Origin of the sequence: Pseudomonas fungipugnans (genome assembly GCF_029955235.1) — a bacterium.
Taxonomy (GTDB): Bacteria; Pseudomonadota; Gammaproteobacteria; order Pseudomonadales; family Pseudomonadaceae; genus Aquipseudomonas; species Aquipseudomonas fungipugnans.
Map to the genome: position 1 here is coordinate 573,703 of NZ_JARBWL010000002.1, position 114,465 is coordinate 688,167.

At 59.7% G+C, this 114,465-nt stretch carries 102 protein-coding genes, 2 tRNA genes and 4 pseudogenes (2 of these 108 cut by a window edge); 54 read left to right on the forward strand and 54 right to left on the reverse strand.

Annotation, left to right across the window (positions count from 1 at the left end; translation table 11 throughout):
• The 4 genes and pseudogenes from POF45_RS17545 to rfbC form a co-directional block, all read right to left on the reverse strand.
• Positions 1–260, reverse strand: a pseudogene (locus tag POF45_RS17545) (thioesterase domain-containing protein); it reaches 195 nt to the left of the window's first position.
• 21 nt (positions 261–281) lie between these two features.
• Complete coding sequence (locus POF45_RS17550) at positions 282–1,676, reverse strand: sigma-54-dependent transcriptional regulator (protein WP_282316254.1); 1,395 nt, start codon at positions 1,674–1,676, stop codon at positions 282–284.
• Positions 1,673–3,481, reverse strand: a complete 1,809-nt coding sequence (locus tag POF45_RS17555; protein WP_259498299.1) for a sensor histidine kinase — start codon at positions 3,479–3,481, stop codon at positions 1,673–1,675. Before POF45_RS17555 ends, POF45_RS17550 begins: the two co-directional genes overlap by 4 nt.
• Before the next feature lie 199 nt (positions 3,482–3,680).
• Positions 3,681–4,226 carry a dTDP-4-dehydrorhamnose 3,5-epimerase gene (gene rfbC, locus POF45_RS17560; protein ID WP_259498301.1) on the reverse strand — a complete coding sequence of 182 codons (546 nt, stop codon included), beginning with the start codon at positions 4,224–4,226 and terminating at the stop codon, positions 3,681–3,683.
• A gap of 310 nt (positions 4,227–4,536) precedes the next feature.
• On the opposite strand from rfbC, the gene POF45_RS17565 reads away from it, so the two are divergent.
• The 4 genes from POF45_RS17565 (at position 4,537) to POF45_RS17580 (ending at position 10,169) form a co-directional block, all read left to right on the forward strand.
• Positions 4,537–7,449: an aminotransferase gene (locus tag POF45_RS17565; protein ID WP_282316255.1), complete on the forward strand. Its 2,913-nt coding sequence runs from the start codon at positions 4,537–4,539 to the stop codon at positions 7,447–7,449.
• Positions 7,450–7,721: 272 nt separating this feature from the next.
• Entirely contained in the window at positions 7,722–8,600 is an 879-nt protein-coding gene (gene aguB / locus POF45_RS17570; RefSeq protein ID WP_259498304.1) for an N-carbamoylputrescine amidase, read from the forward strand.
• Between the two features lie 5 nt (positions 8,601–8,605).
• Positions 8,606–9,712 carry an agmatine deiminase gene (gene aguA / locus POF45_RS17575; RefSeq protein ID WP_259498306.1) on the forward strand — a complete coding sequence of 369 codons (1,107 nt, stop codon included), beginning with the start codon at positions 8,606–8,608 and terminating at the stop codon, positions 9,710–9,712.
• 244 nt (positions 9,713–9,956) lie between these two features.
• Entirely contained in the window at positions 9,957–10,169 is a 213-nt protein-coding gene (locus POF45_RS17580; protein WP_259498308.1) for a hypothetical protein, read from the forward strand.
• A gap of 172 nt (positions 10,170–10,341) precedes the next feature.
• Here POF45_RS17580 and POF45_RS17585 read toward each other — a convergent pair whose 3' ends face one another.
• The gene (locus POF45_RS17585; RefSeq protein ID WP_282316257.1) at positions 10,342–12,438 is read right to left on the reverse strand and encodes a TonB-dependent receptor; all 2,097 of its coding nucleotides are present in this window, start codon (positions 12,436–12,438) and stop codon (positions 10,342–10,344) included.
• Between the two features lie 243 nt (positions 12,439–12,681).
• On the opposite strand from POF45_RS17585, the gene POF45_RS17590 reads away from it, so the two are divergent.
• The 6 genes from POF45_RS17590 (at position 12,682) to POF45_RS17615 (ending at position 17,360) form a co-directional block, all read left to right on the forward strand.
• Entirely contained in the window at positions 12,682–13,353 is a 672-nt protein-coding gene (locus POF45_RS17590; protein WP_282316258.1) for a DsbA family protein, read from the forward strand.
• A gap of 289 nt (positions 13,354–13,642) precedes the next feature.
• Positions 13,643–14,929: an OprD family porin gene (locus POF45_RS17595; protein WP_259498314.1), complete on the forward strand. Its 1,287-nt coding sequence runs from the start codon at positions 13,643–13,645 to the stop codon at positions 14,927–14,929.
• A 224-nt stretch (positions 14,930–15,153) separates the two neighbouring features.
• On the forward strand, positions 15,154–15,900 hold the full coding sequence (locus tag POF45_RS17600) for a 2OG-Fe dioxygenase family protein (RefSeq protein ID WP_282316259.1): 747 nt from the start codon (positions 15,154–15,156) through the stop codon (positions 15,898–15,900).
• Positions 15,901–15,937: 37 nt separating this feature from the next.
• A complete protein-coding gene (locus tag POF45_RS17605; RefSeq protein ID WP_259503077.1) occupies positions 15,938–16,351 on the forward strand; it encodes a GNAT family N-acetyltransferase in 414 nt (137 codons plus the stop codon).
• Positions 16,348–17,064 (forward strand): AzlC family ABC transporter permease, encoded by a 717-nt coding sequence (locus tag POF45_RS17610; RefSeq protein WP_259498318.1) that lies wholly within the window; start codon positions 16,348–16,350, stop codon positions 17,062–17,064. Before POF45_RS17605 ends, POF45_RS17610 begins: the two co-directional genes overlap by 4 nt.
• Positions 17,043–17,360, forward strand: coding sequence for an AzlD domain-containing protein (locus tag POF45_RS17615; RefSeq protein WP_259498319.1), 318 nt, complete (start codon positions 17,043–17,045; stop codon positions 17,358–17,360). Before POF45_RS17610 ends, POF45_RS17615 begins: the two co-directional genes overlap by 22 nt.
• Here the strand turns inward: POF45_RS17615 and POF45_RS17620 are convergent.
• The 9 genes and pseudogenes from POF45_RS17620 to POF45_RS17660 form a co-directional block, all read right to left on the reverse strand.
• Complete coding sequence (locus POF45_RS17620; RefSeq protein ID WP_259498321.1) at positions 17,277–18,203, reverse strand: LysR family transcriptional regulator; 927 nt, start codon at positions 18,201–18,203, stop codon at positions 17,277–17,279. The two genes, POF45_RS17615 and POF45_RS17620, sit on opposite strands and share 84 nt — an antisense overlap.
• Positions 18,204–18,478: 275 nt before the next feature.
• Positions 18,479–18,833 (reverse strand): annotated as a pseudogene (locus tag POF45_RS17625) (helix-turn-helix domain-containing protein).
• A gap of 57 nt (positions 18,834–18,890) precedes the next feature.
• Positions 18,891–18,966: transfer RNA gene (locus POF45_RS17630), tRNA-Thr, on the reverse strand.
• Positions 18,967–19,044: 78 nt separating this feature from the next.
• A complete protein-coding gene (locus POF45_RS17635; protein WP_282316260.1) occupies positions 19,045–19,881 on the reverse strand; it encodes an FkbM family methyltransferase in 837 nt (278 codons plus the stop codon).
• A gap of 322 nt (positions 19,882–20,203) precedes the next feature.
• A complete protein-coding gene (locus tag POF45_RS17640) occupies positions 20,204–21,433 on the reverse strand; it encodes a methyltransferase (protein ID WP_282316261.1) in 1,230 nt (409 codons plus the stop codon).
• Positions 21,414–22,103, reverse strand: a complete 690-nt coding sequence (locus POF45_RS17645) for an ABC transporter permease (protein WP_259498358.1) — start codon at positions 22,101–22,103, stop codon at positions 21,414–21,416. The genes POF45_RS17640 and POF45_RS17645 overlap by 20 nt, the downstream gene beginning before the upstream one ends.
• Positions 22,100–22,795 (reverse strand): ABC transporter permease, encoded by a 696-nt coding sequence (locus tag POF45_RS17650; RefSeq protein WP_282316262.1) that lies wholly within the window; start codon positions 22,793–22,795, stop codon positions 22,100–22,102. Before POF45_RS17650 ends, POF45_RS17645 begins: the two co-directional genes overlap by 4 nt.
• 78 nt (positions 22,796–22,873) lie before the next feature.
• Positions 22,874–23,623 (reverse strand): ABC transporter substrate-binding protein, encoded by a 750-nt coding sequence (locus POF45_RS17655; RefSeq protein ID WP_259498362.1) that lies wholly within the window; start codon positions 23,621–23,623, stop codon positions 22,874–22,876.
• A 13-nt stretch (positions 23,624–23,636) separates the two neighbouring features.
• Positions 23,637–24,410, reverse strand: a complete 774-nt coding sequence (locus POF45_RS17660; RefSeq protein ID WP_282316263.1) for an ABC transporter ATP-binding protein — start codon at positions 24,408–24,410, stop codon at positions 23,637–23,639.
• Positions 24,411–24,960: 550 nt separating this feature from the next.
• On the opposite strand from POF45_RS17660, the gene gabP reads away from it, so the two are divergent.
• The gene (gene gabP, locus POF45_RS17665; RefSeq protein WP_259498366.1) at positions 24,961–26,352 is read left to right on the forward strand and encodes a GABA permease; all 1,392 of its coding nucleotides are present in this window, start codon (positions 24,961–24,963) and stop codon (positions 26,350–26,352) included.
• A gap of 73 nt (positions 26,353–26,425) precedes the next feature.
• Here the strand turns inward: gabP and vapC are convergent, their stop codons facing one another.
• From vapC to POF45_RS17695, 6 genes and pseudogenes are all read right to left on the reverse strand, one after another.
• Complete coding sequence (gene vapC, locus POF45_RS17670) at positions 26,426–26,833, reverse strand: type II toxin-antitoxin system tRNA(fMet)-specific endonuclease VapC (RefSeq protein WP_282316264.1); 408 nt, start codon at positions 26,831–26,833, stop codon at positions 26,426–26,428.
• Positions 26,833–27,063 (reverse strand): antitoxin, encoded by a 231-nt coding sequence (locus tag POF45_RS17675; RefSeq protein ID WP_259498368.1) that lies wholly within the window; start codon positions 27,061–27,063, stop codon positions 26,833–26,835. Before POF45_RS17675 ends, vapC begins: the two co-directional genes overlap by 1 nt.
• A 170-nt stretch (positions 27,064–27,233) precedes the next feature.
• Entirely contained in the window at positions 27,234–27,698 is a 465-nt protein-coding gene (locus POF45_RS17680; protein ID WP_282316265.1) for a hypothetical protein, read from the reverse strand.
• A gap of 6 nt (positions 27,699–27,704) precedes the next feature.
• Positions 27,705–28,118: a hypothetical protein gene (locus POF45_RS17685; protein ID WP_259498372.1), complete on the reverse strand. Its 414-nt coding sequence runs from the start codon at positions 28,116–28,118 to the stop codon at positions 27,705–27,707.
• A gap of 37 nt (positions 28,119–28,155) precedes the next feature.
• The gene (locus POF45_RS17690; RefSeq protein ID WP_282316266.1) at positions 28,156–29,124 is read right to left on the reverse strand and encodes an alpha/beta hydrolase family protein; all 969 of its coding nucleotides are present in this window, start codon (positions 29,122–29,124) and stop codon (positions 28,156–28,158) included.
• Positions 29,125–29,221: 97 nt separating this feature from the next.
• Positions 29,222–29,662, reverse strand: a pseudogene (locus POF45_RS17695) (DUF1016 N-terminal domain-containing protein); the annotation flags it as partial.
• Positions 29,663–29,921: 259 nt separating this feature from the next.
• On the opposite strand from POF45_RS17695, the gene POF45_RS17700 reads away from it, so the two are divergent.
• On the forward strand, positions 29,922–30,371 hold the full coding sequence (locus POF45_RS17700) for a carboxypeptidase regulatory-like domain-containing protein (protein WP_282316267.1): 450 nt from the start codon (positions 29,922–29,924) through the stop codon (positions 30,369–30,371).
• Between the two features lie 117 nt (positions 30,372–30,488).
• On the opposite strand, the gene POF45_RS17705 is transcribed toward POF45_RS17700, so the two are convergent.
• The 7 genes from POF45_RS17705 to POF45_RS17735 form a co-directional block, all read right to left on the reverse strand.
• Complete coding sequence (locus POF45_RS17705) at positions 30,489–31,280, reverse strand: TSUP family transporter (protein WP_282316268.1); 792 nt, start codon at positions 31,278–31,280, stop codon at positions 30,489–30,491.
• A gap of 70 nt (positions 31,281–31,350) precedes the next feature.
• Positions 31,351–32,430, reverse strand: coding sequence for a hypothetical protein (locus tag POF45_RS17710; protein WP_282316269.1), 1,080 nt, complete (start codon positions 32,428–32,430; stop codon positions 31,351–31,353).
• 331 nt (positions 32,431–32,761) lie between these two features.
• Positions 32,762–32,837, reverse strand: a tRNA-Phe gene (locus POF45_RS17715).
• A gap of 103 nt (positions 32,838–32,940) precedes the next feature.
• The gene (locus POF45_RS17720) at positions 32,941–33,213 is read right to left on the reverse strand and encodes an oxidative damage protection protein (RefSeq protein ID WP_010464608.1); all 273 of its coding nucleotides are present in this window, start codon (positions 33,211–33,213) and stop codon (positions 32,941–32,943) included.
• A complete protein-coding gene (gene mutY / locus POF45_RS17725) occupies positions 33,210–34,277 on the reverse strand; it encodes an A/G-specific adenine glycosylase (protein ID WP_259498382.1) in 1,068 nt (355 codons plus the stop codon). The genes POF45_RS17720 and mutY overlap by 4 nt, the downstream gene beginning before the upstream one ends.
• Positions 34,274–36,505, reverse strand: a complete 2,232-nt coding sequence (locus POF45_RS17730; protein WP_259498384.1) for an AsmA family protein — start codon at positions 36,503–36,505, stop codon at positions 34,274–34,276. Before POF45_RS17730 ends, mutY begins: the two co-directional genes overlap by 4 nt.
• 76 nt (positions 36,506–36,581) lie before the next feature.
• Complete coding sequence (locus POF45_RS17735; RefSeq protein ID WP_259498386.1) at positions 36,582–36,986, reverse strand: PanM family protein; 405 nt, start codon at positions 36,984–36,986, stop codon at positions 36,582–36,584.
• Positions 36,987–37,255: 269 nt separating this feature from the next.
• On the opposite strand from POF45_RS17735, the gene POF45_RS17740 reads away from it, so the two are divergent.
• From POF45_RS17740 to POF45_RS17770, 7 genes are all read left to right on the forward strand, one after another.
• Positions 37,256–38,920 (forward strand): OFA family MFS transporter, encoded by a 1,665-nt coding sequence (locus tag POF45_RS17740; RefSeq protein ID WP_259498388.1) that lies wholly within the window; start codon positions 37,256–37,258, stop codon positions 38,918–38,920.
• 299 nt (positions 38,921–39,219) lie between these two features.
• Entirely contained in the window at positions 39,220–39,813 is a 594-nt protein-coding gene (gene hisB / locus POF45_RS17745) for an imidazoleglycerol-phosphate dehydratase HisB (protein ID WP_133101248.1), read from the forward strand.
• Positions 39,813–40,451, forward strand: a complete 639-nt coding sequence (hisH, locus tag POF45_RS17750) for an imidazole glycerol phosphate synthase subunit HisH (protein WP_259498392.1) — start codon at positions 39,813–39,815, stop codon at positions 40,449–40,451. The genes hisB and hisH overlap by 1 nt, the downstream gene beginning before the upstream one ends.
• Positions 40,452–40,712, forward strand: coding sequence for a DUF2164 domain-containing protein (locus POF45_RS17755; RefSeq protein WP_042557196.1), 261 nt, complete (start codon positions 40,452–40,454; stop codon positions 40,710–40,712). It abuts the gene before it with no gap.
• A gap of 42 nt (positions 40,713–40,754) precedes the next feature.
• The gene (gene hisA, locus POF45_RS17760; protein ID WP_259498397.1) at positions 40,755–41,492 is read left to right on the forward strand and encodes a 1-(5-phosphoribosyl)-5-[(5-phosphoribosylamino)methylideneamino]imidazole-4-carboxamide isomerase; all 738 of its coding nucleotides are present in this window, start codon (positions 40,755–40,757) and stop codon (positions 41,490–41,492) included.
• A gap of 9 nt (positions 41,493–41,501) precedes the next feature.
• Entirely contained in the window at positions 41,502–42,272 is a 771-nt protein-coding gene (gene hisF, locus POF45_RS17765; RefSeq protein ID WP_259498399.1) for an imidazole glycerol phosphate synthase subunit HisF, read from the forward strand.
• 78 nt (positions 42,273–42,350) lie between these two features.
• Positions 42,351–43,106, forward strand: a complete 756-nt coding sequence (locus POF45_RS17770; protein WP_259498401.1) for a substrate-binding periplasmic protein — start codon at positions 42,351–42,353, stop codon at positions 43,104–43,106.
• A 47-nt stretch (positions 43,107–43,153) separates the two neighbouring features.
• Here POF45_RS17770 and POF45_RS17775 read toward each other — a convergent pair whose 3' ends face one another.
• The 4 genes from POF45_RS17775 to gpmI all read right to left on the reverse strand — a co-directional run bounded on the left by POF45_RS17775 (position 43,154) and on the right by gpmI (position 48,373).
• Positions 43,154–43,930 (reverse strand): divergent polysaccharide deacetylase family protein, encoded by a 777-nt coding sequence (locus POF45_RS17775; RefSeq protein ID WP_259498403.1) that lies wholly within the window; start codon positions 43,928–43,930, stop codon positions 43,154–43,156.
• A 1-nt stretch (position 43,931) separates the two neighbouring features.
• Positions 43,932–45,263, reverse strand: a complete 1,332-nt coding sequence (locus POF45_RS17780) for a S41 family peptidase (protein ID WP_259498405.1) — start codon at positions 45,261–45,263, stop codon at positions 43,932–43,934.
• A 31-nt stretch (positions 45,264–45,294) separates the two neighbouring features.
• A complete protein-coding gene (locus POF45_RS17785; RefSeq protein WP_259498407.1) occupies positions 45,295–46,581 on the reverse strand; it encodes a murein hydrolase activator EnvC family protein in 1,287 nt (428 codons plus the stop codon).
• 262 nt (positions 46,582–46,843) lie between these two features.
• A complete protein-coding gene (gene gpmI, locus POF45_RS17790; protein WP_259498408.1) occupies positions 46,844–48,373 on the reverse strand; it encodes a 2,3-bisphosphoglycerate-independent phosphoglycerate mutase in 1,530 nt (509 codons plus the stop codon).
• A 152-nt stretch (positions 48,374–48,525) separates the two neighbouring features.
• On the opposite strand from gpmI, the gene POF45_RS17795 reads away from it, so the two are divergent.
• Genes POF45_RS17795 through secB form a run of 3 tightly spaced genes read left to right on the forward strand, consistent with a single transcriptional unit; the run spans position 48,526 to position 49,722 of the window.
• Positions 48,526–48,939, forward strand: a complete 414-nt coding sequence (locus POF45_RS17795; protein ID WP_259498410.1) for a rhodanese-like domain-containing protein — start codon at positions 48,526–48,528, stop codon at positions 48,937–48,939.
• 1 nt (position 48,940) lies between these two features.
• Positions 48,941–49,195, forward strand: a complete 255-nt coding sequence (gene grxC / locus POF45_RS17800) for a glutaredoxin 3 (protein WP_259498412.1) — start codon at positions 48,941–48,943, stop codon at positions 49,193–49,195.
• A gap of 41 nt (positions 49,196–49,236) precedes the next feature.
• Entirely contained in the window at positions 49,237–49,722 is a 486-nt protein-coding gene (gene secB, locus POF45_RS17805) for a protein-export chaperone SecB (RefSeq protein ID WP_259498414.1), read from the forward strand.
• Positions 49,723–49,833: 111 nt separating this feature from the next.
• On the opposite strand, the gene POF45_RS17810 is transcribed toward secB, so the two are convergent.
• Entirely contained in the window at positions 49,834–50,289 is a 456-nt protein-coding gene (locus tag POF45_RS17810; protein ID WP_007949025.1) for a tRNA (cytidine(34)-2'-O)-methyltransferase, read from the reverse strand.
• Between POF45_RS17810 and POF45_RS17815 the strand changes: the two genes are divergently transcribed.
• Positions 50,288–50,728 (forward strand): hypothetical protein, encoded by a 441-nt coding sequence (locus tag POF45_RS17815; protein WP_282316272.1) that lies wholly within the window; start codon positions 50,288–50,290, stop codon positions 50,726–50,728. The two genes, POF45_RS17810 and POF45_RS17815, sit on opposite strands and share 2 nt — an antisense overlap.
• Positions 50,729–51,307: 579 nt before the next feature.
• Here the strand turns inward: POF45_RS17815 and ntrC are convergent.
• The 5 genes from ntrC to glnA all read right to left on the reverse strand — a co-directional run bounded on the left by ntrC (position 51,308) and on the right by glnA (position 56,809).
• Positions 51,308–52,744 carry a nitrogen regulation protein NR(I) gene (gene ntrC, locus POF45_RS17820; RefSeq protein ID WP_259498421.1) on the reverse strand — a complete coding sequence of 479 codons (1,437 nt, stop codon included), beginning with the start codon at positions 52,742–52,744 and terminating at the stop codon, positions 51,308–51,310.
• Positions 52,741–53,826, reverse strand: coding sequence for a nitrogen regulation protein NR(II) (gene glnL, locus POF45_RS17825; protein WP_150756808.1), 1,086 nt, complete (start codon positions 53,824–53,826; stop codon positions 52,741–52,743). Before glnL ends, ntrC begins: the two co-directional genes overlap by 4 nt.
• A gap of 231 nt (positions 53,827–54,057) precedes the next feature.
• Positions 54,058–54,678, reverse strand: coding sequence for a DUF4124 domain-containing protein (locus POF45_RS17830; RefSeq protein WP_282316274.1), 621 nt, complete (start codon positions 54,676–54,678; stop codon positions 54,058–54,060).
• Complete coding sequence (locus POF45_RS17835) at positions 54,675–55,184, reverse strand: DUF4124 domain-containing protein (RefSeq protein ID WP_259498427.1); 510 nt, start codon at positions 55,182–55,184, stop codon at positions 54,675–54,677. Before POF45_RS17835 ends, POF45_RS17830 begins: the two co-directional genes overlap by 4 nt.
• Before the next feature lie 218 nt (positions 55,185–55,402).
• Positions 55,403–56,809, reverse strand: coding sequence for a glutamate--ammonia ligase (gene glnA, locus POF45_RS17840; RefSeq protein WP_259498429.1), 1,407 nt, complete (start codon positions 56,807–56,809; stop codon positions 55,403–55,405).
• 330 nt (positions 56,810–57,139) lie between these two features.
• Between glnA and thiI the strand changes: the two genes are divergently transcribed.
• Both thiI and typA read left to right on the forward strand, forming a co-directional pair.
• Entirely contained in the window at positions 57,140–58,594 is a 1,455-nt protein-coding gene (thiI, locus tag POF45_RS17845) for a tRNA uracil 4-sulfurtransferase ThiI (protein ID WP_259498431.1), read from the forward strand.
• A gap of 139 nt (positions 58,595–58,733) precedes the next feature.
• The gene (gene typA / locus POF45_RS17850; protein ID WP_054055316.1) at positions 58,734–60,554 is read left to right on the forward strand and encodes a translational GTPase TypA; all 1,821 of its coding nucleotides are present in this window, start codon (positions 58,734–58,736) and stop codon (positions 60,552–60,554) included.
• 142 nt (positions 60,555–60,696) lie between these two features.
• On the opposite strand, the gene POF45_RS17855 is transcribed toward typA, so the two are convergent.
• The gene (locus POF45_RS17855; RefSeq protein ID WP_282317439.1) at positions 60,697–61,137 is read right to left on the reverse strand and encodes a YkgJ family cysteine cluster protein; all 441 of its coding nucleotides are present in this window, start codon (positions 61,135–61,137) and stop codon (positions 60,697–60,699) included.
• A 261-nt stretch (positions 61,138–61,398) separates the two neighbouring features.
• Between POF45_RS17855 and POF45_RS17860 the strand changes: the two genes are divergently transcribed.
• The 5 genes from POF45_RS17860 (at position 61,399) to POF45_RS17880 (ending at position 70,949) form a co-directional block, all read left to right on the forward strand.
• Complete coding sequence (locus POF45_RS17860) at positions 61,399–63,849, forward strand: glycogen/starch/alpha-glucan phosphorylase (protein WP_259498433.1); 2,451 nt, start codon at positions 61,399–61,401, stop codon at positions 63,847–63,849.
• Between the two features lie 271 nt (positions 63,850–64,120).
• Positions 64,121–67,708 (forward strand): DUF2339 domain-containing protein, encoded by a 3,588-nt coding sequence (locus POF45_RS17865; RefSeq protein WP_282316276.1) that lies wholly within the window; start codon positions 64,121–64,123, stop codon positions 67,706–67,708.
• Positions 67,705–69,072, forward strand: coding sequence for a DUF3999 domain-containing protein (locus POF45_RS17870; RefSeq protein WP_282316277.1), 1,368 nt, complete (start codon positions 67,705–67,707; stop codon positions 69,070–69,072). The genes POF45_RS17865 and POF45_RS17870 overlap by 4 nt, the downstream gene beginning before the upstream one ends.
• A 259-nt stretch (positions 69,073–69,331) precedes the next feature.
• Positions 69,332–70,342: a class 1 fructose-bisphosphatase gene (locus tag POF45_RS17875; RefSeq protein WP_259498439.1), complete on the forward strand. Its 1,011-nt coding sequence runs from the start codon at positions 69,332–69,334 to the stop codon at positions 70,340–70,342.
• A gap of 4 nt (positions 70,343–70,346) precedes the next feature.
• Positions 70,347–70,949 (forward strand): DUF924 family protein, encoded by a 603-nt coding sequence (locus tag POF45_RS17880; RefSeq protein WP_282316278.1) that lies wholly within the window; start codon positions 70,347–70,349, stop codon positions 70,947–70,949.
• Between the two features lie 135 nt (positions 70,950–71,084).
• Here POF45_RS17880 and POF45_RS29895 read toward each other — a convergent pair whose 3' ends face one another.
• Together POF45_RS29895 and POF45_RS29900 are read right to left on the reverse strand one after the other, a co-directional pair.
• Positions 71,085–71,849 (reverse strand): methyl-accepting chemotaxis protein, encoded by a 765-nt coding sequence (locus POF45_RS29895; protein ID WP_409077938.1) that lies wholly within the window; start codon positions 71,847–71,849, stop codon positions 71,085–71,087.
• 93 nt (positions 71,850–71,942) lie between these two features.
• A pseudogene (locus POF45_RS29900) lies at positions 71,943–72,977 on the reverse strand (HAMP domain-containing protein); the annotation flags it as partial.
• Between the two features lie 284 nt (positions 72,978–73,261).
• Between POF45_RS29900 and POF45_RS17890 the strand changes: the two are divergent.
• Complete coding sequence (locus POF45_RS17890; RefSeq protein WP_259498444.1) at positions 73,262–73,516, forward strand: hypothetical protein; 255 nt, start codon at positions 73,262–73,264, stop codon at positions 73,514–73,516.
• Between the two features lie 31 nt (positions 73,517–73,547).
• A complete protein-coding gene (locus tag POF45_RS17895; protein WP_259498446.1) occupies positions 73,548–74,111 on the forward strand; it encodes a lipocalin family protein in 564 nt (187 codons plus the stop codon).
• Positions 74,112–74,167: 56 nt separating this feature from the next.
• On the opposite strand, the gene POF45_RS17900 is transcribed toward POF45_RS17895, so the two are convergent.
• Complete coding sequence (locus POF45_RS17900) at positions 74,168–75,532, reverse strand: formimidoylglutamate deiminase (protein WP_282316279.1); 1,365 nt, start codon at positions 75,530–75,532, stop codon at positions 74,168–74,170.
• A gap of 200 nt (positions 75,533–75,732) precedes the next feature.
• On the opposite strand from POF45_RS17900, the gene hutC reads away from it, so the two are divergent.
• From hutC to POF45_RS17995, 19 genes are all read left to right on the forward strand, one after another.
• The gene (hutC, locus tag POF45_RS17905; protein WP_259503079.1) at positions 75,733–76,401 is read left to right on the forward strand and encodes a histidine utilization transcriptional repressor HutC; all 669 of its coding nucleotides are present in this window, start codon (positions 75,733–75,735) and stop codon (positions 76,399–76,401) included.
• Positions 76,402–76,415: 14 nt separating this feature from the next.
• Positions 76,416–76,985 carry a HutD/Ves family protein gene (locus POF45_RS17910; RefSeq protein WP_282316280.1) on the forward strand — a complete coding sequence of 190 codons (570 nt, stop codon included), beginning with the start codon at positions 76,416–76,418 and terminating at the stop codon, positions 76,983–76,985.
• Positions 76,986–77,437: 452 nt separating this feature from the next.
• Positions 77,438–79,126 (forward strand): urocanate hydratase, encoded by a 1,689-nt coding sequence (gene hutU, locus POF45_RS17915; RefSeq protein WP_259498453.1) that lies wholly within the window; start codon positions 77,438–77,440, stop codon positions 79,124–79,126.
• A 179-nt stretch (positions 79,127–79,305) separates the two neighbouring features.
• Positions 79,306–80,778: a purine-cytosine permease family protein gene (locus POF45_RS17920; RefSeq protein ID WP_259498455.1), complete on the forward strand. Its 1,473-nt coding sequence runs from the start codon at positions 79,306–79,308 to the stop codon at positions 80,776–80,778.
• A 68-nt stretch (positions 80,779–80,846) separates the two neighbouring features.
• The gene (locus POF45_RS17925; RefSeq protein WP_282316281.1) at positions 80,847–81,815 is read left to right on the forward strand and encodes an ABC transporter substrate-binding protein; all 969 of its coding nucleotides are present in this window, start codon (positions 80,847–80,849) and stop codon (positions 81,813–81,815) included.
• A 70-nt stretch (positions 81,816–81,885) separates the two neighbouring features.
• Positions 81,886–82,737 carry an ABC transporter permease gene (locus POF45_RS17930; RefSeq protein WP_259498459.1) on the forward strand — a complete coding sequence of 284 codons (852 nt, stop codon included), beginning with the start codon at positions 81,886–81,888 and terminating at the stop codon, positions 82,735–82,737.
• Positions 82,734–83,564: a quaternary amine ABC transporter ATP-binding protein gene (locus tag POF45_RS17935; RefSeq protein ID WP_259498461.1), complete on the forward strand. Its 831-nt coding sequence runs from the start codon at positions 82,734–82,736 to the stop codon at positions 83,562–83,564. Before POF45_RS17930 ends, POF45_RS17935 begins: the two co-directional genes overlap by 4 nt.
• Before the next feature lie 253 nt (positions 83,565–83,817).
• The gene (hutH, locus tag POF45_RS17940; protein WP_282316282.1) at positions 83,818–85,341 is read left to right on the forward strand and encodes a histidine ammonia-lyase; all 1,524 of its coding nucleotides are present in this window, start codon (positions 83,818–83,820) and stop codon (positions 85,339–85,341) included.
• A 115-nt stretch (positions 85,342–85,456) separates the two neighbouring features.
• Positions 85,457–86,989: a histidine ammonia-lyase gene (gene hutH, locus POF45_RS17945; protein WP_259498464.1), complete on the forward strand. Its 1,533-nt coding sequence runs from the start codon at positions 85,457–85,459 to the stop codon at positions 86,987–86,989.
• Positions 86,990–87,099: 110 nt separating this feature from the next.
• Entirely contained in the window at positions 87,100–88,509 is a 1,410-nt protein-coding gene (locus tag POF45_RS17950; protein WP_259498466.1) for an amino acid permease, read from the forward strand.
• 15 nt (positions 88,510–88,524) lie between these two features.
• Positions 88,525–89,730 (forward strand): imidazolonepropionase, encoded by a 1,206-nt coding sequence (gene hutI / locus POF45_RS17955; RefSeq protein WP_282316283.1) that lies wholly within the window; start codon positions 88,525–88,527, stop codon positions 89,728–89,730.
• 10 nt (positions 89,731–89,740) lie between these two features.
• Entirely contained in the window at positions 89,741–90,544 is an 804-nt protein-coding gene (hutG, locus tag POF45_RS17960) for an N-formylglutamate deformylase (protein WP_282316284.1), read from the forward strand.
• A 213-nt stretch (positions 90,545–90,757) separates the two neighbouring features.
• Entirely contained in the window at positions 90,758–91,729 is a 972-nt protein-coding gene (gene pip, locus POF45_RS17965; RefSeq protein ID WP_259498472.1) for a prolyl aminopeptidase, read from the forward strand.
• Positions 91,726–92,163, forward strand: a complete 438-nt coding sequence (gene dtd, locus POF45_RS17970) for a D-aminoacyl-tRNA deacylase (protein ID WP_259498474.1) — start codon at positions 91,726–91,728, stop codon at positions 92,161–92,163. The genes pip and dtd overlap by 4 nt, the downstream gene beginning before the upstream one ends.
• Positions 92,164–92,485: 322 nt before the next feature.
• On the forward strand, positions 92,486–94,309 hold the full coding sequence (locus tag POF45_RS17975; RefSeq protein WP_259498476.1) for a glucan biosynthesis protein G: 1,824 nt from the start codon (positions 92,486–92,488) through the stop codon (positions 94,307–94,309).
• A complete protein-coding gene (gene mdoH, locus POF45_RS17980) occupies positions 94,302–96,872 on the forward strand; it encodes a glucans biosynthesis glucosyltransferase MdoH (protein WP_259498478.1) in 2,571 nt (856 codons plus the stop codon). Before POF45_RS17975 ends, mdoH begins: the two co-directional genes overlap by 8 nt.
• A 221-nt stretch (positions 96,873–97,093) precedes the next feature.
• Positions 97,094–97,891 (forward strand): transporter substrate-binding domain-containing protein, encoded by a 798-nt coding sequence (locus POF45_RS17985; protein WP_282316287.1) that lies wholly within the window; start codon positions 97,094–97,096, stop codon positions 97,889–97,891.
• 161 nt (positions 97,892–98,052) lie between these two features.
• Positions 98,053–99,012: an amino acid ABC transporter permease gene (locus POF45_RS17990; RefSeq protein ID WP_259498482.1), complete on the forward strand. Its 960-nt coding sequence runs from the start codon at positions 98,053–98,055 to the stop codon at positions 99,010–99,012.
• The gene (locus tag POF45_RS17995; protein ID WP_259498484.1) at positions 99,005–99,739 is read left to right on the forward strand and encodes an amino acid ABC transporter ATP-binding protein; all 735 of its coding nucleotides are present in this window, start codon (positions 99,005–99,007) and stop codon (positions 99,737–99,739) included. Before POF45_RS17990 ends, POF45_RS17995 begins: the two co-directional genes overlap by 8 nt.
• Positions 99,740–99,782: 43 nt before the next feature.
• Here POF45_RS17995 and POF45_RS18000 read toward each other — a convergent pair whose 3' ends face one another.
• The 11 genes from POF45_RS18000 to ubiE all read right to left on the reverse strand — a co-directional run bounded on the left by POF45_RS18000 (position 99,783) and on the right by ubiE (position 111,419).
• A complete protein-coding gene (locus POF45_RS18000; protein WP_282316288.1) occupies positions 99,783–102,941 on the reverse strand; it encodes a fibronectin type III domain-containing protein in 3,159 nt (1,052 codons plus the stop codon).
• A gap of 228 nt (positions 102,942–103,169) precedes the next feature.
• Positions 103,170–105,086 (reverse strand): methyl-accepting chemotaxis protein, encoded by a 1,917-nt coding sequence (locus POF45_RS18005; protein ID WP_282316289.1) that lies wholly within the window; start codon positions 105,084–105,086, stop codon positions 103,170–103,172.
• Positions 105,087–105,327: 241 nt separating this feature from the next.
• Positions 105,328–106,035 carry a 16S rRNA (uracil(1498)-N(3))-methyltransferase gene (locus POF45_RS18010; protein WP_259498490.1) on the reverse strand — a complete coding sequence of 236 codons (708 nt, stop codon included), beginning with the start codon at positions 106,033–106,035 and terminating at the stop codon, positions 105,328–105,330.
• Complete coding sequence (tatC, locus tag POF45_RS18015; RefSeq protein WP_259498493.1) at positions 106,032–106,826, reverse strand: twin-arginine translocase subunit TatC; 795 nt, start codon at positions 106,824–106,826, stop codon at positions 106,032–106,034. The genes POF45_RS18010 and tatC overlap by 4 nt, the downstream gene beginning before the upstream one ends.
• On the reverse strand, positions 106,823–107,284 hold the full coding sequence (gene tatB, locus POF45_RS18020) for a Sec-independent protein translocase protein TatB (RefSeq protein WP_259498495.1): 462 nt from the start codon (positions 107,282–107,284) through the stop codon (positions 106,823–106,825). The genes tatC and tatB overlap by 4 nt, the downstream gene beginning before the upstream one ends.
• A gap of 10 nt (positions 107,285–107,294) precedes the next feature.
• A complete protein-coding gene (locus tag POF45_RS18025; RefSeq protein ID WP_259498497.1) occupies positions 107,295–107,582 on the reverse strand; it encodes a twin-arginine translocase TatA/TatE family subunit in 288 nt (95 codons plus the stop codon).
• A gap of 25 nt (positions 107,583–107,607) precedes the next feature.
• Positions 107,608–107,940, reverse strand: coding sequence for a phosphoribosyl-ATP diphosphatase (locus POF45_RS18030; RefSeq protein ID WP_003220849.1), 333 nt, complete (start codon positions 107,938–107,940; stop codon positions 107,608–107,610).
• Positions 107,933–108,334, reverse strand: a complete 402-nt coding sequence (hisI, locus tag POF45_RS18035; protein ID WP_259498502.1) for a phosphoribosyl-AMP cyclohydrolase — start codon at positions 108,332–108,334, stop codon at positions 107,933–107,935. Before hisI ends, POF45_RS18030 begins: the two co-directional genes overlap by 8 nt.
• A 90-nt stretch (positions 108,335–108,424) precedes the next feature.
• Positions 108,425–110,029 (reverse strand): ubiquinone biosynthesis regulatory protein kinase UbiB, encoded by a 1,605-nt coding sequence (gene ubiB, locus POF45_RS18040; protein ID WP_259498503.1) that lies wholly within the window; start codon positions 110,027–110,029, stop codon positions 108,425–108,427.
• Entirely contained in the window at positions 110,026–110,649 is a 624-nt protein-coding gene (locus tag POF45_RS18045) for a ubiquinone biosynthesis accessory factor UbiJ (protein ID WP_282316291.1), read from the reverse strand. Before POF45_RS18045 ends, ubiB begins: the two co-directional genes overlap by 4 nt.
• Positions 110,649–111,419 (reverse strand): bifunctional demethylmenaquinone methyltransferase/2-methoxy-6-polyprenyl-1,4-benzoquinol methylase UbiE, encoded by a 771-nt coding sequence (gene ubiE, locus POF45_RS18050; RefSeq protein WP_007989286.1) that lies wholly within the window; start codon positions 111,417–111,419, stop codon positions 110,649–110,651. The genes POF45_RS18045 and ubiE overlap by 1 nt, the downstream gene beginning before the upstream one ends.
• Before the next feature lie 154 nt (positions 111,420–111,573).
• Here ubiE and POF45_RS18055 point away from each other — a divergent pair, with 154 nt between their 5' ends.
• The 3 genes from POF45_RS18055 to POF45_RS18065 all read left to right on the forward strand — a co-directional run bounded on the left by POF45_RS18055 (position 111,574) and on the right by POF45_RS18065 (position 113,409).
• A complete protein-coding gene (locus POF45_RS18055; protein WP_259498514.1) occupies positions 111,574–111,849 on the forward strand; it encodes a polyhydroxyalkanoic acid system family protein in 276 nt (91 codons plus the stop codon).
• Between the two features lie 251 nt (positions 111,850–112,100).
• Positions 112,101–112,523: a phasin family protein gene (locus POF45_RS18060; protein WP_259498516.1), complete on the forward strand. Its 423-nt coding sequence runs from the start codon at positions 112,101–112,103 to the stop codon at positions 112,521–112,523.
• 10 nt (positions 112,524–112,533) lie between these two features.
• Positions 112,534–113,409, forward strand: a complete 876-nt coding sequence (locus POF45_RS18065) for a phasin family protein (protein WP_282316293.1) — start codon at positions 112,534–112,536, stop codon at positions 113,407–113,409.
• 111 nt (positions 113,410–113,520) lie between these two features.
• Here the strand turns inward: POF45_RS18065 and POF45_RS18070 are convergent, their stop codons facing one another.
• Both POF45_RS18070 and phaC read right to left on the reverse strand, forming a co-directional pair.
• Positions 113,521–114,141 carry a TetR/AcrR family transcriptional regulator gene (locus POF45_RS18070; RefSeq protein ID WP_259498519.1) on the reverse strand — a complete coding sequence of 207 codons (621 nt, stop codon included), beginning with the start codon at positions 114,139–114,141 and terminating at the stop codon, positions 113,521–113,523.
• A gap of 57 nt (positions 114,142–114,198) precedes the next feature.
• Positions 114,199–114,465: the 3' portion of a class II poly(R)-hydroxyalkanoic acid synthase gene (phaC, locus tag POF45_RS18075; protein WP_259498521.1), read on the reverse strand. The gene runs 1,416 nt beyond the window's last position; only the last 267 of its 1,683 coding nucleotides appear in the window; its start codon lies beyond the right edge, outside the window; it ends in the stop codon at positions 114,199–114,201.

Below are 114,465 nucleotides of genomic sequence, written 5' to 3' on the forward strand. Positions count from 1 at the left end.
TGCCCTTCCTGAATAACGATGTGCCCGTCTTCAATCCCTTCTTCACGCAGGCGCAAATGCAGCCAGCCCCAGCCCGCCAGCACGGCGCCGCAATACAGGCTGCCGCCGAACATGGTGCTTTTGTGATTGACGTTAACGTCCAGCGGCAAGTGCAGGCGCAGTTGCTGGTCGTGCCAGTCGAGGACCTTGAGGCCCATGTCCCGCGTCAACGGGATGTCGTGGTGCAGGATTGATTCCAGGTAACGACTGTCGCGATTCATGCATGGCCTCTGCGGTTGGATTCAATCAAGGTCGTCGGCGGGGCTGCTGGCGCCGCCGTCGGCGAAGTTCAGCCCGTGTTTGCGCAGTTTGTCGTGCAAGGTCTTGCGCGGGATGCCGAGGGCTTCGGCGAGGCTGCGCACCGAGCTGTGTGAGCGCGCCAGCTCGGCGGCGATCAAGGTTTTCTCGAAGTTTTCCACCTGCTCGCTGAGCCCGCCGCTGACCACTTCACGGCTCATGCCGTTGCTGCCGTCCGGTGCGCTGTTGTCCAGGGCCAGTTCCAGGCCGAGGGCGAAGCGTTCGGCGGCATTTTGCAACTCCCGCACGTTGCCCGGCCAGCTGTGCCGCAGCAGCAGCGCCCGTTGTCCCGGTTGCAGTTCGTGGGGTGGCAAACCGTGGCGGGCGCTGGCTTCGTCGGCGAAATGCTGGAACAGCATCAACGCATCTTCACCGCGCTCACGCAGCGGCGGAATACGCAGCGGCGCGACGTTCAGGCGGTAATACAAATCGGCGCGGAAACGGCCCTGATCGGCGGACTGGCGCAGGTCTTCCTTGGTGGCGGCGATGATGCGGATGTCCAGCGGGATCAACTGATTGCCGCCCAGGCGCTCGACCACCCGTTCTTGCAACAAGCGCAGCAGCTTCACCTGAACATCCAGGCTCATGCTTTCGATTTCGTCGAGAAACAGCGTGCCGCCGTTGGCGAACTCGAACTTGCCGATGCGACGTTTTTGCGCGCCGGTGAAGGCGCCGGGTTCATGGCCGAACAACTCGCTTTCCACCACCGACTCGGCCAGCGCCCCGGCGTTGATCGCCACGAACGGGCCGTTACGGCGACTCGACAAATCGTGCAGCGCCCGGGCGACCACTTCTTTGCCAGCGCCGGTTTCACCGAGGATCAGCACATCCGCCTTGGTCGCCGCCAGCGCGCCGATCTGCTCGCGTAAACGCAACATGGGCGCTGATTGCCCGACCAGCCGGGTACTCAGTTCATTGCGATCGCTCAAGGCCAGACGCAGGCTGCGGTTGTCCAGTACCAGCCGGCGCAGGGCCAGGGCGCGGCGCACGCTGTCGAGCAGGGCGTCACTGGCGAAAGGTTTTTCCAGAAAGTCATAAGCACCGGCACGCATGGCTTGCACCGCCAAAGGCACATCGCCGTGGCCGGTGATCAGCAACACTGGCAGCTCCGGGTCCTGGGCGTGCAGCTCGCTCAACAGCTCCAGGCCATCCATGCCCGGCATGCGGATGTCGCTGACCACCACACCCGGCCAGTCGCGCTCCAGTTGCGCGGCCAGGCCCCTGGCTTCGGCCAGCGGCAGGATTTTCAGGCCGGCGAGGTCCAGCGTCTGGCTCAGGGCCTGACGCAAGTGGGGATCGTCGTCGATCAACACGACCTGGATGCGGTTATCAATGGTCATGCACTTCGGTCCTCGGACGGTTGCAGGCTCACACCCGGTGCGCCGGCGCGCAGCTTCAAAGTAATCAGGGCGCCACCTTCCTTGTGGTTGGCGAACGACAGTTCACCGCCGAAGGCGCGCATCAGGGTGTCGCAGATCGCCAATCCCAGGCCAAGACCCTGGGTGCGGGTCTTGGTGGTGTAGAAGGGCTCGCCAGCGCGGCCCAGGGCCTCCATGCAAAACCCCGGACCGTTGTCGCGAATGCACAGATTGACGCCCTCGGGGGTGGATTGGGCACTTAACCAGAGTTTGCGCGGCGGGCCTTTTTCAGTCAGCGCGTCGAGGGCATTGGCCAGCACGTTGCCGAGCACCTGGCGTAGACGGGTTTCCCCGGCTTCGACCCACAAGGTGGCGGCCGGCAAGTCACGGATCAGCTCGACTTCCATGCTGCGTCGACGTTTGGCCAGCAACGCCAGGGCGTCATCCAGCGCCGGTTGCAGGGCGACGCTTTCCGGCGCATGACGGTCGCGGCGGGCGAAGGCGCGCAAGTGGGCGATGATCGAGGCCATGCGTCCAGTCAGTTCGCTGATCAGCTTGAGGTTGCCGCGAGCATCGTCGGTGCGTTGATGGTCGAGCAGCACCTCGGCGTTTTCCGCGTAGCTGCGGATCGCCGCCAGTGGTTGGTTGAGTTCGTGGCTGATGCTCGCCGACATGGTGCCCAGCGCCGAGAGTTTGCCGGCCTGCACCAGATCGTCTTGCGCCCGGACCAGTTCCTGTTGCGCCTGTTCGCGCTCCAGCACTTCCTGTTTCAGGCGCCGGTTGAGGCCCTCAAGGTCGCTGGTACGTTCGGCTACCCGGCCTTCCAGCTCGCGGCGCGCCTTGGCTTCGAAGGCGATGCGCTCCAGATAATGGCGGCGGCGCTGCATCATCAGGCCCAGCAACAGCATCAAGACCAGCAACGTCGCACCGCCGATGGCGACCACCGTGCGCACTGGGCGATCGATCAGGGTGCGCGGGGCGAGGATGCTGACGCTCCAGCCGGTTTCTTCAATCTTTTGTGTCTGGGTCAGCCAGGCCTTGGGGTTGAGCTTCAACGGCTTGGGATCAAGTGTCGGGTATGGCTGAACCGCGGTGATGGCCTTGTTTTCTGCTTCGCCCAGGGCACGGGTGGCGCGGAAACGCCATTCGGGACGTGAGGTGAGAATGACCACGCCATTGTGGTCGGTCATCAGCAGTTGCTCGGGGGTTTTGCCCCACAGGCTTTCGGTGTGATCGAGATCGACCTTGACCACCAGCACGCCGATGACTTTTTCGCCATTGCGCACGGCGGCGGCAAAAAAGTACCCGCGTTTGGCTGACGTCGTGCCCAGCCCGAAAAAGCGCCCGAGCCGCCCGGCCATCGCCTCACTGAAATACGGTCGGAAGGAAAAATTGCGCCCGACGAAGCTGTCCTGTTTGTCCCAATTGGACGCCGCCAGGGTCTTGCCCGTGGTGTCCATCAGGTACATGACCTCGGCGCCGGTCTGGGCGCTGATGTTCTTCAGCAACCGGTTGGCATTGCCCTGGGTGACGCTGTCATCGGGTGCACCCAGCACCGCGCGCAGGGCCGGCAGGTCGCCAAGGATTTGCGGCAGCACTTCGTAGCGGTGCAGGGTGCCCAGCAGGTTGGCAACGTACAGATCGAGGGTCTGGCGGTTCTGACCGGCCAGCTCATTGCGATAGTAGCGCTCGGCCAGATGCTCCAGCGGCCACAGCAACGGCGCCAGGCACAGCGCGAGCAGCGCCAGACTGCGCCAGCGGGGTCTGCGAGGGAGGGAGGGAGTCATGGGGTGTCCGGTCTCGCCAATACGGTTCATTTTTGGCGGCATCTGTTGCCGCCATGCTGCGTTGCCGCTCCTCGCCATAGCCAGCTATGACTCGTCGCGGCGCCTTGTCTGGCGACAACAGCCGCTCGCCAAAAAAAGAACTGTATTGACGAGACCGGACACACGAGCGCCTGTGGGGACAGGCGCATTATGCCCAGGCTCAGGCGAAGACGTCAGCGTCCTTGAAGAACGCGGCGACGGCGTCCTTGGCGGACAGTTGCGGTGCTTCGTCCAGTTGCCAGTCGATGGCCAGGTCCGGGTCGTCCCAGCGAATGCTGCGCTCGGCCGACGGGGTGTAGTAATCGGTGGTCTTGTAGAGGAATTCGGCGAACTCGCTCAGTACCACGAAACCGTGAGCGAAGCCTTCCGGGATCCACAGCTGGCGATGGTTATCGGCGGACAGGCGAGTCGCCACCCATTTACCGAAATGTGGCGAGCTGCGGCGGATATCCACGGCTACGTCCAGCACTTCACCGGCCGTTACGCGCACAAGCTTGCCCTGGGTGTTTTGCAGTTGGTAGTGCAAGCCTCGTAGCACGCCTTTTTGCGAGCGCGAATGATTGTCCTGAACGAACTGGAGTGCCAGCCCGGTAGCGTCTTCGAAAGCCCTGGCGTTGAAACTTTCGTAGAAAAAGCCGCGCTCATCACCAAATACCTTGGTCTCGATGATTAAAACACCGGGTAGGTCGGTGGTGACTACGTTCATGGGGTTTCTCCAGCAATGGGTGTTGATGGGGCACATTCTTGCGCAAAGTGACGATTGGTGCGAGTGATGCGGCGTTTCGCCGAGCAAACCCTTCAGGCTTCCGTCACCCAGAACCCTGTGGGAGCGAGCCTGCCCGCCAAGACAATGTCACATCAGCATAGTGGCTGTCTGAGCGATCGCTATCGCGAGCAGGTTCGCTCTCACAATGGATTTGTGTTGGTCACCGACAATCCGTCCGCCCCCACGGGGGTTGTGTATTGCCCCCAGCAATGGCGATATAAGCGCCTAATAAAATTTCAGGGGTCGTTACATGCCGCTCGCCACGTTGATTCATCGCGCCAGTTTGCCCGCTCCGCAGATGGGCGCGCAGCAAGCACTTGAGCTGCTGGAGCGGCATTACGGCTTGAGCGGGACGTTGCAGGCGCTGGGCAGTCAGCAGGATCTGAACTACCGCGTCGATAGCGAGCGTGGGCGTTTTGTGCTGAAAATCTGCCGGGGTGACTATTCGGCGCTGGAGCTTGAGGCCCAGCACGCCGGGCTCAAGCATCTGGCCGGGCAGCCCGGTGTGCAGGTGCCGCGAGTGATCGCGGCCAACAATGGCACAGGGCTGCTGTCGCTGGAGGTCGCTGGCCAGGCGGTGCATGTGCGGCTGCTGGACTACATTGAAGGCCAGTCGCTCACCCACCTCGATCATCTGCCCGGAGCAGTGGTGGCCGGTTTCGGTCGGCTTTGCGGTGAAATGGACCTGGCCCTCGCCGGATTCGACCACCCGGGTCTTGAGCGCACCCTGCAATGGGACGCCCGCCACGCCAGTGCGCTGATCGGCCATTTGCTGCCGGTTATCCAGGACGACGCGCAGCGGGCGCTGATTGCCGAGGCCGCAGAGCACGCCGAGCGGCGTTTGCGCCCGCTGGTGGCGAAGTTGCCGGTGCAGCCGATTCACATGGACATTACCGATGACAACGTGGTCTGGCAGCGCGATGAGCAGCGTCACTGGCAGTTGCAGGGCGTCATCGATTTCGGTGATCTGATTCGCACCTGGCGCATCACTGATCTGTCGGTGACCTGCGCGGCGCTGCTGCACCATGCCGATGGCGATCCGTTTTACATCCTGCCGGCGGTGCAGGCCTATCACGCGGTCAATCCGTTGCAGCACGAAGAACTGCAGGCGTTGTGGCCGCTGATCGTCGCTCGGGCGGCGGTGTTGGTGCTCAGTGGCGAACAGCAGGTCAGCGTCGACCCGGAAAATACCTACAGTCGCGACAATCTGAGCCACGAATGGGAGATTTTCCGCGTGGCGACCTCGGTTCCGCTGGCGCTGATGGAAGCGGCAATTCTGAACGCTGTCGGCCAGAGCCTGCCCGCCATCGGCAGCGATGGCTTTGCTCCACTGCTGCCAAGCCTGGTGGGCCGCGAGTTTGCCTTGATTGACCTGGGCGTGCTCAGCCCGCACTTCGAGGCAGGTAACTGGGAGCAGCCAGGTATCGACCAGCGTCTGCTGACCGAAGCGGCTGACGTGCACGGTCTGGCCGCCAGCCGTTATGGGCAATACCGATTGTCCCGCACCCGGCCGGACAGCGCCGAAGAACCCGACACATGCCCATTACACGTTGAGCTGCGGGTGCCCTATGGCACAGCGGTCGAATCGCCGTTTGCCGGGGTCGTCCATCAACCGGCGGCGGGCGTGGTACAGCTGGACGGTCCCCAACTGAGCGTGCGTTTGTGGGGTGTAACCCCGTCCCTGCACAGTGGCGCGGCGCTGGTCAAAGGCCAGGTGCTGGGCTCGGTCAATGGTCCGCTGATCGTGCAGTTGTGCCGGGGCGCTTCGTTGAATGCGCCGCTGTTTTGCACGCCGTTGCGCGCAGCGGCGTGGCAGGCGCTATGCCCCTCACCCTCAGCGCTGTTGGGACTGGCTTGTAACGCTGAAGAAGAGCTCGATCCGCACACGCTGCTGGCACGTCGTGACGCCAGTTTCGCCCGTTCCCAGAAGCACTATTACGTCGATCCGCCGCGCATCGAACGCGGCTGGCGCAACCATCTGATCGACATGCAGGGACGTTCCTACCTCGACATGCTCAACAACGTTGCGGTGCTCGGTCACGGCCATCCGCGCATGGCCGCCGTCGCCGCGCGTCAGTGGTCGCTGCTCAACACCAACTCGCGTTTCCACTATGCGGCGATAGCCGAGTTTTCCGAGCGGCTGCTGAAACTGGCACCGGACTCGATGGACCGTGTGTTTCTGGTCAACAGCGGCACGGAGGCCAATGACCTGGCGATCCGTCTGGCCTGGGCCTACAGCGGCGGGCGCGACATGCTCAGCGTGCTGGAGGCGTATCACGGCTGGTCAGTGGCGGCGGATGCGGTATCGACGTCGATTGCCGACAATCCGCAAGCCCTGAGCAGCCGTCCGGACTGGGTGCATCCGGTGACGGCGCCGAACAGTTATCGCGGTGAATTTCGCGGTCAGGACAGCACGCCGGACTATGTGCGCAGCGTCGAACACAACCTGGAAAAAATCGCTGCGCAAGGACGTCAGCTCGCCGGCTTCATCTGCGAGCCGGTGTACGGCAATGCGGGCGGGATTTCGCTGCCGCCGGGGTACTTGAAGCAGGTGTATGCGCTGGTTCACGCTCAGGGCGGCGTGTGCATTGCCGATGAAGTGCAGGTCGGCTACGGCCGCATGGGCAAGTTTTTCTGGGGTTTTGAAGAGCAAGGCGTGGTGCCCGACATCATCACCATGGCCAAGGGCATGGGCAACGGGCAGCCACTGGGCGCGGTGATCACCCGACGGGAAATCGCCGAAGCGCTGGAGGCCGAGGGCTATTTCTTTTCCTCGGCGGGTGGCAGCCCGGTCAGTTGCCAGATCGGCATGGCAGTGCTGGACGTGATGGAGGAAGAAAAACTCTGGGAAAACGCCCAGATCGTTGGCGGGTATTTCAAGGAGCGTCTTGAAGCGCTGGTCGATATTCATCCGCTGGTGGGCGCGGTGCATGGCTCTGGTTTCTATCTGGGCGTCGAGCTGATCCGCAATCGCGAAACTCTGGAACCGGCGACTGAAGAAACCACGGCGCTGTGTGATCGTCTGCGTGAACTGGGGATCTTCATGCAGCCGACCGGTGACTATCTGAACATCCTCAAGATCAAACCGCCGATGGTCACCTCGCGCCAAAGCGTGGATTTCTTTGTGGGGATGCTGTCGAAGGTGTTGGGCGAAAATCTATAAAACGGCACGAGCTAATGTGTGCGGGCTTGCTCGCGAAGGCGGTGTGTCAGTCAGCATTGATGTCGACTGATACGCCCTCTTCGCGAGCAGGCTCGCTCCCACAGGGTTTAGTCGCACTAAGTCGATTATTATCTGTGTTTTATCCGGTATTTCAGATTGGATTGGTCTTAATCGCTTTTAAAGTCGATTTTTATCGGCTATAAAGTCGCCAATCCATTTCTAACATCGGTCGATGCCCACTCGGCCCCAAGTGCTTGCCCAGGAGATGATTCATGAGTCGTATCGTTACTGTCGCCGCTACCCAGATGGCGTGTTCCTGGGACCTTGAGGCCAACATCGAGACCGCCGAAAAGCTGGTGCGGGAGGCCGCAGGCAAAGGCGCGCAGATCATCCTGATTCAGGAACTGTTCGAGGCCCCGTACTTCTGCCAGAAGCCGAACCCGGACTACCTGCAACTGGCCACGACCGTTGAAGACAACGTTGCGATCAAGCATTTCCAGAAGGTCGCGAAAGAACTGCAAGTGGTGCTGCCGATCAGCTTCTACGAGCTGGCGGGTCGCGCGCGGTTCAACAGCATTGCGATCATCGATGCCGATGGCAGCAACCTCGGGATTTATCGGAAAAGCCATATCCCGGACGGCCCTGGCTACCACGAAAAGTATTACTTCAATCCCGGCGACACCGGTTTCAAAGTGTGGAACACCCGTTATGCGAAAATCGGCGTGGGCATCTGCTGGGACCAGTGGTTCCCCGAATGCGCCCGCAGCATGGCGTTGCTCGGCGCGGAGATTCTGTTCTACCCGACCGCCATCGGCAGCGAGCCGCACGACAAGACCATTTCGTCCCGTGACCACTGGCAGCGCGTGCAGCAGGGCCACGCCGGCGCGAACCTGATGCCGCTGATCGCCAGCAACCGCATCGGTAACGAAGAGCAAGACGGCTACGACATTACGTTCTATGGTTCGTCGTTTATCGCCAATCAGTTCGGCGAAAAAGTGCAGGAACTCGACCAGACCGAAGAAGGCGTATTGGTGCAGAGTTTCGACCTCGACGAACTGGAACACATTCGCAGCGCCTGGGGTTCGTTCCGCGACCGCCGTCCGAACCTGTATGGCGCCATCAAAACACTCGACGGTTCTCTGGAGTCCTGATCACCATGACCACGTTACACAGCACACCTCGCGCCGACGGCTTCTACATGCCCGCCGAATGGGCGCCGCAAACCCAGACCTGGATGATCTGGCCCGAGCGCCCGGACAACTGGCGCCTGGGCGGCAAACCGGCGCAGGCCGCGCATGTGGCGGTGGCCAAGGCCATTGCCCGCTTCGAGCCGGTGACCGTGGCCGTTTCCGCCGGCCAGTACGAGAACGCCCGTGCCCGTCTCGACGTGCCGAATATTCGCGTGGTCGAAATGTCCAGCGACGACGCCTGGGTGCGTGACACCGGCCCGACTTTTGTCATCAACAACAGCGGCGAAGTCCGGGGCGTGAACTGGGATTTCAATTCCTGGGGCGGGTTTGACGGTGGCCTGTATTCGCCGTGGAACCGTGACTCGCAGGTGGGTGGCAAGATCCTTGAGATCGAACGCAGCCAGCGTTATCGCACCGAGGGCTTCGTGCTCGAAGGCGGCTCGATTCACGTCGATGGCGAAGGCACGCTGATCACTACCGAAGAATGCCTGCTCAACCGCAATCGCAATCCGCACCTCAAACGTGCCGAGATCGAAGCAGTGCTCAGCGCCCATCTGGCTGTGGATAAAATCATCTGGTTGCCGGACGGTTTGTTCAACGATGAAACCGACGGCCATGTGGATAACTTCTGCTGCTACGTGCGTCCGGGTGAAGTGTTACTGGCCTGGACTGACGACCCGCAAGACCCGAACTACCCGCGCTGCCAGGCAGCCATGAACGTGCTGCAAAGCAGCACCGACGCCAAGGGACGCCCGTTCACGGTGCACAAGATGCCGATTCCGGGGCCGCTGTATGCGACCGAAGAAGAGTGCGCTGGCGTGGACCCGGTGGACGGCACGCAGGAGCGCAACCCGAGCGTTCGCCTGGCCGGCTCCTATGTGAATTTCCTGATCGTCAACGGCGGCATCATTGCGCCGAGTTTCGACGATCCGCTGGACGGTCCGGCCAAGGAGATTTTGCAGAACCTGTTCCCGCAGCACGAAGTCGTCATGGTGCCGGGCCGTGAACTGTTACTGGGAGGCGGTAACATCCACTGCCTTACCCAACAACAGCCTGCACCGCACAAGGAGTGAGTGGGGTTGTAACAGCTTGAGTTGATTGCAAAATCGCTTAAACCCCGAGCGACCCCGGTCGTTTCATGGAAAGCCCGCAGCCAGTCTGGACTGCGGGCTTTTTTGTATCCGCTCATCGACAGGGCAGAAACATTGGCACAGCTCTTGTATCTGTCATGTGGCAAAACAGGGAGGGGAGCACTTCGATGTTCTGTCATAAACCTTGGATAAGTTAGCCGCTCACAACCCGGGAGAGAGCGCCGAAATGAACGCCGAAGTGAACGTGGTGAGCGAGCGGACATTGCATCCCCTGGCAGTAAACGGCGAATCGCTGCAGGTCCTGGCGCACTGGTTGAAGTCCAATGGAACGCGTCAGATCAGGGAACCTGATCCGCGCCGGATGATGATCGAGCGCTACCCCGCTGGTTTATTCAGCGAGGCGGAACTGGAAGCGTTGTGGGATGTGATGGAAGGATAAGCGGAACACAAAGGATTGATAAAAGCGCTGCCGGGAGGGCGGCGCTTTTTTATGGGCGCTGACGATCAAATGTGGGAGCGAGCCTGCTCGCGAAGGCGGTGTATCAGCCGGCATTGATTTCGACGGATAAACCACTTTCGCGAACAGGCTCGCTCCCACAGGTTTGGGGTGTTTAGAAGCTGTAGGTCCCGGTCACCACCAGGTTACGCGGTGCCCCTGGTTGAATCTGGAATGCACTGGTTGATGACGCGTAATACGTTTTGTCGCTGATGTTGTTCAGCGCTGCGCGTACATCCCAATCCTTGTGCCGGAACCCGGCCAGGGCGTCCCAGCGTCCATAGCCCGGCAGCACGGTGGTGTTGAGGTTGTCGGCATAGCGCTGGCCAACCAGCGTCAGGCCGGTTTCGGCATACCAGCCCATTTCCGGTTTCCAGGTCAGGAACAGGCTACCGTTGTGCTTGGCCACGTTGGTCACGCGCTTGCCTTCCAGGCCGTTGTTGTCCTCCACCACCATAGCGTCCTGCATGCCCACACCACCGCGCACGTACCAGTTGCCACCGAGCTTGCCGGCACCGGTCAGTTCGATGCCGCGAGAACGTTGAACACCCGTTTGCACGGTCAGGGTCGGGTTGGCCGGATCGGTGGTGCGACGGTTGTAGAGCTCCAGCTCGTAGATCGCCAGCGTGGTGCTCAAGCGGTCGTCCAGCCAGTCGCTTTTGACGCCGATTTCCTTCTGCTTGGTCAGCTCAGGGCTCAAGTCGTTACCGTTGCCGGCAGCACCCGGAGTGATGCCGATCAAACCACCGCCGACCGGTGAAAAGGTTTTACTCCAGGACGCGTAGAAGGAATGATTCTGCAGCGGCGTCCACACCAGTCCTACACGCGGGCTGGTGCTGTGGCTGTCACGCTCCTCGGAAATGTCCTTCACCTTGTTGGTCGACTCGATGTCGAACGTGTCGTAGCGCAGGCCGGCGAGCAGTTGCCATTGATCGTTCAGGCGCAGCTGGTCCTGCACGTACACGGCGCGGCTTTCGACTTCGGTGTGGGTGTTGCTGGCGATTTGCATGCGACCGGTGTGGATCAGGCCCCGATCAGGGTTGTACAGATCCTGTTGCGGCACCGGTGAGCTGCCGGGTCCGCTCGTGGCGGCGTTGTACAGCTTCGGATCGCGACGCTGGCTGCCGACCTCAAGACCGGTCAGCAGGCGATGTTCCAGGCCGAACGTATCGAACCCGCCTTCCAGTTCGAGGTTGTTGAAGACGTTGCGGGTGGTCAGGTCCTGCTGCCAGTGCTGGCGAGCATATGTTCCGGGTTTGCTGCCAAAGCCTGTGATGTAGGTATTGTCGAAATCACTGTCGAGCTTGAACACGCCGAGCGTGTGCCGCAGCTGCCAGTTGTCGCTCAATTCATAGCTGAGTTTCGAACGCAGGGACTGCGCCTTGTCGTCGATGAAGTCGTTGTTGCTGCCGTAAGTGGTATCCCGACCTACGTCGGCCGGACGCCCGTTGAAGCCAGGAACGCCGCGATCCGGTGTGCGGTTGTAGCGGCTGTATTCGTACTGCACCAGCCAGTTCAGGTCGGGCGTCAGTTGCCAGCTCATCGATGGCGCGAACAGCTGGCGATTGCCGCTGACGCCATCGCGAAAGCTGTTCTGGTCCATGTTGCCCATGTTCAGGCGCAGGCTGATGTTCTCGGTCGGATCGGTGCTGAGGTCGGCATACAGGCTGCGCAGATCTTCGCTGCCGCCCTGGGCTTCGAGGGTCGAGCGACGACCGAACTCCGGCAATTTGCTCACGCGATTGACGATCCCGCCCTGGCTGCCACGGCCATACAACACGGCGGCTGGACCTTTGAGGACTTCGATGCGCTCGATATTGTGCAGGTCGCGTACGTACTGACTGTCGTCACGGATGCCGTCGAGATAGAAATCGTTGCTGGCGTCGAAACCTCGGATGCGCAAGCTGTCGAAGCGCGTATCGGCCCCGCTGCTGACGTTGGGAATGCCGCTCAGCGCCGTGCCCAGGTCGTTGGTGCCGTAGTCCGCCACGTTTGCGGTTTTGATCGAGTCGATGGCTTGCGGCACGTAACGCACCGGTGTTGCCGTGCGGGTGGCGGTGCTGGTTGCCGTGACCCGAGGATCGTCAGTTTCCATTGCTTCGGCGCTGACAGACGTTTCAGGCAGAACGGTTGTTGCGGCGCAGGTAAAACCGGCAGACAAAAAGGCAGAAAGCCCAAGGCTGACGGGCGTAAGGCGGGAAGGGGCAGGCATCTGAAGCGCATCCGAAAGGTGTCGTTATTCGAGGGTGCGAATGGTAATGCTTGTTATTTACTTTCGTTAATTATTCCTGACTGACTTCCTGCTTTGATTGTTTCTATATGTGTCTTTCTGCGAAACGCAGGGCATTCGCCCGATCCACGAAACAGACTGAAAGCCATTCCGGCGTTTTTCTTCATCTGTCTGCGGATTAATCTGCCGGCATCGAACTTTCCTGACTTTTTGCCGGAGCACTTCATGATTCTTCATTACATCTACGACCCCCTGTGCGGCTGGTGCTACGGCGCGAAACCGTTGGTTCAAGCCGCGCAAAATGTGTTGCCCGTGATCGCCCATGGTGGCGGCATGATGACTGGCGCCAATCGCCAGAGCGTTTCCCCGCAACTGCGCAACTACGTGATGCCCCATGACCGGCGCATCGCCGAGTACACCGGCCAGCCGTTTGGCGAGGCATATTTCGAAGGCTTGCTGCGGGACGAAACAGCGGTGTTCGACTCCGCGCCACCGATTGCTGCCGTGCTGGCTGCCGAGCAGGTCAGCGGGCATGGCCTGGAGTTGCTGGGACGTTTGCAGAGTGCGCATTACCTGGAAGGGCGACGTATCGCCGATGAGGCTGTTCTGTTCGAAATCGCCGATGAAATGGGTCTTGAACAGGCCGCTTTTCAGGCTGCTTTCAAGGTTGCCGATACCGGCGGCCATATCAAAACCAGCCGCGCGTTGTTGGCCAAAGTGGGTGGTCAGGGCTTCCCGACGTTTGCGCTGGAACAGAACGGTCAGTTCACGGTGATCGACATTGGCCCGTGGCTGGGCAAGCCAGAAGCCTTCGCGAAATGGCTGCACCAGGCACTGCCGTCCGCAGTCAATTCAGCTCCGTTGCAAAGCTGTGGTTTGAACGGCTGCGCTCACTGAATTCCACTGGCACCTGGGTCATTGCGCGCAATGGGAAATCGTAGGCAACTGATTTCTTAGACTATTTTTGCCTATTTACAGACGATTCACGAAATTGACACATCGTTGAGGGTGCGGCTAGGATCCGCCCCAACGCCTGTGGCCAACCGCCATGACCCAAAAAATAATAAAAAGGCCCGCCACGATTTTCCGTGGGCGGGCCTTTTTGTTTGCGGGTGAAAAAAGAGCGCATTAGCGCCGTTTCAGCTGTTCGGCACAGCGCGTATCAACCCGTAATAAGGAAAATAAAATGTTGAACAAGCGAATCAGCCTGATCGCACTGGGGATGTTGAGTGCCACTCAGGCCATGGCTAACGACCAGGCCGAGTCCAAGGGTTTTGTTGAAGACAGCAGCCTCAAAGTGCTGCTGCGCAATGCCTACATCAATCGCGACTACAAAGATGGCAACCCGGACAAGTCCGAGTGGGGCCAGGCGGCCATCGGTACGTTCTCGTCCGGCTTCACCCAGGGCACGGTCGGTGTGGGTGTGGACGCATTCGGTCTGTACGCACTCAACCTGGAGCGCAGCAGCGACCGCAGCGGCGCCCAAGGTATCGATTTCTTCAAGCAGGGCGACAGCGGCCGTCCGGCTGACGACTTGTCCAAAGGCGGCGCTGCCGTCAAATTCCGTCTGTCCAGCACCACGCTGACTTACGGTGACCAGATGCCGGTCCTGCCGGTGCTGAACTACGACAACTCCCGCCTGCTGCCAGAAAGCTACACCGGCACCCTGATCACCTCCAAAGAGATCCAGGGCCTGGAGCTGAACGCCGGTCGTTTCACCGCCGAGTCGCGTAAAAGCGCCGACGGCCGTGACAGCGGTGGTTTGAAGGCGATCAACGTATTGGGCGGTAGCTACAAGTTCACCGAACAGTTCAAGGCTGCGCTGTACGCGTCCGACGTCGAAGACGTATTGAAGAAACAATACGTGAACGCCAACTACGTGTTCCCGATCGACAAGGATCAGTCCCTGACCCTTGATTTCAATGGTTACCGTACCAAGCTGGACGACTCGTACGTCCGCGAAAACAATCTCACCGGCGACGACAACAAGATCTGGAGCCTGGCGGCGACCTTCGCCACTGGCCCGCACTCGTTCACCATCGCTCACCAGCGCAGCACCGGCGACAGCAACCTGGGCTACGCCTATGGTGGCTACCAGAAAGAGCAAGGTCGTGTGGGTGACGGTGGCAACACCATCTACCTGTCCAACTCCTACTGGTCCGACTTCAACGCCGAAGATGAACGCAGCTGGCAGCTGGGCTATGGCCTGGACTTCGGCGCCTTCGGCGTTCCGGGTCTGAGCTATAACGTGGCGTACGTGCGTGGCGACAACATCACCACCGCCACCACCACTGGCGGCACCGAGCGCGAAATTTTCAACCAGTTCAAGTACGTCGTGCAAAGTGGCCCGGCCAAAGACCTGAGTGTGAAAGTACGCAGCTCGATCTTGCGCGTGTCGCAGAAATCCGCTGATTACAACTCCAGCGGTAATGAACTGCGTGTGTTCGTGGATTACCCGATCAACATCTTCTGATGACGGGTTGAGCTGAATCGCTGAAAAACCCCGACTGGTTCGGGGTTTTTTTTGACCTAAATTAGGCGAAAACGCTCTGAAACGGCTTTTTTTGCAAGAAAAAGTCGATTAAACGCAACGTGAAGCGGCGTTTCAAACAACGCTTGATATGCCTGAAATTCTTTCTCATGGCAGGAAAATCTGCACCCTCTAGATTAGTCCGCTCAATGCAGTGGAGAGTAGTAATGATCGTTTTAAACAGAGAAGTTGGCGAAGCGCTACGACGCGACAAATATGTCAACGTCCAGGGTGGTGACTTCAATCTCTACGGTCATTTCGCCGACTTCGTCAGGTTGACGAAAAGTTGGGAAAACATGGAACCGGACAGCTACTACGGTCAAGCCGAAGCCGGCATGCGGTTCCGTCGTTACAGCGACTTCGAATACAACCCGGTGACCCGCGATCTGAAGCAGCTGGAACACCGCGCCTATGTGCAATCCAAGGCCAACAACAGTTATGTGGGCGGCCTGGAGCGGCACTTTCAGGATTTTTCCAATGAAGTCATCAATTCGCCGGTCATGCGCAGCCTGATCGACATCGATTTCGAAGTGTACAAAAACGTCCTGCCGCAGGAGCTGCACGATGAAATCTGGCAATGCCAGATTCATCAGATCCGCATCGAGATCAAGCCGGGCAAGCAACTGGAAATCACCCCGGAAGGCATTCATTGCGACGGTTACCCGTTCAGCGGCGTGCACTTCTGGGGGCGCAATAATGTCGACGGCGCCGAGAGCCGCCTTTACAGCTCACATGAACAGCCGTTGGCGTCGACCACCTACCAGGAAATTCTCGACACCACTTTTTTCCTCGACCGCGACATGCGCCATTACGTGACCCCGGCGCGCAACGTTCATTCCCACGACATGGCCTATCGGCAAATTCTGGCGATTTCCTTCTCGCGGCCCGGGACCGCTTTCGACATTGTTCGCTGAACAGTTGAGCGCCTTGGTCAGCCCGGCATCGTCGGTGATGCTGTGGCGCGCCACGCCTCGGGATGCGCTGCGCCTGGAGCGCTTCTTTCGCCAGTTCGACGAAGTATCGTTCTGCGACTGGCAGGACGCCAAATGCCTGCGCGGCGTGCTGGTGCAGAAAACCACCACGGCGTTCCTGGCGCTTGACGTCAGCGGTGAGGTGATCGGCGCAGTGCTGGGCGGCATGCTCGGCAGCCGTGGCACCATCAACCACCTGGCGGTGAGCCCGGATTACCGCACCCAGGGCGTGGGCCAGCGCCTGGTGGAAGCGGCGTCGGCGGACATGAAACGTGTCGGCGTGTTACGGATGTTCCTCTTTGTCGACGATGCTAACCTAGCCGGCAAGCGTTTTTGGACTGCCCAGGGTTTTTGCGAGCCGCGTGGCGAAACGACATTTGAGAGGGATCTATGAATGAGACGTCCAGCAGCCAGCCGCTGATGGTCGAGCCACAACGTTCGCGCACTTTTGCAGAGGCCAGCCCGGTTGTGGCGGGTTACTTCACGGTGTCGTTCGTGTTCGGTTTGATGGCCGTCAACGCCGGGTTGCCCGTGTGGTTGCCGGTCGCGATGTGCCTGTTCGTGTACGCCGGCGCTTCGCAGTTTGCTGCGCTGGCGCTGATTTCCAGCGGTGCCTCGCTGACCACCATTATCCTCACCACGTTCCTGATCAACGCGCGGCACATGCTGATGTCGGTCTACATGGCCAAGGCCTTGCGAGCGCTGGGACTCAGTCGTTTCGAGCGTTGGTGCTATGCGGGCGGGTTGACTGATGAATCGTTCGCCTTCCATAGCGTCAAGCTGGGCAGCGGTGCGCCGGTCAACGTGCGTTACCTGATCGGTTTCAACCTGTTCTGCCACACCTCGTGGGTGCTCGGCGGTTTGCTCGGCGCGATCTGCGCGCAGTACGCGGCGCACCTGATCAAGTATCAGCTCGACTATGCGCTGACCGCGATGATGCTCTACGTGCTGGTGTCGCTGTGCAACACACGCAACAAACTCATCGCCGCACTGGCCGCCGTCGTCTGCATGGGCGCCCTGAGTCTGGTTGGCAGCTCGCCGTTCAACGTCTTCATTGCCACATTTGTCGGCTGCGGGGTGGGTGTATGCCTGACCAAACGTTCCTGATCCTGGTTGTCGTGCTGATGATGGTCGTGACTTACCTGCCACGCGCACTCCCGCTGCAGGTCAACACCGACCATTGGCCACCCTTTGTCGCTCGGGCGCTGGAGTACCTGCCCGTGGCGATCGTCGCTGCGATCAGCCTCACGCCCCTGTTGATCAAGGACCGGCATATACAGCTCGACCGCCCGGAATTCTATGCAGCGATTCCGACGTTGTTATGTGCGTATTTCAGCAAGAACCTCTTCCTCAGTGTGGCGGTGGGGACGGCGGCGTACATTGCGCTCGGCTCGTTCATGTAACGACAGGTCGACCACATCGTTCAGCGCCTGGCCCGACAGTTCCGGGTTGTTGATCGCCAACCGCACTTCGAGGTAATCCTCGAAGTCGGGGAAAATCGTCAGGCCATTTCGCTGGGCTGCTTCGCGAGAGACCATGCCGAGGCCGTCCATTTGCGTGATCAGCGACAGGGTCAGGGTTTCGCTGCAGGAATAAATCGTCCGCTGCCCCGACTCATAGTTGCCAAGTCCGGCATCGAGAAAACGCAGGAAGCTGTGGGAATAAGGGCAGTCGTCCGCCGGACGCACCTGAAGCTTGTCCCCCAGCAACACCAGCGGATCATGCTCCTGACCGCAGTGCGCGCCCACGACCTGGACCTGCACCTCCGGCAGCACGATGCTGGGCAAGCCGGGCTTCTGCGGGCCGATCAAAATCGCCAGGTCAAAGTCCTCGTTCTTCAGCTTGCTGAGGTTTTCCATCGACTCGGCGTAGCTGAATTCCAGCTGATGGTCGGGGAACACCTCGAACAGGCGACCGATCATTCGGCGGTTGAAATCCTCTGACAACGTGGTGTTCAACGCCACTTTCAACGTGCGCTGCCCGGGCACCTTGAGCGCGGCCACTTTCTCTTCCATCTGCCGCGTGGCGACCAACACCTTATCCATATAGGGCGTGAGCTCCGTGCCCTGCGGGGTGAGGGTCAAGCCCTTGTTGGAACGACGAAACAGGCGGAAACCAAACTGCTCTTCGACCTTGTTCAACTGCGCGGCCAACGCCTGCACAGTCAAACAGGAATGCTCCGCCGCGGCCGACAAGGAGCCGGTCTGCACGATGCGCATCAGGTTGCGTAAGGTTCTGCTATCCATGGGGTAATGCCCTCTGAAGTGGGCTGGCTATTGTTGTGTACCTTGCTGCCGATCCGGCGGCATATGCCGGCTATATTCCTGCACCTGAGCATAGTTGTCGCGGGTTTAGTAGCGAATTGATGTCTCCGCCGATGGCTGGAGGCTGACACAGGATCGGGTTTTTTGATGACTGGAGGGTGATCGGGGTCAAAAAAATGCGTGGGGGGTGGGGGTTTTGGGGCAGTGGTGGGTGTGAAAAGCCCTGGGTGGGTTGGGGGCTTTTGTGTGTCGTGGCGTTACTGGGCGCGGTTGTTACATGGGGCGTCGAGTACCTGGCCACTGTGCAGTCGTTTGATCATGGCTAGACTCAGAGCACGCTTATGGCTGAGCACATTGCAAGCACGACCGCCGGTACCAATGAACGCTTTCAGGTCACACAGGCCAAGCTTTTCTGTTCCATCCCGGATTTGATGGCTTCGATGGGGCAGACGGCCCAATGGGGTAATGCTCATCTTCATATTTTTCGATCAGGATCGAGAGCGCTTCCAGCTCCTCACTTTCTGAAGATCCAGCATTTGCGCCCCAAAGATATTCAAGACGAGCAAAAGCAGCGTTGAGCTCTTCTTCACTACGAATCTGTTTCAGATTCATCACACAAAGCCCAGAAACAACAAAGCCCCCACATTTCTGTGGAGGCTTTGTTTTGTATGGTGCCGGCACCAGGAGTCGAACCCGGGACCTACTGATTACAAGTCAGTTGCTCTACCAACTGAGCTATACCGGCGTGTTAGGGCGACGATTATAGCGATTGGGTTGGTTCTGTAAACCCCTGAATTCAGACTATTTTTACTCGGGCTTTCGATCAGGCTCGGCGCAGGGTTTTTTTGAGTTTCTGGATGGCGCGCCAGGCCCGGCTTTTTTGCATCGCCCGTAGCTCGGCTTCGGCGTATTCGGCGCGTTGCAGGGCGGCGGCGAGTTGTCTTTGGGTGTCAGGGTCGACGTCTGCGACGGGGTGGCTGAGGGCGTGTCCGTGGCAGAGTCGGAAGCCATCGAGGTTGCCCGGCGGGAGGTCGAAGGCGCCTTTGAGGTTCAGGTGTTCTTCGGCCAGGTAGAAAGTATTGAGGCCGTCGAACAGCACAGGGTGGTAACCCGCGTCAGTGACGAGGTGTTCCCAGGTCTGGTCGCGGGTCCACGGGGTTTCGATGAGCATGATCCACGGGCGCCAGCGGGTGAAGTCCATGCCGCGCAGGACGGTTTCTTCGTGGCCTTCGACATCGATTTTCAGAAAGTGGATGGGGCGGTCGTGGACATATTGCTCGCAGATGGAGGTGAGTGTGCGGGCTTCAACAGTGTGTGGGCGCACGTCCATGCCGAGGTCTATGCGGGCCTTGGCGGTGGCTGGGTCTGCGGTAGACAGTCCGGTGCCCGGAATGCCGTAGAACGTGAGTTCCCCGGCATGGTCGCTGGCCACGCATTGCAGGTTGATGTCGTTGGGACGTTGTTGGCACAGGGCGTCGTGGAAATTTTGCATGGGTTCGACGTTGATGCCGGTCCAGCCAAGGTCGTAGAAGGTCCTGGTGACCGAGTCGTAGGTGGGATGGTTCGCGCCGACGTCGATGTAGAAGCCGTTTTCAAACTGTTTCAGGGCGCGCCACAGGCGGATGTCTTCGAAATTCTGGGCGTAGGAGATCAGCGTCACGGTCGCGTCCTGTCGGTCGAATTTTTCTTGTTGGCCTATGTGTATAGCGTGGGCAACGAGCAGGCGCAATGTTGCACTCTAGCTGACTGGGATTTGTCGGTTATGCCGTTTTGCTTCAACGCTTATGCACAACCGGTTGTCTGATTGACATGCTCGGGCTGGTTTTTGTGGACATGTTCTCAATTTGTCCGCAAATCCCTGTTTTACGGGTTTTTTATTTGTGTGAACAAAATTTGACCATCGGTGTTACAGGGGCGAAACAGGCTTGGGCATTGGCGTCGGAATAATTCCATCAACAGAGTTATCCACAGGCTGGGCGGGTTTAGGCGCGCTCCCCGAGGATCAGCAAATTGCGCGGTGTAAGCGGGGTTTCGCAGAAGGTGCCGAGGCGGACGCCGTATCCCTGCTCTTGAAGGAATAGTGCCCGATCAAGTACCAGCCAAAGCTCCAGCGGGCGTCGGAAAAGACCGCGTAGCAACTCCAGGTTGCGCACCTGCGCCAATCGTTGCCAGCCGGCTACCTCCAGCGCGGGCCAGTCTTGCGGGACGAGTGTGGATAACGCTTTGACCTCGGCCAGATGTTGGCAGTACTCGGCAAAGGATTTGTCCAGCCAGGCGCTGGGCAGGGAGGGCGTTGGCAGGTATTCGTCGATGCCGCGCACTTGTCGTTGCAGCAGATCGAACGCCAGGCGACGGGCCATTGAAGTGTCGCGCTGGCGTCGGACACGAGCACCGGCGGTAACGGTTTCGCTCATCGGCAGCGAAAGATCGTCGATTGATAGCTGTAGTCCGGATCGCAAGCCAGCCGAGGAAAGCGCCTCATAAGTGGCAAGACTGATGCGGTTGTAGCAGCACGGAGCAATCGCCAGTTGTTTGCACCCGGCAGCGCTGGCGAGGTGGATCAGTCGTACATGCAAGTCGCCGCAGGCATGCAGGGCGACGGGCGTGTGTTCGGCGTTGAGCAAGGAGGCCGTCTCAGCCGCGAGTACGTTCTGTTCTAGGTGCAAGGCCTGCGATTGATGGCGCTGACTCAGCGTCTGGCCGCTCGACACCAGTGCTGGGTCGTACTCCAGGCAGGTCAGTTGCTGTCCGGTTTGCAACAAGCGTCGGCCCAGATGGCCTTTGCCTGAGCACCAGTCGAGCCAATGCTTCGGTGCAGAGGCGAAGTCCAGACGACGGGCAAACGCTTCAATCTGTTGCCACTTGCGTCCCGGTACATCGACGTTCAGCCGATGCCCGGCAGCTTCCAGCGCATGCGCTGGCAACTCACCCACTGAACTCAGCTCACGCGACAGCGCTGCCAAAGACGCAAACGGTTCCGGTGCATCGAGCAAAAATGGCTGGTTATGGCTGTTTTCTGCATCTTCCAGCGACCGCTCACGTAGCCACAAAGCCAGTTCCGGGTAGGACGTTTCCCAGGGAAGTTGCAGATGAGTGAACGGTCGAGGCTTCCACAGTGCCTGATGCGCTGTCAGAAAGGCATCCAGCGCGGTGAAACGGGCGAGCAGGGCCTCGCCCGTCAGCACGCGGCAATCAGCGCCCCTGGCAGGCATCGACGCGCAGCCAGCGCTCCAGCAGCTTGAAGCCGCGGACCAGCACGTAGGACATCAGCAGGTAGAACATGCCGGCGGCGAAGAAGATTTCCACAGGCAGGTAAGTGCGGGCAATGATGGTGCGCGCCATGCCGGTCAGTTCCAGCAGTGTCACGGTACTGGCCAGGGCGCTGGCCTTGAGCATCAGGATCACTTCGTTGCTGTAGGCCGGCAGGCCGATTCGCGCTGCACGGGGCAGGATGATGTAGAACAGCGCCTTGGGCCGGGACATGCCCAGCGCCCGCGCAGCTTCAATCTCGCCCGGTGGAATCGCCTGGATCGCGCCGCGCAGGATCTCGGCGATGTAGGCGGCGGTGTGCAGGGTCATCGTCGCGGTAGCACACCAGAACGGGTCACGCAGATAAGGCCACAGCACGCTTTCGCGCACCGCATCGAATTGTGCCAGCCCGTAATAGACCAGGAACAATTGCACCAGCAGCGGTGTGCCACGGAAGAAGAAAATGTAGGCGTAAGGCAGCGAGCGTACGTACCACCGCTTCGATGAGCGAGCGATACCCAGTGGAATCGCCAGCAGCAGGCCGAGGATGACAGCGATGGCTACCAGCTCCAGGGTCAGGGTTGCGCCCTGAGCCAGTTTCGGCAGCCATTTGATAATGACTTCCCAATTCATTGGTCGCTCCTCGCAAAGCCGTGAGCGGCGCGTTTTTCCAGCAGGTACATGCCGGTCATGGCGATGATCGTCAGCCCCAGGTACATCAAGGCCGCGACCATATAGAAGGTGAACGGCTGTTTGGTCATGGTCACGCCGTTTTGCGCATGTCGCATGATTTCTTCCAGGCCGATCACCGACACCAGTGCGGTGTCTTTCATCAGGATCATGAACAGGTTGCCCAGACCGGGCAGGGCGATGCGCCACATCTGCGGCATGATGAGTCTGGTGAAGATGCGAAATTTCGACATGCCCAGTGCCACGCCGGCTTCGCGGTGGCCCTTGGGGATTGCCAGGATCGCGCCACGAAACACTTCCGTGGCGTAGGCGCCGAAGCACAGGCCCAGGGCAATCACGCCGGCGGCGAAGGCGTTGAGCGCGAGGTCGGGATTGCCCAAAAACTCGCCCAGGGCACGCATAGCATTGACGGTGCCGAAGTAGATCAACAGCACCCAGAGCAGTTCCGGAATGCCGCGTACCAGTGTCGAATAGGTGCCGCCAAGCCATTGCAACGGCTTGTGCGCAGAAGTCTTGGCCAAGGCGCCGAGCAGACCGAGCACCAGCCCGAGACACAGGGCCGAGAGTGCCAGTTTTACCGTCATCAGCGCGCCAGCGGCGAGCGCCGGGCCGAATCCGTAGAGGTCGATATTCATGGATTTCTTTTCAAATCGCGGCAGGCAATGCCAAGGGCCGGCGCCATCAGATCATGGCGCTGGCCCGGCAGGTCAGTATCAATAGATGCTGAACGGGAAGTACTTGTCGTTGATCTTCTTGTAAGTGCCGTCGGCAACGATTTCTTTCAGGGCGGCGTTGAGTTTTTCGCGCAGCGGGTCGCCCTTGCGCACTGCGATGCCGATCTTGTCGCTTTCCACTACCGCGTCGCCTTTGAACTCGTAGTTTTTGCCAGCGTCGCTTTTGAGCCAGTCATAGTTGGCGTATTTGTCGGCGAGGATGGCATCGACACGGCCGGAGGTCAGGTCCAGGTAGGCGTTTTCCTGGGTGTCATAGAGGCTGACCTTGATGTCGTCGGCGTAGGTGTCTTCCAGCCATGTACCGGCCAGGGTGGCCCGCTGCGTACCGATGGTTTTACCCTTGAGCGACTCTTTGTCGGTTTTGAAGTCGACGTTTTTCGGCGCGATGAATTGCAGCTTGTTGGAGTAGTACGGGTCGGTGAAGTCGACCGCCTGTTTGCGTTCGTCGGTGATCGACAACGAGGAGATCAGGAAGTCGAACTTCTTGGCGTTCAGCGCCGGAATGATGCCGTCCCAGTCGGAGGTGACCACGGTGCACTCGACTTTCATCTTGGCGCACAGGGCGTCGCCGATGTCTTTGTCGAAGCCGACAACGTTGCCGCTGGCATCTTTGTTGTTGAACGGCGGGTAGGCCGCTTCGATGCCCATCTTCAAGGTCTCGGCGGCGGCACCGGCGCTGAACGCCAGGGTGACGGCGGCAGCCAGAAAGATTCTCTTGTAGTTCTGCATGCGGGTAGCTCCGTTAGCGGTTGCTGGACATGAATTGTTTGCAGCGCGCCGAAAGCGGGTTGTCGAACACCTGCTGTGGCGATCCTTGCTCTTCCACCAGGCCCTGGTGAAGAAACACCACTTCGCTGGAGACCTGACGGGCGAAGCCCATTTCGTGAGTCACGAGCAGCATGGTGCGGCCTTCCTCGGCCAGTGCGCGGATGACATTAAGTACTTCCTGGACCATTTCCGGGTCAAGGGCGGAGGTGGGCTCGTCGAACAGAATAACCTTGGGCTGCATCGCCAATGTCCGGGCGATGGCCGCACGTTGTTGCTGGCCGCCGGACAGTTGCGCCGGGTAGGCGTGGCGCTTGTCGGCGATGCCGACCTTGGCCAGCAAGGCTTCGGCGACTTCCGTGGCTTCGGCTTTACTCTGGCCGAGCACGCGACGCGGGGCTTCGATGATGTTGTCGAGCACGCTCATGTGCGGCCACAGGTTAAAGTTTTGAAACACAAAACCAATCTCGCTGCGCAGGCGATTGATCTGTTTGCCATCGGCGGCCACCAGTTCGCCGTTCTTCGCAGACTTGAGTTTGAGTTCTTCGCCGGCCACCAGAATCTGGCCCTGGTTAGGGTTTTCCAGCAGGTTGATGCAACGCAGAAACGTGGATTTGCCGGAACCGGAGGAGCCCAGGATCGAGATCACATCGCCGTCGCGGGCGGTCAGCGAGATGCCTTTGAGCACCTCAAGCTGTCCGTAGCGTTTGTGCAAGTTGCGGATTTCAAGCGCGGGCGTGGCCTCAGCCATGTGCGTTCCTCATAGTGTTGCGCTCCTGCTGTTGGCGGCCTTCCTGGCGAGGCGGCCAAGCTAGCATAGCGTTCGAATGGCAGCCAACAGCGCTACGGGCGGTAAGCGGGTGGCGTGTGACAGGTTGTCGCATCGGTAAAGCAGTCTGTCGCGCCGCCAACAACCGAACACCTGTTTGAACCTTGATTCTCACGGGTGTCGCGTAAAAAAAGGCGCGATGTTGCCAGCTTTGGCGGGGTGTTGGAAGCGCTAACCGGACAAACGTTCCTGTTCTGCACTTTTATTGTGCAACCCACACTTTCAAGGTGTGTTTATGGTGCGCTCGTTCGTATCTGAAGTGGGTCGCCAGGTAACGCTCTGGCGAATTGCCATTAATCTCAACGGGTTGCGATGACTGTCCGGTCAGTCTACAGCCCGCGTGATTCGGGATCGTGAAACATTTTGGCGCAATTTTTGCGTGCGGAATACGGAACGCCCCGTTGGATTCTTTTTACGAGAAAGAAATGCCAGACCGGGTGGACCGAATCGCTTTCCAGCAAAGGTAGTTTCAATGAGCGTTACCCAAAGCTCCAATGGCCTCGAACAGGGGCTCAAACCGCGTCATGTGACCATGCTGTCGATCGCCGGGGTTATCGGCGCCGGGTTGTTCGTCGGCTCCGGTCACGCCATTGCCGCCGCCGGCCCTGCCGTGCTGTTGGCCTACGCTGCTGCCGGTGCACTGGTGGTCCTGGTGATGCGCATGCTCGGCGAAATGGCCGTCGCGTCTCCCGATACAGGCTCCTTCTCGACATACGCCGATCGTGCGATCGGTCACTGGGCCGGTTTCACCATCGGCTGGTTGTACTGGTGGTTCTGGGTACTGGTGATCCCGCTGGAGGCCAACGCCGCCGCGACCATTCTGCATGCCTGGTTCCCGAATGTGGCGATCTGGGCGTTCACCTTGATCATCACCTTGCTGCTGACGGCAACCAACCTGTTCAGTGTGAAGAACTACGGTGAATTCGAATTCTGGTTCGCCCTGATCAAGGTCATCGCGATCATCGGTTTCGTGGCGCTTGGCATTCTGGCGATCTTCGGCTTCCTGCCGGGCAGCCAGGTCAGCGGCGTTTCGCACCTGTTCGATACCCAGGGCTTCCTGCCAAACGGCATGGGCGCCGTGTTGGGCGCGATTCTGACCACGATGTTCTCGTTCATGGGCACCGAGATCGTGACCATCGCGGCCGCGGAATCGAAGAACCCGGGCCAGCAAATCTCCAAGGCTACCAATTCGGTGATCTGGCGGATCGGCTTGTTCTACCTCGTGTCGATCTTCATCGTCGTGGCCCTGGTGCCATGGAACGACCCGGTTCTGGCCAGCGTCGGTTCCTACCAGACCGTGCTTGAGCGCATGGGCATTCCGAACGCCAAGCTGATCGTCGACATCGTGGTACTGGTTGCTGTGACCAGCTGCCTGAACTCGGCGTTGTACACCGCATCGCGCATGATGTTCTCCCTGGGCAAGCGCGGTGATGCACCGGCCGTTTCCCAACGCACCAACAAAAGCGGCACGCCGTACTGGGCCGTGATTCTGTCCACCGCTGCTGCCTTCCTTGCGGTATTCGCCAACTACGTGGCCCCGGCTGCCGTGTTCGAATTCCTGCTGGCCAGCTCCGGTGCGATCGCACTGCTGGTGTACCTGGTGATCGCGATCTCGCAACTGCGCATGCGCAAACAGCGCATGGCACGCGGTGAGAAAATCGCCTTCAGCATGTGGCTGTTCCCGGGCCTGACCTACGCGGTGATCATCTTCATCGTCGCAGCCCTGACCATCATGCTGTTCCAGGACGCCCACCGCGTGGAAATCCTCGCCACTGGCTTGTTGAGCTTGCTGGTCGTGGCCGCCGGGTTGTTCGTGGCCCGCCGTCGCAAGCAACAGAAGCTGGGAGCGGTGGTGCTGAACTGATTCACACCGCTTGATGCAAAACGGCCGCTGTCAGAGATGACAAGCGGCCGTTTTTGTTTTCACTGTGGTTACTTTATTCGGGCTGGACCCAGTCCTCGACGCGTAATCCAGGCACCCGTTCAAACTCTCGAAGATTGTTTGTTACGACAGTGAAGCCTCTTGAGCGTGCGTGGCCGGCAATCATTTGGTCATAGGGGTCTATCGGTGTTCCTGCTTTAGCCAATTCCGAACGAATCATTCCGGTGTGAGCTGCGGCGTCGGAATCGAAAGGCAATATCTCAAGACGGGCTGCGAAACTTTCAACAATAGATAGATTTTTTTCCGGTGCAGCAGATTTTTCAGCGCCGTAAATCAGTTCCATCAACGTGATGGTGCTGATGCACAATTGGCTGTGATGACGGTTAAAAGCCTCACGGACCACCTGTGGTTTGTTCTTGATGGTGAAGATGCATATGTTCGTGTCGAGCATGAACTTGATCATCAGAACGACTCTCGCACCTGATCTGTTGGCTGTTCTCGGTCAGCCATGAAGTCTGCGCTTACGCTTTCTCCGTCGAACCAACTGTCCCAAGCTTCTCCTGCGGGGGTGATCAGGCGGGCCCTGCCGATGGCAATCACCTCAACTCGTTTCACATCGCCGGGCATTGCCACGGCTTTAGGCAGGCGGACAGCCTGGCTTCGATTACTCATGAAAAGGGTGGTTTGTTCCATTGCGACCTCCTGTACCAATGCTGATGTCTTGGGCTCAAAGCATAGGTTTCGCGCGGGATATGTCAATGGGATATACGCTGTAGCTGACGAAGGGTAATATTGGCAATCTTCATAAAAACGGCCGCTGTCAGAGATGACAAGCGGCCGTTTTTGTTTCTATGCAGAGGCGATTACTCGGCCTTTTCTTCCTGCGCGTCCAGCGACTGACGGTAGCTGTCCAACGCATCGCCGAAGTCGGTGATGAACTGTGGATCGGTCAGCCACGCTTGAGCGGCGTCGCGGTCCATGCCGTCGGCCCACATGCGATAGTCGATCAGCATGTCGGCGGCCAGGTGAGTGGCGGCCATGGCTTCATTGTCGGCGTTTTCCATGTCCAGCAGTTCGGGGTGATCGTTGATGATTTCGCTGAGGTTGTTCAGCAGGATCATCAGCATGTCATGGCGACTGGCGGGCTCGGCATCGCGCATTTTGCTGAACATTGCCAGGGTGTACTCCGGGATCGGCTCGCCGATTTCGCCCAGATCGTCTTCCAGATCATCGTCCAGCGCGGCGGGTTTTCTGCCGTGGATGTTGATTTGCTTGGCTTTGATCTTGGCGCGCTTGGCGCGTTTCTGTTGCTTGTTCAGGGATGCCATGGGGACTCAGTTTTTCTGTGGGGTTTGGGCCGCGATGGCGTCGGACGCCGCCACGTAGTCAGCCTGGAAGGCTGGGGATTCGATCCACGCCAGTGCGCCGGCTTCGTCGGTTTCGGTGGACCACTGGCGGTACTCGATCAGCGCGGCGAGGATAAAGTCCATCGCGCCTTCTTCGCCTTCCTGCTCGTACACCAGTTCCAGCAACGGATCTTCGAGGAAGGCAGCGCACATCGCTTGTTGGCTGACTTTTTCCGCGTCGATCATTTTCTTGAACAGTTCGGTCAGGTCAACTGACTCGAAGTCGATGCGGTCATCGTTCGGGTCCAGTTCCACCGGCGCGGCGGTGCGCTGGGTGCGGTTCTGCTTGGCCTTGGCTTTGGCGCGGGTTGCGCGTTTTTGCTGCTTGTTGGCGGAGGCCATGGGCGTCGTTCCGTATTTCGTTGAGAGGGCGGGTCAATCAGCTGCGGGGCACTTGCCGCCCCGGGGTGTCGGGGGCCAGTTCACCAGTTTGCAGCCAGGACAATGCAATGGGCCATAGTGTGGCTTGGTATGCGCTACGAAAAAAGGCGAAATGTCCGACTTCTTGCTCACCGATGTCTTGCGGGGTGATTCGCAGATGGGTGGTTGTTGCGCCAGTGAAGTAGCCGAGCAAGCGCTCAATGGCCGCGATAGTGCCGTAGGGATCGTCGCTGAGGCTGATGGCCAGGGTTTTTGCGGTGACATTGGCGAACGGCAGCCGACCGTGCTTTGCGTGGATCACGCGACCGCTGGGGCGCTGCTCGTAGCGCGCGGTGGGTGTGCTCCAATCGCGGACGACGCCGGCGGGCGTGTCTTCGAGCCAGCCAAGACGTTTGCCGGGGAAGTAACCGCAGATCATCGTTACCAACGGCATCACCAGGTGCCACTTGCCGAACATCCGCCAGCGATGGGCGGGCGCATAGTCGCGCCAGTAAGCAAACTGCGCACCGACGGTCACCAAGTGCCGGATCAGGTGCCCAGAGGCCCCCAGGCCCGCCGCACAGCCGCCAAAGCTGTGGCCGACCACGTCGATGGGCTGGCCGGGGAATTCACGCTGAGCGCGCTTGAGCATCGCTTCGAAATCCAGCGCGCCCCAGTCGGACCAAGATGCGTCCAGCCCTTTCAGCGACGCAGGCCGCGATTCGCCGATGCCACGGTAGTCATAGGTGATGACATCGAAGCCATTGGCGAACAGGTAATCGGCGAAGCGCGAATAGTGCCGGCAACGGACCGAAGTGGCGGCGTTGATGATCACGACCGTGCGGGCGGTGTCCTGAAAGGCGTGACGCCAGGTGAAACCACCGAGGGTGAAGTCGTCGCAGGCGGTTTCTTTGAAGGGGGCGCTAGTAACTGGCGACGTTAATTCAGCCTGGGCTGGTGCCGGTGAGGGCATGTCCTGCAAATTCATTGGCTTTGGACCTTTGCGGGTAGCTGCCAACGATAATCTTCGCGCAGCTTATGGACAATCTGTCGGGGTTATCGGTCTGTTTGGTTGAGCAGACTCTCATCTGGCGTTCCAGCGCGCGGCTTGACCAGTTTTGATTGGCGGCTTCGTCCATGTACCACTTGCGTGCCTTGTCGTTATCGACACGTAGCAGCCTGCGGTAGTGGGTCCAGCTCAATTCGGAACGCAGTGCGTTCCAATTTGGAAAGGTCTGATAAAAGTCCCGCATATACCTCAAATTACGGTCATCAAAACCTTTCCCAAATTTCCCTGTCAGGTCCTACGCAAGCGTCGCCAGCAATTGCTTGCCATACGTGGCCCTTTGGGCGCCTTCCTGCTCGAACTCGACAATATGCCGGCCAATCTGCCAACAGCTTTGTACTTGAGCGATATCGACCGCTCTCAAAACCTTCTGGCGCGCCTGGCGAATCAATTCGCCAGGATTGCCAAGCAGTGAAGCGAGTTGTGGGTCTTGAGTATTGTCGGGCGTGAGGGCGCTCATGAAGTTTTCCGCGGCTGGATTGACTGGCGGAAAGAATGCCAATGACAAGCTAGCCAGCGATGCTGGGCGCTGCCGAAAAACCGGCAGGGAATTCCGATTCAATTTGCAGGACGCCGCCGGCCGCGTCCGACGTTTAAGGAATACAACGCGTAGTCTTATTCGCAGTCGTCCCAAGTTCCAATCGATCTAAAACTTGGGCGTCCCGTCAGAAATCAAAGAAGGTAACGATTGGGCTCCGTAGAGCCCGGGAGTCGCCATCATGAAGTACATTCATTCACTCGTATTGCCACTCGCCGCCCTTGGCGTGTTGATGTTCCCAACCCTGTCGCATGCCGCCAGCCTCGATCCGGTCGACAATTCCGGTGTACAAGCCCAGCAGCAGCAACAGAACGGGATCACCTACCTGTCCGGCGGTATCGGCGAGGACGAGTCAAAGGCCATTCAGCAGTCCAAGGGTTATAACTTGCACATGACCTTCTCCGTTGGTTCGCAGAATCAATACATTCCCGACGTGGAAGTGGTCATTCAAAAAGCCCAGGGAGAGACCGTGCTGACCCTTACTCAGGCCGGCCCTCTGGTTTACGTTCAATTGCCTGCCGGTAAGTACACCGTTGTTGCGACTCGCAACGGCGAGGTGCGGCGTGACGTGACGGATGTAGGTAGCGGCGCTGCTCGCAATCTGGTCTTCCACTGGAACGAGGCAAATTAGGCGCCTCGGATTTGGTGCATTGGCTTGTCAGGCTGTCGTGATTACGATTCTCAGCAGGCAGAGGCACCCGCGCTGTGAGAAACGACTGTTCAGTTCCTGATCAATACTGGCCAGTGCTTATAGCGATGCCAATGATTGGAGGACTGCTACACGCAAAGGATTGGTTTCCACGCTCAGCAGTTTGATGGCTAAGGCGCAGCAGACCACGATCAACATGGGCTTGATCAGCCGGGGACCGACCCGAACAGCCGCTCGTGCACCTAGCTGTGCACCGATGAACGCTGCCAAAGCCATGGCTATGGCAATCGGCCAGATAATTACCCCTTTGGTGATAAAAACCGATAGAGAACCCAGGTTGCATGAGGCATTGGCAAGTTTGGTGAAGCTCATGGCCCGCATCATGCCGAGGCCACAGAGAAGGACAAACCCGACAATGAAGAAAGAGCCTACGCCGGGGCCAAATATGCCGTCGTAGAAGCCCAGGATGGGCGCAACGGTAAACGAGAAAAGCAGGATGCCGATTCTCTTGCGCCGGTCCTCACTGGCCAGTTTTGGCGAGAGCGCAAAATAGATAGCCACCAGAATCAGCATGATGGGCACGCACACTTCCAGATAACGCTTATCAATAGAACTGACCAACAAGGCGCCACCGGCGCCGCCAATAAATCCGCAGACAACCAGGAAGCGGCCTTGGCGCCACTCGATCAGGCCCTTGCGAGCAAAGGTTATGGTTGCCGAAATAGTTGCCGAAGCAGCCTGGAACTTGTTCGTTGCAATTGCACTGATCGGATCTACACCTGCCAGAAACAACGCAGGTAAGGTGATCAAGCCACCACCTCCGGCAATGGCATCAAAAAAACCAGCGCCAAAGGCGACAAGCGCCAACATGCCAATGACATCCCAAGACATTACATTCCCTCTTTATCGTTGTTGGCCAGTCATCACATGACGGGTCGTTCAAGCCTGGGCATTTAAAAAATCAGCCCTGCAGCAGTAATGGGTCATCTGAAACAACGATAGGAGTCGAAAATTTTGAAAGTCCGAAGATGCGAACCAAGACCCGCCTGTTGTCTTTGATGACATCCCGACAGTGCAGAGCCCGGGTGTTATTGATGGCCATGGCCGATTCCTGGGTCAGCGTGTATTTGGCGGGAGTTGCTTCGTCCACGCCCTGACAAAGTGCGGTGTAGGCTTGTTTAACAAAATTCGAGACGTTCTCGTTGACCGAAAAGCGATACGAGTTGAAGCGGGCGGCGAAACCGACTTTATCGTCGAACTCCAGAATCGAAACGTTGCGGCCATCCTGTCCTCTGCCACTGACAAAGGAATCGCTACGAGTGAACTGAAAGTTACCCGTGGTCAGTGCGAGGCAGTTGGTGACGCCAATTTTTTCGAGTATGGGAGGCAGTGGAATGACCCGAGTAGGTTCCAGGCTCGGGTTCCACAGGGCGGAAAGTATGAGCGACGAGGGAGAGGGTGAGTGCCCGTCTTTCGCGTTCACGGCACACCAGTAAGGCGCCTCGGTATGCGGGCCAAGTGCGAGGCCGGAATGGGAGCTCAGTTCTTTGATTTCCGGCTCGGCATTGATTTTCATAAGTCCGCCACCCTTGAAGTTGGCCACCAATCGAACCAGTTTTCCTTCGTTATCCATGTCATAGGCAAAGGCAGTGTTATCCACCAGTTTCAACAGGATCTGACTACGGGCAGCCAGGCAAAGGATGTCGTATCGATTTTCGAGGGATGTCAGGTTTGGTAGTTGATTTGGAGGGCTGACATCGGTGAATTTCTGTAACCCTTCAAAGATCAACACAGAAACCAGGCCGTCGGAGTAGGCACCCAGCAGCTCACATTGGTCTTTCGAAAACGAGAACTTTAACTCGGTGGCTGCCAGAGAGGCTTTGGACTTGGCTCCTGGTGCCTGCGGCCCGCCGATCGCGGCCAGTTCTTCGGCGAATCTGTGAAGTAGGGTCGCTTGCCGAATATCAAAGCTGAAAGTTCTGATTTCTTGTTCAGTAAAAAACTCGGCGGTTTCGACGTCGTGTTTGATGGCGCCAGTCATTGTCTACATCCCTGTCGTGGACCTGCTCCTGGTTATGCGGCAGATCCTCCTTCAATTCTGCCCAGTCCGATAATCTGCGTATGTCATCCATTTCCGTTAAAGCCTACGGAGCGTTCCGACAGACCCGAAGGACAGCCAAAAAGGTTCGATCACCCCTGCTGATGCTTTTCGGGACTAGGCCTCGGCGAGCGTTACAGGCGTTTCCTGGCGTGGCGATAGGAGGTGGGGAATTGATGCTTCGTCCGGCGCTTCGATGGTGAGTGGAGCGGCGCCTGGTTAAATCGCGGGCATAAAAAAACCCTGAATCTTGCGATTCAGGGTTTTCGGTATTTGGTGCCCAGAGACGGAATCGAACCGCCGACACGGGGATTTTCAATCCCCTGCTCTACCGACTGAGCTATCTGGGCAACGGGGCGCATTAAACTGGTTTTTCAGGGGGTCGTCAAGCAAGTTTTCAAAAAATATTTAATTATTACCGTCGCTTACGATCCGACCCCCGAGAAGTCGGGATTATTCTGCTGGCGGCACGTAGCCGTCCGCCTTGGCGTATTCCTCGCCGGAGAAGTACTTGTCCATTTCGCCCTGAAGGTATTTGCGGTCTTCGGCGTTCATCATGTTCAGGCGTTTTTCGTTGATCAGCAGGGTCTGGTGTTTCTGCCAGTCGGCCCAGGCCTTGGCCGAGACGTGGTCAAAAATGTCCTGGCCTTTGGCGCCAGGGAACGGGGCGCGTTCCAGGGCTGGCAATTCTTCTTTGTACTTGCGGCACATGATGGTGCGGGTCATGACGACTCTCCTGCGTTCAATACGGCGGCCGCGCGTTCGAGCAAGGTTTTGACCGGGGCGGCAAGGCCCAGGCGCGGCGGGGTGGCGAGGTTATACCAGAGCCAGTCGGCCTCGGCCACGTGATGGCCGGCCTCCTGGACCTGAACCAGCCAGGGTTCGATGGATAACTGAAAGTGGCTGAAGGTGTGCACCAGGTTCGGCAGTGCCTGCTGGCTGCCCAGCTCCAGCGAATGCTGCGTGGCCAGATGTTGCAGGTCATCGAGGTCGTCGAGTTCCGGCAGGCTCCACAAACCGCCCCACAGGCCCGTGGAAGGGCGGCGGTAAAGCAGGATCGCGCCTTCGCCGTTGGCGAGCATCGGCATCAGCGTGCGCTTCTGTGGCACGGCTTTGCGCGGCTTGGGGATCGGGTAGCGGGTTTCCAGGCCGAGCATGTGTGCTTCGCAGCCCTTTTCCAGCGGACAGAGCAGGCAGCTTGGCTTGCTGCGGGTGCAGAGCGTGGCGCCCATGTCCATCATCGCCTGGGTGTAGGCGTTGACCCGATCATGCGGCGTGAACCGCTCTGCGGTGGCCCAGAGCTGTTTGGCGACCTTCGGCTCCCCCGGATAGCCCTCTTGCGCGGTAAAGCGCGCCAGCACGCGTTTGACGTTGCCGTCGAGGATCGGCGCGCGCAGGCCCATGCTCAGGCTGGCGATGGCGCCGGCCGTGGACAGGCCGATGCCCGGCAGGTCCGTGAGCTTTTCCACGTCGCGAGGAAATTCGCCACCGTACTCGGCGACGACAATCTTCGCGGTCTTCTGCAGATTGCGTGCGCGGGTGTAGTAACCCAGGCCCGTCCACAGGTGCAGCACTTCGTCTTCCGGTGCGGCGGCCAGGGCTTCGACCGTTGGCAGGGATGCCATGAAGCGGTCGAAGTAATTCAGCACGGTGCTGACCTGCGTCTGCTGCAACATGATTTCCGAAACCCACACCCGGTAGGGTGTGATGTCCTGCTGCCAGGGCAAATCGTGGCGGCCGTGGCGGTCGTACCAGTCCAGCACCGCCGTTGAAAACTGCTCGGATCTCATCGCTTGAACAGCCCCTTCAACGCATTCTTCAGTTCCGGGCTGACTTTGTTGCCCAGCTTCTCGTCGATTTTTTCGCTGAGCTTGTCAGTGGCAAATTTGGCCGCGACCTGACCCATGCGCTCGTTATCCAGGCGGCAGGCCTTGGCCCCCAGTTCCAGCGGGCCGCGGCAACGCAGCGGCCACTCGATACCGACGAACTTGTCGCCGACCTGACAGGCCGGGTCCGGCATGGCGCTGGTGTCGCCTTCGACGATGATGCCGACGCGGTAATCCATGCCCAGCACCCGCAGATCGACATCGCCATTGCCGTTGACGGTCATGCCGGGGATGCGCACTTTCAGGTCCGGGTTGCTGGCCACGCCGTTATGGAAGGTCAGGTTGCCGTTGAGCTCCTGGAACGGTGTGTCCTTGCCGCGAGGTTCGCCGCTGAGGGTCTTGCGATTCAGCGTCGCAATGCCTTTGCACAGTTGCTGCTCGATATTGGCGTTAAGCAGCACGCCGTTATTGATGGCGAAAGCGGTATTGCCGTTGAGGCTGTCGATCAGCGCCTTTTGACTGTTGCCGTTGGCGGTCAGGGTGCTGTTGAGGGTGATCTGGCCTTTGATCGGCGGATTTTTACCCTGGCTTTCAAGGATTTTCTCCACCGGCACTTTGTTGATCCGGGTCTGCATGTTCAGCACTGGCGACGTCTGGCGTACGTCGAGGGTGCCCTTGGCGGCAAAGTTGCCGCCATAGAGATCGCCCCGCAGGTCTTCCAGGGTCAGCAGGCCACCCTGTCCGGACGCCTTGAGTACGGCGTTCTGGATCGGCAGTTTGTTCAGCGTCAGTTGGCCAAAGGTCAGGTCGGCGTTGACGTCGAGTTTGCTCAGGCGCTCGACCGGTATCAGCCGCTCAGTGCTCCAGGCGCCTTTGGTCGGGGCGTTTGGCAGCGGCGTGCTGCCGGCGCCGGCCATGGCATCGGCTTCGGTGCTGGCGACTTCGGCCTGACGGGCCTGTGCCGCGCTGTTGGCGTCGGCGGATTTCGGTGCCAGGTAGCGGTCGACGTTGAAAGTGTCGGCCTTGAGTGTGGCGCGCAGAGACTGCTTGGCGAAGTCATCGACGGCGATGCGGCCGCTGAAACTGCTGTCGTCGACCTTCAGGTTGATGTTGTCGAGTGCCAGACTGGTTGGCGTGCCGGCCAGGCGGCTGACCAGCTCGACTTTGCTCAGGCTGCCTTCGGCCATGACCGGCAGCGTCTGGCCGATGCTGTCGACGAATTTCGCCAGGTCGAACTGGGCAATCGACAAGCCACCGCTGATCTGCGGGGTCTTGTCGAGGTCGTTGACCTTCAGTTCTCCCAGTGCACGCAGTTGGTTAGCGGAAATCTTGATGCCGGTCCATTCGGCGACGTTGGCGGCTTTATCCAGCAAGATCTGCCCTTGTGCGGAGAAGGTCATGGTCTTGCCTTGCAGCGGATCACCGGTCACTTCGCCCGAGAGTTTCATGTCCTCGAACTGATAACGCTGCAGTGCCCGTGCGATACGCAGCTCACCGTTAAGTTCGGTACGTACCCGCAGTGCTGGCTGGTTGGCGGACAGGAAGGCGGTGAGTTTGAGCGGGATATTGGTCGAGTCATGAACAGCGCCTGTGCTCAGTTGAATGCTTTCGGCGCTGAAGTTTTTGCCCGTCTGCTCGTCGTTGTATTCCACTCGCGCGTTGTTGACGGTCAGGCTGTCAATGTCCAGGCGGATCGGCTGAGGCGGCTTTTCCACCTCAACGGCGGCAGGTGGTGTCGGTTCGCCGGCGGCCGGCGCGGTAGCAGTGCCTGGTGCGCCCGGTGATGGCGGCAGCTTGCCGATGTCTTCCCAGTTGCCGTGGCCAGCCTTGTCGCGATTCAGGCGCAGGTTCAGACCTTCGACGCGTACATCGCTCATCTGCACTTCACGGCGCAGCAGCGGCAGCACGCGCACGGACAAACCGAGCATTTGCAGGTCGGCGTACGGCTCGTTGGGCTTGATCAGGGTCGCGATGCTGGCGTCGTGCAGCTCCAGGCCCAGCCACGGGAACAGGCTCCAGCCGATGTCGCCATTGAGCGTCAGCTCGAGGTGGGCCTTGTCGCGGGCTATCTGGCGAATCTCGTCTTTGTAGTCGTTGGGATCGAAGAAGTGGGTCAGGGCGAAGCCCGCCGCCACAATGATCAGCAACAGCCCGAGAAGTACCAGACCCAGGATTTTGCCGAACGCTTTCATGGGCGAGTCCTTGTAGTTAGTCGAATTCGAAATTTAGCCGGGGAGTATAGCGCCCCGAAACTGACGATCGGTCAGTTCATGTCGGTTGCACGTCCAGCGGCACGTTCAGTTTGGCCGCCAGCGCCTGAGCTTCCAGGTGCCCGGCAGGTGCCAGCAAATGTAACGTCGCGCCCGCTTGCGACGCCATTTTTTGCGCTTCGTTCACCAAGCGCTCGGCCACGCCACGGCGGCGGGTGATTTTTCGTACGCAAATTTGCGACAGATGCCAGAGGTCCTGCTGGCGTGTCAGGCGCGCCGCGCCCAGCAGCCGATCATTGAAGCGGCCGGCGATCAGCGAGCCATCCTTCAGGCAGCCTTCGATCAGCGCCAGCTCCCCGTTGAACGGTGCAAGCAGCCAGTGCGGGGCATCGCGATAGATTTTTTGCAGGTCTTGCTGATCCTGGTAAGTGGCTTCGTTCAGCGGCTCGACAATGATCGGCATAGGGTTTCCTGTGAGTCTGTACGGACATCTCTCGCGTAGGAGATTTCTGTAGCATCTGTAGGTGAAGAGATCAGATGACTTGCGAAAAGGTGATATCAGTTTGGTTTTTCTGTCACGTGCAAATGGTAACCTCTGCCGGTTCGTACGTCCTTCTGCGACTTTGCGTCGCGCCCAATGGAGCTTCATCCAAAAAACAGCCATGCCCGCGTGCATAAAGGCTGAGGGTGGGGAGTGGACGGCGAACCATACTAATAATTGGGGGATACAGAATGAGCACGAGCATTACGGCGGACGGCCTCAAAGCCGACCAGCCCGCGTTCCTCTCCAAGGAGCGCATCATCGCCAAGCCCGGTTTCAACCGTTGGCTGGTCCCACCGGCCGCTCTGGCCATCCACCTTTGCATCGGCATGGCTTACGGCTTCTCGGTGTTCTGGTTGCCTTTGTCAAAGGCCCTGGGCGTAACCGCCGCGGTGGCCTGCGCACCGGACATGAGTTTCATTGCACAAGTCTTTTCGTCCCAGTGTGACTGGCCGATCTCGATGCTCGGCTGGATCTACACCCTGTTCTTCATCTTCCTGGGCTGCTCTGCAGCGATCTGGGGCGGCTGGCTGGAACACGCCGGGCCGCGCAAGGCTGGCGTTGTGTCGGCATTGTGCTGGTGCGGTGGTCTGCTGATTTCGGCGTTGGGGATTTATACCCACCAGATCTGGTTGATGTGGATCGGCTCCGGGGTCGTTGGCGGCATCGGCCTGGGCCTGGGTTACATCTCGCCGGTCTCGACCCTGATCAAGTGGTTCCCGGACAAGCGCGGCATGGCCACCGGCATGGCGATCATGGGCTTCGGTGGTGGCGCGATGGTCGGTGCTCCGCTGGCGGCGGCGCTGATGGGCCACTTCGCTTCACCAACCAGCGTCGGCGTGTGGCAGAGCTTCCTGGTGATGGCCGCGATCTACTTCGTGTTCATGATCGGCGGCGCACTGTCGTACCGCGTTCCGCCTACCGGCTGGAAGCCTGAAGGCTGGACAGCTCCGGCGAAGAAAGCCGCGAACGCGATGATCACGCATCGTCACGTCCACGTGAATGTGGCGTGGAAAACTCCGCAATTCCGACTGGTGTGGCTGGTGCTGTGCCTGAACGTGTCCGCCGGTATCGGCATCCTCGGCATGGCTTCGCCGCTGTTGCAGGAGGTGTTTGGCGGTAAATTGATCGGTGTTGACCTGCCATTTGGTCAGCTGGACGCCGGGCAACTGGCCTCGATCGCGGCAATCGCTGCCGGTTTCACCGGTTTGCTGAGCCTGTTCAACATCGGTGGCCGGTTTTTCTGGGCTTCGTTCTCGGATTATCTGGGCCGCAAAAACACCTATTTCGTGTTTTTCGCCCTGGGTTTTGCCCTGTACGCATTGATCCCGAACCTCGGCCACTTGGGCAACGTTGCGCTGTTCGTGGCGGCGTTCTGCATCATTCTGTCGATGTATGGCGGTGGTTTTGCCACGGTTCCGGCTTACCTGGCCGACCTGTTCGGTACGCAAATGGTCGGCGCGATCCACGGTCGTCTGCTGACGGCGTGGGCGGCGGCTGGCGTGCTGGGTCCGGTGTTGGTGAACTACCTGCGTGAATATCAGCTGAGCATCGGCGTCGAGCGCGCTGCCGCTTACGACATCACGCTGTACATCCTCGCAGGCCTGCTGGTACTGGGCTTCCTGTGCAACCTGATGGTTCGCCCGGTGGCCGACAAGTACTTCATGACCGACGCCCAACTGGCCGCCGAACAGGCGCTGGGCCACGACAAGGGCGCTGACAGCAGCACCGTGCTGGAGTGGAAAGCGGCGCCGGGCAGCAAGCCGCTGGCGATTGCGGCGTGGCTGGTGGTGGGTATTCCGTTGGCGTGGGGTGTCTGGGTGACCTTGCAGAAGACGGCGGTACTGTTTCACTAAGTAAGCGCATCACCCATGTGGGAGCGAGCTTCTGTGGCGAGGGAGCTTGCTCCCGCTCGGCGGCGAAGCAGTCGCAGAGCTTTTGGGGTCGCTACGCGACCCAGCGCGAGCAAGCTCTCTCGCCACAGAGGTTCGCTCCGACATTTGTTTGTGTGTCCAGCAAATAGCTTGTACTGACATGTCTATCCCCGATAGCACCGGTTTCACTCCGTCAGGGATATCACCTCTCGTGTTTCTGTTTCCGGCCCGCGACCCTATAATGGTTGCCTTTTTCGCCCAATGATTTTGCGGAGCTGGTGATGGCCGAACGTAAGGCGTCTGTCGAGCGCGACACTCTGGAAACCCAGATCAAAGCCTCGATCAACCTCGATGGCACCGGAAAGGCCCGATTTGATATCGGTGTTCCTTTTCTTGAGCACATGCTGGACCAGATCGCCCGTCATGGGTTGATCGACCTGGATATTGTCAGCAAGGGCGACCTGCATATCGACGACCACCACACCGTGGAAGACGTCGGTATCACCCTGGGACAAGCCTTCAGCAAAGCCATTGGCGACAAGAAAGGCATCCGTCGCTACGGCCACGCCTACGTGCCGCTCGATGAAGCGCTGTCGCGCGTGGTGATCGACTTTTCCGGTCGTCCAGGCCTGCAAATGCATGTTCCTTATACCCGCGCCACCGTCGGCGGTTTCGACGTTGACCTGTTCCAGGAATTTTTCCAGGGCTTCGTCAACCATGCCAACGTCAGCCTGCACATCGACAACCTGCGTGGCACCAACACCCACCACCAGATCGAGACCGTGTTCAAGGCTTTCGGCCGTGCCCTGCGCATGGCGGTAGAGCTGGATGAGCGCATGGCCGGGCAAATGCCATCGACCAAGGGCGTTCTGTAATGCAGACGGTCGCGGTTATCGATTACGGCATGGGCAACCTGCACTCGGTGGCCAAGGCCCTCGAGCACGTCGGTGCTGGCAAGGTGCTGATCACCAGCGATGCCGAGGTGATTCGCGAAGCCGACCGGGTGGTTTTCCCCGGCGTCGGCGCGATTCGCGACTGCATGGCGGAAATCCGTCGCCTGGGCTTCGACTCGCTGGTGCGTGAAGTCAGCCAGGACCGTCCGTTCCTCGGCATCTGCGTCGGCATGCAAGCCCTGCTCGACAGCAGCGAAGAGAACGATGGCGTGGACTGCATCGGCCTGTTCCCGGGCGCGGTGAAATTCTTCGGCAAAGACCTGCACGAAGACGGCGAACACCTGAAAGTCCCGCACATGGGCTGGAACGAAGTGAAGCAGACGGTAAGTCACCCGCTGTGGCACAACATTCCGGACCTGGCGCGGTTCTACTTCGTGCACAGCTACTACATCGCCGCCGCCAATGCGCGGCAGGTGGTGGGTGGCGGTCACTACGGTGTCGATTTCGCCGCGGCGCTGGCCGATGGCTCGCGTTTCGCCGTGCAGTTTCACCCGGAGAAGAGCCATACCCATGGCCTGCAATTGCTGCAGAACTTCGCCGCGTGGGATGGTCGCTGGTAAATGGCCGCCAAGAAATCCAAGCCGCCGATCCTGACCCTCACTCCCGAGCAGGAGAACGAGGCCAATCACAAGATCAAACGGTTCATGGAAGATCGTTTTGAATTGGACCTGGGTTCGTTCGAAGCGGCGGAAATTCTTGAGCTGTTTACCCGCGAAATTGCGCCGCACTATTACAACAGGGCGATTTTCGATGTGCAGACGCACCTTAAAGAAAGGTTCGAAAGCATCGAAAGCGACCTGTGGGCGCTCGAGAAAAACTGATTTTCGAGCGAAGCTGAACAATCGAATTTGAAGGTTTGCCAGATGCTGATTATTCCCGCTATCGATCTCAAGGACGGTGCCTGTGTTCGTCTGCGCCAGGGCCGCATGGAAGATTCCACAGTGTTCTCCGATGACCCGGTGAGCATGGCTGCCAAGTGGGTGGAGGGCGGTTGCCGTCGTCTGCATCTGGTCGATCTGAACGGCGCGTTCGAAGGCCAGCCGGTCAACGGCGAAGTGGTGACCGCGATTGCCAGGCGTTACCCGAACCTGCCGATCCAGATCGGTGGCGGCATCCGTTCCCTGGAAACCATCGAGCACTACGTGAAAGCGGGCGTGAGCTACGTGATCATCGGCACCAAAGCCGTGAAAGACCCGGCCTTCGTTGCCGAAGCCTGCCGCGCGTTCCCGGGCAAAGTGATTGTGGGGCTGGATGCCAAGGACGGTTTTGTCGCCACCGATGGCTGGGCTGAAATCAGCACCATTCAGGTGATCGACCTGGCCAGGCAGTTCGAAGCCGATGGCGTGTCCGCGATCGTTTATACCGACATCGCCAAAGACGGCATGATGCAGGGCTGCAACGTTTCGTACACCGCCGCTCTGGCCGCCGCCACGCGCATTCCGGTGATCGCTTCGGGCGGTATTCACAACCTCGGTGACATCAAGTCGCTGCTCGACGCCAAGGCGCCAGGCATCATCGGCGCCATCACCGGCCGGGCGATCTACGAAGGCACTCTCGACGTCGCTGAAGCGCAAGCTTTCTGCGATTCGTACACAGGCTGAGGACTGATCATGGCGCTGGCCAAACGCATCATCCCTTGCCTGGACGTGGATAACGGCCGGGTCGTCAAAGGTGTGAAGTTCGAGAACATTCGCGATGCCGGCGACCCGGTGGAAATTGCCCGTCGCTATGACGAGCAGGGCGCCGACGAGATTACCTTTCTCGATATCACCGCTAGCGTCGACGGTCGCGACACCACGTTGCATACCGTCGAGCGCATGGCCAGCCAGGTGTTCATTCCACTGACCGTGGGCGGCGGCGTGCGCACCGTGCAGGACATTCGCAATCTGTTGAACGCCGGTGCGGACAAGGTCTCGATCAACACCGCCGCCGTGTTCAACCCTGAATTCGTTGGCGAAGCGGCGCAGCATTTCGGGTCGCAGTGCATCGTGGTCGCCATCGACGCCAAGAAGGTCTCCGGCCCTGGTGAAACCCCGCGTTGGGAAATCTTCACCCACGGCGGCCGCAAGCCGACCGGCCTCGACGCTGTCGAGTGGGCGAAGAAGATGGAAGGTCTGGGCGCCGGTGAAATCCTGCTGACCAGCATGGACCAGGACGGCATGAAGAACGGCTTTGACCTGGGCGTCACCCGCGCCATCAGCGATGCGTTGGGCATCCCGGTGATCGCCTCGGGCGGCGTCGGCAACCTGCAACATCTGACTGATGGCATCCTCGAAGGCCACGCCAGTGCAGTGCTGGCGGCGAGTATTTTCCACTTCGGCGAATACACCGTGCAGGAAGCCAAGGCCTACATGGCCCATCGTGGAATCGTGATGCGCTAAACAATCCGGTACAGTCCAGTGGACAGTATGGCGGGCTCAAGGCACTCTTGGGCACGCCATGGATTCCGGTAGCCCGACATGCTCAAACGTCTTCTTCTTGTCCTCGCCAGCGCCTCGGTGTTGCTTATCAATGCAGCCCGCGCCGAAGAAAAGCCCGACACCGACCTGGTGTTGCTGACGGAAAATTTCCCGCCGTACAACATGGCGAAAAACGGCAAGAACTTCGCTCAGGACGAGAACATCAATGGCATCGCCGTGGACATCGTCCGCGAGATGTTCAAGCGCGCCAACGTCACTTACAGCCTGACTTTGCGTTTCCCCTGGGAGCGTATCTACAAACTCGCCCTGGAAAAACCCGGTTACGGCGTGTTTGTGATGGCGCGGTTGCCGGATCGCGAAAAGCTCTTCAAGTGGGTTGGCCCTATTGGTCCTGACGACTGGATCATGCTGGCCAAGGCTGACAGCAAGATTACCCTGGAGACGCTGGATCAGGCGCGCAAATACAAGATCGGCGCCTACAAGGGCGATGCAATTGCCGAGACCCTGGCCAAGCAAGGGTTGAAGCCGATAGTGGTGCTGCGCGATCAGGACAATGCGAAGAAGCTGGTCAATGGCCAGATCGACCTGTGGGCCACTGGCGATCCGGCCGGGCGTTATCTGGCTCGTCAGGATGGCGTGACCGGGCTCAAGACGGTGCTGCGATTCAACAGCGCCGAGTTGTATCTGGCACTGAACAAGGATGTGCCGGACGAGTTGGTGGCCAAGCTGCAAGCAGCGCTGGATCAGCTACGCAAGGAAGGCGTGGTGGATGACATCATGGCGAAGTATCTCTAGGAACCGTCCTGGTTAAACACAAAACACTGTGGGAGCGGTGTGGCGGTTTAGCGGTACACGCCATCCTTGCCATGCCCGGCCGTCGCCCGATTGCCGCGCACGCTGATCATCAACCTGATATCAATCCAGTCGATGCCCTGAGCCTTGAGCTTGGGCAATTCACGCTCCAGCACCGCCAGCGTCTGTGGGTACGGATGCCCGATCATCACCGCCGAACCCTGCTTGTGTGCCAGGCTGATCGCCGTCTGCAACTGCGTGAAGATCGCCGCCTCAGTGCGCTCGTCATCGAGAAACACATCCCGCGAAAGACTCGCCAGCCCGATCTTCTGCGCCTCGGCCGCGGCAACGGTTTGCGCGCTGGTGCGGCTATCAACGAAGAATTTATGCCGGCGCTGCAATTCTGCCATCAGCCAGGCCATGGCCGGTTGCTGGGCGGTCATGCGGCTGCCCATGTGGTTGTTGATGCCAGCGGTATAGGGCACGGCCTTGAACGCCGCATCCAGGCGTTTTTCGAGCTCTTCGATGGGCAGGTCGGGGTGCCAGGCGAACGGGCCGGTGGCCGGGTCCATGGGCATGTGCAGGATGACGATCTTGCCGGCTTTATGGGCTTCGCGTGCAAACTCGGCGGCGTGGGGAGTGTCGGGCATGATCGCCGTGGTTACCGGGCCGGGCAGGGCCAGCACGCGACGATCCCGGGGCAGGTTCTGCCCCAGGTCATCGATGATCAGCGTCAGGTAGGCCTTGTGCGGCGTGGTCTTGGCGGGATCCGCGTGAGCAGCACCCGCCAGACAGCACAGCAAGCCGATTAGCAATCGCAGGCGCATCTCAGCGGCCAGAGGTGATGCTCAGCCCTTTGAGCAGGCTCAGGGCCTGGGCCAGTTGGTAGTCGTCGTCTTGCGGCATGGCCTTGGCCTTGCTGCCGGAACCGGTCGGTTTGTCGGCGCCGCCGTTGCCATTGCCCAGGTGACCCTGCAAATCAGCTTCCTTGAAGTAGTCGCTGTCTTGCTCGTTGGTGATCTTGGCCTTGCGCACTTCGATGTCCGGCACAATGCCCTGGGCCTGGATCGAGCGGCCGTTCGGCGTGAAGTACAGCGCAGTGGTGATCTTCAGGGCGCGGTCGTTGTTCAGCGGCAGCACGGTCTGAACCGAGCCTTTACCGAAACTGGTGGTGCCCATCAGCACAGCGCGCTTGTGGTCCTGCAAGGCGCCGGCAACAATCTCGGAGGCCGAGGCGCTGCCGCCGTTGATCAGCACGACCATCGGCACGGCTTCGCTTTCGTCCTTGCCGGTGGCAGAGAAACGCAGCTCGGAGTTGGCGATGCGGCCCTTGGTGTAGACGATCAGGCCTTTGGTGATGAAGTGGTCGACCACTTCCACCGCTGCCTGCAGCACGCCGCCGGGGTTGTTACGCAGGTCGAGAACGATGCCGTTGAGCTTCTTGCCGTTGTCCTTGCGCAGCTTGGCCAGGGCCTTGGAGACTTCTTCGCCGGTCTTGACCTGGAACTGCGTGATGCGGATGTAGCCGTAGCCTGATTCCAGCAACTGGCTCTTCACGCTCTTCACCTGGATGATGGCGCGGGCCAGGGTCACGTCGAACGGCGTACCGCCGTCGCGCACCAGGGTCAGGGTGATTTTCTGGCCGATCTTGCCGCGCATCTTGTCCACGGCTTCAGTCATGGTCTGGCCACGGGTTGGCGCGCCGTTGATCTTGACGATGAAGTCGCCCGCCTGGATGCCAGCCTTGGACGCCGGTGTGTCATCGATTGGCGAAACCACCTTGATGAAGCCGTCCTCGGCGCCGACTTCGATGCCCAGGCCGCCGAATTCGCCGCTGGTGCTTTCCTGCAGCTCGGTGAAGTCTTCAGGGCCAAGGTAGGCGGAGTGTGGATCGAGGTTGCTGAGCATGCCTTTGATGGCGTTTTCCAGCAGGGTCTTGTCGTCAACCGGTTCGACATAGGCAGCCTTGATCCGGTCCATGACCTCGGCAAAGGTGCGCAACTCCTCCAGAGGCAGCGGCGCCTTGGTGGTCGCAGCGGTGCCCGCAGGTGCAACGGCTGGCGCGGCCGCCGGGGCAGGTTGAGCGGCAAACGCCAGAGGCGCGCCGATCACCAGGGCGATCGTCAGGGCCAGCGAGGTAAGGCGGGACAAATGCAGCATGTCGAACGAACTCCTGAATTAGGTGCAGTGCTTATCCTTGCGCACGGCACCATTGCGCTGGATCACTCGGGTGACCCTGCTGACGAATTGCGAAATACAGCGCTGGTGTGTCCTGCCCGCCACTGCTACCGACAGTGGAGATGGACTCACCGGCTTTTACTACGTCACCGGCCGACTTGAGCAACGTCTGGTTGTGACCATAAAGACTCAAGAAACCGTTGCCATGGTCGAGAATCACCAGCAGCCCGGCGCCTCGCAACCAGTCGGCGAACACCACACGCCCGCCATGCACGGCGTGCACCTGGCTGCCGGCGGCGGCGCTGATCATCACGCCGTCCCACTTGGTCCGGGCGTCGTCGCCACGGCTTTCACCGAAGCGTGCAAGCAGTCGACCATCAACCGGCCATGGAAGTTTTCCCCGAGCCGAAGCAAATGCACCGCCAAACGTCTCGCCTGAACTTGAGACCAGGGCGCCGGGCGTTGATTTTGCGGGTTTGCGTGGGGCGTCGGTGTTTTCAGCCTGAGCCTCACGTAAACGCTTTTTTTCGGCTTCCTGCTGGGCGATCAGCGCTTTCTGGCGCGCTTCTTCTGCCTCTCGGGCCTGACGGGCCAAGGTTTCTTCGATGGTTTTAAGGACTTTAGACAGGTCTGCCTGATCTTGCTCGCGGGCGGCGAGTTTCTGATCGCGGGCCTTCACGTCGTTATTGAGCTTGGCCAGCACTTGCTGGCGCTCCTTGCGGACCTTGTCGAGTTCGTCGCGCTGGCTGTCGAGGCTGCTTTTCTGCACCAGTAGCTGGGCCTGCTGCATGGAGATGTCTTTTTCGACGTTGGCCAATTGACGCAGTGTTTCGTTGAAATTCTTCAACTGCTCCAGGCGGGCCTGGCTCAGGTAGTCGTAATAGGTGAGGGTGCGGGCGAATTTTTCCGGGTTCTGCTGGTTGAGCAGCAACTTGAGGTACTCCTGACGGCCGTTCTGATAGGCCGCACGGGCCTGAATGGCGATCAGTCGTTGCTGTTCAATGCGCGCGCTCTGGAGTTTTTTTTTCTCACCATCGAGACGCTGCAGCTCGGATTCGCTTTTCTTCAGCTCTTTTTGCAGGGCATCAACCTGCTTCTCGAGCTTGCCCATCTCGGTCTCAGTGCCCTTGAGGTCTTTCTGCACACCGGATTTTTCTTCCTGGAGCTTGCCCAGCAGCTTCTTCAGCTCGGCAATGTCCTGACGCGTGGCGTCCAACTGTTGTTGGGTTTGCGCGCGCTCGTCAGCGAAGGCCGGTTGGAGCAGGCAAGTCAGAGCAAGGGCGATCAGGACGCGAAGCATAGAGGCGGGCGACACCAGGGAAAGGGACGGCCTAGTATGCCCGCCAAGCGCCGCAAAAAAAATGCCCATTTGGGGCTGTGTGATAACTGGAGTGGGAGCTGAAGGTTTCAAGGCAGGTTTAATCTCTGAAAAACACCAAAAACCACTGTGGGAGCGAGCCTGCTCGCGAAGGCTGCCTGACATTCAACATAGTTGTTGGCTGTCAGATTGCTATCGCGAGCAGGCACGCTCCCACAGGGTTTAACGGTGTTTGAAAGACCGATTACACCAGAATCGAAGTCCCGGTCATCTCCTTCGGCTTTTCCAGCCCCATCAACATCAGCATGGTCGGCGCCACATCAGCCAGCACGCCGCCTTTGCGCACCTTGAAGTCGCGCTTGCCGACATAAATGAACGGCACCGGTTCGGTGGTGTGGGCGGTGTGGGCCTGGTGGGTGACTTCGTCGGACATTTTCTCGACGTTGCCGTGGTCAGCGGTGATCAGTGCTTCGCCGCCGACCTTTTCCAGCGCCTCGACAATACGGCCCACGCACAGGTCCAGGCATTCCACGGCTTTGACCGCCGCGTCGAACACGCCGCTATGGCCGACCATGTCGCCGTTGGCGTAGTTGACCACGATCACGTCATAACGCTGGTTTTCAATGGCGTCGACGATGCGGTCAGTGACTTGCGGCGCACTCATTTCCGGCTGCAAGTCGTAGGTGGCGACTTTCGGCGATGGAATAAGGATGCGTTCTTCACCCGGAAACGGTTCTTCACGGCCGCCGGAGAAAAAGAAGGTCACGTGGGCATATTTTTCGGTTTCGGCGATGCGCAGTTGGGTCTTGCCGTTTTTCGCCAGGTAGTCGCCCAGCACGTTTTCCAGGCTGCCGGCGGCGAAGGCCGAAGGTGCAGGAATGCTGGCGGCGTATTGGGTCAGCATCACGAAACCGGCCAGTTTTGGCTGGCGCGCGCGTTCGAATTCCTTGAACCCGTCTTCGACGAACACGCGGGTCAGCTCACGGGCGCGGTCGGCGCGGAAGTTCATGAACACCACGGCGTCGCCGTCCTCGACCTTCACCGGCTCGCCGATGCTGGTGGCTTTGACGAATTCGTCGCTCTCGCCACGGGCGTAGGCCGCTTCCAGGCCTTCCTGGGCGGTGGCGGCGTTGAATTGGCCGTTGCCGTCGACAATCAGGTTGTAGGCCTGGGCCACGCGGTCCCAACGGTTGTCGCGATCCATGGCGAAATAACGGCCAACGAGGCTGGCGATCCGGCCTTTGCCGAGGGTCTTGAAGGTTTCATCCAGCAGTTCGATGGAAGACTGCGCGCTTTTCGGCGGCGTGTCGCGGCCATCGAGGAAGGCGTGCAGGTAGATTTTTTCAGCGCCGCGCTTGTAGGCCAGTTCGGCCATGGCGACCAAGTGATCCTGGTGGCTGTGCACGCCGCCATCGGACAGCAGGCCCATGAAATGCACGGCTTTGCCGGCAGCCACGGCTTTATCGACAGCGGCGCAGATGGTCGGGTTCTCGAAGAACTCGCCATCGCGGATCGATTTGGTCACGCGGGTGAAGTCCTGATACACCACGCGACCGGCGCCGAGGTTCATGTGGCCGACTTCGGAGTTGCCCATCTGGCCGTCCGGCAAGCCGACGTCCATGCCGCTGCCCGAGATCAGACCGTTGGGCACAGTGGCCGTCAGGCGGTCCAGCACAGGCTTTTTCGCCGAGTACACGGCGTTGGCTTCGTGGCTTTCACTGTGACCGAAGCCATCGAGAATGATCAGTACCAAAGGTTTAGGCGTGGTAGTCATGGATTCCGCTCGTGGCTGAGTTAAAAGAGGGCAATGGAAAAGGGAGTGGCAGTTTAAAGCCAAGTTCAATCCGCGTCACCGCCGGACGGGGTTTGGTGCACCATATGGGCTGTGTATACTGGCCCACTTTTAACGCCCTGGAACCACCTTAAATGCTTGATCACCTGATTGCATTTGCCACCACCCACTATCTGCTGGCCGGTATTTTCGTTGTTCTGCTGGCTCTGCTGATCGCCCATGAGATGAAAGGCGGCGGTCGCAGCCTGAGCACCGGCGAGCTGACCGGGCTGGTCAACAAGGACGCGGGCGTGGTGATCGACATTCGTCCGAGCAAGGATTTCGCCGCTGGCCACATCGTTGGCGCGCTGAATATTCCTCAGGACAAACTCACCGCCCGCATCGGCGAGCTGGAAAAGCACAAGGCCAAGACCATCATTCTGGTCGACGCCATGGGCCAGACCGCTGGCACCCATGCCCGCGAACTGATGAAATCCGGCTTCACCGCCGCCAAGCTCTCCGGTGGCATTGCCAGCTGGAAGGGCGACAACCTGCCATTGGTGAAGTGAGATGAACAACGTCGTCGTCTATTCCAGCGATTACTGCCCTTATTGCTCGCGAGCCAAGTACCTGCTCGAGAACAAAGGCGTGGCCTTCGAAGAGATCAAGGTCGATGGCAAGCCACAGGTGCGCGCCGAGATGTCCAAAAAGGCCGGACGCACGTCCGTGCCGCAGATCTGGATTGGCGGCACTCACGTTGGCGGTTGTGATGATTTGTTTGCCCTGGAGCGCGCCGGCAAGCTCGACGCGCTGCTCAAGGCCTGAATGCTTTCTTTATAAGACCCCAAGATCAGAAAGGATCTGAGATGACTGACCAACAGAACACTGCAGCCAGCGAAGAAGAAACCGCACCGCAATTCTCCTTGCAGCGCATCTACGTACGTGACTTGTCCTTCGAAGCCCCAAAAAGCCCGGCAATCTTTCGCCAGCAGTGGGAGCCGAGCGTCGGTCTGGATCTGAACACCCGTCAAAAGTCCCTGGAAGGCGACTTCCACGAAGTCGTGCTGACGTTGTCCGTGACTGTTAAAAACGGTGACGAAGTGGCGTTCATCGCTGAAGTGCAACAGGCCGGGATCTTCCTGATCAAGAACCTGGACGAGGCTTCGATGAGCCACACGCTGGGCGCGTTCTGCCCGAACATCCTGTTCCCGTATGCTCGCGAGACCCTGGACAGCCTGGTGACCCGTGGTTCGTTCCCGGCCCTGATGCTGGCTCCGGTGAACTTCGATGCGCTGTACGCACAAGAACTGCAACGCATGCAGGGCGCGGGCGAGACTCCGACCGTTCAATAAGCGGTCCAATGTGGGAGCGAGCTTGCTCGCGATGGGGTCATCAGCTTCAACATTAATGTTGACTGACACACCGCCATCGCGAGCAAGCTCGCTCCCACATTTTTTTGCGTGTTATTTAAAGCCCAGCTGACGCCAGCCTTCGTACACGGCCACCGCCACGGTGTTGGACAGGTTCAAGCTGCGGCAGCCTTCGCGCATGGGCAGGCGCAGGCGTTGTTCGCCGGGCAGCGCATCCAGCACTTCGGCGGGCAGGCCACGGCTTTCCGGGCCGAACAGGAAGGCGTCGCCCTCGGCGAAGCTGGCATCGTGGAACGGCCGAGAACCCTTGGTGGTGAAGGCGAACAGCCGTGGATGGCCAAGGCTCTCCAGGCAGCTGGCGAGGTCGGCGTGGCGCTGCAGGGTGGCGTACTCGTGGTAGTCGAGGCCGGCCCGGCGCAGGCGCTTGTCGTCCATCTCGAAGCCCAGCGGCTCGATCAAATGCAGGTGGCAGCCACTGTTGGCGCACAGCCTGATAACGTTGCCGGTATTCGGCGGAATTTCTGGTTGGAAAAGGATGACGTGAAACATGCACGGCTCCGAAGGTAAAGATGACGCGCATTCTACGCCGCAAGCGGATCCGCGTTCGAAACTATTCCCGCGGGTGATGGGTTCTTTGGCGATTGTCGGGCTGATGGTCGGACTGATGATCGGTCGCCTGACCACACCAGACCCCAGCGTGCTGCAGCAGGTCGAGGTCACCCGCGATGGCCTGGTGGTGTGGTTCAACAACGAACCCAAGACCCACGGCGAAATTATCGATGGCAGTGTTGCACTGCTGTTCGAGGCCGAAGGCAAGGCGCAGAAAGGCCAACTCAAGCTCAACGACAAAGGCGTCAACTGGCGGGTGCGTTTGAGTGATGGGGGATTGTTGCTGTCGCTGGTGGCGGCGCGGCCGCTGCAAGGCGAGTGGGCCGGCAGCAAGGTCGATGGCCGCTGGCGGCTGGCGATCCATCTCCGGGAGCAATAAAAGAGGGAATCCCCGGCCTGCCTGTACCAAGGTTCCCAAAACGGCAGGGCTTGCGCATTGCATCGCAAGCCCGGTGTAAAGAAGGAACCCCTGACCTGCCTGTATCAAGGGCCCCAAAACGGGGTGGGCTCGTCGCGGTGGCGGTGTGAGCCCGATGTAAAGAGGGGAATCCCCGGCCTGCCTGTACCAAGGTCCCCGAAACCGGGTAGTGAACTGAATCACTGAATGGACTATTGCAGGGGGCGTGCCAGGTTTTAACAAATTGGTACAGAAAAATGCCTTTAAACGTCGAAAGCCCCGTATTACGGGGCTTTCGTGTTTTTTCGATCATCATTCGATTGCGAAAGCAGGCAGGGTTCTGGATCAATGTTTGTGCGCGATTGCGGTTCATGGTGCCTTCTGGCGGTGCATGGGGGCCAAAAAGCATCGCGAGCAAGCTCGCTCCCACATTGGATTTTCGGTGTTTTCATTATCGAATGAACACCATCGAACCCTGTGGGAGCGAGCTTGCTCGCGATTGGCCTAATGGTCAGTGAAGAACCAAAGGCTGCTTATTTGATCGTCCCCGCGCGGAAGGGCTTAGCCCTCTTCCCCCTCATCATCATCCCCACCATCCACCTTCATCCCCAATTCCTTGATCTTGCGGGTCAGGGTATTGCGCCCCCAACCCAGCAACACCGCGGCATCGCGGCGGCGGCCAGCGGTGTGTTTGAGGGCGGTCTCGATCATGATCCGCTCGAAGGCCGGCACGGCGCTGTCCAGCAGGCTCGACTGCCCGCGAGCCAGGGCCTGATCGGCCCATTGGCGCAGCGCCTGTTCCCAGTTGGTCACCGGCGCCGAATCCTGCGGCAGGTTCAGCAGCTCTGGCGGCAGATCGCTGATGTGCACTTCGCGACCGGAGGCCATCACCGTGATCCAGCGGCAGGTGTTCTCCAGCTGACGCACGTTGCCGCCCCACGGCAGGTTTTTCAGGTATTCCTCTGTTTCGCTTTTCAGCAGCTTCGGCTCCACCGCCAGTTCTTGCGCGGCGCGGCTGAGGAAGTGCTTGGCCAGGGTCGGAATGTCTTCGCGACGGTCTGACAGCCGTGGAATGTGGATGCGAATCACGTTGAGACGGTGGAACAGGTCTTCGCGGAATTTCCCGGCGTGGACCAGTGTTTCCAGGTTCTGGTGCGTCGCGGCAATGATGCGCACGTCAACCTTCACCGGCACATGGCCGCCGACGCGATAGAACTCGCCATCGGCCAGGACCCGCAGCAGCCGGGTCTGGGTGTCTGCCGGCATGTCGCCGATTTCGTCGAGGAACAGCGTGCCGCCATCGGCTTGTTCAAAGCGCCCGCGCCGCAGGTTGGCCGCGCCGGTGAATGCGCCTTTCTCATGGCCGAACAGCTCGGACTCCATCAGGTCCTTGGGGATCGCCGCCATGTTCAGCGCGATGAATGGCGAGCTGGCCCGAGGGCTGTGGCGGTGCAGGGCGTGGGCCACCAATTCTTTACCGGTGCCGGATTCGCCATTGATCAGCACGGTGATGTTGGAGTGGCTCAAGCGCCCGATGGCGCGAAACACTTCCTGCATCGCTGGCGCTTCGCCGATGATTTCTGGCGTGCGGGTCAGGGCAACAGGCACTTCCAGGCCTTGCTGTTCCTGGGCGTGCTGGTTGGCGCGCTTGACCAGGGAAACCGCTTCATCGACATCAAACGGCTTGGGCAGGTATTCGAAGGCGCCACCCTGATAGGAGGCGACAGCGCTGTCCAGGTCGGAGTGAGCGGTCATGATGATGACCGGCAGCCGTGGGTGCTGTTCGCGAATCCGCGCCAGAAGGTCCAGGCCGCTGGCGCCGGGCATGCGGATGTCGGAGATGATCACATCCGGCTGCTGGCGCGCCAGGCGGCTCATCACGCCGTCGGCGCTGTCGAAGCTTTGCGTGGTCATGCCTTCCTGCTGCAAGGCTTTTTCAAGGACCCAACGGATAGAACGGTCGTCATCGACGATCCACACGGTTTCACTACGGCTCATGTCGATGTGGCTCCTTGTTCCAGTGGCAGGAAGATCGAGAAAGTGGTGTGGCCTGGGTGGCTGTCACACTCGATCAAGCCCTGGTGCTGACTGATGATGTTCTGGGTAATGGCCAGGCCCAGCCCGGTACCGTCGGGACGACCGCTGACCATGGGAAAGAAAATGGTTTCCTGAAGTTCGGCAGGAATGCCCGGACCGTTGTCGATGATCTCGATCTTGGTCACCAGGCGATGGCGCACGTGGCCGATGGTGAACTGGCGCATGGCGCGGGTGCGCAGGCTGATGCGGCCAAGGCGCAGTTCGTTCTGGCTGCTGATGGCCTGCATTGCGTTGCGCACAATGTTGAGCACCGCCTGAATCATCTGTTCGCGGTCGATCAACACGTCGGGAATGCTTGGGTCGTAGTCACGCACCAAGGTGATGCAGCCCTGGCTTTCGGCTTCCACCAGATGACAGACGCGTTCCAGCACTTCGTGGACGTTGCACATGGCCAGCGATGGCAGCTTGTTGGAGCCGAGCATGCGGTCCACCAGGTTTCGCAGGCGGTCGGCTTCTTCGATGATCACGTTGGTATAGTCGCGCAGGCTTTCTTCGGGCAGCTCGCGGGCCAGCAACTGCGCCGCGCCGCGAATCCCGCCCAGCGGATTCTTGATCTCGTGAGCCAGGCCGCGCACCAGCATCTTGCTGGTTTCCTGTTTCGACAACTGCGCTTCTTCCTTGGTGATCCGCAGCAGGCGGTCACGGGGATGGACTTCCAGCAGCAGCAGCGTGTCACCGTTGCTCAGGATCGGTGTTACCGCGTAATCGACCGTCAGGGTCTGGCCGGTGAGGGCGGTGAGCATGGCTTCGCGCTTGGTGAACGGGTGCGCCTGCTCCACCGCCTGGCGCAGGGAATTCAGCGCTTCGGTGGATTCGGTGAACAGCTCGCTGATGAACTGCCCGTGGCTGCGCTGGCCGCTGATGGCCAGCAGCATCTCTGCCGCCGGGTTCATGTACTCAAGGCGCAATTCGGCATCAAGCAGGATGGTGGCAGTGGTCAGGTTGTCGAGAAGCAATCGATGCAGTGCGTCGCTAATGGTCATCAGGACCTCTTTTGGAGCAGGGCGCGGGCAAAGACTCAGCGCAGATGTGAGGAAAATGCAAAAAACCAAACCAAAGCTCCGAAAAGAAGCGTTTAACGCCTGAAACGGGCGTTTAACGCTCGATCACGTGGCGTTCTGCCAGCTTTCGCGGGTATTTTCGAACCAAAATGGTTTGAGAGGTGGGTAGGGTGCAACTATTCGCACCAATATAGTGCGCAAAGCTGAACGAGGTTAGAAGAACCTCAGGAAGGGATTTTTTTCTTCCTCGGGTTTGTCCTTGAGCGGGCATTCCGGGCGCTGGCCGTAGTCCGCCAAAGTGCAGGGATTGACCTGGCGTTTCTGCGCGAGGGAGATGCGTAGCATGTGGAAGGGCTGATTGGCGGTGCGTTCGACGGTGCGGCCCAGCTCGTCGATGATTTCCACTGACAGGTTATGACTGCCCCGGTCGATGTTGGTCAACGGGAACACCGGGCTCAGCCCAGGCTCTGCGGTGGGCTGGCCGTCCAGTAGCAAGCGGTAGCGATGGCCCTTTTGCAGGCCCGGCTCGCTGGTGACGCTGACGATCAGCTCGCCGGCGCTGTTGCGAATCGTGGCGTCCGGTTCCGGTACCAGTACGCGGAGCATGTCGTAGTGGAACAGCGGCGTTTCTTCAGTTTTTTTCGCGGCGATCATCGGGGTCGCGCCGGTCGGGTTGGCCGACATGCGATTGCTCGTCGCAATCGGTACGCGCTTGGCGCTGCCGGAGCCCGGCTGGTCGGTGTAGACACGGTTGCCCTGGGCATCGACGTAGGTGAAGACCTCAGCCGTCGCGGGCAGGGCCAGCAGGCACAGGATCAGCCACCAGGCCTTCAAGGCTTGTGCACCCGTTGCACGGTGAACGTCACGGTCGGGCTCTGGCGGATCACGTTCTCGCCATTGATCACCTGCACCGCCAGACGATGTTCGCCGCGATCGATGTTGACCAATTGCAGGATCGGCACGTTGCTCGGCTGGCCGTAGGGCTGGTCGTCCAGCAGCAACCTCAATTGATGAGGCGCTTGCAGGCGCGGCTTGATCAGTACGCTGACGGTGAAGGTGCCGTTGTTGGCGCGCAGCGCTTCTTCGGTGGGCAGGCCAGTCAGTTCCAGCGCTTCATACAGGGTGCCGGGTTGTGCCTGGGGCGCCGGGGGCGATGGCGGGTCGACTGGCGCCTGGCGCTCGACGCTGTTGAGTGGTGGCAGCTCCACGGCTTGAGCCTTGACCCCGTCGGGAGGTTGATTGCTGTAGGCGGTGTTGCCGGCGGCGTCCGTGTATTTGTAGATCTGCGCGGCGGCGGGCAGGGCGATCAGCAGCAGGATAAGGAGAAAACCACGACCCATAAAATCGACCGCCAGCGAAAGTGATGGGTTGCAGCATAGGTCAAGGGTGAGGGTTGGCCCAAGCCGTTAACATTTGGGTATGATTTGCCGAACGCTTCCAAACACCACAAACCCGCTCCCACAGGGGGATATGTGTCAGCCGTTAAATCGTGGGTATAAAAAAGGCCTCCCGAAGGAGGCCTCTTTTTTGTCACGCCGCTTGCGCAGGCGCTACCGGATCAGCAGCTGTAGTACAGCTCATATTCCAGTGGGTGTACGAAGGTGCGGACCTTGATTTCTTCTTCGCTTTTCAGAGCGATGTAAGCGTCGATGAAGTCGTCGGAGAACACGCCGCCTTTGGTCAGGAACGCGCGACCCTTGTCCAGCTCTTCCAGGGCTTCTTTCAGGCTGCCGCAAACTTGTGGGATCTCTTTCGCCTCTTCAGGCGGCAGGTCGTACAGGTTTTTGTCAGCAGCGTCGCCTGGGTGGATCTTGTTCTGGATGCCGTCCAGGCCAGCCATCAACAGTGCAGCGAAGCCCAGGTATGGGTTGGCTGCCGGATCCGGGAAGCGCGCTTCGATACGGCGAGCGCGAGGGCTGGATACGTAAGGAATACGGATCGAGGCGGAACGGTTGCGGGCCGAGTAGGCCAGCATGACCGGTGCTTCGAAGCCTGGGACCAGACGCTTGTAGGAGTTGGTCGACGGGTTGGTGAAGCCGTTCAGCGCCTTACCGTGCTTGATGATGCCGCCGATGAAGTACAGGGCGGTGTCGGACAGGCCGGCATAGCCTTCGCCAGCGAAGGTGTTCTTGCCGTCTTTGGCGATGGACAGGTGGACGTGCATGCCCGAACCGTTGTCGCCGTACAGAGGCTTGGGCATGAAGGTCGCAGTGCGGCCGTATGCATCAGCAACGTTGTGTACGCAGTATTTCAGGGTCTGAACTTCGTCAGCCTTGGCTACCAGGGTGTTGAACTTCACACCGATTTCGTTCTGGCCGGCAGTCGCCACTTCGTGGTGGTGAACTTCGATGACCAGGCCCATTTCTTCCATGGCGTTGCACATGGAGGTACGGATTTCGTGGTCGTGGTCGAACGGCGGAACCGGGAAGTAGCCGCCCTTGATGCCTGGACGGTGACCTTTGTTACCGCCTTCGATGTCCTGGTCGGACATCCACGAACCTTGCTCGGAGTAGATCTTGAACATCGAGCCGGAGATATCGGACTTGAATTTCACCGAGTCGAAGATGAAGAACTCAGGCTCCGGGCCTACGAATACGGTGTCGCCGATACCGGTCGACTTCAGGTATTCCTCGGCACGCTTGGCGATTGCACGTGGGTCACGGTCGTAGCCTTGCATGGTCGAAGGCTCGATCACGTCGCAGACGATGATCAGCGTTGGGTCTTCGGTGAACGGGTCGAGGACGGCAGTGCTGTCGTCCGGCATCAGGATCATGTCGGAGGCTTCGATGCCTTTCCAGCCAGCAATGGAGGAGCCGTCGAACATTTTGCCTTCTTCGAAGAAGGCGTCATCCAGCGCGTCGCGAGCCGGCATGGTCACGTGGTGCTGAGTGCCTTTGGTGTCCGTGAAGCGCAGATCAATCCACTTGACGTCATGATCTTTGATGAGTTGAACCGACTTCGACATAGTGTCCTCCGGGTGGCTTCGGGCTTGGTAGTGGATGCCCTTAGAATGTGGGTGATGCCGGCGCGAATACTCTGCCATGGCAACCTGCCTCACAAGGGAGCAAATTGCATGCCAGTGCCCCACCATGGGTTTTTTGCCCCAATTTCACGCTTGTTGCGGTGCAGGGCGCCATAAAGCTGAAAATCTCGCCCTGTAATGTAGCGTCTTATTCGATAAATGACCTGTTTTGGTGCGCGCAAAACCTTCTGCATATTAACTGGTTAAACCTTGAGCAATTTCCGCTATAATCCGCGCCCCCCTTTTTCGGCAGGCCCTGCGCGCGCTGTTTCCATGAAATTAATCGTAAAAGTCTTCCCCGAGATCACCATCAAGAGCCGCCCGGTACGGATGCGTTTCATCCGCCAGTTGGCCAAAAACATCCGTGCCGTGCTCCGCGATCTGGACCCGGCTGTGGTGGTGAACGGTGTGTGGGACAACCTCGAGCTGGAAACCCGTGTCACCGAGCCCAAAGCCTTGAAGGAGATGACCGAGCGCCTGAGCTGCATGCCGGGTATCGCGCATTTCCTGCAGGTCGACGAGTACCCGTATGTCGACTTCGATGACGTCGTCGCCAAGTGCAGGCAGCACTACGGTGATGCGCTGGCCGGGAAGATCTTTTCGGTGCGCTGCAAACGTGCGGGCAAGCATGAATTCAGCTCGATGGACGTCGAGAAATACGTCGGCAGCCAACTGCGTCGTCAGTGCGGCGCCGCCGGAATTTCCCTGAAAGAGCCGGAAATCGAAGTTCGCATCGAAATTCGCGACAAACGGTTGTTCGTGATCCACAACCAGCACAACAGCATCGGCGGCTACCCGCTGGGTGCGCTGGAGCAGACACTGGTGCTGATGTCCGGCGGCTTTGACTCGACAGTCGCCGCCTACCAGATCATGCGCCGGGGCCTGATGGCGCACTTCTGCTTCTTCAACCTGGGCGGACGTGCCCATGAACTGGGCGTGATGGAAGTCGCGCACTTCATCTGGAAGAAGTACGGCAGCTCGCAACGCGTGTTATTTGTCAGTGTGCCGTTCGAGGAAGTCCTGGGAGAAATTCTCGGGAAAGTCGATAACAGTCATATGGGCGTAGTTTTGAAGCGTATGATGTTGCGCGCTGCTTCCCGTATTGCCGATCGGCTTGAGATCGAGGCGCTGGTCACCGGTGAAGCGATTTCCCAGGTGTCGAGCCAGACGCTGCCGAACCTGAACGTGATCGACTGCGTGACCGAGAAGCTGGTGCTGCGCCCGCTGATCGCCAGTCACAAGCAGGACATCATCGACCTGGCCAACGAAATCGGTACCGCCGACTTCGCCAAGCACATGCCGGAATACTGCGGGGTCATCTCGGTGAACCCCAAGACCCACGCCAAGCGACCGCGCGTGGAGCATGAAGAGAAAGAATTCGACATGGCGGTCCTTGAGCGTGCGCTCGAGAACGCCAAACTGGTGCCGATCGATCGCGTGATCGACGAATTGGGCCAGGATTTGCAAATCGAAGAGGTCAGCGAAGCGCTGGCGGGGCAAATCGTCATCGACATCCGTCACCCGGATGCCGCTGAAGACGAACCGCTGGGCCTTGCTGGCATTGAGGTACAGACGATGCCGTTTTATGCACTGAACGCTCGTTTCAAGGAACTGGACCCTACTCGCCAGTACCTGCTGTATTGCGACAAAGGCGTGATGAGTCGCCTGCATGCCCACCATTTGCTCAGTGAGGGGCATGCCAATGTGCGCGTTTATCGACCGAGCTAAGTGCCCGGGGCTGTTTGCCTGTGGCCTGCGTCACCGGCCCCCCGACGCCGCCGTCAAGCTGTAACGGCTTTGACGGACTCTACTGTAAATCGCTGCCAAGACTTGTCAGCACACCGAATCCTCTGATCGAGATACACAAGTGATCGAAAATCTACGCAACATCGCCATCATTGCTCACGTTGACCATGGTAAAACCACCCTGGTAGACAAACTCTTGCGTCAATCCGGCACCCTGGAGCGCAACGAGCTCAACGACGAGCGCGTGATGGACTCCAACGACCAGGAGAAAGAGCGCGGTATTACCATTCTGGCGAAAAACACCGCCATCAACTGGAACGGCTACCACATCAACATCGTGGACACCCCGGGCCACGCCGACTTCGGCGGCGAAGTTGAACGTGTAATGTCGATGGTTGACTCCGTTCTGCTGCTGGTTGACGCTCAAGACGGCCCTATGCCGCAAACCCGTTTCGTGACCAAGAAGGCTTTCGAAGCCGGCCTGCGTCCGATCGTGGTGATCAACAAGGTTGACCGTCCAGGCGCGCGTCCGGACTGGGTTCTGGACCAGATCTTCGACCTGTTCGACAACCTGGGTGCTACCGAAGAACAGCTGGACTTCAAAGTCGTCTACGCCTCGGCCCTGAACGGCATTGCCGGTCTGGAACACACCGACATGGCTGAAGACATGACCCCGCTGTACCAGTCGATCGTCGACAACGTACCTGCGCCGAAAGTTGACCGTGACGGTCCGTTCCAGATGCAGATCTCCGCTCTGGACTACAACAGCTTCCTGGGTGTTATCGGCGTTGGCCGTATCGCTCGTGGTCGCATCAAGCCGAACACTCCGGTTGTCGCTATCGACGCCGACGGCAAGAAGCGTACCGGTCGTATCCTGAAGCTGATGGGTCACCACGGCCTGCACCGTATCGACGTTGAAGAAGCAGCTGCCGGCGACATCGTCTGCATCAGCGGCTTCGACCAGCTGTTCATCTCCGACACTCTGTGCGACCCACTGAACGTCGAAGCGATGAAGCCGCTGACCGTTGACGAACCGACCGTTTCCATGACCTTCCAGGTAAACGACTCGCCTTTCTGCGGTAAAGAAGGCAAGTTCGTGACTTCCCGGAACATCAAGGAACGTCTGGACAAAGAGCTGCTCTACAACGTTGCCCTGCGCGTTGAAGAAGGCGACACCGCCGACAAGTTCAAAGTCTCCGGCCGTGGTGAGCTGCACCTCTCGGTACTGATCGAAACCATGCGTCGCGAAGGCTTCGAAATGGGTGTTGGTCGTCCTGAAGTGATCATCCGCATGGTTGACGGCGTCAAGCACGAACCGTACGAAAACGTGACCATCGACCTGCCGGAAGAATCGCAAGGTTCGATCATGGAACAGATCGGTATCCGTAAAGGCGACCTGACCAACATGGTTCCGGATGGCAAGGGCCGTGTGCGCCTTGAGTACAACATCCCGGCACGTGGCCTGATCGGTTTCCGTAACGAGTTCCTGACCCTGACCTCCGGTGCAGGCATCCTGACCTCGATCTTCGACCGTTACGATGTGATGAAGTCCGGCGACATGTCCGGCCGTCAGAACGGCGTGCTGGTGTCGGTGGCTACCGGTAAGGCTCTGACTTACTCGCTGGAAACCCTGCAAGCTCGCGGCAAACTGTTCCTGGGTCACGGTGAAGACGTGTACGAAGGTCAAATCGTCGGCATCAACAGCCGCGACAACGACCTGGGCGTCAACCCAACCAAAGGCAAGAAGCTCGACAACATGCGTGCTTCGGGTAAAGACGAAACCATCGCTCTGGTTCCGCCTATCCGTTTCACCCTGGAACAAGCTCTGGAATTCGTTCAAGAAGACGAATTGTGCGAAGTCACTCCTAAGTCCATCCGTCTTCGCAAGAAGATCCTGGGCGAAAGCGAGCGTACCCGCGCTGCCAAGAAGTCCGGTAACTGAGTCATTTAGTTAGCTGACAAAAAAACGCCCCCGACCGCAAGGTCGGGGGCGTTTTTGTTTGTCTGGGGTTTGTGTGGCGGCTGATCTGGCCCTTTCGCGAGCCTGCTCGCGAAAGGGCCCTGCCAGGCCCCGAGATTTCAGATCAGAATTTTTCGAGGGTCCGACGGCTACTGCTGGTCTCACGCGCCACTTCCTTCGGCTTGTAAGCGCAATACCCCGGCCGTGGCCCGATCTTGGGGTGATTACGGCAAGTGTCCGGGCGCTTCTCATAGATCGTGCACAGACGGCTCTTGCGATCCAGGTACAGGCAATCGTTGTTGCTCATGCGCTGGAGGGTGAAGATCTCGGTCTTCTGGCTGTAACGCTCGACGATCCCTTCCTTCTGCAGGCGCTTGGCGATGTTCTTCGCCGGCTCACCGCGCTCGAACTCGTCGACGATGCCAATGCGGATCAGATCCTTGATCTTGACCTCGACCGGCAGCGTGCAGCAGCTCGATATGCAGGAGCCGCACATCGGGGTCGAGTATTTGGCCCAGGTATCGAGGCGATCGATCTCTGCGGCGGCGATCAGGTTGGGCTTCATCATCGGTTGTTACCAGCGTGTGCATCAGGGCGCGCGATCATACCGGGACTGGTGGATTTTTGAACAACCTTTCGCCAGATTTTTTTTGCGCCACCGCAAAATATCCCCGGGTTTCGGCACGGCCCCTGCATTCAATCCGGCAGGCGACAAGCAAATGCCAGCCGATCTCGCACTATCAGGAAAAACTGCCGAACCAGAGCCGCCACCGTCGGTCAGACCGTCTAGGCTCAGACAATTCCCCGCTCGCTCGAGGTCCTATCGATGACTCAAGAACCACTAGTTCGCGAAGCAGAGGTGGCCGCATTTCGCGATGCCGTCCTGACCAAACTCACCTACGCGGTGGGCAAAGACCCTGATCACGCCTTCGACCACGACTGGTTCGAAGCCATCGCCCTGGCGGCGCGTGATCACATGGTTGAACACTGGATGGACCACACCCGGCAGATCTACCGCAAAGGTCAGAAGCGGGTCTATTACCTCTCGCTGGAATTTCTCATCGGCCGCTTGCTCTACGACAGCCTGAGCAACCTCGGCCTGCTGGACGTGGCCCGTGAAGCACTGACCGAGCTCGGCGTCGATCTGGAGCGCATCCGTCTGCTGGAGCCCGACGCAGCGCTGGGCAACGGTGGCCTCGGGCGCCTGGCGGCGTGCTTCATGGAAAGCATGTCGACCCTCGGCATCGCTGGGCACGGCTACGGCATTCGTTACGAACACGGTCTGTTCCGCCAGGCCATCGTCGACGGCTGGCAGCAGGAGCAGACCGAGCACTGGCTGGATTTCGGCAACCCGTGGGAGTTCGAGCGCGCCGAAGTGGTTTACCCGATCGGCTTCGGCGGCAGCGTTGAAACGATCACCGATGAAACCGGCAAGACCCGCCAGGTCTGGACGCCCGTGGAAACTGTGCGCGCCATCGCCTACGACACGCCAGTGGTCGGCTGGCGCGGGGCCAGCGTCAACACCTTGCGCCTGTGGCGTGCCCGCGCCATGGAAGACCTGCACCTGGAACGCTTCAACGCCGGCGATCACCTGGGCGCCGTGGCGGAAGTGGCACGCGCCGAAAGCATCTCCCGGGTGCTTTACCCGGCGGACAGCACCGAAGCTGGCCAGGAACTGCGCCTTCGTCAGGAATACTTTTTCGTCGCCGCGTCGCTGCAGGATTTGTTGCGCCGCCACCGCAACATGCACACCTCGGTGCTGACCCTGGGTGATCACGCGGCGATCCAGCTCAACGACACTCACCCCTCGATTGCCGTGGCCGAACTGATGCGCCAACTGGTCGACGTCTATGACGTGGCGTGGGATGCGGCGTGGCAAGTCACGGTTGATACGCTGTCCTACACCAACCACACGCTGCTGCCTGAAGCGCTGGAAACCTGGCCGGTCGGTTTGATGGAACGCATGCTGCCCCGGCACATGCAGATCATTTACCTGATCAACGCCCAGCACATCGATTCGCTGCGGGCCAAGGGCATCCACGATTTCGACGTGCTGCGCTCGGTGTCGCTGATCGAAGAAGACAACGGCCGCCGCGTGCGCATGGGCAACCTCGCGTTCCTCGGTTCCCACAGCGTCAACGGCGTGTCCGGGCTGCACACGCAACTGATGCGCGAGACGGTGTTCTCTGAACTGCACAAGCTTTACCCGGAACGTATCAACAACAAGACCAACGGCATCACCTTCCGCCGTTGGCTGTACCAGGCCAACTCCGAACTGACGTCGATGCTGGTTAATGCCCTCGGCCCGGATTTGCTGGATAACGCCGAAGAGCGTTTGCTCGACCTTGAGCCGTTCGCCGAGAAGGCCGCGTTCCGCAAGGCCTTCGCCGAGCAGCGCCTGCACAGCAAGAAAGCCCTGGCGTACCTGATTCATGAACGGCTGGGGGTGGCGGTCAACCCGGCGGCAATGTTCGATGTGCAGGTCAAGCGGATCCACGAGTACAAGCGCCAATTGCTCAACCTGTTGCACACCGTGGCGCTCTATCAGGCGATTCGTGCCGAGCCGGAAATCGACTGGGTGCCGCGGGTGAAGATCTTCGCCGGCAAGGCAGCGGCCAGTTATCACCAGGCCAAGTTGATCATCAAACTGACCAACGACATTGCTCGGGTCGTGAACAACGACCCGACCGTGCGCGGTCTGCTCAAAGTGGTGTTCCTGCCCAACTACAACGTCAGCCTGGCGGAAAGCATCATTCCGGCGGCGGACTTGTCGGAGCAGATTTCCACGGCGGGCTTCGAAGCGTCCGGCACCAGCAACATGAAATTCGGCCTCAACGGCGCGTTGACCATCGGCACCCTGGACGGCGCCAACGTGGAGATGTGCGAGCGCATCGGCGCCGAGCACATGTTCATCTTCGGCCTCAGCGCCCAGCAGGTGGAAGCGCGCAAACAGAACCATGAGTTCAGTGCGGCGCCGGACATTGCCGCGTCTCATCGCCTGAACGACGTGCTGCAAGCGATTCGCAGTGGGGTGTTCTCGCCGGATGATCCGTCGCGTTACACCGGGCTGATCGATTCGCTGATCGACTACGACCGCTTTCTGGTCTGCGCCGATTTCGACTCGTACTGGAATGCCCAGATGCGCGTCGAAGCGCATTGGCACGATTCGAACGAGTGGTGGCGCTCGGCGGTGCTGAACACGGCGCGGATGGGCTGGTTCTCCTCTGACCGGACGATTCGCGAGTACGCCACCGAGATCTGGAAGGCGTTGGAGTAACTTTTAGTAATAATTGCGAGCAAGGCCCAACGGTTGTTGGGCCTGACCGATATACTAAGCACCAGTTCTACCGGGTTACAGGCGCTGGCGATTCATTGTGGGAGCGAGCCTGCTCGCGAAAGCGGTCTGGCAGTCAGCATTAATGTTGAATGTCATGGTCCCTTCGCGAGCAGGCTCGCTCCCACAGGTTTGTGTGGTTTCACACTAGACTTGGCCAGACGCTGTACCGCCCGGATTCGCCTCGTCGTGGGGCCGCTTAGGGATATCGACCATGCAATGGATCTTCATGCTGATTGGCCTGCTGCTGGGCTGGCTGCTCGACGAGTCGTTCAGCAGTGCGTTACTGGGCGCGTTGCTCGGCCTGGGGCTTGGCCAGACGTTGCGTATTGCCGGTTTGGGCAAGAAAGCCGCCGAGCAGCATCTTCTGTTGGAGCAGACACAGGTCGCGCTGAATACGGTGCAACAACGCCTGGCAGTGCTGGAAGCGTCGGGCGTCATAGTGCCCGGGCCCGTCGAGCCCGTCGTCAGCGAGTCCGCTACAACCCCTGAGTTCACTCTTGACGAAGTGGCCGCCGAAGCCCAGGCGCTGGTCTGGGAATTGCCCGCCGAACTCGAACCGATCACCGCAGCCGCTGCCGAAACCAGCCATCCGCTGCCCGCTGATGTCTGGACCCCGGAACCGGTCGCCCGTGAGCCTCGTCAACCCGCCGCCCCTCGCGAGCCGAATCTGTTCGACCGTGCCATCACCGGTGCGCGCAATTGGCTGTTCGGCGGCAACACCGTGCTGCGGGTCGGCGTGGTGCTGTTGTTTCTCGGTCTGGCGTTTTTGCTGCGCTACGCCACCGAAGGCATGGTGGTGCCGATTGAAATGCGTTACGCCGGGGTCGCTGCCAGCGCCTTGGGCTTGCTCGGATTGGGCTGGTGGCTGCGCCATCGCAACAGCCATTACGCCTTGATGTTGCAAGGCACCGGCATCGCCGTGTTGTACCTGACGGTATTCGCCGCCATGCGTCTGCACCCGTTACTCGATCCGACGGCAGCCTTGGGCTTGTTGGTGGCGGTGACGGTGTTCTCCGCCATTCTGGCGATCACCCAGGACTCCCTGGCCCTGGCCTGCGCCGCGGCACTGGGCGGTTTCGCCGCGCCGATCCTGACCTCAACCGGCGCTGGCAGCCATGTTGCGCTGTTCAGCTATTTCGCCTTGCTCAATGCCGGCATCCTCGCCATCGCCTGGTTCAAGGCCTGGCGCTTGCTCAACCTGATCGGTTTTGTCGGCACCTTCGGCATCGGCTTCGCCTGGGGTGCGCGCTCCTATACGCCGGAACTGCTGTGGAGCACCGAGCCGTTCCTGATTCTGTTCTTCCTGATGTACCTGGCCATCGGCCTGTTGTTCACCCGGCGCAAACTGTTGGAGATGACCGACGCCCCCGAAGACGACAGCCGTCAGGCACTGCTGCGCTGGTCGGCGCGCAAGGGCGATTACGTCGACGGCACCCTGCTGTTCGGGCCGCCGCTGGTGGGCTTCGGTTTGCAGTTCGCGCTGGTGCAGCACCTGGAGTTCGCCACCGCGTTCAGCGCCTTGGCGCTGGGCATGATCTACATGGGCCTGGCACGGCTGCTGATGGGCGCACGGGCGCTGTTGCTGGCGGAAACCTGTCTGGCGCTGGGGGTGATCTTCGCCAGCCTGGCGATTCCGCTGGGCCTTGATGCGCGCTGGACGTCTGCGGCATGGGCGGTTGAAGGTGCTGGGATTTTCTGGCTTGGCCTGCGTCAACAGCGACCGCTGGCTCGTGCCTTTGCCTTGCTACTGCAACTGGGCTCGGCGCTGGCGTTTCTCAGCGAACTGCGCGGCGGCGAAAGCAGTCTGCTGGCCGGCGCACCGCTGGGGGCGTTGATGCTGGGCGTGGCGTTGCTGTTCAGTTTCTATCAGCTGCGCAAAGCCTTGCCCGAGCAGACGTCGGCCTGGGAGCGCCAGGGCCTGCCGGTGCTGGCCAGCCTTGGCCTGACGTTCCTCTATCTGCTGGCGCCGCTGTTCTTCTTTACGCACGGCACGGCGATCAGTTGGGCGCTGGCGGGTCTGGCAACGTTGTTTGTCGGTTTGCGTCTGCAATCGCGCACGTTCCTGTTCACCGCGTTCGCCGTGCAGTTACTCGGCGGGGCGTTGTTCCTGCTGCGGTTGCAAGGGGCGGGCGGTGAATCGGCGGCAGTGTTCAGCGCCGGTTGGAGCGGCTTGCTCAGTGCCTCGCTGATTGGCCTGGCGTTGATTGCCGGCATGCTATTGGCGGCGCGTGACGAGATGGTGCGCAACGATGTGCGGCTGCTACGCGGTTTGTCGGTGGTGCTGTTGGCCGGTCTGGTGCTGATCAATCTCGCGGTGCTGTTTGTATTGCCGTGGCAGACCGCGAGTGCGGTGTGGGCGGCCAGTGGCTTGTTCATCATCTGGCTCAGCCTGTATCTCAAGCAGCGAGCGAGTTTCGTTTTTGGTCTGATGTTGCAGGTGATTGGTGGCGCGGCGTTCCTGTTTGCCGGGCCGGACCTGCTCGGGCCACTGACCAGTGAAGGTCTGAAACCGTTGGCGCACAGCGGCTTCTGGACGCCTTTGGTGCTGGGCCTGGCGGCGCTGGTCGGCGCCTGGCGTTTGCAACTGGGCAACCATGGTTCGGCGTTCGACAGATTGAGCCTGCAACGTTTGTCCGAAGTGCTGCTGGTGTGGGGCGCGGCCTGGTGGGCGCTGGCCTGGATCAGCGAAGTGCTGCGCTTTGCCCCGCCGAACCTGCAAGCGACCCTGCTGCTGACCGTCGCGGCACTGAGCGTGGCTTTGTGGGCGATCCTGGCGCTGCGATTGAAGTGGTCGGCGCTGGGTTTGCTCTGCACCTTGCTGATTCCGGCGGCCGGCCTGGTTTTGCTCGCGGCCTGGTACTCGCGTTATCACCCGGCGGCCAATTTCGGCTGGCTGGCCTGGGCAGTCGTATTCGCGGTGCATTTCGTCTCTCTGCGGCGCCTGGCGCCGATGCTGCCGGCGCGCGCACTCAGCACCGCCCACGTACTCGGCTGCTGGTTGCTGATCGGCGTGCTGGCGCTGGAACTGCGCTACGGCTTGCTGCTGTTGTCCGAGCAATACAACGCCTGGCGCTGGCTGGGCTGGGCGATTCTGCCAAGTCTGTATCTGGTGCTAGCTGCCGCGCCACGCAACTGGCCGTGGCCGGTGTCGGTGTATGCGCGTGAATACCGGGTCTACGCGGCAGCACCGTTGGCGTTGCTGATGCTCGGCTGGTTCTGGCTGGCGAACGGCGTCAGCGACGGCACCGCCGAACCGCTGCCGTACGTGCCGCTGATCAACCCGCTGGAGCTGGGCCTGCTGTTTGCGCTGTTCGGGGTTTACGTGTGGTCGCGCAGCGCCGTGGCACAACTGGCGATCCGTAAGGAGCATGCCGAATATGCCGCGCAATTGATCGCGGGCGTCTCGCTGTTCGCGTTCTGCACGGCGCTGGTGACGCGCACGGCTCACCACTGGGGCGGCGTGCCGTTCGAGCTGGACCTGCTGCTCGAATCGATGCAGGTGCAGGCGGGACTGTCCATCGTCTGGACCCTGATGGCGCTGGGTCTGATGATCGGCGGCCATCTGCGTCACCGTCGCGAAGTCTGGCTGATCGGCGCGGCGCTGATCGCCCTGGTGGTCGCCAAACTGTTCTTCGTCGAATTGAGTAACCGTGGCGGGCTGGCGCGGATCGTGTCGTTTATCGGCGTTGGTGTGTTGCTGCTGGTGGTGGGCTATTTCGCCCCGTTGCCGCCCAAGCGCGCCGAAGTCGAGCCGGGTGCGGATGCACCGGTTCCTGAAACAGAAGGAGTGAAGTCTTGAGTCAGAAGCTGGGTTGGTTGGGCGCCGTGGCGCTGGGCGTCGCATTGTCGGCGGTCGCTCAGGAGAAACCGGCGGATTTCGCCACGCAGGTGCCATTGTCCGTCAGTGGCGAAGGCCCTTGGTATCGCCTTGAGCTGCCGCTGAACGTGCAACTGAATGCACGGCAAACCGACCTGAGTGACGTACGTGTGTTCAACGCCGCCGGCGAGCCGCAGGCGTATGCCCTGGCCCGGGAGTCGGTGCAGACCAGCGAAAGCCGTACGCAGACCGACGTGAAGTGGTTCCCGCTCTACAGCTCGGCCGATGCGACTGAGCGGGCCCCCAGCGTGCGGGTTCAATCAAGTGCAAACGGCACGCTGGTGCAAGTGCAGCCGTCCACTGAGTTGGAGGCGGGAGAAGAGGTGCTGCGCGGTTGGTTGCTCGACGCCAGTGGCATCAAGGCACCGCTGCAGCAGTTGATTCTCGACTGGACCAGCGAGCGCGACGGCTTCCAGCGTTTCAGCATCGAAGCCAGCGACGACTTGCAGCATTGGCAGTCGTGGGGCGATGGTCAGGTGGCGCGGCTGTCGTTTGCCGACGAGCGGGTCGAGCAGCATGAAGTCGGCCTGCCGGGGCAATCGGCGCGCTATATCCGTCTGTTGTGGAGTTCGCCGCAAACGGCGCCGACGCTGACCTCCGCGCAACTCGAAAGCGCCAGCAGCCATAGCCTGCCGCTGCCATTTGTGTGGTCGCCGCCACTGGCCGGCAGCACCGTGAAGGCCGGGGAATACACCTGGCAATTGCCGATGGGGCTGAATGTCGAACGGCTGCAGGTTGAGCTGATACAGCCCAACAGCCTGGCGCCTGTGACCTTGTCCGGTCGTCGCGACAGCAGCCTGCCATGGCAACCGATCAGCGGCGGCCTGCTCTATCGCCTGACCCAGAACGGCCAGGACGTGGTGCAGGACCAATTGCAGTTGCCGGGGCAAACCGTGCAGCAGCTCAAGCTGACAGTGGATGAGCGCGGTGGCGGTCTGGGCGTCGAGGCGCCGACCGTGAAATTTGCCGTGCGCGCCACGCAATTGGTGTTCCTGGCGCGCGGCGCCGGGCCTTATACGCTGGCACTGGGCAGCGGCACGGTGAGGGCGGCGAATTTGCCGTTGTCGACGCTGATTCCGGATTACAGCGCGGCCAAGTATGCGGCGCTGGGCAAGGCGACCGTTGACGGTGGCGCGGTGGTGACACCGGTGGCGCCTGCGAGCGTTGCGGCCGCCGCTCATACCGACTGGAAAAAAATCGGCTTGTGGGCGGTGTTGCTGCTGAGTGTGCTGTTTCTGGCGGTGATGGCGTTCAGTCTGTTGCGCAAGCCTGCTGCCAAACCCTGAAGTGGGTGCTTCGCACCCAATCGCGAGCAAGCTCGCTCCCACATTGGAATGCATATCCCTGTGGGACCGAGCTTGCTCGGGATGGCGGTACGTCTGCCATCAAAAATCCTGAAACTGCCCACAACTCCAGCCCTGTTTCGAACTACGCTCAACCCCGCACATGAACTCTATTAGCGGTATCACGTCTGATAGGAGGAAATGCGCCCCGACTCGCGTTAAACTGCGCGGGTTTTTAGCCCCCCATTCTCCGGAGCCGTCCATGTCCCGCGTTACCCTGAGTCGCTATTTGATCGAGCAGACCCGTAGCAACAACACCCCTGCCGATCTGCGTTTCCTGATCGAAGTGGTGGCGCGCGCCTGCAAGGAAATCAGCCACGCCGTCTCCAAAGGCGCCCTGGGTGGTGTTCTGGGCAGCATGGGCACTGAGAACGTTCAGGGCGAAGTGCAGAAGAAACTCGACGTGATCTCCAACGAGATCCTGCTCGAAGCCAACGAATGGGGCGGTCACCTGGCCGGCATGGCGTCCGAAGAAATGGACAACGCCTACCAGATCCCGGGCAAATACCCGAAAGGCGCGTACCTGCTGGTATTCGACCCACTGGACGGCTCGTCGAACATCGATATCAACGCACCGGTCGGTACGATCTTCTCCGTACTGCGTTGCCCGAACGAATACCTGAGCCAGAACGAAGCCCTGAACGAAAAGGCCTTCCTGCAGCCAGGCACCGAGCAGGTCGCCGCCGGTTATGCCATCTACGGCCCGCAGACCATGCTGGTGCTGACCCTGGGCGACGGCGTCAAAGGCTTTACCCTGGACCGTGAAATGGGCAGCTTCGTGCTGACCCATGAAGACATCCAGATCCCGACCTCCACCCAGGAATTCGCGATCAACATGTCCAACCAGCGTCACTGGGAAGCGCCGGTACAACGCTACGTCAATGAATTGCTGGCTGGCGAAGAAGGCCCGCTGAAAAAGAACTACAACATGCGCTGGGTTGCCGCGATGGTCGCGGACGTACACCGCATCCTGACCCGTGGTGGCTTGTTCATGTACCCACGCGACAGCCGCGAGCCGTCCAAGCCAGGCAAACTGCGCCTGATGTACGAAGCCAACCCGATGTCGTTCCTGGTTGAGCAGGCAGGCGGCGCGTCCACCGACGGTCACCAGCGCATTCTCGACATCAAGCCGGACGGCCTGCACCAGCGTGTAGCGGTGTTCCTCGGTTCGAAAGAAGAAGTCGAACGCGCCACGGCGTATCACAAGGAATAAACCCATGACTGCGCCCTGGCAGCCGTTGCTCGAATGGTGGTTCGGAACTTGCGAATCAGCGAACGAAGTGGCGGCTGACAAGGGCAAGTTATGGTTCGGCAAGCGCGACAGCCAGGACGTCGAAGCGCGCACGCGTTTCGGGGACCTTGTCGAGCAGGCACTGGCCGGCGGATTGACCGAGTGGACGCAACGTCCCGACGGTTGGCTGGCAGTGGTGCTGTTACTGGATCAACTGCCGCGAATGATCTTTCGCGACACCCCCAAATCTTTCTCTGGCGATCTCCGGGCTCAGGCTTTGGTGGCGCAAGGCATTGCCGCGGATTTTGATCGGCAGTTGCGGCCGATTGAGCGGACCTTCATCTACCTGGTGTTCGAACACTGCGAAAATCTCGCGGTACAGAACGAAGCCGTCTCGCGGTTTATCGATTTGGTTGCCGAGCAGCCGGAAGCGGATCGGGCGGTGTTCGCCGATAACCTGGATTACGCCGAGCGGCATCAGAAGGTGATTGCCCGGTTTGGACGGTTTCCCCATCGCAATGCGGTGTTGGGAAGGGAATCGACGGCTGAGGAAGTTGAGTTTCTTTCGGGGCCGGGATCAAGGTTCTAGATCTTCTTTGCGCCTCAAGCCGTCATCGCGAGCAAGCTCGCTCCCACATGGGGTTTCTGCCGTACACAAACCATGTGTTCGGCGCAGATCCCCTGTGGGAGCGAGCTTGCTCGCGATGAGGCCTTCAAAAGCGCTTTAGATCCTGAAGCTGCCTACCAACTGCTTAAGCCGCGCCGCTTGCTGCTCAAGATCCGAGCACGCCCGCAAGGTCGATTGCAGGTTTTCCACGCCTTCCTGGTTCAGCGTGTTGATCTCGGTGATGTCGACGTTGATCGACTCCACTACCGCCGTCTGCTCCTCGGTCGCGGTGGCCACCGACTGGTTCATCCCGTCGATTTCGCCAATGCGCTGAGTCACGCTGCTCAAGCGTTCACCGGCCTGGTTGGCAATGCCGACGCTGCTTTCGCTCTGGCGCTGGCTATCGGTCATGGTGCTGACCGCTTCACGGGCGCCGACTTGCAGCTCTTCGATCATCTTCTGCACTTGCTGCGCCGAGTCCTGGGTGCGGTGGGCGAGGTTGCGCACCTCGTCCGCCACCACGGCAAAACCGCGTCCGGCTTCACCGGCACGGGCCGCTTCGATGGCCGCGTTCAGGGCCAGCAAGTTGGTTTGCTGGGAGATGCTGGTGATCACTTCCAGAATCTGCCCGATGTTGACCGTGTTGGCGTTCAGCGTTTCGATGTTGCCGCAGGAGTCGCTGATTTTCGCCGACAGTTGCTGCATCGCGGCGATGGTTTTATCCACCACTTGCTGGCCTTCTTCGGCCAGGCTGCGGGCGTCGCTGGAGTGTTGGGAGGCGAGGGCGGCATTCTGGGCAATTTCCTGGGCGGCGGCGCCCAGTTCGTTGATCGCCGCGGCCACACTGCTGGTGCGCGAGGCTTGCTGGTCGGAGTTGAACATCGACGAGTTCGACGCGGCCACTACGCGCAATGCCACTTCGTTGACCTGGCCAGTGGCTGAAGATACTTCGCGGATCGAGGTGTGGATACGCTCCACAAAACGGTTGAACGAGGTGCCCAGTGCGCCGAATTCGTCGTGACCATGGATGGTCAGGCGTTTGGTCAGGTCCCCTTCGCCTTCGGCGATGTCGTGCATGGCGCGGCCCATGGTCAGCAACGGCTGCATCAGGAAGCTGATCAGCATGCCCAGCAACGCAATGATGATCACCACCGCAATGACCATGGCGATGATGGCCGAGGTGCGGAATTCGCTGAGCATCGAAAAGGCAGTTTCCTGGTCGAGTACCAGCGCCACATACCAGTCCGCCGACGGCACGCCGTTGACGTGGGTGAAGGAGATGAACTGGCGCTTGCCGTCCACATCGACTTCCTTCAGGCCGGGGCTGACTCTCGGTGCACCGTTGGGGTAGGCATCGGCCAGACCCTTGAGCACCAGTTTGCTGTCCGGGTGGATCAGGATCTTGCCATCGGCGCTGACGATGAACGCATGGCCATGGCCGCCGAAGTTCAGCGAGTTGATGATCGCGCTGACGCTGGACAGGTCAATGTCCGCACCGGCCACGCCAATCATCTGGTTCTCATGCTGAACCGGCGTCGCCACGGTAATCACCAGTTTGCCCGAAGAGGCGGCGATGTACGGTTCGGTGACAACTGTCTGCCGGGCGCTGTCGGCGGCCTTGTACCAGCCACGGGCGCGTGGGTCGTAGTCGGCGGCGCGGTTGCCTGCCGGTACCGAGAACATCACGCCATCGCTACCGCCAAAATAGCTGAGCTGGAAATTGCTGGTGTACGCCGGCAGGTCGATGGCGCGTTTCAGGCTGGCCGGTGCGTTGCCGTCCACGGCGATCTGCTGGGACAGCGATTGCAGCAATTGAATGCGGCTTTCCAGCCAGGTCTGGATGTTGCTGGTGGTCAGGCTGCCGAGTTCCTGCATCGAGGATTCGGTACTGCTGCGCAGAGTCTGGCGCTGTCGGTAGTCGTTGAACAGGATGAAACAGGCAAAGGCAACGGCCACCACGAGGGCGGCAGCCAACAAGATCTTGTGGCTGAACTTCATGTTTCTGGTCATTAAGTGAACTACCGCAAAAGGGCTGGTCAACGAGGGGGCGTCAATTTGCCACAGTAGAGGGCTTTGCGCTGCCTCTATTTCGACTGGCCGGCGCCAAAGATTAGGCGGCTTTTTGCGAAACCCGACGAAATACCCGATAGCGTGAAAAAGTGGCTGATTTTCCGATAAAAGCCGGACGGGTGGCCGGATAAATAGCCGACGGGTCGGGGAACCAGACAGGGGTTTTCTCTTCTAAGCTTCTGCTTGGCAGCCATGCCAATCCCCTTCGCTCCAGGAGTTACACCATGTCGCTGCGATCTCTCGCCTTGCTCTCGTTCTGCGTGTTGTTGGCCGCATGCAGCAAGGTCAATCAGGAAAATTATTCCAAGCTGTCGGCGGGCATGCCCAAGGCCGAGGTAGAAAACCTGCTGGGTAAAGCCACCGATTGCTCGGGTGCGCTGGGCATGTCCAGTTGCACCTGGGGCGACAAGAACAGCTTTATCAGCGTGCAGTACGCCGGTGACAAAGTGTTGATGTTTTCCGGCCAAGGCCTGAAATAAACCGGGGCTGTGAGCCCACGGGAGAAGAACAATGAAGCGGTTATTGATAGTCCTTTTTGCCGGTCTGGTATTGGCCGGCTGCGCCTCTTCTGGCGTGGATCCGTTGGCGCCCAAGACCGCCAGCAACGTGAATCTGAAAAAGTACCAGGGCACCTGGTACGAGCTGGCTCGCCTGCCGATGTATTTCCAGCGCAACTGCGAGCAATCGGAGGCTCATTACAGCCTCAAGCCGGACGGCAACATGGCCGTGTTGAACCGCTGCCTGACGGAGCAGTGGCAATGGGAGGAGGCCAAGGGCACGGCTTATCCACAGGTGCCGGGCAAGACCGACAAGTTGTGGGTCGAGTTCGACACCTGGTTTTCGTGGCTGATACCGGCGAAGGGGCAATACTGGGTGTTGTACGTCGGTGATGACTACAAGACCGCCATCGTGGGCGACCCGAGCCGCCGTTACATGTGGCTATTGTCGCGGACCCCGACCGTCAACAATGACGTGCGCGAAGAGCTGCTGAGCAAGGCGCGGCAGCAGGGTTATGACACCACGCGGCTGGTCTGGCGGGCGTCGGACAAACAGATGGCCAAGACGTCGCACTAACCGGCACCACAGAACCAATGTGGGAGCGAGCCTGCTCGCTCCCACATTTTGTTGTGTCAGCCCAGAAGTTCGCGCAATACCTGGGTAAACGCCCGGCTGCTTTCTTCTTCGCCGGCATGGCGCCCGTCACGAACGACCCACTGGCCATTGACCAGCACATCCCGCACCTGACGATCCACGCCGGCAAACAACCAGCGGTTCAGAATCCCGTCCCCACTGGCCGTCGCCAGATACGGATCATTGCCATCAAGCACCAGCCAGTCCGCCCGCTTGCCCACTTCCAGCGCACCAATCGGCTGCTCCAGCGCCTGAGCGCCGCCGTCGAGCGCGGCGTCATACAGCGTGCGGCCAACCATTGGCTGCTCCGCGCCATACAACCGGTTACGCCGCTGATCGCGCAGACGCTGGCCGTATTCCAGCCAGCGCAATTCTTCCACCACGCTCAATGACACATGGCTGTCGGAACCGATACCCATGCGTCCACCCTGAGCGAGAAAGTCCACCGCCGGGAAAATCCCGTCGCCGAGGTTGGCTTCGGTGGTCAGACACAGGCCGGCTACCGCCCGGCTCTTGGCCATTAACGTGACTTCTTCGGCGTTGGCATGGGTCGCATGAACCAGGCACCAGCGTTGATCGACGTCGGTGTTTTCATATAGCCATTGCAGCGGACGACGACCGCTCCAGCTCAGGCAGTCATCGACTTCCTTCTGCTGTTCGGCGATGTGGATATGCACCGGGCATTGCTTGTCGCTGGCCGCCAGCACTTCGCTGATTTGCTGTGGCGTGACTGCGCGCAACGAGTGGAAACACAAACCCAGCGACTGCGCCGGTTGCTGCGCCAGGATCGGCTGCAAGCGTGACTGAAGTTTCAGGTAATTTTCGGTGCTGTTGATAAAACGGCGCTGGCCTTCGTTCGGCGTCTGGCCGCCAAAACCGGAATGGCTGTAGAGCACCGGCAACAGCGTCAGGCCGATACCGGCAGCGCTGGCCGCCTGGCTGATACGCAGCGCCAGTTCAGCCGGATCGGCATAGGGCTGACCGTTGACGTCGTGATGGACGTAATGAAATTCAGCGACCGAGGTGTAGCCGGCCTTGAGCATTTCGATGTACAGCTGACGGGCGATGACGCCGAGCTGGTCCGGGCTGATTTTTCCGACGAGACGATACATCAGGTCGCGCCAGGTCCAGAAACTGTCGTTCGGATTGCCCGCCACTTCGGCCAACCCGGCCATCGCCCGCTGGAACGCGTGGGAGTGCAGATTCGGCATGCCCGGCAACAGCGGGCCGCTCAGCCGTTCGGCGCCCTCTGCGTGGGAATCGGCCTGGATACGGGTCAAAACGCCGTCGGTGTTGACCTCAAGACGTACATTGTTGGCCCATCCACTAGGCAGCAGCGCGCGTTCGGCAAAGAAGGCGGACATGGTTCAGCACCCCATCGTGTGTTATTTGTATATACATATACAGACGTTTGCCTGCTCGGTAAACTCCGGCAAGCTAGCAACCTTCTCCAGATGAACAAGGATTAACCGTGCCGACTCCGCCTGCCACATTGCCGCCCAATGCCAATCTGAGCGCCAATCTGGGCGACAGTCCGGCGCCCTTGTATGCGCGCGTCAAACAGATGATCACCCAGCAGATCGACAGTGGAAACTGGCCGCCGCACTACCGTGTCCCGTCGGAAAGCGAGCTGGTCAACCAGCTGGGTTTCAGTCGCATGACCATCAACCGCGCGCTGCGCGAGATGACCGCCGACGGCCTGCTGGTGCGCATGCAGGGCGTCGGCACGTTTGTCGCCGAGCCGAAAAGCCAGTCCGCGCTGTTTGAAGTGCACAACATCGCCGACGAGATTTCCTCCCGCGGCCATCGCCACACCTGCAAGGTCATCACCCTCGAAGAGGAGGCCGCCGGTTCCGAGCGCGCCCTGGCCCTGGACATGCGCGAAGGGCAGAAGGTGTTCCACTCGCTGATCGTGCATTTCGAAAACGATATCCCGGTGCAAATCGAAGACCGTTTCGTCAACGCGCTGGTGGCACCGGACTACCTCAAGCAAGACTTCACCCTGCAAACGCCTTACGCCTATCTGAACCAGGTCGCACCGCTGACTGAAGGCGAACATGTGGTCGAGGCGATTCTGGCCGAAGCCAGCGAGTGCAAATTGTTGCAGATTGAAAAAGGCGAGCCGTGCCTGCTGATCCGTCGCCGTACCTGGTCTGGCCGTCAGCCGGTGACCGCCGCCCGTTTGATCCACCCCGGTTCCCGCCATCGTCTGGAAGGGCGGTTTCATAAATAAAACAAGAGATGCACATGGCTCAGTTGAAGGTTTTACGCGCGGCTGATTATCCGCGCATGCCGTGGAAAAACGGCGGCGGCAGCACCGAAGAAATCACCCGTGATGCTGGCACCGGCCTTGAGGGCTTCGGCTGGCGGCTGTCGATTGCCGATATCGGCGAGTCGGGCGGGTTTTCCACGTTCGCCGGTTATCAGCGGGTGATTACCGTGCTGCAAGGCGCGGGCATGACCTTGCGCGTTGACGGCCAGGACACGCGGCCACTGCTGCCGCTGGACCCGTTTGCCTTCAGCGGTGAAAGCCAGGTGTCGTGTGCACTGCTCGGTGGGCCAATTCGCGACTTCAATCTGATTTATGCACCGCAGCGTTATAGCGCGCGGTTGCAGTGGCTGGCGGGCGAGCAACATCTGTTCACCTCGGCCACGACGGTGCTGGTGTTCAGTGTCAGCGAGCAGCTTGAAGTGATGCTCGGTGACAGCACTCGGCAACTGGGTCGCCATGATTGCCTGCAACTGGACGCTAATGCCGGGTTGCTGGATATCACCATCAACGGCTCGTGCTGTGTGATTGAGCTGATCGCACACTGATCCAGCACCGAGTTGCCTCCATCGCGGGCAAGCCCGCTCCCACAGGAATGTCATTGCACTTGTGGGAGCGAGCTTGCCCGCGATGCTTTTCAGGGCGGCAAACACGTTTCCCACTGCGCACCAACTTGTTACCGAATGCCCCAGCGTGGCGCAAAACCACGCTGAAGTAACAGCCATCCCTCCCGCGCAAAAATTCCCCAAAAAAAATTTCAGCACCATCAAGACCCCTGATCTACAGGCTTTCCAGCCCTCCAAAAACTTTTCTTGAAGACACCCTCATCAAGTTGGCCGCCCGATTGCATATGCTTGTATGTACAAGTAAAGACGTATGCGTATGAGTCGATCGAGACTCCTCGCAGCGTCCACTGATTCGCTTGGGGCGCAACGACGCGCACAGGCTGGCTTGCCCACTGCCAGGGTTGGTTTGGATTGATTGCTGAGGAGTCTTTTTCGTGACTGACAATACCCAGAAACCTACAAAGTATCGTGACGTTGAAATCCGCGCTGCCCGCGGTAACAAGTTGACCGCCAAGAGCTGGATGACTGAAGCGCCGCTGCGCATGCTGATGAACAACCTCGACCCGGAAGTCGCCGAGAACCCTAAAGAACTGGTGGTTTATGGTGGCATCGGTCGTGCGGCACGTAACTGGGAGTGCTACGACAAGATCGTCGAAAGCCTGACCAACCTGAACGACGACGAGACCCTGCTGGTGCAATCCGGCAAGCCGGTCGGCGTGTTCAAGACCCACAGCAACGCCCCGCGTGTACTGATCGCCAACTCCAACCTGGTACCGCACTGGGCAAGTTGGGAGCACTTCAACGAACTCGACGCCAAAGGCCTGGCCATGTACGGCCAGATGACCGCCGGCAGCTGGATCTACATCGGCAGCCAGGGCATCGTTCAAGGTACCTACGAAACCTTCGTTGAAGCCGGTCGCCAGCACTACAACGACAACCTGAAAGGCCGTTGGGTGCTGACCGCAGGCCTGGGCGGCATGGGCGGCGCTCAGCCGCTGGCCGCGACCCTGGCGGGTGCTTGCTCGCTGAACATCGAATGCCAGCAGATCAGTATCGATTTCCGTTTGAAAAGCCGTTACGTCGACGAACAAGCCACCGACCTCGACGACGCGCTGGCCCGCATCGCCAAATACACCCAGGAAGGCAAGGCGATTTCCATTGCCCTGCTGGGCAACGCGGCTGAAATCCTGCCGGAACTGGTCAAGCGCGGCGTGCGCCCGGACATGGTCACCGACCAGACCAGCGCCCACGACCCACTGAACGGCTACCTGCCTGCCGGCTGGACCTGGGACCAATACCGCGCCCGTGCCAAGACCGAACCGGCTGCTGTGATCAAAGCCGCCAAGCAGTCGATGGCGGTACACGTCAAAGCCATGCTCGACTTCCAGAAGATGGGCATTCCGACCTTCGACTACGGCAACAACATCCGTCAGATGGCGCAAGAAGAAGGCGTGGAAAACGCCTTCGACTTCCCGGGCTTCGTACCGGCCTACATCCGTCCACTGTTCTGCCGTGGCATCGGCCCGTTCCGCTGGGCTGCGCTGTCGGGCGACCCGCAAGACATCTACAAGACCGACGCCAAAGTCAAAGAGCTGATCCCGGACGACGCCCACCTGCACAACTGGCTGGACATGGCCCGCGAGCGCATCAGCTTCCAGGGTCTGCCGGCACGTATCTGCTGGGTTGGCCTGGGCCTGCGCGCCAAGCTGGGCCTGGCGTTCAACGAAATGGTGCGCAGCGGTGAGTTGTCCGCGCCGATCGTGATCGGCCGCGACCACCTGGACTCCGGTTCCGTGGCCAGCCCGAACCGCGAAACCGAATCCATGCAGGACGGCTCCGACGCTGTGTCCGACTGGCCACTGCTCAACGCTTTGCTCAACACCGCGAGCGGCGCGACCTGGGTTTCGCTGCACCACGGCGGCGGCGTCGGCATGGGCTTCTCCCAGCACTCGGGCATGGTGATTGTCTGCGACGGTACTGACGAAGCGGCCGAGCGTATCGCCCGCGTGCTGCACAACGACCCGGCGACCGGCGTCATGCGTCACGCCGATGCGGGTTACCAGATCGCTATCGATTGCGCCAAGGAACAGGGGCTGAATCTGCCGATGATTACCGGCAAGTAACGCAAGACCTGCAGGTTCAAAAGCTTTATGTGGGAGCGAGCCTGCTCGCGAATGCGGTGGGGTCAACCAACATCAATGTTGGATGTGCCGGCCTCTTCGCGAGCAGGCTCGCTCCCACACAAAAGCAAACCTGCAAAGACACTCAGTGAACCCTTAGAACAATCCACAGAGGTTGAACCATGGCTGTTAATGACGATCGTGCAAGCAGTAAGCCGTTGATCGAAAGGCGTTCGATCGACTACATCCCGGAAGCGGAAAGACACGGTCGTCTGTTAAGCCAGTTCACCCTGTGGCTGGGTGCCAACCTGCAAATCACCGCGATTGTCACCGGGGCCCTGGCCGTGGTGCTGGGCGGTGATGTGTTCTGGTCGTTGATCGGTCTGTTGATCGGTCAATTGCTGGGCGGTGGCGTCATGGCGCTGCATGCGGCCCAAGGCCCGCAACTGGGCTTGCCGCAGATGATCTCCAGCCGCGTGCAGTTTGGCGTGTATGGCGCGGTGATCCCGCTGGTGCTGGTGTGCCTGATGTACATCGGCTTCTCGGCCAGCGGTTCGTTGCTGGCGGGGCAGGCGGTGGCGCAGTTGTTGAATGTCCAGGACTGGGTCGGCATCGTGCTGTTCGCCGGCTCCATCATGGTCTTCACCATCTTCGGCTACCGAGTGATCCACGGCATCGGCCGGATCGCCAGCGTGCTGGGCGTGGTTGCGTTCGTTTACCTGTTCTACAAACTGTTGGCCGGCAACGACATCATGGCGTTGCTCGGCAACAAGCATTTCTCGCTGGCGAGTTTCCTGTTGGCGGTGTCGTTGTCGGCGTCCTGGCAGATCGCGTTCGGCCCGTATGTGGCGGACTACTCGCGTTACTTGCCGCGCAGCACCTCGGCATCGAAAACCTTCTGGGCCGTGGGTCTGGGCTCGGTGATCGGCGCGCAGGCGTCCATGGTGTTCGGTGTGTTCGCCGCCGCCCTGGCCGGTTCGCAATTCGCCCATCACGAAGTGTCGTTCATCGTCAGCCTCGGCGGCACCGGCATCGTCGCCGCTCTGCTGTACTTCGCAGTAGCGTTCGGCAAGGTCACGGTGACCACGCTCAACGCCTACGGCAGTTTCATGTCGATTGCGACGATCATCAGCGGCTTCCGTGGCAGCCGCCACATCTCCAGCGGCGTGCGCCTGCTGTACATCTTCATCATGGTCTCGCTGGCCGCCGCGCTGGCGTTGCTGGGCAAGGACTCGTTCCTCAAGGATTTCTCCGCGTTCATCCTGTTCCTGCTGGCGTTCTTCACCCCCTGGAGCGCGATCAACCTGGTGGATTTCTACTGCATCACCAAAGAGCGTTATGACATTCCAGCGTTGTCGAACCCCAATGGTCGTTACGGACGCTGGAACCTCATGGGCATCTCGATTTACGTGTTTGGCGTGTTGATTCAAATGCCGTTCATCTCCACCCACTTCTACACGGGGCCTCTGGTCGCGAGCCTCGGTGATACCGACATCTCGTGGATCATCGGCCTGGTGGTGCCGGCCGTGATGTATTACTTCGCGGCGAAGAAGTGGCATGGCGCAGTACCCGATCGATTGATCCTGCCGGTAGAGCAGGACAACGTTGCCGCTCCTCAAACAAGCGGGGCCGGTCGCGCTGCGGCGCAGGCCTGATTGGACGTGGACAGGGCTGGATGCCTCTTGACTGCCGTAAGCCAATTCATGATTAGGAGCGTCACTCAATGAAGTCGAACAAGACCCTGTTGACCACAGTGCTTTCCATGGGCCTGCTGGCCAGCGCCGGCGCCACTCAGGCAGCCGGTTGGTGCGAGTCGGGCAAACCGGTGAAATTTGCCGGCCTGAACTGGGAAAGCGCAATGCTGCTGACCGACGTGCTGCAAGTCGTGTTGGAGAAAGGCTACGACTGCAAGACTGACAGCCTGCCGGGCAATTCCATCACCATGGAAAACGCCCTGAGCAGCAACGACATCCAGGTGTTCGCCGAAGAGTGGGTAGGCCGCAGCGAGGTCTGGAACAAGGCCGAGAAGGCCGGCAAGGTCGTCGGTGTCGGCGCCCCGGTGGTCGGTGCCGTCGAAGGCTGGTACGTGCCGCGCTACGTGATCGAAGGCGACGCCAAACGCAAGCTGGAGCCGAAAGCCCCGGACCTGAAAAACATCGCCGACCTGGCCAAATACGCGGCCGTGTTCAAGGATCAGGAAGAGCCGTCCAAGGGCCGCTTCTACAACTGCCCGGCCGGCTGGACCTGTGAGCTGGACAACAGCGAAATGCTCAAGAGCTATGGCCTGGAAAGCAGCTACACCAACTTCCGCCCAGGCACCGGCCCGGCGCTGGATGCGGCGGTGCTGTCAAGCTATAAGCGTGGCGAGCCGATCCTGTTCTACTACTGGTCGCCAACCCCGCTGATGGGCCAGGTGGATCTGGTCAAGCTCGAAGAAAAACCCGGTGTGGACAAGCACGTGACCATCAAGGTCGGCCTGTCCAAGACCTTTCACGACGAAGCCCCGGAACTGGTGGCCGTGCTGGAGAAGGTCAACCTGCCGATCGACATCCTCAATCAAAATCTGGGAAGCATGACCAAGGAGCGGATCGAGTCGCCAAAACTGGCGAAAATCTTCCTCAAGGAACATCCTGAGGTCTGGCACGCATGGGTGAGCGACGACGCAGCCAAAAAGATCGACGCGGCCTTGTAGGTCGAGCTTCTCCGGCTGCCGCCAACGGCAGTCGGACGCTTGATCGCAACCCCTTGATTGAGAGTCTCTTATGTTTCCCGAAAGCTTTACCTTTTCCATCGCCGACTGGGTCAACGGTTGGGTCGATTCGCTGGTCACCAACTACGGCGACGTGTTCCGGCACATCTCCGACACGCTGCTGTGGGCCATCGTCAACCTCGAAAGCCTGCTGCGTGCAGCGCCCTGGTGGCTGATGCTGGCGATCGTTGCCGGCATCGCCTGGCACGCTACCCGCAAGGTCGTGACGACCGTGGTGATCGTCGGTTTGCTGTTTCTGGTCGGCGCCGTCGGCCTCTGGGACAAACTCATGCAGACCCTGGCGCTGATGATGGTCGCCACGGTCATTTCGGTGCTGATCGGCATTCCGCTGGGCATTCTCTCGGCGCGCAGCAATCGCCTGCGTTCGGTGCTGATGCCGTTGCTGGACATCATGCAGACCATGCCCAGCTTCGTGTACCTGATCCCGGTGCTGATGCTGTTCGGCCTGGGCAAGGTCCCGGCGATTTTTGCCACGGTGATCTACGCCGCGCCGCCGCTGATCCGCCTCACCGACCTGGGTATCCGCCAGGTTGACGGTGAAGTGATGGAGGCGATCAACGCCTTCGGTGCCAACCGCTGGCAGCAACTGTTCGGTGTGCAACTGCCGCTGGCCCTGCCGAGCATCATGGCGGGGATCAACCAGACCACCATGATGGCACTGTCGATGGTGGTCATCGCCTCGATGATCGGTGCCCGTGGCCTGGGCGAAGACGTGCTGGTGGGGATTCAGACGCTCAACGTCGGGCGGGGCCTTGAGGCCGGTCTGGCGATCGTGATTCTGGCCGTGGTCATTGACCGCATTACTCAGGCGTATGGTCGTCCGCGCCACGAGGTGAGCAAATGAGCAACGCAGCCATCAGCAAGATCGAAGTCAAAAACGTCTTCAAGATTTTCGGCAACCGCTCCAAGGATGCGCTGGCGATGATCGGTCAGGGCAAAACCAAGGATCAGGTGCTGGCCGAAACTGGCTGCGTGGTGGGTGTGAACGACTTGTCGTTGAGCATCGCCACCGGCGAGATTTTCGTGATCATGGGCCTGTCCGGCTCCGGCAAATCGACACTGGTGCGCCATTTCAACCGCCTGATCGACCCCACCAGCGGCGCGATCCTGGTGGACGGCGTGGACATCCTGCAATACGACATGCCGGCGCTGCGCGAATTTCGCCGGCACAAGATCAGCATGGTGTTCCAGAGCTTCGGCCTGCTACCGCACAAGAGCGTGGTCGACAACGTCGCCTACGGCCTGAAAGTGCGCGGCGAGAGCAAGCAGATGTGCGCCGAACGTGCGCTGCACTGGATCAACACCGTGGGCCTGAAGGGCTACGAAAACAAATACCCGCATCAGCTCTCGGGTGGCATGCGTCAGCGCGTGGGCCTGGCCCGTGCGCTGGCGGCGGACACCGACATCATCCTGATGGACGAAGCGTTCAGTGCCCTCGATCCACTGATCCGCGCCGAGATGCAGGACCAGTTGCTGGAACTGCAGAAGACCCTGCACAAGACCATCGTTTTCATCACTCACGACCTCGATGAGGCAGTGCGCATTGGCAACCGCATTGCGATTCTCAAGGACGGGCGCTTGATCCAGGTGGGCACGCCGAGGGAGATCCTGCATTCGCCGGCCGATGAGTATGTTGACCGGTTCGTGCAGCGGCGGGCTGCGGTGGTCTGAGGGAGTTGTGGTGGCTGGGCCGGCCCCTTCGCGAGCAGGTATGTGGACACCGGAGATCCCTTGTGGGAGCGGGCTTGCCCGCGAAGGGGCCAGTGAAGTTGTATCAATATTCAAGCTGTACGCCTGACTTCATCGCAGGCAAGCCAGCTCCCACAGGTATGTGGACACCGGAGATCCCTTGTGGGAGCGGGCTTGCCCGCGAAGGGGCCGGCAAAGCTGCATCAATATTCAGGATTTACGGTTGAGGTCAAAGATGTCCCAGGCTGAAAAAATCGTTATCGCCGACGTCAAACTGCGTTGGCAGGATGTGGTCGCCGTCGCCCGTCACGGCGCGCAACTTGAGCTGTCGCAGCAGACCTGGGCACGGATCGACAATGCCCAGGCCATCGTCCAGCGCATCGTCGCCATCGGTGAGCGCGCCTATGGCGTCAACACCGGCCTCGGCGCCTTGTGCAACGTCTCGCTCAAGGACGAACAACTCAGCCAGTTGTCACGCAACACGCTGCTCAGCCACGCGTGTGGCGTTGGCGCAGCGCTGAGTGACGAGCAGACCCGCGCCATCATCTGCGCGGCCATCGTCAACTACAGCCATGGTAATTCCGGCATTCATCGTCAGGTCGTCGAAGCGTTGCTGGCGCTGCTCAATCGCGGCATCACCCCGCAAGTGCCGTCGCAAGGCTCGGTCGGTTATCTGACCCACATGGCCCATATCGGCATCGCGCTGTTGGGTGTCGGCAATGTCAGCTATCGCGGGCAGATCGTGTCCGCGCAGCAGGCGTTGGCCGAAGAAGACCTGCAACCGGTTCAACTCGGCGCCAAGGACGGTCTGTGCCTGGTCAACGGCACGCCATGCATGACCGGCCTCGGCTGTCTGGCCCTGGCTGACGCGACGCGGCTGGTGCAATGGGCCGATGTGATTGGCGCCATGAGTTTCGAGGCCCAGCGCGGGCAGATCGCCGCGTTTGATGCCCAGATCATCGCGCTCAAGCCGCACCCGGGCATGCAGCAAGTCGGCAGCAATCTGCGGGCGTTGCTTGATGGCAGTGAAGTGATCGCCGCCAGCCTGGGCATCCGCACCCAGGATGCGTTGAGCATCCGCTCGATTCCGCAGGTGCACGGCGCCGCTCGCGATCAACTGGAACACGCGAAACAGCAGATCGAAATCGAGCTCAATTCCGTCACCGACAACCCGATGCTGCTGGGCACGCCGGACAACTATCGCGTCATGTCCCAGGCCAACCCACACGGTCAATCCGTGGCATTGGCGGCGGACTTGCTGGCGATTGCCATGGCCGAGATCGGCTCCATCGCCGAGCGGCGTCTGGACCGGTTGATCAACCCGCACGTCAGCGGTCTGCCGGCATTCCTGGTGGCCAATCCGGGGGTGAACTCCGGGATGATGATCGTCCAGTACGTCGCCGCTTCGCTGTGTGCGGAAAATCGCCAGTTGGCACAACCGGCGGTGCTCGACAACTACGTCACCTCGGGTTTGCAGGAAGACCATCTGAGCCTGGGCACCAGTGCCGCATTGAAGCTGCATCGCGCCCTGGAGAACTGCACACAGATTCTCGCCATCGAGTATCTGCTGGCGGCGCAAGCGTTTGAATTCCTCAAGGAGCAGCGCTTCGGCGCTGGCACCGACACCGCCTGGCGACTGCTGCGTGAGCGCGTTCCGGCTTACGACCAGGATCGCTGGCTGGCGCCGGACATCGCCGCCGCCGCGAGTGTCTTGAAAGACCCGAATTTGCTGCACAAGGCTTTACCGAACATCAACTGACATCAACAAAAAAACCAGCGTGCCAAGGCGCGGCTCCCCAACGGGCAGACGCGACGGACAACGGGCATCTCCGGAGCGTCTGGTGAGTAAACAACACTCTCAAAAGGAGAACAAAATGACTGCACTTAACCTCATTCCCGGCCAACTGAGCCTTGCCCAACTGCGTGATATCTATCAGCACCCGGTCAAACTCACCCTCGACGACAGTGCCTCGGCCCAGATCGAAGCCAGCGTCGCCTGCGTCGAGCAGATCCTCGCCGAGAACCGCACTGCCTATGGCATCAACACCGGTTTCGGCCTGCTGGCCTCGACCCGCATCGCCAGCGAAGACCTGGAAAACCTGCAACGCTCGCTCGTGCTGTCCCACGCAGCCGGTGTCGGCGAGCCGATCAGCGACGCGTTGGTGCGCCTGGTCATGGTGCTCAAGGTGAACAGCCTGAGCCGTGGTTTCTCCGGCATTCGCCGCGTGGTGATCGACGCGCTGATCGCCCTGATCAACGCCGAGGTGTATCCGCACATTCCATTGAAAGGCTCGGTCGGCGCGTCCGGCGACCTGGCGCCTTTGGCCCATATGTCGCTGGTGCTGCTGGGTGAAGGCAAAGCTCGTTACAAGGGCGAATGGCTGCCGGCCACCGAAGCGCTGAAAGTCGCCGGCCTGGCGCCGCTGACCCTGGCCGCGAAAGAAGGCCTGGCGCTGCTCAACGGTACTCAGGTTTCCACCGCTTATGCCTTGCGCGGTCTGTTCGAAGGCGAAGATCTGTTCGCCGGGGCTCTGGCTATCGGCGGCATCACCGTCGAAGCCGTGCTGGGCTCGCGCTCGCCGTTTGACGCACGCATCCATGCCGCTCGTGGCCAGAAAGGCCAGATTGACGCCGCTGCCGCCTACCGCGACCTGCTGGGCGAGCGCAGCGAAGTGTCCGATTCGCACCAGAACTGTGAAAAGGTTCAGGATCCGTACTCCCTGCGTTGCCAGCCGCAAGTCATGGGCGCCTGCCTGACCCAGTTCCGTCAGGCTGCCGAAGTGCTGGCCATCGAAGCCAACGCCGTGTCCGATAACCCGCTGGTATTCGCTGCCGAAGGCGATGTGATTTCCGGTGGCAACTTCCACGCCGAACCGGTGGCCATGGCGGCTGACAACATGGCGTTGGCCATCGCCGAAATCGGCTCGCTGAGCGAACGCCGCATCTCGCTGATGATGGACAAGCACATGTCGCAACTGCCGCCGTTCCTGGTGGCCAATGGCGGCGTGAACTCCGGCTTCATGATTGCCCAAGTAACGGCGGCGGCACTGGCCAGCGAGAACAAGGCGCTGTCCCATCCGCATTCGGTGGACAGCCTGCCGACGTCGGCGAACCAGGAAGACCACGTGTCCATGGCTCCGGCCGCTGGCAAGCGTCTGTGGGAAATGGCCGAAAACACTCGCGGTGTGCTGGCGGTGGAATGGCTGGCGGCGTGCCAGGGGCTGGATCTGCGTGATGGCCTGAAGACGTCGACCAAGCTGGAAAAAGCGCGTGCCATCCTGCGTGCAGAAGTGCCGTTCTATGAGAAGGACCGTTTCTTCGCCCCGGACATCAATGCGGCTAGCGAGCTTCTGGCGACGCGTTGCCTGAACGAGCTGGTGGTGGCGAAGTTGCTGCCTAGTCTGTAATGGCCTCTTCGCGAGCAGGCTCGCTCCCACATTTGGAATGCGTTTCCCCTGTGGGAGCGAGCCTGCTCGCGAAGCGATTTGCGTCGAATAAAAATAATTAAGGACGAGAAATGCAAACGCCAGCAAAAGGTTTGAAACGCGGGCTCTCTGCCCGACATATTCGCTTCATGGCGCTGGGGTCGGCGATCGGCACCGGGCTGTTCTATGGTTCTGCCTCGGCCATTCAAATGGCCGGGCCTGCGGTACTGCTCGCTTACCTGATCGGTGGCGCGGCGGTGTTCATGGTCATGCGCGCCCTCGGTGAGATGGCGGTGCACAACCCGGTGGCGGGCTCTTTCGGCCAGTACGCCGGCACTTACCTGGGGCCGATGGCGGGCTTCATTCTCGGTTGGACCTACGCGTTTGAAATGGTCATCGTCGGCATGGCTGACGTCACCGCCTTCGGCATTTACATGGGCTTCTGGTTCCCGGAAGTGGCCCGCTGGATTTGGGTATTGGGCATCGTTTCCGTGGTCGGCGGCTTGAACCTGTGCAACGTCAAAGTCTTCGGTGAAATGGAGTTCTGGTTGTCGCTGCTCAAGGTCGCGGCCATCGTCGCTATGATCCTGGGTGGCTTCGGCATCATGTTGTTTGGCATCAGCACAGCGCCCGGTGCCCAGGCGACTGATATCTCTAATCTGTGGAGCCACGGTGGCTTCATGCCCAATGGTGTGGGCGGCTTGATTGCATCGTTTGCCGTGGTGATGTTTGCGTTCGGCGGCATTGAAATAATCGGCGTGACAGCAGGTGAAGCCAAGGACCCACAGCATGTGCTGCCCCGTGCGATCAATGCCGTACCGTTGCGTATCCTGCTGTTCTACGTGTTGACGATGTTTGTGCTGATGTCGATCTTTCCGTGGCAGCAGATTGGTAGCCAAGGCAGTCCCTTTGTGCAGATTTTCGACAATCTGGGCATCAGCTCGGCGGCCACCATTCTCAATATCGTGGTGATTTCGGCGGCGATTTCGGCGATCAACAGTGACATTTTCGGCGCTGGCCGCATGATGTACGGGCTGGCTCAGCAAGGGCACGCACCCAAAGGCTTTGCACGCTTGTCGGGCAATGGGGTGCCATGGATGACGGTCGTGGTGATGAGTGTCGCGCTGCTGCTGGGTGTGCTACTGAACTACCTGATCCCGGAGAACGTGTTTCTGTTGATCGCCTCCATTGCGACCTTTGCCACGGTGTGGGTCTGGTTGATGATTTTGTTCACCCAAGTGGCGATGCGCCGTTCCATGAGCGCCGAGCAGGTTGCACAGCTTAAATTTCCGGTGCCGTTCTGGCCCTATGCACCGATGGCCGCGATCGCTTTCATGCTGTTTATTTTCGGCGTGTTGGGCTACTTCCCGGACACCCAGGCCGCGTTGATTGTGGGCGTGGTCTGGATCGCGTTGCTGGTGCTGGCTTACCTCACCTGGGTCAAACCGGCCGCAGGCCAGGCCGCGTCAGTGACGCGAGACCCTACTTTTTCTCATCGATAACCAAGGGAGGCCAGGATGAAAACGCTCTGGCAACACTGTCACGTCGCAACGATGGCGCAAGGCGTCTACTCGATCATCGAGGATGCGGCCATCGTGACGTCCGGTGCGCACATTGAGTGGGTCGGCCCACGCAGTGAATTGCCGGCGGGTGAGTACCCGGCGGTCAATGATTTGAACGGGGCCTGGGTCACGCCGGGCCTGATCGACTGCCATACCCATACGGTGTTCGGCGGTAACCGCAGCGGTGAATTCGAACAGCGGCTGCAAGGTGTCAGTTATGCGGACATCGCGGCTGCTGGCGGCGGCATCGCCAGCACTGTGCGCGCCACTCGTGCTGCCAGCGAAGATGAATTGTTTGCCAGCGCCGCCAGGCGATTGAAGAGCCTGATGCGCGACGGCGTGACCACCGTCGAGATGAAGTCCGGCTACGGCCTGGACCTGGCCAGCGAACGCAAGATCCTGCGGGTTATCCGTCGCCTCGGCGCCGAATTGCCGGTCAGCGTACGCAGCACGTGCCTGGCCGCTCACGCCTTGCCGCCCGAGTACACGGACCGTGCCGACGACTACATTGAGCACATCTGCGCCGAGATGCTCCCGGCCCTCGCCGCCGAAGGGCTGGTGGATGCCGTGGATGCGTTCTGCGAGTACCTGGCGTTTTCCCCGGCTCAGGTCGAGCGGGTGTTCCTCACCGCCCAGGAACTCGGCCTGCCGGTGAAGCTGCACGCCGAGCAACTGTCATCGCTGCACGGCTCGAGTCTGGCGGCGCGTTACCACGCGTTGTCGGCGGATCATCTGGAGTTCATGACCGAAGAAGACGCCATCGCCATGGCTGCGTCCGGTACAGTCGCAGTGCTGCTGCCGGGGGCTTTCTACTTCCTGCGTGAAACCCAGTTGCCGCCGATGGATGCCTTGCGCAAACACGGGGTGAAAATCGCCATCGCCAGCGACCTCAATCCCGGCACCTCGCCGGCATTGTCGTTGCGCCTGATGCTGAACATGGCCTGCACCTGTTTCCGTATGACCCCGGAAGAAGCGCTGGCTGGCGCAACAATTCATGCCGCCACTGCGTTGGGCATGGCCGATACCCACGGTTCGCTGGAAGCCGGCAAGGTGGCGGATTTCGTCGCCTGGCAAATCGATCGTCCTGCCGACCTGTCGTACTGGCTGGGTGGCGATCTGGAAAAACGCGTCGTGCGTCACGGCGTCGAAACGAGCATTTAGGAGAGTCGTTGTGGATAAGGTTCTGAGTTTCAAAAAAGGCCGTGTACCGCTGCTGATCAGCATTCCTCACGCTGGCTCGACATTGACACCGGCGGTCGAGGCTGGATTGGCTCCCGGCGCACGCAATCTGCAGGACACCGACTGGCACATTCCGCAGCTTTACGACTTTGCCGCCGAGCTGGGTGCCAGCATCCTGTCCGCCGAGTATTCGCGTTTTGTCATTGATCTGAACCGTCCGTCTGACGACAAGCCGTTGTATGCCGGCGCGACCACCGGTCTGTTCCCGGCAACGCTGTTTGACGGCAGTCCATTATTTCAAGAGGGCATGGAGCCGTCGGCGGCGGAGCGGGCGACCTATCTGGAACAGGTCTGGACGCCTTACCACAGTACCTTGCACAACGAGCTGGCGCGACTGAAGGCCGAGTTCGGCTACGCCCTGTTGTTCGACGCGCATTCGATCCGCTCGGTGGTCCCGTACCTGTTCGACGGCAAGCTGCCGGACTTCAACCTCGGCACTTTCAACGGCGCCAGTTGCGATCCGCAGCTGGAGGCTCAGTTGGCAGCGATTTGTACCAGACACCCGGCCTACAGCCATGTAGTGAATGGGCGTTTCAAGGGCGGCCACATTACCCGGCATTACGGTAATCCGGCTGAGAACATCCATGCAGTGCAGTTGGAAATGGGTCAGTGCACCTACATGGAAGAGTTCGAGCCGTTCCGCTATCGGCCGGACCTGGCGGCACCGACGCAGGTGGTACTCAAGGAGTTGCTGCAAGGGGTGTTGGCCTGGGGCCAAAAGCACTACGCCCGCTAGTCCATGAGGTAAAACCCTGTGGGAGCGAGCCCGCTCGCTGCCACAGTGTCTGTTCACTGGACCTTTGCCAGGCAAACGATTAGTGGCGTACATGACTGACAAACTCTGCCTGCTCAAGTGCATGCTCATTGACGTAAATCGGGTTTATGATGCCAGACGGCACAATAATAGAAGTCCCCCCAGGGATGACCTCGACCCCTTACGGAGCGCGCAATGCAGACTTTGTACCCGCAGATCAAACCTCACGCCCGGCACGATCTGGCCGTCGATGAAACCCACACGCTGTACGTCGACGAAAGCGGTTCACCGGAAGGTTTGCCGGTGGTGTTCATCCATGGTGGCCCCGGCGCCGGGTGCGATGCGCAAAGCCGTCGCTACTTCGACCCCAATCTGTATCGCATTGTTACTTTCGATCAGCGCGGCTGTGGTCGCTCGACACCGCATGCCAGCCTCGAAAACAACACCACCTGGGATCTGGTCGCCGACCTTGAGCGGATTCGCAAACACCTGGGCATCGAGAAATGGGTGCTGTTCGGTGGCTCCTGGGGGTCGACCCTGGCGCTGGCCTACGCGCAAACCCACCCGGAGCGTGTCCACGGTCTGATTCTGCGCGGGATCTTTCTGTGCCGTGCGCAGGAAATCGAGTGGTTCTACCAGGCCGGTGCCAGCCGTCTGTTTCCCGACTACTGGCAGGACTACATTGCGCCGATCCCGCAGGACGAGCGCGGTGACTTGCTCGCTGCGTTCCACAAACGCCTGACCGGTAACGATCAGATTGCCCAGATGCATGCGGCCAAGGCCTGGTCCACCTGGGAAGGTCGCACGGCAACCCTGCGCCCGAACCCGTTGGTCGTCGACCGTTTCTCCGAGCCGCAACGCGCCTTGTCGATTGCCCGCATCGAGTGTCACTACTTCACCAACAATGCCTTCCTTGAGCCGAACCAGCTGATCCGCGACATGGGCAAGATCGCCCATTTGCCAGGCGTGATCGTCCACGGTCGTTACGATGTCATCTGCCCGCTGGACAATGCCTGGGAACTGCATCAGGCCTGGCCGAACAGTGAGCTGCAGGTCATTCGCGATGCCGGTCATGCCGCGTCCGAGCCGGGTATTACCGACGCCCTGGTGCGCGCCGCCGATCAGATGGCACGGCGCATGCTTGATCTACCGCCAGAAGAAGCATGAAAGGCCTGCTGCAACGCGTGCGTGGCGCGCGAGTCGAGGTAGCGGGGCAGGTAGTGGGTGCGGTGGAGCAGGGTTTGCTGGTACTGGTAGCAGTCGAGCCCGATGACACGCGTACCAGTGCCGACAAACTTCTGCATAAGCTGCTTAACTATCGTGTATTCAGTGACGCCGAGGGCAAGATGAATCTGTCCCTGGCGGAGGTAGGTGGCGGGTTGCTGCTGGTCTCGCAGTTCACCCTGGCCGCTGACACGAAGAGCGGGTTGCGTCCGAGTTTTTCGACCGCTGCCCCTCCGGCCCTGGGCGAGGAACTTTTCGACTATCTATTAGGCAAGGCGAAACAGATGCATGGCACTGTGGCATCAGGTAGATTCGGCGCGGATATGCAGGTGCACCTGGTCAATGATGGCCCGGTAACCTTCTTGTTACAGACCTGAAAGGGCCTGAAACATGTTTTTCCAGGTGTTTCGGCTGAAAACAGGGTGTTTTCGCGATAAATACTTTGCTACCCCTGATGCGTTGTCACGCGGCCTACTAGATAATCGCGCGCTACGGGGATCAGCGTTCGTTGGTCCATTTTGACTTAGGTAGAGACTTGTCCTGTAACCGTTTGGGGAATCATTTAGCCCCATCGGAGTCGGAACAATGCTCGCCAACTTGGCAAGAGTCGTCTGTGAGGCCGGTTTTACTACACCGTTTGCCACACAGGCACTTAATCTGGCCGTTGGTTTTTTGATCTGTTTTCGGCGAGGGTTGCTCGTGATTGTTAGTCCCTGTAATGCACCAAAATTGTCTGCCAAACGGTTACGAAACGCACTGGTAGCGGGCTCTGCACTGCTCTGCCTGTTCAGCGCCGGCCAGCTTTGGGCATTCAATCTGGATGATGTATCGGCCAAGGCAAAAGACCTGGCCGGGCAGAAATACGAAGCCCCGCGCAGTAACCTGCCGAACGAATTTCGTGAAATGAAATTCGCGGACTATCAGAAAATTCGTTTTCTGACCGAAAAGGCCGAATGGGCGGATCAGAAAACCCCGTTCAAGCTGTCGTTCTATCACCAGGGCATGCATTTCGACACGCCGGTGAAAATCAACGAAATCACGGCGAACAATGTCGAAGAGATCAAATACGACCCGAGTCGTTTCGATTTCGGCGACCTGAAATTCGATCCTAAAGCCACTGAGCAACTGGGCTACGCCGGTTTCCGTGTGCTTTACCCGATCAACAAGGCCGACAAGCAAGACGAAATCATGACCATGCTCGGCGCGAGCTATTTCCGCGTTGTCGGCAAGGGTCATACCTATGGTTTGTCCGCTCGCGGCATGGCCATTGATACCGCGTTGCCGTCCGGCGAAGAGTTCCCGCGGTTCACCGAGTTCTGGATCCAACAGCCAAAGCCGGGCGACAAGCACCTGGTGATCTTCGCGCTGCTGGATTCGCCTCGTGCTACCGGCGCCTATCGCCTGATCCTGCGTCCGGGCAGCGACACCGTGGTCGACGTCAAAGCCCGCATGTTCCTGCGTGACAAGGTCACCAAGCTCGGCATTGCACCGCTGACCAGCATGTTCCTGTTTGGCGCCAACCAGCCGTCGAAAGTGCTGAACTACCGTCGCGAACTGCACGATTCCAGCGGCCTGTCGATCCATGCCGGTAATGGCGAGTGGATCTGGCGCCCGCTGAACAACCCGAAACACCTGGCCGTGAGCAACTTCTCCATCGAGAACCCGCGTGGTTTCGGCTTGCTGCAACGTGGCCGTGACTTCAGCCACTACGAAGACCTCGACGACCGCTACGACAAACGCCCAAGTGCCTGGATCGAGCCAAAAGGCGATTGGGGCAAAGGTTCCGTAGACCTGGTGGAAATCCCGACCGCTGACGAAACCAACGACAACATCGTTGCCTTCTGGAGCCCGGAAAAACTGCCTGAACCAGGCCAGCCGCTGGACGTCGCCTATCGCATGCACTGGACCATCGACGAAGCTGCCCTGCACGCCCCGGACAGCGCCTGGGTTAAACAGACACTGCGTTCGACCGGTGACGTGAAGCAGTCCAACCTGATTCGTCAGCCGGACGGCACCGTTGCTTATCTGGTCGATTTTGAAGGCCCGTCCCTGGCTGCATTGCCGGAAACGGCGGACGTGCGCAGCCAGGTCAGCGTTGGCGACAATGCCGAACTGGTCGAGAACAGCGTTCGCTACAACTCTGAAACCAAGGGCTGGCGCCTGACGCTGCGCATGAAGATCAAGGACCCGAGCAAGCCTACCGAGATGCGCGCGGCCCTGGTTGAGAACGTGGTGCCAGAGGACCTGGCGAAGTCGTCGGTTCCGTCGTCCAGCTCTTCCGTTGCCAAGGCCGACAAAGTGGCCGCCAAGCAGCAGGAGAAGGAAGAAAAAGAAGCGAAGGACGCCAAGCAGGCAGACGCCAAACAGGCTGATGCCAAGCCAGCCACGGCTGCCAAGGACAAGGACAACAAAGACGCCAAGCAGCCTGCCGCTGCGAACGCGGCCCCAGCCACACCGGAATCGACAGCGACTGAAGAAGTCCTGACCGAGACCTGGAGCTATCAGTTGCCTGCCGATGAGTAATTCTCAAGTACAGCCGGAAACTCTATCGGAGTATCTGGCGCATCTACCGATGACCGATGAGCAGCGCGCGGAACTCGCGGGCTGCCAGTCCTTCAGCGAACTGCATCAGCGTCTGTCTTCATCGACGTTCGACGCCCCGACCGAGGCCGCCCAGGCTTCGGTGGGCAAGCGCCTGACCCTGAACACCGCCGAAGAACTGGAAGAAGCCGAGATGCTGGCGGTGGACGCCAATGGTCGTGTCGTGCTCAAGGCGACCCCGCCGATCCGCCGGACCAAAGTCGTGCCGGAGCCATGGCGCACCAATATTCTGGTGCGTGGCTGGCGCCGCATGACCGGCCGCACCAATCCGCCGGCGCCGCCCAAGGATGAACGTGTGCTGCCGGCCGCTCGCTGGCGTACCGTCGGTTCGATCCGTCGCTACATTCTGCTGGTGCTGATGCTCGGCCAGACCATCGTTGCCGGCTGGTACATGAAAGGCATCATGCCGTACCAGGGCTGGTCGTTTGTCGATCTGAACGAAGTGCTGCATCAATCGCTGCTGCAAACCGCCACGCAAGTGCTGCCGTATGCGCTGCAAACCAGCATCCTGATTCTGTTCGGGATTCTGTTCTGCTGGGTGTCGGCCGGTTTCTGGACCGCGCTGATGGGCTTCCTCGAACTGCTCACCGGTCACGACAAATACCGTATTTCCGGTAAAAGCGCCGGTAACGAGCCGATTCCCAAAGACGCGCGCACCGCTCTGGTGATGCCGATCTGCAACGAAGACGTGCCTCGGGTATTTGCCGGACTGCGCGCGACCTTCGAATCGGTGGCGGCGACGGGTGACCTGGACCGCTTCGACTTCTTCGTCCTCAGCGACAGTAACGAAACCGATATCTGCGTGGCCGAGCAACAGGCCTGGCTGGACGTCTGCCGCGAAGCCAAGGGCTTCGGCAAGATTTTCTACCGCCGTCGCCGTCGTCGGGTTAAACGTAAAAGCGGCAATCTCGACGACTTCTGCCGTCGCTGGGGCGGTGATTACAAGTACATGGTCGTACTCGACGCCGACTCGGTCATGAGTGGCGAGTGCCTGACCAGTCTGGTGCGTTTGATGGAAGCCACGCCGGACGCCGGGATCATCCAGACCGCGCCGCGTGCCTCGGGCATGGACACCCTGTATGCGCGCATGCAGCAGTTCGCGACTCGTGTGTACGGCCCATTGTTTACCGCCGGCCTGCACTTCTGGCAGTTGGGTGAATCCCACTACTGGGGCCATAACGCGATCATCCGCATGAAGCCGTTCATCGAGCACTGCGCCCTGGCGCCGTTGCCGGGTAAAGGCGCATTTGCCGGTGCAATTCTGTCCCACGACTTCGTTGAAGCGGCGCTGATGCGTCGTGCTGGCTGGGGCGTGTGGATTGCCTACGATTTGCCAGGCAGCTATGAAGAATTGCCGCCGAACCTGCTGGACGAACTCAAGCGTGACCGTCGCTGGTGCCACGGCAACCTGATGAACTTCCGGCTGTTTCTGGTCAAAGGCATGCACCCGGTGCACCGTGCGGTGTTCCTGACCGGCGTGATGTCTTACCTGTCGGCGCCGCTGTGGTTCTTCTTCCTGGTGTTGTCCACCGCCCTGCTGGCCGTGAACACATTGATGGAGCCGCAGTACTTCATGGAGCCGCGCCAGCTGTATCCACTCTGGCCGCAATGGCACCCGGACAAGGCCGTCGCGCTGTTCTCGACGACCATCGTGTTGCTGTTCCTGCCGAAGTTGCTGAGCATCATCCTGATCTGGGCCAAGGGCGCGAAAGAGTTCGGTGGCAAGTTCAAGGTGACGCTGTCTATGCTGCTGGAGATGCTGTTCTCCATGCTGTTGGCGCCGGTGCGGATGATTTTCCACACCCGCTTCGTGCTGGCCGCGTTCCTGGGCTGGGCCGCGACCTGGAATTCGCCGCAACGTGACGACGACTCGACGCCATGGAGCGAAGCGGTAAAACGCCACGGTCCGCAAACCCTGCTGGGCTTCTTCTGGGCCTTGCTGGTGGTGTGGCTGAACCCGAGCTTCCTGTGGTGGCTGGTGCCGATCGTCGGTTCGTTGATGCTGTCGATTCCGGTGTCGGTGATTTCCAGCCGCGTGAAGCTCGGCCTCAAGTCCCGTGACGAGAGCCTGTTCCTGATCCCTGAGGAATACAATCCGCCACAGGCGTTGCTGGCAACCGACCAGTACACCCACGAAAATCGTTACCACGCGTTGAAAGACGGCTTTGTGCGTGCGGTGGTCGATCCTCAGCAGAACGCCTTGGCGTGTTCGCTGGCGACGTCGCGTCATGGTCAGGCCGAGCCGATCGAGTGGTTGCGGGTCGAGCGCGTTCGTCACGCGTTGAAAGCCGGCCCGGCCGGGCTGAGTAACCACGAGCGCCTGCAACTGCTGAGCGACCCGGTTGCCTTGGCTCGCCTGCATGAGCAGGTCTGGAGCGAAGGCCATACCGATTGGCTGGACGCATGGCGTCAATCGCTGAAGGCCGATCCGCATGCGCCACTGCTGCCGCTCAAGCCATTGAGCCTGCAGCCTCAGTTGGCGTAACGAAAAACCCCGCGCAAGCGGGGTTTTTTTTGCCTGCTGATCGTTCCCCCAAGCCTGGGCGCGATCAAATTGCTGCGTAAACCCTTGTGCAAACGAACGAGTGCGTTAGCATCCGTCCCCGAATTGGTGCGCCCGGATAATTTGTGTCCGTATGGGTGCGTTTACGCTACGTAAACGGCCTTTTGCGCGCCTCACAACGCGATGGTTTTGGGGACTTGATGATGAAGAAGTATCTTTCGATGCTGCTGGTCGGCGTCACGGCATTGGTTGCAGTCAGTGCGGCGCAGGCCGGTGCCATCGATGACGCGGTCAAGCGCGGCACGCTGAAAGTCGGCATGGACCCGACCTACATGCCGTTCGAGATGACCAACAAGCGCGGCGAGATCATCGGCTTCGAAGTCGACATCCTCAAAGCCATGGCCAAGGCCATGGGCGTCAAACTGGAAATGGTTTCCACCGGTTACGACGGCATCATCCCGGCCCTGATGACCGACAAGTTCGACATGATCGGCAGCGGCATGACCCTGACCCAGGAACGCAACCTGCGCCTGAACTTCAGCGAACCGTTCATCGTCGTCGGCCAGACCCTGCTGATCCGCAAGGACCTGGAAGGCACCATCAAGTCCTACAAGGATTTGAACACCGATGACTACCGCATCACCTCCAAGCTCGGCACCACCGGTGAGATGGTCGCCAAGAAGCTGATCTCCAAAGCCAAGTACCACGGCTATGACAACGAGCAGGAAGCCGTGCTTGACGTGGTCAACGGCAAGGCCGACGCCTTCATCTACGATGCGCCGTACAACGTGGTCGCGGTGAGCAAGGTCGGTGCCGGCAAACTGGTGTTCCTCGACAAGCCGTTCACCTATGAGCCGCTGGCCTTCGGTCTGAAGAAGGGTGATTACGACAGCATCAACTTCATCAACAACTTCCTGCACCAGATCCACGAAGACGGCACCTACGATCGCATCCATGACAAGTGGTTCAAAGACACCGCCTGGTTGAAGGATATGGAGTAAGGCCCGGTCAGTTAGACCGCGCCGCCCCAATCGCGAGCAAGCTCGCTTCCACAGTTGATCGGCGTGAACACAGTTTTTGTGTTCGGCACAGAACCTGTGGGAGCGAGCTTGCTCGCGATGAGGTCCTCCCTGGCGACATACACCTTGGAATCTGCTGACAGATGAAACAAAAAAAATCCCAATGGCCCTGGCACGTTCTAACCGTGCTGGTGCTGATCGGCCTGGCGGGCGCTTTGTATTACGCCACCTCGCTGATGTCCTACGAATGGCGCTGGAACCGCGTGCCGCAGTACTTCGCCTACCAGGCCGAAGAATCCCAGCGCGCCGCCGACATCTCGACGGTCAGCGAACTGGTGCGCAAAGGCGCCAAGGCCGACGTCACCCTGCGCAACGAAGCCGGTGACGAGCAGCACCTGAGCGTCGATGACAACAGCCTGCAGGTTGCCCAGGGCGATGACGTGGCTGAAGGCGACGTGATCGGCGTGACCCGGCATTGGGCGGCGGGGCCGCTGCTCTGGGGGCTCTGGACCACCTTGTGGCTTTCCGTGGTGTCCGGCGTACTCGGCCTGCTGATCGGTCTTGCCACCGGCCTGTGCCGCTTGTCCAGCAATCCGACCCTGCGCGATCTCTCGACCATTTATGTCGAGCTGGTACGCGGCACGCCATTGCTGGTGCAGATCTTCATTTTCTACTTCTTCATCGGCACCGTGATGAACCTGTCCCGGGAATTCGCCGGGATCGCCGCGCTGTCGCTGTTCACCGGCGCCTATGTGGCCGAGATCATCCGCTCCGGCGTGCAATCCATCGCCCGCGGCCAGAACGAAGCGGCGCGCTCGCTGGGCCTGAGTGCCGGTCAATCGATGCGCCATGTGGTGTTGCCGCAAGCGCTGAAACGCGTGTTGCCACCGCTGGCCGGGCAATTCATCAGCCTGGTGAAAGACACTTCGCTGGTATCGGTGATCGCGATTACCGAACTGCTGAAAAGCGGCCGCGAAGTCATTACCACCTCGTTTTCGCCGTTCGAAATCCTGTTCTGCGTGGCCGGGTTGTACCTGTTGATCAACCTGCCGCTGTCGAAAATCGCCAGCCGGCTTGAGCGGAGGCTCGCGCAAAGTGATTGAAGTCCGCGATCTGGTAAAAGTCTTCGACACCCGTGGCCAGGTGGTGCGCGCGGTGGATAACGTGTCCACCCAAGTGGCTAAGGGCGAAGTGCTGGTGGTGATCGGCCCGTCCGGCTCCGGCAAATCGACCTTCCTGCGCTGCCTCAATGGTCTGGAAGAATTCGATTCGGGCTCGGTAAGCATCGACGGCCTGCAACTGGCAGACCCGAAAACCGACGTCAACGCCTACCGCCGCGAAGTCGGCATGGTGTTCCAGCACTTCAACCTGTTCCCGCACATGACCGTGCTGGAAAACCTTTGCCTGGCACAGAAAGTCGTGCGCAAGCGCGGCAAAAAAGAGCGCGAGGCCAAGGCCCTGGCGTTGCTGGAGAAGGTCGGGATCGCGCAGAAGGCCAACGAATTTCCGTCGCGCCTGTCCGGCGGTCAGCAGCAGCGCGTGGCGATCGCCCGAGCGCTGGCGATGGAACCCAAGGTCATGCTGTTCGATGAACCGACCTCGGCGCTGGATCCGGAAATGGTCGGCGAAGTGCTCGACGTGATGAAAACCCTGGCCGTGGAAGGCATGACCATGGTCTGCGTGACCCACGAAATGGGCTTTGCGCGGGAGGTGGCGGATCGCGTGCTGTTTTTTGATCATGGCAAGTTGCTGGAAGACGCCTCGCCAGCGGAGTTCTTCGATGCACCGAAGGATCCGCGGGCGAAGGCGTTTTTGCGCCAGGTGTTGTAAAAAGCGCGCCTGAGAACAGTGTGTTTATCAGGCGCAGTCAGAGTCAGATTGCGGTAAATTCACCCAGCAACGGAAGAGAAAAATGATGCTCATCAAAATATGACTGAATCTCTACCTTGTAACGGGCTCCTTGAAGAAGGTCTAGCGACTCCAGGATCGTACTCTTGGTGTGATACGGGCGGTCTCCCTCGGGACCGATCAGCCTGACCAAATATGCATCCACTGGCTGACTTGTTGCATCCCATTCCAGTGTGTAACGGTAATCAGGCGTCCTGAAAAAACGAAAGTTGATTGGTGCTGATGGTCTATCTGTGTTGCCATTAAATTTGATAGTTATCGGAAGTGACGTTCCCCAGCTGTTGGATGCAGTTACCGATAACTCGTACTCAATAGCGGAATAATAAGTACCATAAAATATCTGCTCAAGTGTGGTGGTATGGCTGCTCCTTGTCTCAAGGGTACTTTTCAGGGTGATGTTATAGCTTGTAGCGTTAAGCGCCTTGTCCCATTCAAAGCGAGCCGCCTCAGCTCCGAGGCTCACCAGACGTAAATTCTCCGGCGAATCCGGGAGTGGGTTTTCAGTTTGGAAGTTCGCCATCGCCGGTTCAGACAGATTTCCCTGGGCGTCAACAGCCCGGACTTCAACGTTGTAGGAGGTTGCATAGTTGAGGCCGCTAAAGGTGTGGCTGAGGCCGGTGACGGTGATTGGCGTATCAACGTTGAGCGAAACTCTGTAACCAGCGACGCCGACATTGTCTTGTGAAGCGTCCCAGGTGATCCGGGCCGATGTCTCAGTGATGCTGCTGACTGTTAGTTTTTCCGGCTTGCTCGGAGGCGTTACGTCAGGGGTATTGAACGTCGCAGTAGCGGGATCGGACTGATTGCCTTGGGCGTCAACAGCCCGGACTTCAACGCTGTAGGAAGTGGCGTCTATTAGGCCGCTGAAAGTGTGGCTGAGGCCGGTGACGGTGATTGGCGAACCACCGTTGAGCGAAACACTGTAACTGGTCACGGGTGAACCTCCTTGTGGAGCGGTCCAGGTGATAACTGCCGATGTTGCAGTCATTGAGCTGACTGTTAATGGTCCAGGTTGGCCGGGTTTTGCGTCTATTGCGTCTATTGTGAGCGATTCAATAGGTGAGCAAGCGTTGATATCGTTAATTGCCCATACTTCGACCAGAGAGGGTTCGTCTAATGACATTTCTTCGGATGTGAACGTATAGGTGTTCACTGATTCAGAAACCAATATGGGAACTTCGTCGTTTACCGAAATTGCATAGTTTGTTACGTTGGCGCTGGTAGAGGGCGTCCATGAGATGGTGATAGAGCTTGGTGTATGGGATGTGATATTCAGGTGGTTAACGGGTGCTGGTGGTGTTGCGTCAAAAACAAAGTCGTAAGCAGTAAAGCTATATGTAATGTCATCCCCATAATACACTCTACACATATGATTTATGGTTTCATTTTCACGGGCAAGGATGTTAAATGTGGGGCCTTCGTCTGCTACGGGGAGATAGCGACCGTAATATTCCGCGTTAAGTGTTGAGCCCCAGTAGTGTGTTTTTTCATTCGAAGGTACGTCTACCTCCCACGTAATGTTAACGCTGTATTGTTGGGTTAGCTCGTCATAACCCACGATGGAATAGCTGGGGTTGATCACCTTTGGTCGTGGAAAAAGTGTTGTTGTTGCGAACTCCGAGGTCAATCTGTTGTTATCTATGGCACGAATTTTAATCTCATATTGTTCCGTGCTAATCAGGTCGGTTATGGAAGCGCTCATAATAGGATGTGGGGCCGGGGCTACGTATTTGTTAAATATGCCATTCACGTGTATCTCATATTTATCTATTCCAAGTTCATCGTATGATTGGTACCAGAATAAGTACGCCGCGTCACTGACTGCTCTCAAATGTTGAATCTCCGGGATTGTCGGAGGTACGACGTCCTGGATCAGTTCGAACTCCGGGGAGGGGGCTGATACGTTATCAACGTTGTCGATTGCCTGGACAGAGTAATAATTTCTCATTCGGTTTTTGAGTTCGTAGGGAATAGTATTGGTGCTGGCTGAATGCTCACCGTTGCTGAAAATTTTATAATACCGGACGCCGAGATTGTCGGCTGAACGGTCCCAGTTGAATACAAGGGTATTTGGGAACTGTCCATTAGGTTCGCCGACATCTTTCGTTGTTACAACAAGGTTGGTGGGCATGGATGGCGGTTGGTAATCTGCGGCTCTGAGTCTGTTCAGCTCGATACAACGGTCCACAACGCCGACTCTGGAGGACGGGCTTTCAATGAAATCAACCATCACGATTTTCGCGTTCTGAAACCCCGCTTTGAATGTTTCGGTCCTTATAGGGTGGTTTTCGGACAAATCTATTGGAATGCTCAGGTGGTTGCTCGCTGCGGCAGAGAGCACAAGGTAATCTTTATCCAGTGGTGGGGACGCCATTGTTTCAATGACAAGTTGTTTTACGTTTTCTTCCGATGCGGAAGCTGTCCAGATATGTCTAAGTGGCTTCCATATCTGTTCTCTACGCACCGTCCCGCCTGGCCATTTGTCTCCGCTCGCGGGTTGTGGATAGTTGTGATCAAGACACAATATTATATTACATCCAGGGTGCATTCTACGGATGTCACTAATACTCAGATCCATGGCCGAGGGTGGTATCAAGCGATCTTTCATCCTGCTGAATTTCGCCAAAACACGCTCGAGGCTGTTGTAAGCGTAGTTGCGTCCTCGATCGTAGTGATGAAAATCAATAAATATAATTTCACCCGGGTTGGCGATTGCGAAATCGTCAACATCACGAATCAGTTTTTCCAGAGTTCTGCCGACACTAACTATGCCATGCCTGAAGTCAAGGACCTCTATGAATTTATATATTGGCTTTTTGCTGCCTCCGATATCTTTTTTATAGCTTTTATCAACAAGACGCAAATCCAGATATCGCGCCCCGGCGGCTAATTGATCAGGGAAAGTTTTGGATTGGCAAACCGCCCAGCTCTTGCCTACATCAAACTTTCCGGCGTTGTCTACGCCCGAGTTATGCGCGCCGGGGATGGCTAGTTGGTGGAGTTTCAGTCTGGCAATTGCGGATGCCATATCGGTCATCCAGCGGCTGTAATTGTTCTGGAGTGAATTGTCGCTAGAGAGTGCTGCCTCTGGGGTGACAGACGTTTTTATTCTTTTCTTGCTCATGATGGTGACCCCGTAGGAGTAAGCAGGATCTCCATTGTGCGCGGGTCAGGAAGCTGGCATAACTAACAGAACTGCTAGGTAGACAGTTCTGTATATCGTGTTAACTTTTAAGGTTACGTCTTCGGCCTGGATGAACTCAATTGTTCAATTTCAGACGCAGTTAGGTATGGCCGGCGGATGGACCGCCGGCGGCCGATGCTTTCTTTCTTGTACTGTCTGCAGGCTTTTTCAGACTTTGAACCGCCCCACCAGCATCTGCAAATGCGTCCCCAACCGCGCCAGCTCAACGCTGGAGGCCGCGGTCTCTTCACTCGCAGCCGAGGTCTGCTCGGACACGTCGCGCACGTTCAGCACGCTGCGATTGATCTCCTCGGCCACGGCGCTCTGCTGTTCGGCGGCGGCAGCTATCTGCTGGTTCATCGACTGGATCGCCGAGACGGTGCGGGTGATGCTTTCCAGCGAACCACCGGCGCGGCGGGTCAGTTCGACGCTGCTGTCGGTCAGGCTGCGGCTGTTGTCCATGATGGTCGCCACTTGCTGGGTGCCGGCTTGCAGGCCGACGATCAGTTGTTCGATTTCTTCGGTGGATTTCTGGGTGCGCTGGGCCAGGCTGCGGACTTCGTCGGCGACCACGGCAAAACCACGCCCGGCTTCACCGGCACGGGCGGCTTCGATGGCGGCGTTGAGCGCCAGCAGGTTGGTTTGCTGGGCCACGGATTTGATCACGTCCAGCACGCTGCCGATCTTGTCGCTTTCGCGCTTCAGCTCGCCCATGGCAGCGGTGGAATTGCCGACTTCCAGCGCCAGGCGTTCGATCTGGGCGATGGCTTCGCCGACCACTTTGTCGCCTTCGCGGGCCTGTTGGTCGGCGGCGACGGCGGCTTCAGAGGCTTCTTCGGCGTTGCGTGCGACTTCCTGTACGGTGGCGGTCATTTCGTGCATGGCGGTGGCCACCTGATCGGTTTCCACCTTCTGGCTGTTGACCCCGGCGCTGGTCTGCTCGGTGACGGCGGACAGTTCTTCGGCGGCGCTGGCGATTTGCGTCACGCCATCGCTGATGCCGCCGATCAACTCGCGCAGGCCCACGGTCATGCTCTGCATGGCACGCTGGAGCTGGCCCAGTTCGTCCTGACGCAGGGAGACCAGGTTATGGGTCAGGTCGCCTGCCGCCACGCGCTCGGCGACTTTCAGGGTCTGGCTCAGTGGAATCACGATCTGGCGGGTGATGGCCCAGGCGGCCAGCAGACCGAATGCCACGGCCAGCAGGCTGGCCAGCAGCAGTAGATTCTTGGCACTCGCCGCATCGGTATCGCGCACCACCGTTTGTGACACGGTCAACTTCTTGCTGACGTCGAGCAGCAGGTCGCCTTGTTCGCCCATGCGTTTGAGCGCGGCGGCGCTGGCGACCTGGGAATCACGGTACTGGCTCACGGCAGCGCGATAGGACTTGAGCGATTCGCTGGCCTGTTGCAGGTTGGCGGCGTACTGCTCCGGCAGTTTGGGTGCAAGGGTTTCGAGGTTTTTCAGGGCGTTGTCGATGGCATCCAGTGCCGGTTGCTCGGCTTCGGTCTTGGCGCTGTAGGTGTAGCCGCGCACCTGAAAGCGCGCTTGCTGGATCAGTTTGCTCAGGTCGATCACGCTGTTGAACTGGACAACGCTGTCGCCTTGCAGCAGCGCTTTCTCTATTTCAGCCACCTTGGCCACGGCGTTGTCCGCGGTGGCGCCGAGTTTGCTGCGGGCGTCTTCGCGGTTGGCGCCGGCCTGGACCATGGCGGTGAAGGCCTGCCGATACTGGCTGACGGCGGCCAGTTGTTGATCGATCATCGCCACGTCGGCAGGTTTCTCAATCATCTTGCGTGCGGTTTGCAGACCGGCATCGAGCTGGTCGAGCTGGTCGTTGACCGCGCCGGGGCCTTGTTCGCCACGGCGCATTTCGTAGTCCAGGCGGGCCAGGCGCAAGTCCTTGGTAAGCTCGTTGAGGCTGGAAATGAATCCCAGCTTGTCGCCACGGCTCATCACCCCGTTCAGTCCGGTCCAGCCGGTGAAGGTGATCAATAGTGTGAGGAGCAGGACGAGACCGAAGCCGACACCCAGTTTGCGATTAACGCTTACGTTTCCCAGTTTCTCGGCTAGCCAACGGTACATGCTGCTACTCCCCTCGGACCTGTTAGTTGGTTTTATGGGGTGTTTATCGGCGGGTTGGCGTGGATCTGAAGGAGAAACGCGGTATTCAGGCGGGCAAATTACATGTGGTGAGGGGGCTTGCCCCCGCTTGGGCGCGAAGCGGCCATCGCTGTTTCAGGTGAGACCGCATCCACCGGTTTTACGACTGCTTCGCAGCCGAGCGGGGGCAAGCCCCCTCGCCACATTGGGATCGTGTTTGGTGTTAGAAGAGACGGGCCAGCAGCGCAGTAACCGCCGTTTCAACCCGTAGAATCCGCTCGCCCAGCTGCACCGGTTGCAATCCAGCCTTGGCCAGCAGATCGATCTCATAAGGAATCCAGCCACCCTCAGGACCAATGGCCAGCGTCACCGGCTCATCCAGGCCACGAGGGCAGGGCGGGTAGTTGCCCGGATGGCCGACCAGCCCCAACGTGCCATCCGTGATCGCCGGCAGACGATCTTCGACAAACGGCTTGAAGCGTTTCTCGATGATGATTTCAGGCAGCACGCTGTCTCGCGCCTGTTCCAGGCCGAGAATCAACTGCTCGCGAATCGCCTCGGGCTCCAGGAACGGCGTCTGCCAGAAGCTCTTCTCGACGCGGTAGCTGTTGACCAGAATAACCCGTGGCACACCCATGGTGGCAACGGTCTGGAACACCCGACGCAGCATTTTGGGGCGCGGCAGGGCCAACACCAGGGTCAATGGCAGCTTGGCGGGCGGCGGCTGGTCGAGGGTGACGCGCAGTTCGGCTTCGCAGGCTTGCAGGCGCAGCACTTCGGCTGAGCCCATCAAACCGCCAATCCGCCCGACCCGCATGCTGTCGCCGACTTCGCAGCGGTGAACTTCCTGCATGTGAGTCAAGCGACGATCGCGCAGGACCACCCGGTCAGCCGCAATGAAGTCGGCCTCTTCGAGGAGCAGCAGGTTCACGCTTGGGTCGCTGGCGGCTGGTCGTTGTGATCGTCAGCCGGCTGATCGTCTGGACGGTCGCCACGTTTGCTCACGAGGCTGCCGAACAGGATGCCGATTTCGAACAGCAGCCACATTGGCACGGCCAGCAGCGTCTGCGAGAAGATGTCCGGCGGTGTCAGGATCATGCCGACCACGAAGCAGCCGATGACGACGTACGGACGGATTTTCTTCAGGTATTTGACGTCGACCACGCCGATCCATACCAGCAGCACCACGGCCACCGGGATTTCGAATGCGACGCCAAAGGCGAAGAACAGCGTCATGACGAAATCGAGGTAGCTGGTGATGTCGGTCATCATTTCCACACCGGCCGGGGTGGCCGAGGCGAAGAACTTGAAGATCAGCGGGAACACCAGGTAGTAGGCGAACGCCATGCCGGTGTAGAACAGCGCAATGCTGGACACCAGCAACGGCACGGCGATGCGCTTCTCATGCTTGTACAGGCCCGGCGCGATGAAGCCCCAGATCTGGTGCAGGATCACCGGAATCGCCAGGAACAGCGAGACCATCATCGTCAGTTTCAGCGGCGTCAGGAACGGCGACGAGACGTCGGTGGCGATCATTGTCGCGCCGACCGGCAGGTATGCCCGCAGCGGTGTCGAGACAAAGGTGTAGATCTGCTGGGTGAAGGCGAACAACCCGGCGAAGATGATGAAGATGGCCGCTACACAACGCAGCAGACGGGTACGCAGCTCGGTGAGGTGCGAAACCAGCGGCATGTGCTGGTCATTTTCAGGAAGATCGCTCATGGGGCTCGCGGCGCCAGTGTTGGGTCATGAGGAGCCGGCGCTGTCGGCGCGGCGGCAGGAGCAACAGGTTCTGCTGGAGGCGGCGTGACCACGACCGGCGCAGGCTCGACGCCTGCCACGGTGGCGACCGGCTCTGTGCCGGGGGCATGGATCGTCTGTTGCGCCACATGCTCAACCGACTCCGCCGGCTGAACCGGTGTCGCCTCTTGCTGAGTCGGCGTGAAGATCTTCCGCGCCTCCTGCTCAAGCGACAGAATGTGCTCGTTGTGCAGTTGCCGACGAATCTCGTCGGCACCGATTTCACGTTCAACTTCCTGTTTGATCGCGTTGAAGCTGCGCTTCAGGCGCCCGACCCACAGGCCAGCGGTGCGCGCAGCACCCGGCAGGCGCTCGGGGCCCAGTACCAGCAGGGCAACGAGGCCGACGAGCAGCAGTTCAGAGAAGCTGATACCAAACATTAGTCTGTGCTCACGAGTCTTTGCGGATCGGCTCTTCGACTTTCTGTGCCTGCACGTCAATGGTGTGCGGCTGGTTCAGTGGCGAAGGGGCCTGTGGGGACACTGGCTGGGCAGGTGGGACCGGTTGTTGCGGAGTCACCGTTGGGTCTGCCGGCTTCTCGTCGTCGTTCATGGCCTTGCGAAAGCCCTTGATCGATTCGCCGACGTCAGTGCCGAGGTTTTTCAGTTTCTTGGTGCCGAACACCAGCACCACGACAACCAGGATAACGATCCAGTGTTTCCAGTCAAAAATGCCCATGTTGCTGCTCCTCTCAAAGATATATTCAGGCGGACGGGCGCGAGGCTTTCTCTACGTGTCCGGACAGACCGAAGCGACGGTCCAGTTCATCGAGTACAGCCTGTGGATGCTGGCCCAGTTGGGCGAGCATGACCATGCTGTGGAACCACAGGTCGGCGGTCTCGTAGATCACGTCGCTGCAGTCGCCGCTGATGGCGGCGTCCTTGGCGGCGATAATGGTTTCGACCGACTCTTCGCCGACTTTTTCCAGAATCTTGTTCAAACCCTTGTGGTACAGGCTGGCGACATACGAGCTGTCGGCGGCGGCGCCTTTGCGCTCTTCCAGCACCTGGGCCAGACGGGTCAGGGTGTCACTCATGGCTGTGTCCTGCGCTATAGATGGCGTGCGGGTCTTTGAGTACCGGGTCGACGGTCTTCCAGTCGCCGTTTTCGAAGACGCGATAGAAGCAGCTCTGACGACCGGTATGGCAGGCGATGTCGCCGATCTGCTCGACCATCAGGATGATGACGTCGGCGTCGCAGTCCAGGCGCATCTCATGCAGGGTTTGCACGTGGCCGGACTCTTCGCCCTTGCGCCACAGCTTGCCACGGGAACGTGACCAGTAAATGGCACGGTTCTCGGCAGCGCTCAGTTCCAGTGCTTCGCGGTTCATCCAGGCCATCATCAGGACGCGCCCGGTCTTGTGGTCCTGGGCAATCGCCGGCACCAGGCCGTCTGCGTCCCACTTGATCTCGTCCAGCCAGTTTTTCATCTTCGACTCCGTGCGGCCCACACTTCAATAATAGAGGCCACCTGCATAAGTGCAGCGTTGAAACAGTGTGCCAGCGGATCACGTCACTGGCTATCGGCGAACGACCAGGTACAAACCAATGGCCATCATGATTCCGGCCGGCCAATGCCCCAGTTCGTGCAGTGGGCCACCGACCGCCAGCACAGCGCCACCGCCCAGATGGGCGCAGCCGAGCAAGCGCAGGAACCAGTCGTCCTTGCGCTTGTGCCATGGCGGGGGCGGATCATAAGCGTGCGGTTGTGACATGCGTTCGAGCAGGTCGCGGGCCATGTTGGCCAGATGCGGCAGTTGTTCGAACTGGCTCTGCACATTGCCGATCAAGGCTTTGGGGCTGACGCGCTCACGCATCCAGCGTTCGAGGAACGGCTGGGCGGTGTTCCACAAATCCAGGTCCGGGTACAGCTGACGGCCCAGCCCCTCGATGTTCAACAGGGTTTTTTGCAGCAGAACCAGCTGCGGCTGCACTTCCATGTTGAAGCGCCGAGCGGTCTGGAACAGACGCATCAGCACCTGACCGAAGGAAATATCTTTTAACGGTTTTTCGAAGATCGGCTCGCACACGGTGCGAATCGCCGCTTCGAATTCGTTGAGCTTGGTTTCTGCCGGCACCCAGCCCGAATCGATGTGCAACTGCGCCACGCGCCGGTAATCACGCTTGAAAAAGGCGAACAGGTTGCGGGCCAGATAGTCCTGGTCTTCCGGGGTCAGGCTGCCGACGATGCCGCAGTCGATCGCAATGTACTGCGGGCTCCACGGGGTGACGGTGCTGACGAAGATGTTGCCGGGGTGCATGTCGGCGTGGAAAAAACTGTCGCGGAACACCTGGGTGAAGAAAATCTCCACGCCGCGCTCGGCGAGCATTTTCATGTCGGTGCGCTGGTCGGCGAGGGTCGCCAGATCGGTGACCTGAATACCGTAGATGCGCTCCATCACCAGCACTTTCGGCCGGCACCAGTCCCAATAGACTTGCGGCACATACAGCAGCGGCGAGCCTTCGAAGTTGCGTTTCAACTGGCTGGCGTTGGCGGCTTCGCGCAGCAGGTCGAGTTCGTCGTAGATGGTTTTTTCGTAGTCCTGGACCACGTCCACCGGGTGCAGCAGGCGTGCGTCGGCAGAGAGTTTTTCCGCCGTGCGGGCAAGGATGAACAGCCACGCCAGGTCTTGGGCGATGATCGGTTTCAGGCCCGGGCGGATCACTTTGACCACGACTTCTTCGCCGGTTTTCAGCTGCGCGGCATGCACCTGCGCCACCGAGGCCGAGGCCAGAGGCTCGACGTCGAAGCGGCTGAAGACTTCGCTGATCTTCTTGCCGAGCTGCTCTTCGATCAGCTTGATCGACACTTGCGAGTCGAACGGTGGCACCCGGTCCTGCAGCTTCATCAGCTCATCGGCGATGTCTTCGGGCAGCAGGTCGCGACGGGTGGACAGGATCTGCCCGAACTTGATGAAGATCGGCCCCAGGTCCTGTAGCGCCAGACGCAATCGCGCGCCACGGCTCAGGTCCAGCGGCTTGCGCGGGAACCAGCGCCACGGCAACGCGTAGCGCAGCGCCAGCAGAAACCAGGGCAGCGGCAGGGCGAACAGCAGGTCATCGAGGCGGTAGCGGATCACGACGCGCTGGATGCGCAACAAACGGCGGACGGCAAGCAGCTTCATGCGTTATCGCTTGGGTCTAGGGATCGGGAAAGGCGCTCGAAACGCGCCTCGAGACGTTCCAGATCGAGTTTGATCTGGTCCAGTTCACTGAAACGGGCTTCGGCTTCGCGCTGACCGACGAGGGTGCGCGATTCTTCGGCCAGGTATTCGCCAAGATTCTGATTGAGGCTGGCGAACCCTTGCTGATACCAGCGCGCGCGGCTGCGCAGGTGACCGCCGACCAACTGCGTGGCCACCGGGCCGAGCCAGCGCGAGAGTTCGTACTCCCAATCCAGCTCCAGGTCCTGGAGGACGCCGGCCAGTTCTAGCAGCACACCGCTGTCACCGTCGAGTTCGACTTCAGGGCCGTGCAGGATCGAGGTCTTGTCCTTGCTCATCGCCAGTTTCAGCAGGCTTGAAGCCGGCGCACGCAGGGTGCAGTCGGCGCCGCCTTCCCATTGGGAGGCGAGCATCAGGCCTTCGTCGCTGGGCAGGATGAACAGTTGCAAGGCCGGGTTGCGGCAATCGACGGCGATCACTTTCCCGGTCAAATGCGCCAGCCGCGGCAGCGCCGTGCTGTCGAGACGCAGCACCCGGTTCAGACCGGTTTCCACGCTGGCGAACAGGCCGGCGAGCAGCATCAGGGCTTGATGCCGCGGTGCAGGGCGACGATGCCTGCAGTCATGTTGTGGTACGTCACGCGGTCGAAACCGGCCTCGACCATCATCGACTTCAGGGTTTCCTGGTTGGGGTGCATGCGGATCGATTCGGCCAGGTAACGATAACTTTCCGAGTCGTTGGTGATCAGCTTGCCCATCAACGGCATGAAGGCGAACGAGTAGGCGTCGTAGGCCTTGGACATCAACGCGTTGGTCGGCTTGGAGAACTCCAGCACCAGCAGACGGCCACCCGGCTTGAGTACGCGCAGCATCGAACGCAGCGCGTCTTCTTTATGGGTGACGTTGCGCAGGCCGAAGGCGATGGTCACGCAGTCGAAATGGTTGTCCGGGAACGGCAGCTTTTCAGCGTCGGCCTGGACGAATTCGACGTTGCCGGCCACACCCAGGTCCAGCAGGCGGTCACGGCCGACCTTGAGCATGGATTCGTTGATGTCGGCCAGCACCACCTGGCCGGTCGGGCCGACGAGGTGCGAGAATTTCCTGGTCAGGTCACCAGTGCCGCCCGCGATGTCCAGCACACGGTTACCGGTGCGCACGCCCGACAGTTCGATTGCAAAACGCTTCCACAGACGGTGCATGCCGCCCGACAGGAGGTCGTTCATCAGGTCGTACTTGGCGGCTACCGAGTGAAAAACCTCAGCGACTTTTTCCGCTTTTTGGCTTTCCGGAACGTTTTTGAAACCGAAGTGCGTGGTGGGTTCGGCATCGCTGCCTTTGCGCTGATCAGTCATATCGCTGTCACCAGAAGAGAATGCGGGACATTCTAATCCCGGTGGCCTGCTTTGTCTTGGCAAGGGTGAAGGTAAGATAGGCAACCGCCGGGACGATTTGCCGCAGTGACGGTCAAAATGCCCGGGAAAGCATTCATCAAGCAGGAGTCATTCGATGGCCCGTATAAGTGTTGAGCGTACCCACGGCCTGGGCAAGGAAGCGGCCCGGGCGAAAGCCGACAAGCTGGCGCAGAAACTGTCCGATCAATACGGCCTGGAACCACAGTGGTCCGGCGACACCCTGAACCTCAAGCGCTCCGGCGTGAAAGGCGCGGTGCATGTGGGCGAAGAGACGATTCGGGTCGATGTGGAACTGGGCCTGTTGATGTCGGCCATGAGCGGCACGATCAAATCGGAAATCGAAAAGGCGCTGGACAAGGCGTTGGTCTGACCCGGTCTCGATTTGTGAACACGATCACCTGTGGGAGCGAGCTTGCTCGCGATAGCGGTGTGTCAGCCAACATTCATCTTGAATGATGAACCGCCATCGCGAGCAAGCTCGCTCCCACAGTTTTTGTTGGGGTGAATCCAAGGTTTTATGTCAGTTGTTAGGGTGCCGTTTCTAATTATTCTCCCTACTTTGTGCATGAGCCCGACACTTTCGCGGGCAGTTCCTCAAACCTTCTGCGCGTGAGGTGCACCATGGCCAAAGTTATTTTGAAGAAAAAAATCGATGCTTCGTCGACTGCTTTGCATGACGTCAAATCCTATGCCCGCCGCGTCTGGCTGGCAGGTCTGGGTGCCTATACCAAAGTTGGCCAAGAGGGCAGCGAGTACTTTCAGGAGTTGATCAAGGCTGGTCAAATCGTTGAAAAGAAAGGCAAAAAGGTAGTTGCTGAAAAACTCGAAGCGGCCAATGCCGAGATCGATGACGCCAAAGATGAAGTGACTACTTTCAAGGGCAAGGTCGAAGTTCAACTCGACAAGGTCGAGAAGGCGTTCGACTCGCGCGTCGCAAGTGCCTTGAATCGTATCGGCATTCCGTCTAAACATGACGTGGAGACACTCTCTGCTAAGCTCGATGAGCTGACGGCATTGCTCGAACGTGTCGCGCGTAAATCTTAAGGAGAACGGGATGGCTGGCAAAAAGAATACTGAAAAAGAAGGCAGCTCGTGGATCGGGAAGGTCGAAGACTACTCCCGCAAAATCTGGCTGGCTGGTTTAGGCGTGTACTCGAAGATCGACACTGACGGCAGCAAGCTCTTCGATACATTGGTCAAAGACGGCGAGAAAGCCGAGAAGCTCACCAAAAACGCAGTCGGCAAAAAAGTCGATGCGGCCAAGGACACGGCTTCCTCCGCCAAATCGCGCATCAGCGGCGTGAAAGACCGCGCACTGGGCAAGTGGGATGAACTGGAAGGGGCTTTCGACAAGCGCCTGAACAGCGCCATTTCGCGCCTGGGTGTACCGAGCCGCAACGAAGTGAAAGCGCTGCACAGCAAGGTCGATACGCTGACCAAGCAAATTGAGCGACTCACCGGTGCCAAGGTTGCGCCCGTGGCGGCGAAAACCGCAGCGGCCAAACCTGCGGCTAAAACCGCCGCCAAACCGCTGGTGAAAGCTGCGGCCAAAACCGTTGCCAAAGCAGCGACCAAGCCTGCGGCCAAAACAGCGGCGGCGAAACCTGCAGCCGCGAAGTCGGCAGCCAAACCGGTTGCAGCCAAAGCAGCCGCAAAACCGGCGGCCAAGCCTGCTGCGAAAACCGCAGCCGCCAAACCGGCAGCCAAGCCAGCGGCAAAACCTGCCGCAGCGAAGAAGCCCGTGGTGAAAAAGCCGGCAGCGCCGAAAGCCGCTGCACCAAAACCAGCAGTGGCAGCCGCCAGACCGGCAACCCCGGCAACCCCGGCAACCCCGGCCCCTGCCAGCACAGCGAACTCCGCTGCCGCGCCGACCCCTGCTGTCACCCCGACTGCCGCGCCGTCTCCATCGACGCCAACCAGTCAGTCCTGATTTTCAGGACTAAAGAAAACGCCCGGCCTGCGAAGGTCGGGCGTTTTTGTTTGCGCGCAGTTTTGTAGACGCAGCGATCCCACATTGGAATATGTTTATCCCATGACAGGGCTATTCGTGTTCTTCCAGGTATTGCAGTGCCAACTGCTCCGTCGCCGCCTTGATTGATGGCAGCAGGTGCGGCGCCACCAGCATCATGATCTGGTACACCACCAACCGCACTTCGCCCTCACGATCAAGAATCCGCTGATAGTCCAGCGAGAACAGCAAGGTCATGGTGATCTGCTCCACCAGTTGCCCCAGCGCCTGAGTGTCGCTGACCAACTGCCCCTGAGCCTTCAACCGCGCCAGCAATGACGCCAGTGTGCGCTTCAAGGCGTTGAGCAGGCTGCGTATCCCCTTGGCCAGTTTCGGCAAGCGCCCGGCCAGGTTCGACAGGTCCTGGAACAGAAACCGGTAATGCGCCAGCCGTTCGACAATCAGGTGCAGGAACAGCCAATAATCTTCTGGTGCCAGTTCCACGTCGGAGGGCGGGTCGAGCAGCGGCGCGAGTTCGGCCTGGAAGCGTTCGAACAGCCCCAGCACCAGCGGCTCCTTGCCGTGGAAGTGGTAGTAGAGGTTACCGGGGCTGATCCCCATTTCGTTGGCAACTTCCATAGTGGAGACGTTCGGTTCGCCCTTGCGGTTGAACAACTGCAGGGCACATTCGAGGATCCGGTCGCGGGTTTTCATCCAGTCTTCTTAATGGTCGAGTCGTGCCACGGCCGCGCGGGCCGTGGTGGGTTGAAGTCAGCGCACGCGCACGTAAGTACCGGGTGCCGCCTCCAGAGGTGGGTAGTTGGCGTTGCCGAGGGTCATCGAGGTTTCTTTCTGCGCGCCGGAGCGCTCCTGAATCCAGCCCAGCCATTGAGTCCACCAACTGCCGTCCACGCGCTTGGCGTCGTAGTACCAGGCACGAGGGTCGCTGCTCAGTTTGCCGTTCTCGATGTAGTTGGCCTTCGGGTTGCTCGGCGGGTTGAGGATGCTCTGCACGTGGCCGCTGTTGGACAGCACGAA

Bases quoted from the DNA above. Each gene is read 5' to 3' on its own strand.
- POF45_RS17550 (WP_282316254.1), bottom strand. From the start codon at position 1,676: ATGACCATTGATAACCGCATCCAGGTCGTGTTGATCGACGACGATCCC.
- POF45_RS17555 (WP_259498299.1), bottom strand. From the start codon at position 3,481: ATGACTCCCTCCCTCCCTCGCAGACCCCGCTGGCGCAGTCTGGCGCTG.
- rfbC (WP_259498301.1), bottom strand. From the start codon at position 4,226: ATGAACGTAGTCACCACCGACCTACCCGGTGTTTTAATCATCGAGACC.
- POF45_RS17565 (WP_282316255.1), top strand. From the start codon at position 4,537: ATGCCGCTCGCCACGTTGATTCATCGCGCCAGTTTGCCCGCTCCGCAG.
- aguB (WP_259498304.1), top strand. From the start codon at position 7,722: ATGAGTCGTATCGTTACTGTCGCCGCTACCCAGATGGCGTGTTCCTGG.
- aguA (WP_259498306.1), top strand. From the start codon at position 8,606: ATGACCACGTTACACAGCACACCTCGCGCCGACGGCTTCTACATGCCC.
- POF45_RS17580 (WP_259498308.1), top strand. From the start codon at position 9,957: ATGAACGCCGAAGTGAACGTGGTGAGCGAGCGGACATTGCATCCCCTG.
- POF45_RS17585 (WP_282316257.1), bottom strand. From the start codon at position 12,438: ATGCCTGCCCCTTCCCGCCTTACGCCCGTCAGCCTTGGGCTTTCTGCC.
- POF45_RS17590 (WP_282316258.1), top strand. From the start codon at position 12,682: ATGATTCTTCATTACATCTACGACCCCCTGTGCGGCTGGTGCTACGGC.
- POF45_RS17595 (WP_259498314.1), top strand. From the start codon at position 13,643: ATGTTGAACAAGCGAATCAGCCTGATCGCACTGGGGATGTTGAGTGCC.
- POF45_RS17600 (WP_282316259.1), top strand. From the start codon at position 15,154: ATGATCGTTTTAAACAGAGAAGTTGGCGAAGCGCTACGACGCGACAAA.
- POF45_RS17605 (WP_259503077.1), top strand. From the start codon at position 15,938: ATGCTGTGGCGCGCCACGCCTCGGGATGCGCTGCGCCTGGAGCGCTTC.
- POF45_RS17610 (WP_259498318.1), top strand. From the start codon at position 16,348: ATGAATGAGACGTCCAGCAGCCAGCCGCTGATGGTCGAGCCACAACGT.
- POF45_RS17615 (WP_259498319.1), top strand. From the start codon at position 17,043: ATGCCTGACCAAACGTTCCTGATCCTGGTTGTCGTGCTGATGATGGTC.
- POF45_RS17620 (WP_259498321.1), bottom strand. From the start codon at position 18,203: ATGGATAGCAGAACCTTACGCAACCTGATGCGCATCGTGCAGACCGGC.
- POF45_RS17640 (WP_282316261.1), bottom strand. From the start codon at position 21,433: ATGCCTGCCAGGGGCGCTGATTGCCGCGTGCTGACGGGCGAGGCCCTG.
- POF45_RS17645 (WP_259498358.1), bottom strand. From the start codon at position 22,103: ATGAATTGGGAAGTCATTATCAAATGGCTGCCGAAACTGGCTCAGGGC.
- POF45_RS17650 (WP_282316262.1), bottom strand. From the start codon at position 22,795: ATGAATATCGACCTCTACGGATTCGGCCCGGCGCTCGCCGCTGGCGCG.
- POF45_RS17655 (WP_259498362.1), bottom strand. From the start codon at position 23,623: ATGCAGAACTACAAGAGAATCTTTCTGGCTGCCGCCGTCACCCTGGCG.
- POF45_RS17660 (WP_282316263.1), bottom strand. From the start codon at position 24,410: ATGGCTGAGGCCACGCCCGCGCTTGAAATCCGCAACTTGCACAAACGC.
- gabP (WP_259498366.1), top strand. From the start codon at position 24,961: ATGAGCGTTACCCAAAGCTCCAATGGCCTCGAACAGGGGCTCAAACCG.
- vapC (WP_282316264.1), bottom strand. From the start codon at position 26,833: ATGATCAAGTTCATGCTCGACACGAACATATGCATCTTCACCATCAAG.
- POF45_RS17675 (WP_259498368.1), bottom strand. From the start codon at position 27,063: ATGGAACAAACCACCCTTTTCATGAGTAATCGAAGCCAGGCTGTCCGC.
- POF45_RS17680 (WP_282316265.1), bottom strand. From the start codon at position 27,698: ATGGCATCCCTGAACAAGCAACAGAAACGCGCCAAGCGCGCCAAGATC.
- POF45_RS17685 (WP_259498372.1), bottom strand. From the start codon at position 28,118: ATGGCCTCCGCCAACAAGCAGCAAAAACGCGCAACCCGCGCCAAAGCC.
- POF45_RS17690 (WP_282316266.1), bottom strand. From the start codon at position 29,124: ATGAATTTGCAGGACATGCCCTCACCGGCACCAGCCCAGGCTGAATTA.
- POF45_RS17700 (WP_282316267.1), top strand. From the start codon at position 29,922: ATGAAGTACATTCATTCACTCGTATTGCCACTCGCCGCCCTTGGCGTG.
- POF45_RS17705 (WP_282316268.1), bottom strand. From the start codon at position 31,280: ATGTCTTGGGATGTCATTGGCATGTTGGCGCTTGTCGCCTTTGGCGCT.
- POF45_RS17710 (WP_282316269.1), bottom strand. From the start codon at position 32,430: ATGACTGGCGCCATCAAACACGACGTCGAAACCGCCGAGTTTTTTACT.
- POF45_RS17720 (WP_010464608.1), bottom strand. From the start codon at position 33,213: ATGACCCGCACCATCATGTGCCGCAAGTACAAAGAAGAATTGCCAGCC.
- mutY (WP_259498382.1), bottom strand. From the start codon at position 34,277: ATGAGATCCGAGCAGTTTTCAACGGCGGTGCTGGACTGGTACGACCGC.
- POF45_RS17730 (WP_259498384.1), bottom strand. From the start codon at position 36,505: ATGAAAGCGTTCGGCAAAATCCTGGGTCTGGTACTTCTCGGGCTGTTG.
- POF45_RS17735 (WP_259498386.1), bottom strand. From the start codon at position 36,986: ATGCCGATCATTGTCGAGCCGCTGAACGAAGCCACTTACCAGGATCAG.
- POF45_RS17740 (WP_259498388.1), top strand. From the start codon at position 37,256: ATGAGCACGAGCATTACGGCGGACGGCCTCAAAGCCGACCAGCCCGCG.
- hisB (WP_133101248.1), top strand. From the start codon at position 39,220: ATGGCCGAACGTAAGGCGTCTGTCGAGCGCGACACTCTGGAAACCCAG.
- hisH (WP_259498392.1), top strand. From the start codon at position 39,813: ATGCAGACGGTCGCGGTTATCGATTACGGCATGGGCAACCTGCACTCG.
- POF45_RS17755 (WP_042557196.1), top strand. From the start codon at position 40,452: ATGGCCGCCAAGAAATCCAAGCCGCCGATCCTGACCCTCACTCCCGAG.
- hisA (WP_259498397.1), top strand. From the start codon at position 40,755: ATGCTGATTATTCCCGCTATCGATCTCAAGGACGGTGCCTGTGTTCGT.
- hisF (WP_259498399.1), top strand. From the start codon at position 41,502: ATGGCGCTGGCCAAACGCATCATCCCTTGCCTGGACGTGGATAACGGC.
- POF45_RS17770 (WP_259498401.1), top strand. From the start codon at position 42,351: ATGCTCAAACGTCTTCTTCTTGTCCTCGCCAGCGCCTCGGTGTTGCTT.
- POF45_RS17775 (WP_259498403.1), bottom strand. From the start codon at position 43,930: ATGCGCCTGCGATTGCTAATCGGCTTGCTGTGCTGTCTGGCGGGTGCT.
- POF45_RS17780 (WP_259498405.1), bottom strand. From the start codon at position 45,263: ATGCTGCATTTGTCCCGCCTTACCTCGCTGGCCCTGACGATCGCCCTG.
- POF45_RS17785 (WP_259498407.1), bottom strand. From the start codon at position 46,581: ATGCTTCGCGTCCTGATCGCCCTTGCTCTGACTTGCCTGCTCCAACCG.
- gpmI (WP_259498408.1), bottom strand. From the start codon at position 48,373: ATGACTACCACGCCTAAACCTTTGGTACTGATCATTCTCGATGGCTTC.
- POF45_RS17795 (WP_259498410.1), top strand. From the start codon at position 48,526: ATGCTTGATCACCTGATTGCATTTGCCACCACCCACTATCTGCTGGCC.
- grxC (WP_259498412.1), top strand. From the start codon at position 48,941: ATGAACAACGTCGTCGTCTATTCCAGCGATTACTGCCCTTATTGCTCG.
- secB (WP_259498414.1), top strand. From the start codon at position 49,237: ATGACTGACCAACAGAACACTGCAGCCAGCGAAGAAGAAACCGCACCG.
- POF45_RS17815 (WP_282316272.1), top strand. From the start codon at position 50,288: ATGCACGGCTCCGAAGGTAAAGATGACGCGCATTCTACGCCGCAAGCG.
- POF45_RS17810 (WP_007949025.1), bottom strand. From the start codon at position 50,289: ATGTTTCACGTCATCCTTTTCCAACCAGAAATTCCGCCGAATACCGGC.
- ntrC (WP_259498421.1), bottom strand. From the start codon at position 52,744: ATGAGCCGTAGTGAAACCGTGTGGATCGTCGATGACGACCGTTCTATC.
- glnL (WP_150756808.1), bottom strand. From the start codon at position 53,826: ATGACCATTAGCGACGCACTGCATCGATTGCTTCTCGACAACCTGACC.
- POF45_RS17835 (WP_259498427.1), bottom strand. From the start codon at position 55,184: ATGGGTCGTGGTTTTCTCCTTATCCTGCTGCTGATCGCCCTGCCCGCC.
- glnA (WP_259498429.1), bottom strand. From the start codon at position 56,809: ATGTCGAAGTCGGTTCAACTCATCAAAGATCATGACGTCAAGTGGATT.
- thiI (WP_259498431.1), top strand. From the start codon at position 57,140: ATGAAATTAATCGTAAAAGTCTTCCCCGAGATCACCATCAAGAGCCGC.
- POF45_RS17855 (WP_282317439.1), bottom strand. From the start codon at position 61,137: ATGAAGCCCAACCTGATCGCCGCCGCAGAGATCGATCGCCTCGATACC.
- POF45_RS17860 (WP_259498433.1), top strand. From the start codon at position 61,399: ATGACTCAAGAACCACTAGTTCGCGAAGCAGAGGTGGCCGCATTTCGC.
- POF45_RS17865 (WP_282316276.1), top strand. From the start codon at position 64,121: ATGCAATGGATCTTCATGCTGATTGGCCTGCTGCTGGGCTGGCTGCTC.
- POF45_RS17875 (WP_259498439.1), top strand. From the start codon at position 69,332: ATGTCCCGCGTTACCCTGAGTCGCTATTTGATCGAGCAGACCCGTAGC.
- POF45_RS17880 (WP_282316278.1), top strand. From the start codon at position 70,347: ATGACTGCGCCCTGGCAGCCGTTGCTCGAATGGTGGTTCGGAACTTGC.
- POF45_RS29895 (WP_409077938.1), bottom strand. From the start codon at position 71,849: ATGTTCAACTCCGACCAGCAAGCCTCGCGCACCAGCAGTGTGGCCGCG.
- POF45_RS17890 (WP_259498444.1), top strand. From the start codon at position 73,262: ATGTCGCTGCGATCTCTCGCCTTGCTCTCGTTCTGCGTGTTGTTGGCC.
- POF45_RS17895 (WP_259498446.1), top strand. From the start codon at position 73,548: ATGAAGCGGTTATTGATAGTCCTTTTTGCCGGTCTGGTATTGGCCGGC.
- POF45_RS17900 (WP_282316279.1), bottom strand. From the start codon at position 75,532: ATGTCCGCCTTCTTTGCCGAACGCGCGCTGCTGCCTAGTGGATGGGCC.
- hutC (WP_259503079.1), top strand. From the start codon at position 75,733: ATGATCACCCAGCAGATCGACAGTGGAAACTGGCCGCCGCACTACCGT.
- POF45_RS17910 (WP_282316280.1), top strand. From the start codon at position 76,416: ATGGCTCAGTTGAAGGTTTTACGCGCGGCTGATTATCCGCGCATGCCG.
- POF45_RS17920 (WP_259498455.1), top strand. From the start codon at position 79,306: ATGGCTGTTAATGACGATCGTGCAAGCAGTAAGCCGTTGATCGAAAGG.
- POF45_RS17925 (WP_282316281.1), top strand. From the start codon at position 80,847: ATGAAGTCGAACAAGACCCTGTTGACCACAGTGCTTTCCATGGGCCTG.
- POF45_RS17930 (WP_259498459.1), top strand. From the start codon at position 81,886: ATGTTTCCCGAAAGCTTTACCTTTTCCATCGCCGACTGGGTCAACGGT.
- POF45_RS17935 (WP_259498461.1), top strand. From the start codon at position 82,734: ATGAGCAACGCAGCCATCAGCAAGATCGAAGTCAAAAACGTCTTCAAG.
- hutH (WP_282316282.1), top strand. From the start codon at position 83,818: ATGTCCCAGGCTGAAAAAATCGTTATCGCCGACGTCAAACTGCGTTGG.
- hutH (WP_259498464.1), top strand. From the start codon at position 85,457: ATGACTGCACTTAACCTCATTCCCGGCCAACTGAGCCTTGCCCAACTG.
- POF45_RS17950 (WP_259498466.1), top strand. From the start codon at position 87,100: ATGCAAACGCCAGCAAAAGGTTTGAAACGCGGGCTCTCTGCCCGACAT.
- hutI (WP_282316283.1), top strand. From the start codon at position 88,525: ATGAAAACGCTCTGGCAACACTGTCACGTCGCAACGATGGCGCAAGGC.
- pip (WP_259498472.1), top strand. From the start codon at position 90,758: ATGCAGACTTTGTACCCGCAGATCAAACCTCACGCCCGGCACGATCTG.
- dtd (WP_259498474.1), top strand. From the start codon at position 91,726: ATGAAAGGCCTGCTGCAACGCGTGCGTGGCGCGCGAGTCGAGGTAGCG.
- mdoH (WP_259498478.1), top strand. From the start codon at position 94,302: ATGAGTAATTCTCAAGTACAGCCGGAAACTCTATCGGAGTATCTGGCG.
- POF45_RS17985 (WP_282316287.1), top strand. From the start codon at position 97,094: ATGAAGAAGTATCTTTCGATGCTGCTGGTCGGCGTCACGGCATTGGTT.
- POF45_RS17990 (WP_259498482.1), top strand. From the start codon at position 98,053: ATGAAACAAAAAAAATCCCAATGGCCCTGGCACGTTCTAACCGTGCTG.
- POF45_RS18000 (WP_282316288.1), bottom strand. From the start codon at position 102,941: ATGAGCAAGAAAAGAATAAAAACGTCTGTCACCCCAGAGGCAGCACTC.
- POF45_RS18005 (WP_282316289.1), bottom strand. From the start codon at position 105,086: ATGTACCGTTGGCTAGCCGAGAAACTGGGAAACGTAAGCGTTAATCGC.
- tatC (WP_259498493.1), bottom strand. From the start codon at position 106,826: ATGAGCGATCTTCCTGAAAATGACCAGCACATGCCGCTGGTTTCGCAC.
- tatB (WP_259498495.1), bottom strand. From the start codon at position 107,284: ATGTTTGGTATCAGCTTCTCTGAACTGCTGCTCGTCGGCCTCGTTGCC.
- POF45_RS18025 (WP_259498497.1), bottom strand. From the start codon at position 107,582: ATGGGCATTTTTGACTGGAAACACTGGATCGTTATCCTGGTTGTCGTG.
- POF45_RS18030 (WP_003220849.1), bottom strand. From the start codon at position 107,940: ATGAGTGACACCCTGACCCGTCTGGCCCAGGTGCTGGAAGAGCGCAAA.
- hisI (WP_259498502.1), bottom strand. From the start codon at position 108,334: ATGAAAAACTGGCTGGACGAGATCAAGTGGGACGCAGACGGCCTGGTG.
- ubiB (WP_259498503.1), bottom strand. From the start codon at position 110,029: ATGAAGCTGCTTGCCGTCCGCCGTTTGTTGCGCATCCAGCGCGTCGTG.
- POF45_RS18045 (WP_282316291.1), bottom strand. From the start codon at position 110,649: ATGCTGCTCGCCGGCCTGTTCGCCAGCGTGGAAACCGGTCTGAACCGG.
- ubiE (WP_007989286.1), bottom strand. From the start codon at position 111,419: ATGACTGATCAGCGCAAAGGCAGCGATGCCGAACCCACCACGCACTTC.
- POF45_RS18055 (WP_259498514.1), top strand. From the start codon at position 111,574: ATGGCCCGTATAAGTGTTGAGCGTACCCACGGCCTGGGCAAGGAAGCG.
- POF45_RS18060 (WP_259498516.1), top strand. From the start codon at position 112,101: ATGGCCAAAGTTATTTTGAAGAAAAAAATCGATGCTTCGTCGACTGCT.
- POF45_RS18065 (WP_282316293.1), top strand. From the start codon at position 112,534: ATGGCTGGCAAAAAGAATACTGAAAAAGAAGGCAGCTCGTGGATCGGG.
- POF45_RS18070 (WP_259498519.1), bottom strand. From the start codon at position 114,141: ATGAAAACCCGCGACCGGATCCTCGAATGTGCCCTGCAGTTGTTCAAC.